The sequence below is a fragment of the Natronorubrum halophilum genome (assembly GCF_003670115.1).
Lineage (GTDB): Archaea > Halobacteriota > Halobacteria > Halobacteriales > Natrialbaceae > Natronorubrum > Natronorubrum halophilum.
Genome location: NZ_QQTY01000005.1, coordinates 110869 through 224272 on the forward strand (window position 1 = coordinate 110869; position 113404 = coordinate 224272).

The following is a 113404-nucleotide window of genomic DNA, read 5'->3' on the forward strand; positions in this document are numbered from 1 at the left end:
ATCCCGGCGACATACCGCTGAGAGTAGAAGAGGAACGCTCGAGTTACACCGACGTGACGGTAATCTCGCTATCAGCAGTAATCGTTACCTGACAATCGTTGTATTCGAACGTCACCAATCCCCCGGTTCGGAGTCCGTTCGCCCGCGGTTCGAACAACCGCTCGAGCGCGTCGGCGTTGATCGTGTAGTGAAGCGGATCGAGCCCCGTCACCTCTTCGTTACAGAACGCCGCGACGGCCTCGACGACGGCGACGCTGAGTGGTTCGTTATCGAGTCGATCGTATTGTACTGTGTATTGTTCTTCCGTTGATACGGACGGTGATCGTGAAGTCATTTCAGTCATTAGTTCTGCGCACCCCCAGTGCGGTCTATGGAAAGACGACTCGACCTTCACGAGTGGTCGTAAAGAACCTGACTGTTAACTGTATAACCGGCAATGAGATCTGTGGTTAAACAGTTAACCACGTTACGACGAGCCGTCGAACAGCGCGGTAAAGAGCTTCTGTTCGGCGGCTCTGACGTGTTTGTGGAAGGCGGGCGGAGAGATCGAAAGCGAGTCGGCGAGTCCTTCGCCGGTCGTCTGGCGCGGCCACTCGAAAAACCCGCCGTGGTAGGCCGTCTGGACGACCTCCCGTTGTCTGTCGGTCAGCCGCTCGAGTAGCGCGTTCCGAGCGGAGATGTCGATCGCCGACGGATCGTCCGTCGACTGCTCGCGCCGGGCGATCAGGGACGCGGCGAATCCGCGGCGGCTGAGGCCCGACAGCACGCCCCTGATCTCGATCGTTTCCGGGACGTCGATGATCGCTCTCGTCTCCGATCCGTCGGTTACGAACGAGCGAAGCGTTCCGCCGTGAGAGTCGACGACGGTGCCGAGGAACGGCTCCGTACACTGGAGTTGCAACAGCGTTTCCGCATCGGTTTCAGCGATCACCGAGATGGTACGAACGCCCTCGATATCGGTGAGGTCGTCAGCGGCGTCGCTGGAGACCGCGCTATCGGTTACGACGAACACAGTCGGCGAGCCGTCGGCCCGGAGCGTTGCTCCCTCGAACTCGACGCGCGAACCCAATCGCTCGGCGAGTCGACACAGCGGCGAGTCTCCCTCGAGTTCGAGTTCGAGTTCGATCGTAGCGATGCCATCAACCCCCAGTGTGGGTTTCCGTTTGACGGCGTCGATCGCGTAGCCGATGGTCTCGCCGAGATCGGCGAGCATCGAGCGAAGCGGCCCATCGAAGGCGTCTCGGTCGTCGCTGTAGAGTGATAACACGCCGTAGAGGAAGCCGTCGTACACGAGCGGAACGGTGTACACCGACTGAATGTTTCGAGAGAGCGCCTCGGCCCGCCACGTGCCATCGCGAACCGAGTCAGCGGCGTTCTCGACGTACACTGGAGTCTGCGTGCGCGCCGAGCGCCCCGTCGGTTCGGCCGCCGAATCGTCGACCGTCGTGACCGTGATCGCATCGAGGTAGCCCCGCTCGAGTCCGGCCTGAGCCTGGCTGTTGAGCTGATTCCCGCTCGGGTCCGGTTCGCCGATCCAGACGAACGAACAGGCCTCGAGCGCGGCGAGTCGGTCGCAGATTCCCTGTTCGATCTCGGTCCGGGAGTCGGCCATCAGGAGCAACTGTTCGATGTCCTGGCGGATTTGGTTCGCGTCGTTCAGTCGCTCGAGGTGCGTGTTTTGCTGTTTGAGTTCGCGTTCGCGCCCGTGCAGACGGCGCGTGCGACCGATCCGATCGAGTGCAGTTTCCGCCGTCGCGGCGAACAGCTTGGCCAGTTCGAACGTGTTCTCGTCGTACTGGCCCGGCGCTGGATCGTGAGCGATGAGGATGCCGTGTTCGCCGATCGGAATGTAGAGCCCACTCCGGGCGGCCGTCGTCCGGTCGTACACTCGCTTCGATTCCCTGACGTCGTCGAATCGGGCCGGCGTTTCGGTGATGAACGTCTCCCACGCGATGCTCCCATTGGGTTGTAGTTGCGGCGGGGTTCCGATTGCTGCCTCGAGACCGTGTGAGTACGCCGTCGGAACGAGTTCGTTTCGCTGCTCGTCGAAGCGGTAGACGACGCTCTCGAGATCGAGGACGTCGGTTGCTACGTCGACCATGTACTCACAGGCGGCCTGCTTCGATTCGACGGTCAGCAGGTGGGTGGTCGCCTCCTGCAGGGCGTTCAACGCCTCCTGGTACTGGGCGCGCTCCGTCACGTCGACGGCGGTCCCGATAACTCGCTCGACGCTGCCGTCCGCGGTGATCGGTCGACACCACGTCTCGAACACTCGATCCTCGAGGACGATCGGCGAATGGGTCGCCTGTCCGTCCAGCGCGGCCCGCAAATCGGCTCGAATCGCGGGTCGATCTTCGAAGACGTCGAACAGCGACTCGCCGACGATGTCGCCGGAGGACGTCTCGATGCGTTCGAGCGCCCGCCCCTCCGCGAGCGTGATCGTCCCGTCGCCGTCGAACACGAAGAGGACGACGGGAACGTTCTGGACGACCGCCTCGAGCCGTTCGGTTCGTTCTTCCAGTTCCCGTTCGCGCTCGATCCGATCGGTGACGTCGCGGAAGTAGACGGAGATTCCGGACAGGGAGGGATAGATGTGGACGTTGTACCAGCGACTGTCCGGCTCGTAGTATCGCTCGAGAGAGACGGGCTCTTGCGTCTGCATCGCCTCGACTGCCGCGTCCTCGAAGGCCGTTTCCCGGAGAGCCGGAAAGAGATCGCTGATCGATCGTCCGAGGGCGTCCGACGGCTCGATGTCGAGGAGGGAGCCGGCCCGGTCGTTGACGTACGTAAACTGCCACTCAGAGTCGAGCGAGAAGAACGCATCGGACACTCGTTTGAACGATTCGTCCAGTTCCTGTTGGACCTGATGACGGTCCGTAATGTCCCGAATCGAGGCGACGACGCCGCCGATATCGTCGTCCTCGAGCCGGTTCGTGATCTCCGTTTCGTGGATGTACCACGAGCCGTTGGCGTGCTGGCAGCGATAGTCGATGGTCGCCGTCGCGCCGGATTCGCGCGAACAGATGTCGTCGAACTCGGACCGAACTGCCGGCGTATCGTTCGGGTGAACGTAGTCCGTGATCTGGCTGCCGAGCAGCGCGTCCGCGTCGTACCCGCTGACCCGTTCGACCGACGGACCGACGGCGGCGATCGTCCCGTCGGCGTCGATGACGAGCAGGAGATCCGACGACTGATCGAGCAGCGCCTGATACCACGTTTCCTGCCGCGTGCGCGCCCGGCGCGCTGTAACGAGCCGAACGGCCTGTTGAATCTGGTGTGCGAGTACCGCTGGCTCCGCGACCGTCGATTTGGAGACCACCGACGTCGCGCCCGCCGACTGCAGTCGATCGATCGCTTCGCAATCCGCCGAATCGACGGCGTAGACGACCGGACAGGTTTCATCGGTCGCGGCGAGAATCTCTCGCTCGTCCGTGAGTACACAGTCCGTCGCATCGAGCCGTCCGTCCTCGAGCTCGGACGGCGTTTCGAGCGGACCCCGAACGGTGATGTCCCCGTTCTCGAGCGCCGTCGTCGCCCGCCGGAGCCACGTCGACGACCCGATCGCGAGGGCTCGGACCGGGGTCGTCTCGGGGTTCTCGAGACCGCGGTTCATACGCCCGATGGGGCCGGCACGAATAAAAACCTCGTGTTGATTGCAGGTTCAATAAACGCGTGACGGGCGGCAAATCAGTAGCCGATTGCGGCCCCGTCCTTCCGGGGTTCCGTGGCTCCGGAGAGGGTCTCGCCTCGGTGGCGAACGAGTTGTGCGCCACCGAACATGACCGGCGGCAGGACGCCGACTTCGTGGCCCATTCGCGCGAGCTCGGCCGCGTTCGGCAGTCGCTCTTCGACGCTGAGCGTGCCGTCCTCGCGGTAACGCCAGCGCGGCATATCGAGTGCTGCCTGTGGATTCATCCCGTAATCGACGAGGTTCGAGAGCACCTGAACGTGGCCCTGGGGCTGCATGTAGCCGCCCATGACGCCGAAGGCCAGCCAGTCGTCCTCCTCGAGCTTCGCGATAGCGGGAACGAGGGTGTGAAACGGTCGCTTCCCGGGCTCTAAGCTGTTGGGATGATCGGAATCGAGCGAGAACGACGCGCCGCGATTCTGGAGTGCGATCCCGGTGTTCCCGGCGACCAGCCCGCTTCCGAAGCCGGCGAACCGGGAGTTGATGTAGGAGACGAGATTTCCCTCTTCGTCCCCGACGGTCAGGAGAACGGTGTCCGCGTCCTCAGCGGTGGCGTTCGGGACGCCGACCGCTGGGTTCCGAATCGGCGTCTCGTCGATCGCCCGGGCGCGCTCTCGAGCGTAGGCCGTCGAGGCCAGCGGCGGGACGTGCTCGTATGCGGGATCGGTGATGTAGCGGTGGCCGTCGACGAACGCGAGTTTCGCTGCCTCGACGAAGGCGTGTACGCGCTCGGGTGAGTCGTAGGGGTGTTCACCAGCGCCGGTCTCCTCGGCGATGTTCAGCGCCTCGAGCGCGATGAGGCCCTGATTGTTCGGCGGCAGTTCGTACACCTCGGTCCCGTTGTACGTCGTGCTAACGGGGTCGACGAACTCGGGTTCGAAGCCGGCCAGGTCGTCGCGGCTCATGAAGCCGCCAGCGGACTGGACTTCGTCGACGATCTCGTCCGCGATCGACCCCTCGTAGACCTCGTCAGCGCCGTGTTCGGCGATCTTCCGCATCGATTCGCCCAATCGCGGGAGCGTGACGGTCTCCCCGGGAGCCGGGCTCTCGCCGTCGAAGAGGTACGCCTCGCGGGCGTGGTCGGCCGTAAACAGCGTCTCGGCCCCTCGCCAGTGGTGGGCGATGACCGGCGAGACGGGATACCCCTCGATCGCGTAGTGGATCGCCGGCTCGAGTACGTCTCCCAGCGAGAGCCGGCCCAGTTGCTGAACCGTGGCCTCCCAGCCGCGAGCCGTGCCGGGAACCGTCACCGCGTGGGGGCCGAGGAAGGGCATTCCCAGTTCGTCGGCGCTCGCTCCGCCGTCGACGGCGTAACCGCGCGACTCGGGGTAGTACCCCTCGAGCGTCTCCTCGTCGGTCTCCTCGAGTGCGGTCGTTACGGTTTCGATCGTCGCGTCGGCCGGCGCGTGGCCACACGAGCGCAGCGCACCGACCTCGCCGTCCGCGGTCCGGTAGAGCGCGAAGACGTCGCCGCCCAGCCCGGTCGATGTCGGCTCGACGACGTTGAGCGCGGCTGCCGTCGCAACGGCCGCGTCGAAGGCGTTCCCACCGTCCCGGAGGATCGAAACCCCCGCCTCCGCGGCGAGTGGCTGGCTCGTCGCGACCAGTCCTCGGTTGGCGTAGACGGTCGACCGTCTCGAGTCGAACCGATCGAGGTCGATATCGGTGTCCATGGATGCGCTATGTGTGCAAGTGTGATAGTAGCCGCTGGAAGTAAATACACCTGATCCACGATGCCTGTGCGATGGGCGTGTAACGAGTCGCGGTTGTTACTCACGGTGGAAGCGGACAGAGACTCGCGGTAAACACGACCGTCTCCTCGGTCTCGTTTCGAGCGCCGTGAACGTCGCCGCGCTCGTGATGGACGACGCCGGGGGCTTCGATCGCCTCGCTCTCGTCGCCCCGAATTACGGTTACCGTCCCCTCGAGCACGTGAAAGACGTTCGTACTGTCGGCGTGCTCGTGGGGAGCGAGTTCCGCGCCCGGACCGAGTGCGAACGCCTTCACGAGAACGTCGTTGGTGACGACCAACGCTGCCGTTTCGACCTCGCCATCGGCCGGTTCGAGGTCCGCAAGCGCCGCGTCGTATTCGTCGAGTGACATAGCCGTTGGTTCGGCGTCCGTTCCCATAAATGCCCGAGACGGCGGATCGATGCTCGCCCGACGATGCTCGAGCGGTTCCGAGGCGCACTTACTCGAGCGATTTCAGGTGCGCTCACTCGAGCGACAACGGTTCGTGTTCGGCCCGGTAGCCGCGCGCGGTGCCGTCCTCGAGCGCGTCGATCGACGACACCTCGCGGAGCTGTATCCCGCGCTCCATCTTGGTCACGACCGGCGTCTCGTAGCGGTCGGCCTCGTACTCGAATCCCGTCCCCTCCGCGCGACGGCGCTCGACGAACTCGCGGTGGCGCTCGAGTCGCGTCCGGCCGACCGACCGCGACAGCGCCGGAACGTCGCCGATCCGATCGTCAAACAGGTCGAGAAACGCCGCCTCGAGTTCCGACCCCAGGGAATGGCGGCCGGCGCACATCGCCGCGAGCGTGGTCGTTCCGGTGCCCCAGAAGGGATCGAGGACGGTGTCGCCGTAGGTCGAGTACATACAGATCAGCCGGTAGGGGATCTCGAGCGGGTACGCGGCCGACCGATCGCGGAGGTCGTCGTCCGCGAACTCGAGCGTCTGCAGTTCGCCCTGCACTTCGGTCCAGAGGTCCGTAAACCATCGGTTGCGCTCCTCCCAGAAGTACGCCGCCTCGTACCGTCGGTCGGCACCCGGCTCGAACGACAGGCTCTTGCCACCCTTCCTGAAGACCAGCACGTACTCGTGCTCAAGGGTGACGTAGGCGTTGGGCGGGATCATCCCGCTCCCCATGAACTTGGCGGCGCTGTTAGCTGGTTTACGCCAGAGGATATCGGGAAGGGGGTCGAAGCCGCGGGACTCGAACGCCTCAAGGACGCGCGCGTGGTTGGCGTAAACGCGAAAGCTCCCGTCGACCGTCCGGGTCGCGTCGCCGACGTTCAAACACGCGATGCCGCCGTCGACCAGCACGCGCTCGAGTTCGTCCCAGACGCGATCGAGCTGGGCGTGCATCGCGTCGAACGCCGCGCGTCCGTCGCCGGCCTCGAGCGCGTCGCCGATGGCGGGATCGAGCTCCGTAAAGAGGTCGTCCCACATTTCGATCATTGGATACGGCGGGGACGTGACGACGAGTTCGACGGACGCGTCGTCGATCTCTTCGAGGTCCTGTGAGTCACCGACGAAGACGCGGTGGGTCGTCTCCATTGGGTTCACACTGTCGGCGTCGCCCCCTTAGCTCCTTCGTCAGCACGGCCGCCACCATCGGCTCATAGACGGATCGGGTCTACGGCTGATTCGTTCGAAAAAACGGACCGAATCGCGGTTATCGGCTATTCAGCTCCGAGCGCCGCTCGCTCACTCCTCTTCCGTTTCGTCGGATTCGCCCGCCTCGGCCTCGGCTTCTTCGGCCTCCGATTCGTCGTCTTCGTCCTCGTCTGCGTCGAACTCGTCACCGGTCGCGGGTTCGAACTCCTCTATCGGCTCCCACTCCTCTTCCTCGCCCCCGGAGAGCCGACGGCGAAGCACTGCAACCCCGGCGAGAAGCCCGACGGCGAGTAAGACGCGCGACAGGCGACTCGAGCCGCCGTCGTCCGCCGTTTCTGATTCGGACTCCATCTCGGTCGTCTCGGCGTCGTCGCTCGTCGTCTCCTCGATGACGTCTTCGATGATATCGGGTTCCTGTACGTCCTCGAGCGGCGTCTCCTCGAGGTCGGGCGACTCGCGTCCGGCGAGAAAGCCGAGGACGGCACCCGCACCGAAGAGGACACCCGCGAGCGGAAGGCTCCGCTTTCCGCCCGGTGTGGAGCCATCCGCCTCTTCGACGGCCTCGAGAATCGAGTCTCGCATCGGTGAATCCATCCCTTTGCCAACTGCTTCCTTCACGAGAATCTCGGACAGCGTTTTGTCCTGTTGTTCGTTTTCGGGCATAATCGGTCACGACCACATCCCCACAGATAATTCTGTCTAATGTTTCGATCGGCCTACCCGCGTTCTCGACCGTTACCACCCGGCTACCGAACGACGATATCGGAAGTAATTGACTCCTACTCGGACGAACGGCCGTGGGACGCCGTTCCCTCGACCGGAAATTGCGCGAACGCGATCTGCGGAAACCGATCCGATGGGGCGCAACGCGACGGAAACCGCGACCCCAGTCGCCTCCGGATCAACTCCGTCAGTTCTCCCGGCGTCGCCACGACGACGGTTGGCTGGGACCTGCGGCCGGGGCGGGGACGAGACGTCCGTGACGTTCCCATCGTGACCGGCGACCGGCCCCCTGGTTCTGGAAACCACATGTTGCCCGCATATAAATCCGATTCCGACGGTCGAACGGGTGCGACTTCCGCGCAATGCGTGTTAATGGCTTCCATAACGAAAGGGATCGATTGTGAGGAGGTGGTATGAGCGTCATTCGCCAACCCGGCGTCCTCGGGCGAACGACCCGTCGACGCGTCGTCGGGGTGACTGCGGCGCTTTCTGCGGCCGTCGTGGAGGCCGCTGCCGTCGGTCTCTGGTTTAGCCTCGTCGTCGGCTCGCGGAGCACGTCGACGGCGCTCGCCGGGCTCGGCATTCTCTTCTGTGGCTCGCTCCTCCGAGCGGGCGTCTTCGGCGCGACCGTCAGCGAACTGGGAGATCTGTTGCAGCCACGGCGGCTCATCGTTGCGGTTTTGCTAACGGGTAGCTGGGTCGTCTGGCTGCTCGCCGCCGAACGGATCGGCGGTGGAACCGGGATCGTCGTCGCGACCGTCGTACTCGCCGGAATCCTTACCGGTCAGCTCTTCCTCGAGCGGCGCGTCTTCCGCCTTCGAGCGAGGTCCAAGCGAGCGCGAACGTCGCTCGTTCCCGCGCTGTTGCTGGCCGTCGGCGCATCGCTACTGCTCGCGTCGGCCTGGCTGACGGATTGGACGGTCGCCACGCCGCAACTCTCGTTCGAAGGAATCTCGCTTATCGTCCGGATCGAGGCGGTCCAGATCGGCGTGCTCGTCTTCGGACTGTTCGCCTTCCTCGCCCACCAACGGCGGTTCGAACGACTTCTCGATCCCTGAGATCACGCGCGGCGGGCGCGAAGCCGTTACTTCCCCTCCGCGCCGATGTTCTGCTCGCTCTCGAACGAGTCCGGATCCGGTTCGATCACGGCGTACTGGACCGCACGCCGACCGAGCGTTGCCACGCGCTCCTCGAGTTTCTGATCGACGAACGCCCCCTCTTCGAACACCGAGTGGGAGTTCGGAACGGCCGCCTCGTGCGGAATCACCCACGCGTTCAGCGACCGACAGACCGAGCGCAGGTGCTCGAGCGTCGTCACCGGGAAGGCCCCTCCCGAAACCCCGAGCAGCCCGACGGTCTTGTCCCCGAACTCGTCGAACCCGCAGTAGTCGAGGGCGGTCTTCAGTGGCGAGGCGTAGGAGCCGTGGTACATCGGCGAGCCGAGGATGATCGCGTCGGCCGCTCGCACCCGGGCCGCCAGTTCCGCCGCATCGCCGGCGTCTTCCCGGTCGCGGTCCGCGTCGAAAATCGGGAGTTCGAACTCGCGAAGGTCGAGCAGTTCGGTGCTCGCACCGGCCCGGTCGGCCGCCTCGAGCGTCCGCTCGAGCGCGCTACGAGTCGTACTTTCATCGCGGAGACTGCCACAGAGTGCAACGACGTGAACGTCTGCCATACTGAACCTACCGGCTGCGAGGCTCAAATAAACCCGCGAACCTGAACGGACGCGGCGCTTCTCCCGACCAGCGGCTACCGTCGGAACCGCGCGATGGGTTTGGCGGCTACCGTTGGAGCCGCGCGACGAGTTCGGCGTCGGATTCGGTTCGATCGAGTTCGACCAGGCCGTCCGACTCGAGATCCGCGAGCAGACCCTCGAGCCACTCGCGGCCGTACTCGCCGTTCGGGACGTAGTCGACCCGGATTCGGTGGCCGAGCGTGTCCACCTCGAGTTCGTCGTACTCGCGCAGGGTGCCGATCACGCGCCCGCGGAACTGCCGTCGGCTGCCCTCGAAAGCGGGCTGGGTCGGGACGTCCGGGGCGGTGAAATCACCGCTCGCGTAGGCGTCGCACCACTCGCGCCACGGACACCCCACCTCGTCACAGCGGGGCGTCTGAGTACAGACGACGCCGCCGAGTTCCATGATCGCGTTGTTCCAGACCCGCGACTCGCCCTCGGGCAGAAGATCGTTTGCGGCTTCCTCGAAGGCTGCGTCGTCGTCCGGGATCGAAAAGGCGCGGTAGCTGACCCGCTTGACGTTGGTATCGACGACCGCGTCGCCGTTGTTGAACGCGAAACTCGCGACGGCGTTTGCGGTGTAGGGACCGACGCCCATGAGTTCCTGCAGTTCGTCCGGTGTCGTTGGGAAGGCGCCGGCGTACTCCTCTTCGACCTGCTGGGCCGACTCGTGCAGATACTTCGCCCGGTTGTTGTAGCCGAGGCTGTGGTTCGTCCAGAATCCAACGACGTCCGCCCGGTCCGCCGCCGCGAGATCGGTCGTCGTCGGCCAGCGCTCGAGGAACCCCTCCCAGGCCTCGACGACTCGGTCCAGTTGGGTCTGCTGGCTCATCACCTCGCTGACGAGGATCTCGTAGGGGTCGTCCGTGCGCCGCCAGGGAAAATCACGGTGATCGCCCTCGTACCACCCGATCAGGGATTCCTGAACGGCCTCGAGATCTTCGGGAAGGGACCACTCCCCGTCTGCGTCAGCGCCACCGTCGCTCTCACTCATCGGTCGTGCTAGCAACCGGGCCATCTTACTGGTGACGGTTCTCGATCTTCCCGGTGAGTGTTCCGTCCCTTCCTCGAGACCAATTGGGCTACTCGGTCACGTTCGGTTTCGGCTCGAAGTACTGGCTCACAACCGCAAAAATAACACCCATAACCACGCCGACCTGAAGCCCGGAATCATAATCATTGGTAACGACACCGAGGATAACCGGTACGCTGAATGCGACGACGAAGAACACGCCTGCGCGAGCGAATTTGTTCGCCAACATAAAACTGAATACATTAAAAGTACAAATAGGTGTCGAACGTCATTGCATTTACACCATTAGAGTTCGATATCAACCATCTCGTTGGACGTGAGATGGGTCAATTGCACGTCCCGCGAGCTTCGAGGCCAGCGCTGAACGAAACTCACCGTGTTAACTACTGCAGTTGAAAACGGAGTCGAACCCCGATATCGGTCGGCGCACGAAAGCCATATCCGAGCGGCTCGAGTTCCCATCCATATGAGTCTCGACGATCTCACCGACGACGTACAGGATTCCTACGGCGCGCTCGACGACGAACTCACCGTCTCGATCGACCGGGAAACACGAAACGAACTCGCCGTGCTCGAGGCGGCGCTCGAGCCCGAAGACACCGACGAACTCGTCCGGCGGGCGATCCACTTGCTCTTCCAGACCACCGTCGATACCGGAAAGCTCGACTTTCAGCTTCGATCGGCGTACGACGTCACCTACGACGAGTACCTTTCGGGAATGACCTTCGAGGAAATGACCGGCGCGGATCAGTACCCGTCGATGGACGACGAGCGCCGCTACCAGTTCTAGTTCGCGCCGGCATCAGAGACGATCGACCCGGTTCGGCAGTCGCGCCGTCGCGATCCAGAACCGCACCACGGGTTGCATCGTTTCGACGAGCGCGTCGGGGTCGCTCGGGATCGGAACGACCGCGTTCGCACCCAGCCGGTAGGCCTCGTGAACGGTCGTCCGGGTCGGTGAGTCAACGGTCGCGACGACGGGGATTCGCGCGAGTGTCGTCTCCTCGCGCATCGTCTCGAGGACCTGCGCTCCGCTCGGATTCGGTTCCCGGTCGTATCGAAGCACCACGAGACACGGTGCTTGCGAGCCGGCGTCCTCGCCACGGCGGTGAAGATACTCGAGTGCGTCGTCGTTTCCCCCGACGGTGTGGAGCGTCGTGTTCGAATACTCGGTAGCGAGCTCGTCCGCCATGAGCCGAGCGATTTCGTCGGAGGGCTCGACGAGTAACACGGTTGCCTGTTCGGCGGAGGTGCTTCGATCGATCATCGGCGGCACCCACACGGCAACGGCACCCGGCGGGGTACGAACTGGGGCTGAACCCGTACGGACGCCTCGTGACTCTGGCGTCGTGTGATCCCACTGAAGGCGGTGTTGGGCGCGATAGGTTCGACGACCTGTTGCTCGTGTGTGGGGACGGCCGCCCGTTGTGCGTTGGCCCACGGCGATACGTTCATCGACACCGGATAGTGCGCCACCGGCTGTAAACGCTTCCCTCGGCTATTGACGGGTCGGCGAACGAACGGTTACACGAACGGTCGGCGTAACGTGATTCGGGGACGCAAAAATCGGCGTCGACAGTCCTCCCGAGGGCCGTCAGTCGTCAGTCGTCGATCGGCGCTGCACTCGAGAGCGCTTCGTCGATCTCGGCCTCTTCCATTTTGTCGACGAGCGCATCGATCACTTCCTCGCGTTTGCCCTTGACGAACTTGATCGAGCCGACGACGAGGTGACCGCCGCCGGAGACGCCGCCGCCCGAAATCTCCTCCTCGAGTTCCGTGACCATGTTCGGAATGTCCAGTCGGACGCCGTCGGATCGCAGGACGGCGAAGTCGGGGCCGTAGCCGACCGTGATGATCGGGTCGCCGGTCTCTTCGATCTTTCGGTCGTGGATCTCGCCGGTCGTTTTGCCGGGCGCGGGGTACGTGAACCGGTGCGCGTAGTTCTCGACGTCGATCCGGTAGAGGTGAGCGCCGTTATCGAGATTCTCGTGTTCGAGGTGGGGCATCGCGGCGTCGAGTTGGACGTCGACCTCGTCGCGGGCGCGGTCGGCGAAGAACTCGACGAGTTCGCGGTGGCGCTCCTCGTCGTCCGAATCGATCTGGAGCAGGTCCTGAATCAACTGGTCGCCGGAGTTGTAGCGCAGCCAAAAGGCGGCGTAATCCAGCGCCTCGCTGAGATCCTGCAGGCGGTTCTCGTCGTACCCTTCCTCGCCGGCGAGCTCGAGGTAGTCGTCCATCGCGTCGGCCTTCGAGCGATCCGAGAGGCCGGCGACGGCGGGGACGTGGCGGAGTTCGTCGGTGATGTCCGGGTAGATCATCCGCGCGAGTTCGACGCAGAGCATCCCCGTCGTGATCCGGTAGTCCTCGTCGTGGAGGTAGGGATTGACGTGGGCGTCGAGCAAGTGCTCGACGGCGTCGGGGTCGGGGTGGTGGTGGTCGACGACTGCGATCGGCATGTCGTAGTGGGCGAGCGTCTCGTAGGCCGGGACGTCCTCGGCCGTCGAGCCGTTGTCCAGCATGAGCAAGAGCGGGAGTTGCTGGCCGTGTTTCTCGCGGTCCTCGAGCGCGAAGTTCAGGTCCCGGGTGGCGTCTTCCATCTCGTAGAAGGGTGCCTTCGCGGGGAGGCGCTTGATGAGGTGTCGCGGCGCGTCCTCGTCCTCGTGGACCTCCGCGATGAATCGCTGGAGGGCGATCTGGACGGGAACCGCGGCGCACATGCCGTCACCGTCGGCGTGGTGGCGGACGCGAATCGGGCGACCCTCGAGGACGGTTCGGCGCAGCAGCGTCGCGACCTCCTTGAGGTTGGGTCGGAGCTTCTCGAACGCGGGCCAGTCGATCAGCGGTTCGACGTCGTGGGGTTCGGCGCGGGACTCGAGGGCGGCCTCGAGGCGCTCGCGAGCCTCCTCGGCGGCCTCGTCCTCGAGTTTCGAGAGGCCGTCGACTTCGATCTGGACCGATCCCTCTCGGCGTTCCGGCGTGCCGGTGACGCGGACGACGTCCCCGACCTCGATCGAGGGATAAGCGCGGACACCGGCCTCTTTGAAGGCGGCACACGGCACGACGCCGTACTCGTCGGTGATGTGGAAGATCGTCGGGCCGCCGGTCTGTTTGACCTGCACGATCTCCCCTTCGAGGTGGATCTGCTCGCCGATGTTGGCCTCGAGGCGGTTGGTGCCGGTCAGGGCGTAGTCGTGGGCGACCGATTCGAGGGAGTACTCCGCTATCTCGGCGGGTTCGAAGGCCATGTCGCCGTTGTCTCGAACGGACTCGAGTTCGACGACGAGCTCGTCGCCGACGCCGTAGGTGCCCTCGAGAACGGATTCGTGGACGAGGCCGGAGACGGATTCGGAGAGATCGACGAAAACGCCGTAGTCGACGATACCGTTGATTTCAGCGAGGTAAGGCCGACCGCTCTCGACGTCCTCTGTAGTACACTCAGCAGCGAGATCGTAGACGACGGAATCCCCGTCGTCTGCGTCGGGTTCCCCGACGGACTCACGTGTCATCTTGGCTCGTCATTTGCGACGGTCGCGTATAACCCTTGTCAAGAAGCGACGACGAGTGTCGGCCGACCGGTGGAAGCGGATGCAGTGTCGCGCTTACTCCGCCTGGGCGTCGACGGTCGCAACGGCTGCCAGGTTGACGATATCGGAAACCTCGTCGTCGCGCTGGAGGACGTGAACCGGGCGGTCCATGCCGACGAGCATCGGACCGATCGCTTCGGCACCGCCCAGGCGCTGGAGCAGTTTGTAGCAGATGTTGCCCGCCTCGAGGTTCGGCAGAACCAGGACGTTCGCCGGTTCGTCCAACTCGGTAAACTCGTAACTCCCCTCGAGCATCTCCTCGACGACGGCGGTGTCGGCCTGCATCTCGCCGTCGACCGGGAAGTCGATCGCCGGATCGTCGCGGAGTCGCTTCGCCGCCCGGCGGGGCTTTCGAGTCCCCTCGTTGTCGACGCTGCCGAAGTCGGAGTACGAGAGCAAGGCGGCTCGAGGCTCGACGTTGAACCGCCTGGCGAGGTCGGCCGTGTGGCGCGTGATCTCGGCCAACACTTCCTCGTCCGGGTCCTGGTTGACCGTCGTATCGGCCAGGAAGGCGACGCGGTTCTTGAACGTCAGCATGTAGACGCCCGCGGCGTAGTCGGTGTCGGGTGCCGTCCCGACGACCTGTAGCGGCGGGCGAAGCGCCGACGGATAGTGGTTCGTGAGCCCGGTCAACATCGCGTCGGCGTCTCCCTGGTCGACCATCACCGACGCGAAGTAGTTGCTATCTCGAATGCGATCTCTCGCCTCGGTTCGGGTGATTCCCTTGCGCTGGCGGCGCTCGTAGAGCGCGTCGACGTAGCTATCGTAGTCGCCGGCGGACGGATCGACCACCTCCGGTTCGAACTCGAGGCCGAGGTTCGCCACGGCGGTTTTGATCACGTCTTCGTCGCCGATCAGGACCGGGCGGGCGATCTCCCGCTCTTCGATCTGGGCCGCCGCGCGGATGATCTTCTCGTTCGCCCCTTCGGCCAGCGCGAGTCGCTGCGGATCGGTTTTGGCCTTGTTGAACACCGTGCGCATCATCTCACGGGACTTTCCGAGTCGGGCCTCGAGGCGCTCGACGTACGCCTCGGGATCGATCTCGGCCCGGGCGGCACCCGAATCCATCGCGGCGCGGGCGACGGCGGGGGCGACCTCGAACAACACCCGCGGGTCGAGCGGTTTCGGGATGATGTACTCGGCGCCGAACTGGAGCGGCTGATCGCCGTAGGCCTTGCGGACGGCGTCGGGAACGTCTTTTTTCGCGAGGTCGGCGATGGCTTCGGCGGCCGCGACTTTCATCGCCTCGTTGATCTCCGCCGCGCGCACGTCGAGCGCGCCACGGAAGATGAAGGGGAAGCCGAGGACGTTGTTCACCTGGTTCGGGTAGTCGGAGCGTCCGGTCGCCATGATGACCGTATCGTCGCGCGCGGTCTTCGCCGTCTCGTAGTCGATCTCGGGTTCGGGGTTGGCCATCGCGAAGACGATCGGATCGGCGGCCATCGAGCGCACCATCTCCGCGGAAACGATACCGCCGGCGGAGAGTCCGACGAAGGCGTCCGCATCCACCATCGCGTCCGCCAGCTCGCCCTCGGGCACGTCTCGTGCGAATTCCCGGCTGTACGGGTCGAGATCGCCGCTCTCTGCTCGAGCGGTCGTCAGAACGCCGTCGATATCGACCATCGTGATGTTCTCCTTTCGGACACCCAGCGACACGAAAAACCGGGCGGTCGCGAGGGCCGCTGCGCCCGCGCCCGCGAAGGTAACGGAGAGGGATTCGAGGTCCTTGCCGGAGATTTCAACGGCGTTCAACAGCGCCGCGCCGGTGATGATCGCCGTCCCGTGCTGGTCGTCGTGAAAGACCGGGATGTCCATGCGCTCCCGAAGCCGTTCTTCGATCCGGAAACAGTCCGGAGCGGCGATATCCTCGATGTTGATCCCGCCGAAGGTCGGCCCCATCGCCGCGACCGATTCGACGAACGCGTCGGCGGTGTCGTGATCGAGTTCGATGTCGAAAACGTCGATGTCGGCGAAGCGTTTGAACAGCACCCCTTTTCCCTCCATGACGGGTTTCGAGGCCTGCGCGCCGATGTCGCCGAGACCGAGCACGGCGGAGCCGTTCGAGACGACGCCGACGAGATTACCCTTCGCAGTGTACTGGTAGGCCTCGTTCGCGTCCTCGTCGATCTCCAGACACGGCGCGGCGACGCCGGGCGAGTAAGCCAACGAGAGATCCCGCTGCGTGCTCGTCGATTTCGTCGTCCGGATCTCGATTTTCCCCGGCGGATCGTCGCGATGGTACTCGAGTGAGTCTTCGTCCAGTGACATACGTTTCGGTACGAATACCCCTGGGAAAAGAGCCTCGCTATTACGGTTCGAGAGCGTATGTACACCTATTTGATCCTTGAGAAACATCACGTACAATCCGGATAGTTCCGAGACGCGGCCGGAACCGGTAGACGGGCCGGCGCTCGAGCCGTCCACCCCTATCGGAACGTTTAGCAACCGCAAGCCCGCAGGTCGTGATATGGGTCTGTTCGACGCGCTGTTTCGCTCGAGCGAGATTCTCGGCATCGCCGAGGAGACGCTCGAGTTCGCCCTCGAGTCCTCGGAGGCGTCCCACCCGAACGAGTACATGGGATTTCTCCGGGGGACCGAGGCGGACGAAGTCGGGCTGGATCGAGACGGACTCGTCATCACGGATATCCTCGTGGTTCCCGGCACCGAATCAAACAGCGTCAGCGCGACCGTCAAGACGAACCAGATCCCGAACGACGTGAAGGCGCTCGGCAGCGTTCACTCCCACCCGAACGGCGTGATCAGTCCGAGCGATGCGGATCTAGGGACGTTCGGCCGGGGAAGCGTCCACATCATCATCGGCGCGCCCTACCGCCGTACGGACTGGCAAGCCTTCGATTCGCGGGGCGAACGGACCCAGTTGAACGTCCTCAACGTGGACCTCCCCGAAACCGAGGACTTTTTCGATTTCACGCAGGCGGATATCGACGACGAACTCCGACGATAGTATGAGTATGCTCGAGACGACTACTGATCTGGACGACCGACGGACGACGGGACCGACAACCGAGGCCGGACGATCGACGGGTGCGAGAGTCACAGCGCGACCGACCGCACCCGCGGCCGTACGCGCGCCGGTGACCGCGACCCGAAGCCGGAGGCGCACATGACGCGGACGGTTATCGCGCAGGGAACCTTCGATATCCTCCACCCCGGCCACGTCCACTATCTCGAGGAGGCCGCGGCGATGGGCGACGAACTGTACGTGATCGTCGCCCGCAAGGCGAACGTCGACCACAAGGAAGCACCGATCTGCCCCGCGACGCAGCGTCGGGACGTCGTCGACGCGTTAGCGGTCGTCGACGAAGCGATACTCGGTCACGAGGAGGACATCTTCGTCCCGATCGAGGAGATCGATCCCGACGTGATCGCGCTGGGCCACGACCAGTACCACGACGTCGGGGCCATCGAAGACGAACTCGAGCGTCGCGGCATCGACTGTACGGTCGAACGCGCGAGCGGGCGCGAGGCGACCGACGAGGACGAGATCCTCTCGACGCGGCGGATTATCGACCGCATCCTCGAGCGACGCGGCTGAGAGGGGAGTACGACCGAGTAGCTCGTGGTACCGTCGGCCAGAAACCGCTCCAATTCTTGCAGCACTCGAGTACGAGCGTGGGTGCAGTTCCGGGAGAGCAAACGGGAGCGAGGCTCAGGCGCGTCGCAGCGTCGCTCCCGCGAGGAGGGCGAGCACGGCCACGAGCGCGCCGCCGATGCCGAATCCGGGGACGGTATCGTCGCTACTCTCACCGCTCTCGTTGCCCGTTTCAGGCGCTTGAGCGTCGACGACGGTCGCGTTCTCGTCGACGATCACGGAGCCGTTGTGGGTGAACGATTGCATGGACCAGTCACCCTCCAGGTCGCTCTCGACGGCGGTGATGTTCACCGGGGACGCCGCACCGTCCGCGCCGTCGTCGACGCTGAGGGTGAGCGTCGCAATTCGGGCGTGACCGGTTGCGCCGCCGTCGACGGGATCACGATACTGTTCGACGCGGGCGTAGCCGGCGCCGTTATCGATATCGCTGTCGGTAACGACCGCCGTCTCGTTTCCTTGTTCCATCCATGGCCCGTGGTGAACGTCCTCGACGGTCAGGACGTCGCTATCGTACTCGACCCCGAACGCGACCCGTTCGACGCCGACACCGCCGTATCCGCCGTCGCTGGTCATCACGACGGCGACGTGGATGGTCTCACCGGGCGGCGTCTCGGCCGTCTCCGGTTCGACCTCGAGGATCGTCGCGCTGTCACCGCCTGCAGCGGTCCCGGCGAACCCAACGGTTGCGAGACTCGCGAGCAAAACGAGGGCGACCACGGAGACGACCGAAATTCCACGTCCGCGCACGATTAGCTCGTCTCCATGCCGCCACGGCCACCTGCACCAGCCGACGTCACGACTGGTCCGTCGATGCACACCGGTCGACGACGCTGCATGATATTCGTACCCAGCGGCCAGATGGCATAAATACTCCGCGATGCCGAACGAGGGTCGTTCCGGTGGGGATCCCGGCTCGTCCCGTTCACAATCGGATGTCGTTCACTACGTGTCGCCACTACTGCGAGTCGGGAAACCGGGCCGAGATCATCAGAAGGAGAGCTGTGGATCTTCCCGTCGCTCCCCCAGTGCGGGCGGCGTTCGATCGGAGTAGTAGCGCCGGCCGATCGCTCGGCTGTCGACCATGTTGAACAGCGCTTGCCGCGCCTCGCTCGGCGACTCGTACGTTTCGTTCGCGAACGAACCGAGGATATCGCCGACCGATTCCGTACCGTTCGGAAACTCGAGTACGTGTTCGCCGTACGCTTCGACGAGTTCTTCGTTCGTACTCGGGTACGAATGCTCCTCGAGTTGCCCTGCTAACTCACCGAATTCGACACCGAGCTCTCGATGTGGGATGTTGCTGTCAGTCATCGTCGATTCGGGATCCCTACACCACCGATTCACAAACGTCTATGGGGGTGTCAATCGGAGTGAACGGTTCTGATCATCCGGTACCAGTCGGTGGGATCCGGGTTCGGTGCGTACCGCTTTCCCCGCCGGATTCGCTCGCTGCGGTCGCGGACGTATGCTGGGGTACGTCCTCGCCTGCGTTGGGCAACACGGCTTCCGAACCCGTTCGCAACTGAGCGGTTTACCGGAGCCATCCCGACGAGTTCCACGGGTTCCACAGATCGCACACCCCTCCGACAGCCCCGAAAACGGGCGTCTCATCCCCTGATAGCGAAGGGGTTTTACTCGGTCAGTATCGATTAGTTGGAGATGACAGAACGGAACACTCGGCGGCGATTCCTCCAGACGAGTACCGTCGTCGGCGGGCTCGCGCTGGCGGGCTGTTTCGGTGACAGCGGTAACGATGATGACGACAGCACCGGTGACGAAGACGAAACCGAAGCGGTGTTCGACAGCGCCAGCCCGATCTGTCACGACTACACGCGGGACGGACGGTACGCCTACGTGACGCTCGGTCCCAACTACAGCGAGGGCGGTCTCGTCGTATTCGACTTCGAAGCCTTCGAAATCGTCGCGGAGTTCGCGGATATTCCCGGTAACTTCGGAGCGATCGCCCATCCCACCGACGCGAAGTGCTACGTCAACGCCGGCCGCGCCGACGTCGAGGGTGTCGATCCCAAAGGCGAGTGGTGGGTCTTCGACACCGACGAGCACCTCCCGATCAACCCGAAAACCGGCGACGTCGACGCGGAGTACGATATCGACGAGATCACTCGAGAGAGTAACGGCTACGACACCCACGGCATCGCGTTCACGCCCGACAGCGAGGAGCTGTGGATGGTCAACCGGGACACCGACGACGGATTCGTCGTCGATCCCGAAACCGACGAAGTCATCGACGAAATCGAGAACGCCGGCACCTCGCCGGACATTCTGACGGCCTCGCCGGACGGCGAGTACATGTTCGCGACGATCCGCGGGCCCGACCAGCAGTCCGGCCCTCACGCCATCGCCGGTGACGAGCCGGGCGTCGCCGCCCTCGACGTCGAGAGCCGCGAGCTGGTTCGGGTCATCGAACCCGATCCGATCGACGGCTACTCCGACGACGAGATCGCGGACGAAAGCATCGCTATCCCGGACTACCACGGTATCGGCATCGTTCCCGACGAGGCCGACGGCGACTACGAGCTGTGGGCTCTCGATCAGGGTACCGCGACGCTGTACGTCATCGAACCGGCCGGCGACGGCTTCGAGGTCACCGCGGACATCAACCTCGGCGACGGAACGAGAGAGACGCCACACATGGTCGATTACGACTCCGAGTTCCGCTACGGCGCGATTCCGAGCACCAGCGGCGGCAAGACGCTGATCGTCAGTGTCGCCGGCCACGAGATCGTCGCGGAACTCGACACCGGTGCCGGCTCGCACTTCGCCGGCGTTGCTCCCGGCGACGAGTCGATCCTCGTCGACGTGATCGGTGCCGAGAAGTTCGTCGAGATCGATGCCGACTTCGAGAACGAGGCGTTCGAGATCGGCCGAGAACTCGCCCTCTCCGAACTCGAGCAGTTTCCCGGCGGCGAATAAGGAGAGCGGATCGAACGCGGACTCGAGCGGATCTACAGTTCTTTTTGCGACGGGGATCGTGAACAGCGCAGCGATATCGAAGACCGAAACCGGACGACTGCTGTGCGTTCCCAGTGACGAACCGGTCGGAGAAAAGAGACGGGCGCTGGTTCACACGGTTTTGCGGCCCCGTTCGAGTCGCTCGCTCAGTTTTCCAGAATGACCGGCGGTGGCAGTCGCAGCGAATCGACCGCGTGGCCCGTCTCGACGAAGTGGTCGATCGCTCGCTTCGATACCTCCGCTTCGGTGTAGCCCTCGGCAGTGCTGGCCTGCCACCCACATTCGAGGCAGTATTTACACATTCGTTACTCTGTCAGTCACTCTGTGGCACTGGCGGGAAAGACCAGTGCAGGAAAGCGAAGGTACGAGCGTGTGCAGGGTCGGAAACCACGGTGAAACGGCGAAATCGGCCGCGGATCGTTATTTTTCTCCGAGTGAATTTCTCCGTTCGACACCGAGCGGTATCACCGCATCGCGTACCGCCGGGCGAAAGTCACGGGTCGTGTGATCTGGGAGCCAGTGCCGGTATCCGAGGCTTTTAAGCGCCGAGGTGGCAATCCCACGGTATGAGCCAACAGCCCGAACAGCGATCGCCCGCGGAGGGCAAACCCGACGAGCTGCCGAGCAAGGAGGTCACGGAGGGGACCGAACGAGCACCCCACCGTGCGATGTTCCGCGCGATGGGATACGACGACGAGGACCTCTCCTCGCCGATGGTGGGCGTCGCGAACCCGGCCGCGGACATCACGCCCTGTAACGTTCACTTAGACGACGTCGCCCAGTCAGCGTACGACGCGATCGACGACGCCGACGGCATGCCGATCGAGTTCGGCACGATCACGATCTCCGACGCCATCTCGATGGGTACCGAGGGAATGAAGGCGTCCCTGATCTCGCGGGAGGTCATCGCCGACTCCGTCGAACTGGTGGCCTTCGGCGAGCGCATGGACGGCCTCGTCACCGTCGGCGGCTGCGACAAGAACATGCCCGGAATGATGATGGCCGCCATTCGAACGGACCTGCCGAGCGTCTTCCTCTACGGCGGCTCCATCATGCCGGGCGAGCACGAGGGCCGCGAAATCACGGTCCAGAACGTTTTCGAGGGTGTCGGTGCCGTGGCCGACGGCGAGATGTCCGAAGACGAACTCGACGAGATGGAGCGCAACGCCTGCCCCGGTGCCGGCTCCTGTGGCGGCATGTTCACCGCCAACACGATGGCCTCGATCTCCGAGACTATCGGGTTCGCACCGCTCGGGTCGTCCTCGCCGCCAGCGGAGGACGAGGCCCGCTACGAGGTCGCCCGCGAGAGCGGCGAACTCGCCGTCGAGGTCGTCCGAGAGCAACGAAAGCCTTCGGACTTCCTCTCGAGGGAATCGTTCGAGAACGCCATCGCGCTGCAGGTGGCCATCGGCGGCTCGACCAACGCCGTGCTCCACCTGCTGGCGATGGCCGCCGAGGCCGGCGTCGATCTCGACATCGAGGACTTCAACGAGATCAGCCGCTCCACGCCGAAGATCGCCAAGCTCCAGCCAGGCGGCACGCGCGTGATGAACGACCTCCACGAGGTCGGCGGCGTTCCGGTCGTCCTGAGCGAACTTCTCGAGGCCGACCTGCTCCACGGCGACGCGCTGACCGTCACGGGAGAGACGATGGCCGAGGCGCTCGAGCGCGTGGATCCGCCGCGGATCGGCGACCTCGACGCCGACTTCCTCTACACCGTCGACGACCCCGTCGACGAGCGGGGTGCGATCCGCATCCTCACGGGGAACCTCGCGCCCGACGGTGCCGTCATCAAGATCACCGGCGAGGACCACCTCCGTCACGAGGGGCCGGTCCGCGTCTTCGAGGAGGAGGAGAACGCGATGGCGTACGTCCAGGAGGGACGCGTCGAGGCCGGCGACGTCCTCTGTATTCGCAACGAGGGACCCCGCGGCGGACCCGGCATGCGCGAGATGCTCGGCGTCACGAGCGCGGTCGCCGGCCAGGGCCACGCCGAGGACGTCGCGCTGTTCACGGACGGCCGGTTCTCCGGTGCCACCCGCGGGTTCTCGATCGGTCACGTCGCGCCCGAGGCCGCCGCCGGCGGCCCCATCGGGGCACTCGAGGACGGCGACATCGTGACCATCGATATCGACGAACTCGAGCTTTCCGTGGATCTCTCCGACGAAGAACTCGACGCGCGTCTCGAAGAGCGCGACCTCCCGGAACCCCAGTACACGACCGGCGTGCTGGCGAAGTACGGCCAGCTATTCGGCTCCGCGGCCAACGGGGCCGTGACGAACCCCGGCGCGAAGCAGGACTGACGGACGATCGGCTCGATCGCCGCGTCGCGTCCATTTTTCGAACGGAGGGCGTCTGGGTTCACGCGCGGACGCTCGTCCGGCCACTGCTCGAGTCGGATACCGGCGCGTCAGAAGTGCTCCCGAGTCGGCGACAGACCGGGGATCGCGTACTCGAGGTAGCCCACGAGATACGCGAGAAAGAGCGGGACGTAGCCCTCTCGTTCCTGCCGGCGGGAGGAGGTCGCCACCGGGCAACGGTGATCGTAGACGACCAGCCCCGCCTCTCGCAGCCGCAGGGAGAGGTCGGTGTCCTCGAGAAAGGAGAGCGCGTCGTCGAACCCGCCGACCACCTCGAACGCCGACCGGCGCACGCTACAGTTACAGCCGGGTTGCTGGACGAAGCCGAGGGGCCAGCTAACCCGGTACCACCAGTCCGAGAGGATGCGAAAGAGCACGTCGTGGCGGAGCGTGCCTGCGAGCGGTCGGAGCGGGCCGCCAACGCCGACGACGGCGGGGGTCGCGTAGTGGCGGAGGTGCGCGCGAACCCACGCTCGAGGGACGACCGTGTCGGCGTCGGTGAACAACAGGACGTCGCCGGTCGCTATCGCTGCGCCCTCGTTTCGAGCGCTCCCCGGTCCGTCCCGGCGATCGTCGACGAGCACGCGTTCGGCGACCGGGTGCGCGCGTGCTGCCGCCAGCGTTTCGTCCCCGCTCGCGACGACGATCACCTCGAGACTCCCGTCGAACGCTTGGGCCGCGAGCGAGTCCAGCGTACGCTCGAGGCGGCGCGGTTCGTCGCGAGCGGGAACGACGACCGATGCGGCATGCATCGACCGTAGCTGTCGCCGCGAGCGCGATAATCGCTTCGACGACAGTCGTTGCCACCGTCGAAACCCCCTTCCGGGGGGGTTCCCTACCGCCCCGCATGGCAATCGCGACCGTCAGCGCGGGTGCCCGGCTCCACGTCGGGTTCCAGAACCTCTCGCTCGCTCGCAGACGGCTCTACGGCGGCATCGGCGTCGGCCTCGAGGAGCCGCGCGTGACGGTCACCGCCGAACCCGAATCCGGCGTCGAGTGCGACGACCCGCTGGCTCGAGTGTACGCATCCCGCGCCGTCGACGTCCTCGACGTGTCGGGCGTCGCGCTGACGCTCGAGGAGCGACTCCCGCGCCACGTCGGTCTCGGCAGCGGCACGCAGCTGGCGCTCTCGGTGCTCGTCGCGACGGCGCGAGCACACGATATGGATCCGCGCGTTCGAGCGCGCGCGCCGGCGATGGGGCGGGGCGGCCGCAGCGGCGTCGGCGTCGCGACGTTCGAGGACGGCGGCTCCGTCGTCGACGCCGGCCATCCGACGAACCGGTTCACGACGGAGCCGCCGGCGGAGGGCGACTGGACGGTCCCGCCGGTCGTCGCTCGTCACGACCTGCCCGACGACTGGCGGTTCCTCGTCGTCGTCCCCGACGCCGAACCCGGCCGGAGCGGCGACGACGAGGACGCGAGTATGCGATCCGTCGTCGAGCGCGCCGATCCCGCCGTCGCCGACGAAATCGCCGGCGTCGTCACCCGGAAACTGCTGCCGGCCGCCGCCGAGGGGCGACTCGAGCCCTTCGGCGAAGCCGTCGCCGAGATCGGTCGCAAGAACGGCGCGTGGTACGCCGACGCGCAGGGCGGCGTCTTCCGACCGCCCGCGGGAACGCTCGTCGAAACGCTCGAGGAGTGTCCGGTCTGTACCGGCGTGGGCCAGTCGTCGTGGGGGCCCGTCGTCTACGGCGTGACGGACCGTGACCACGCCGAGGAGGCCGAAGTCGCGGCTCGAGCTGCGCTGCGCGACAACGGCCTCGAGGGGCGAGTTATCCTGTCACGGTCGGACTCGAGCGGGGCTCGAGTTCAGACCGATGACTAGCCGAGATCGGTACCGCGTTCCGATGGAGGAGCACTTTTGCGGCCCGAGACGGTACGAATACGCATGCAGTTCTGCGACGACTGCGGTTCGATGATGAAAGCCGACGGCGACCACATGGTCTGTACGAACGACGACTGCGGCGGCTCGAGCGAGCGGGATCGCGACCGCGAGGACGCGTTCGTCACGACCGAGTCGCAGACGGACACCGAGGTGATCGAGTCGGACGAGAACGCGAACTTCGAAGGGAAGCCGAAGGCGACGGACGTGGTCTGTGACGAGTGCGGCAATCAAGAGGCGTGGTACACGCTCAAGCAGACGGCCTCGGCCGACGAGCCACCGACGCGATTCTTCAAGTGTACCGAGTGCGGGAAGCGCTGGCGCGGCTATAACTAAGCGAACTGCTCGAGCGTGTCCGTCAGGTACGGACGCTGTTCGCCGAGTCGTGGTGAGTACGAAGGATATCGATCCCGCCGGAACTCGACGGTATCGGAAACGGACGGGCCAGCCGATCCAGTACGATACGTCCCCTCCTGAGAGGGCTACAAGCGTTTGCTCCGCGCCGCGATCACGTCGAGACCCGGACTGTAGTAGTAGATCGGGTCGGCGGTCGGCCGGTCGAAGCCGTGAGAAGCGTGCAGCGTGTTCGTCTCGATCTCGGCGGTAGCCGGGTACAGCGTCCACGGTTCGTGATCGACGTCGGTGTACCGGATCGATCCGTCCTGGGACTCGGTGTAGAACCGATAGCGCTCGACCAGAAACTCGCCGAACGGGTCGTCGGGTGCCGAGAACGGCTCGTCGGTCGGCCAGTAGGTACCCTCGTACTGCGCGGGTCGTGCGCCCGGGTGGCGACGGCGGCTGCTGAACGTTACCCGGCCGTCGTCGTACTCCAGAGCGATACGCGCGTAGTAGTAGGGGAGGTGGTGGAAGAGGCGAGCGCCGATAACGCTCGAGATGCCCTGCGCGTCGAGGCTGAAAAAGTAGACGCTGGGAACGCCGTCGCGGGTGACGTACGTTCTGACGTTGAGTTCGGGCAACCGGATTCCGACCCGTTCCGGCATCCCTTTCGGACGGACGGCGACGTTCGTGAACGGAACGACCGAGAGCCACGCCGAGCCGTCGTGCTCGTCGGGTTCCAGACGCTCCGGAAGGTGTGCGTCCATCACGTCCGGATCGACCGGCCAGTTCTCGAACAAGAGATGCCGCCATCCCATCTCCAGCGGGACTACCATAGAAACGTTCAGTGCTGTCGATAAAAGTTCCTTTGGTCTTTCGCGCCCACCGGCGTTCAGTCGCGACGTTTCCCAGCCGAACCCGCTCCGCGGAAACGCGTACGGTTTCCACCGGACTACCGGCGTCGCTCCTCCGAATACCGGCGACCCGTTGCGCTCAGAGTTCGTTCCTGACGTAGATCCCGAGCACCGCGCCGAGGATTCCCAACCCGACGGCGTAGACGGCGACCACCAGGACGGCGAGGAACAACACACCGAACATCGGCCCCGAGCTACCGACTCCGAGGAAGAACATCGAGGCGAGGAAACCGAAGACGACGAACGGGACGAGCATGACGACTCCGGCGAGTGCGCCGACTCGCAGTCCGTCGGCCGGATCGCCGCCCTCGAGATAGCCGGCGACCGCGCCGCCGAGCAGCGTCGACCCGGGAAGGAACGAGAGAACGATCCCGGCGAGACCGCCGAGTAACGCGTTGAACACGGTGTTCGAGTCGTCGTTCGATCCGGTACCGTAGGTGTCGATCGGCGGTGGCGTATCGGCGGTATCGGAGACCATCGGAGCTAGTTTCGTTACCATGACAACAAGTAGTTGTTGTAGCGTTTCGAGCCGCTGGGTCCGGCGACCACGGGCACAACGTTCACAACGATTCGCGCGAACCGTCCAGTAGACGAATGACCGACGGGCCGCGGCTACCGGGCGTCGAAACGGAAGACGAGGAAGAGCGGATCGTCTGTCACGTCGACGCCGACTGCTTTTACGCGTCGTGCGAGCGCCTCCGCGAGCCCGAACTCCGCGGGGAACCCGTCGTCGTCGGCATGGGCTACGAACCCGGCGACACCGTCGGTGCCGTCGCCACCGCCAGCTACGAGGCTCGCGAGTTCGGCGTCGAGAGCGCCCAGGCCATCTCGAGCGCGCTCGAGCGGCTTCCCCGACGCGCGACTCTCGACGAAGCTGCAGCGGACTACGATCCGGAGCTGACGCCCGAGGAGACCGGATACTACCGGTCCGTCGATATGGACTACTACGAGTCGATCGCTGAGGAGGTCCGCGAGATCCTGCACGACTGTTCGGACACCGTCCGGGAAGTGAGCATCGACGAGGCGTACCTCGACGTCACCGACCGCACCGCCTGGGAGGTCGCGGACGGCTTCGGACGCCACATCAGGGATCGGATCCGCCGGGAGGTCGGCGTCACCGTCAGCGTCGGCGTCGCACCGACGATGAGCGCGGCCAAGATCGCGAGCGACTTCGACAAGCCCAACGGGTTGACCGTCGTCGAACCCGGCGAGATACGGGCGTTCCTCGCCCCGCTCGAGGTCGACCTGCTCCACGGCGTCGGCCCCGTGACCGCCCGCGAGTTGCGCGAGATGGGTCTCGAGACGGCCGGCGACGTCGCCGCGACCGACCCGGAGCCGCTGGTCGAGCGGTTCGGCGAGCGCGGGCAAGAACTGTACGACCGCGCGCGGGGGAACGACGACCGGCGGGTCGAGCCCAAGGGAGAGCCGAAGAGCTTCTCGCGCGAGTCCGCGTTCCCAGCGCCGGTCGAGGAGCCGGAACCGAAGTACGAGCAGATCGAGGCGCTCGCGACGGCCGTCGCCGACCGCGCCCAGCGCGAGGGAGCGTTGTACCGAACCATCGGGGTCAAGGCCGTCCTCCCGCCGTACGACGTCAATACCCGCGAGCGCTCCCTGTCGGGGCCGGTCGACGACCCCGACCTCGTCGATCGCATCGCTCGCGACCTGTTCACGGAGTTCGAGAGCGACCCCGTCCGCAAACTCGGCGTCCGGATCGCTAACCTCGAGTTCGCGGCGGCCGATCAGGCCAGCCTCGATAGCTGGGATCGGAGCGAGATCGACCAGCGAGCCGACGGCAATGACGCAACCGACGATACTGACGAACCTGCTAGTGTCACCGATCACGCCGACGATGACGAACGGGAATCGATGACCCGAGCGCGGAGGGACCGCGCCGACGGTCAGTTGTCGTTGTGCGATTTCTCGTGACGCTTCTGGAACGGTAATCTACGGGTGGACGACGCTTACGGCGTGTCTCTCACGATGAACGCCGTGGACGTGGTGCCTGAAAAACTATAACCCCCCGACGACAACTCATACCAGATTCCCCGACTTTCACATGACTGAGGATTTCTACGACCTTCTCGACGTTCCATCCGACGCCTCTCAGGACGAGATCAAGGACGCCTACCGCGAACAGGTCCGCGTCTACCATCCCGACCACAACGACGACGACCGGGCCCGAGCACAGTTTACGGCGGTCAAGAAGGCGAACGACATTCTCGGCGATCCCGTCGAACGACAGGCCTACGACCGCCTCGGCCACGAGGACTACGTCGCGAAGCGAACCAGCGGACTGCCCTCGGCCGACGTCTGGAAATCGACCGAAACGAATTCGAGCGGGTCGGATTCCGACAGCGCGACCGGATCGGATAGGACCACGTCGGGCGACGGCTCGAGAACGACGTTTACGGACTCCGACGAAACGGCAAACGCCTCGAGCGACGCCGCATCGGAGGCGTCGAAAACGACGGCGAAATCCGCCGCCGGCACGACGGCTGGCGGAACGACATCGACCGGGGGCTCGAGCACGAGCACGAGAGCGAGTGCAACCGGGACCACGGCCGGGACAGCGACCGGGAGCGAGAACAGGGGCACAGGCGAGTCGAACCGAGCCGCTGGATCGACCGACGGCGGGACGGCTCGCGGAACTGCGCGGTCCCGGACCGGCGGGCGATCTCGGTCCGGATCCGGCCGGTTCGGCGACAACGCGGTCGTCGGCTCGTGGCGACGACAGAACTTCTCGCTGCCGCTGATCTGGCTTTCGGTGGTCGTCTATCTTGCCGGACTCGTCGACTTCGGTCTCGCGAACGAATCCGCGCTCCGGACGCTGTGGGCCGAGCTGAGCGCCGTCGGTGGAGATCCAGCCGGCATCTGGGAGACGCTCTCGAGTAGTCGGTACGGCGTCGATCCGACGGCCGAGTACCTGGTCGCGTTCGAACTCGTCGCGCCGGCGCTCGAACGGCCCCTGTGGGACGCCGCACTGGCTGGGATCGTCGGCCTGACGGTCGTCGCCTTGCTCGGCGCTCGAGTGCTCCGGGATCGGGAGACGACGGCGCCGGTCTCGATCGACGAGACGATCGTCCTCGCGCTCGCCCTGACCGTGGCGACCACGCTCGCCGGAGGGCCGCTGCTGGCCGGTGCGGTCTTGATGCCCGTCCTGTTCGGCCTGATCGTTCGTCACACGCGGCGCGGGCCGGGCTGGAAGCCGTCGTACCTGTACGTCGTTCCCGTGCTGGCACCGGCCGTCGGATTCGGGATCACGGCGGCCGGCGAGGCGACGCTGGCGCTCGACCTTGTTACGTTCGTGGTCCTTCCTCTCGTCGGGGCGCTCGGACTGCCGCTGCGGGCGACGATCAGGAAACGCTTCGGTCGGTAGGTTAGCCGACCATCGTCGCGACGCCTTTCGTCTGCCGGTAATCCCGGCCGAGGATCGCCTCGAGTCGCGAGACGATCGCCTCGTGCTCCGTATCCTCCCAGTCGGTCGGATCCCGAATCGGAACGATCAGGAAGCCGCGACCGCGGATCTCGCGGGCGTGAAGCCTGGCCATATCCAACTCGAGTCGATCCCGCTGGGTCGTGTACTCCCGGAGGACGTGGTCCGTCGCTCGTTCGCCGACCGGCAACAGGATGTGGGCGTTGATCGCCCGAAGCTCGGCGTCGAAGTAGCGCTCGAGCGTCGCGTAGCTCTCGTCGGTCGGCGTCTCGTCCGCCGGCAGACAGCACATGTGGATGTAGCTGGCAAAGCAGTTCTCGAGAACCGGGCGATCCCGCGGGCCGGTGGCGAAACCCACCTCGCGAAGGATCGCCTGGATCGCCACTCCAGCCTCGGTTTCGGTGAACGGGACGCCGGTCGATGCGCCGCCGTGGACGCCGGGGTAGTCGCCGATCAGGTGAAAATCGGCGTTGGCGTCGCCGTATCCGAACACGGCCGTCCGCTCGTCGGCTCCAGTTCGGTCGAACGGCGGTCGCAGACCGAACGGGTTGCTCGTCCGCTCAGTGACGTTTTTCACGAGCGTCAAAAGATCACCGAGAATCATATACTGTTCGCTGTCTCGGGCATCCGAGTTCGATCCGTGACGTGGCGCGTTCGCGGACTATCGCTACGCTACTTGAGTAACAACTGAAACGAGTGACACGCTCAATCGGTCCTCTCGGCATCCGACTGTCTCTCGCTCTCTGACCCGTGTTCCGGACGCCGTGGCGACGGATCGAACTCGTCGGAAGCCGAATCGGCGGCGACCGTCGAGTTGATGAGTGCCGTGAGCCCGCGGCGAAGCCGCTGTGAAACGGCGGAGTCGGAAATATCGAGTTGGTCGCCGAGTTCGACGAGCGTGGTCCGTCGCGGAACGTCGAAGTACCCCGCATCGTCGGCGGCGACGATCAAATCCCGTTGTGCCGCCGTCAGGCCGAATCGGCGGTCATCGCTGGGGCTCACCGTTTCGTGTAACTGAACGAGTTCCACCGAGATACCCTGATCGACGCAGTCCGTATAGAACGCCGAGAGATCCTCGTACGACGGGAATCGAAGTCGGAAAGTCCACCGCGTCTCGGTCCCGGTGGCGCTCGTGACGATCACGTCCTGCTCGCGAATCGACTCGATGACGCCGTTGACGCGATCGGTCCACGTGACCTTGATAAGGGCGTGTTCGTCCGTTTCGTCGACGACCGACGCGTCGGAAACGACCGGATCCTCCTCGAGGGAGTCGACGATCGACTCGACGACGTCGGCCGGAGCCCAGAAGTACGGAATCACCCCTTCGCTCGTCGGGACCGTCGTCTCGACGGTCAGCGTCACGTCCTCGTCCAGTTCGAGGGGCGACCCGAGCGGAAACTCCGCCGCTGGAACGGTGATTGTCGCGAGAATACTCATTGCTCACGCGACTCCTCGAACGAACCCCCATCGTCCCTAGCGCCAAATCGTCGAGATCGGTCTAGTTGCGGAGGTGATGACGTCAGCGTCTGTCGAACGTACCGGTCCATAGAGAGCACGTCCGGTGAAACAACTGCAGGAGCTTACAAGAATTGAGAGGTTAGATACCGAAGTAGTTTAAGTACTAGCCGATCGCGGGACGCCACCGAAACGGCACTAGTGATCGCGCTCCATCCCCGTCTCTGCACGGAGTAACGTTACCGAAACACGGCCGACGGCGTCGAAATCCTTCAGACAGTAGACGAGGTTCCGGACTCGCCCGGCCGGTCCGTGACAGAAGACGGCCTCGAGACACCATTCCCTGTGATGGACGTGGCAGGTCGTGTCGGTCTCGGATTGGAACTCGTGTTGGACCTCGTGTAGGTCCTCGATGATCTCCTCGTGGACGTAGTCGAAGACGACCGTTGCCGCGACCGTTCCGTGGGCTTGCTTCAGACGGTGGTGCGATTCGATGTACTCCTGAATCGCTTCCCGCAACGCGCGGGAGCGAGAATCGAGGCCTTCGGCCTGCCACGTCCGGTCGAACTCGGCCAGCATCTCCTCGGGAACGTTGAGGCTAGTTCGCATGTTCGCCCGTTCGCTCGGAGACGAAAAAGGTGCGGCGGTCACGACGCGCCCCTGACGACTACACGGTCGAACGCGCGTTCTCCATCGTGATCGACCCAGCCCGCTCGCTCCGCGTTCGTCGCCGCCGAAATTACGGAGTTTTTATGCGTCAGTGTGGAATTTCGTCGAACGAATGTATCAGTTCGGTCACTACGGTGCCGCGTTGCTCGTATACGCGCCACTGGGTACCGTCGTTGCGTTCGGCGGTTACGAGACCGCGGCACTCGTCGGCGCACTCGCTTGCGTCGCCCTTTCGACGCTCCCCGACTGCGATCACCGGCTCCCGCTAATCGAGCACCGCGGGCCGACCCACTCGCTGGTTTTCGCCGTTTTCGTCGGCGCGGGACTCGCCGCACTCGCCGCACTCTTCGTCGAAACCTCATCGCCGTTCGCCGATCTCGGATTCGTCGTCTTCGCCTTCGTCGTCGGCACCCTCTCGATCGGGTCACACCTCCTCGCGGACGTGTTGACGCCGATGGGGATCCGTCCGTTGTGGCCGTTTTCGCGCCGACACTACACGCTCGAGGTGACGAGAGCCGCAAACCCGATCGCGAACTACGTCCTGTTCGGACTCGGCGTCGCTGCGGTTCTCGCCGGAGTCGTAGTGATCGCGGCGCTCGGCTGATAGCGATACGAAACGGAGGCCGCGCCGACGGTTCGAAGCTGGTGGCGAATCGCCGCGTTAGGGCGACCGTGTGTCGGTCGCCTCGCTCGGGGTGACTCGAGTCAACCAGATGCCGGCGAGGAAGGAGACGAGGAGGAGTCCGGCGGCGGCGATGTAGAGATCGTCGAGCAGGGGGCTGTACGTCATCACGGCCCGGCGACCGACGAAGACGACAAGCAAGGCGAGCGCCGCCGTCCCGCTCAAAAGACCAGTCAGACGGGCGCTTTCGAATCGGCGGCGACCGATCATCCCGGCGACGATGACGGCAGCCAGCAACGCGAGCGTGACGCCGTACTGCGCCATCTGGAGGGACGGGCGATAGGTCGTGATGTCGCCGATCACCAGCGGGCTGAGGGCGACGTGGAACGGGAGCGACACGGCTCCGAGTGCGAGCGCACCGGTGACGTATCCGGCCGTCAGGCGCGGTGCCCAGACGCGGACGGTCGCTACGACGAACAGCACGAAGATGAGGACGGCCGTCCAGAAGTGAAGCGACAGGATATCCATCGTGTACTGGGTGACGGTTTCGCGGCCCAGGACGACCTGGACCGGCGTCAAGATCATTCCGGCGACGACGAGCGCTGCCACGCGCGTATCGATATTCGGCAGTCGAACGGCCGCGACGGCGGTCCCGATGATGGCGACGCCGGCGAACATCGCGACGAATCGGTGGAACCACTCGTAGAAACTGGGGAGGTTCGACGGGAACAGGTTGTACGGCCCCGCATCGCACAGGGGCCAGTTTTGCTCACAGGCGAGCCCGGACCCGGTCGCTTTCGCAGCGACGCCGAGCAGGATGGTCGCCGCGACCAACACGAGCGTCATCGCGAGCAGGTGGGGAAAGCCAAACCGTTCGATCAGCGGACGGAGTACCGGACGCGAAGTGTGACTATCGGTCGACACGGGCGTTCAGCCGGGGGTTAGGTCCAGCTATACTTAGGTTGCCCGAGTCGTTCTTAGTACGCTGGAATCGGGCGGTAGAACCGACCACAACCGGCGGGTAGCGACACGCGACGGTACGACGATCCCGCGACCCGCGCCGCCGTGTTCGTCGCATTCAAGGGCCGGCCACGCCAGCACCCCGCATGGACAAACGCGAGCGACTCGAGGACTACCTCGAGTCCAACGGGTTCGATTCGGTCTGGTTCGCGCGGCCGAATGGGTTCGCCTGGCTGACGGGCGGAAACAACGTCGTCGACCGCGAGACGGACGCCGGCGTCGCCGCCGTCGGCTACGACGGAACGGACCTGCGGATCGTGACGAACAACATCGAAGCGGATCGGATCGTCGCCGAGGAGCTTCCGGACCTCGACTCCGAGGACGTTTCGGTCGAGCAGTTCTCGTGGCACACGACCTCGCTCGGCGAGGCCATCGCCGCCCGCACCGGTGCCGACGAGCGAGCGGCGGCCGACATCGACGTTCCGGGACTCGAGCGCGTCGACCCGACGCCGCTCCGGCAACCGCTGACCGACCGCGACCTCGAGCGCTACCGGAAACTGGGACGGGAGACGGCCGCCGCGGTCGAGTCGGTCTGTCGCGAACTGCGCGCTGACGACAGCGAACACGAGGTCGCCTCGGCTCTTCGAGTCGCCCTCTCCGCGCGCGATATCGAAGCGCCCGTCGTGCTCGTCGGCGGGGCGGAACGAGCCCAGCAGTACCGCCACTACACCCCGACGGACGCCGAACTCGGCGAGTACGTCCTCGTCTCGGTGACGACGCAACGCGCCGGTTTGCACGCGAGTTGTACCCGGACCGTCGCCTTCGATCCGCCATCGTGGCTCGAGGAGAGACACGCGGCCGCGGCTCGCGTTGAGACGACGGCGCTCGCGGCGACGCGGGCGGCTGCGAACGTCGACGAACGTACCGGAACCGACAGCAGCGCCGGGACGGCCGGGGACGTCTTCGCGGCGATCCAGCGCGCCTACGAGACGCTCGGCTATCCCGGCGAGTGGGAACTCCACCACCAGGGCGGAGCTGCCGGCTTTGCGGGTCGAGAGTGGATCGCAACGCCCGATCACGAGGCACCGATCACGGCCCCGATGGCGTACGCGTGGAATCCGACCGTCGAGGGGGCGAAAAGCGAGGATACCGTGCTCGTCGGCGACGGCATCGAACCGCTGACCGACACGGACCGCTGGCCGACGACGACCGCGCGGGCCGTCGAGTTCGACCTGGAAATCGAGCGACCGGCGGTGCTCGGACTCGACGACTGACGGTCGAAAACAGGACTCGAGAACTGGGGGACGCTGCGAGACGAGCCGCGAGACGGCGACTGGACGGTGTCTCGCTACTGGTCGTCGGCTCCGTTCGATTCTTCGGCGTCGTCCTCGCCATCGATGGGAGCGCCTTCGGCGTCACCATCGGTCTCGTTCGGTTCGCCGTCGGAACCGTCGACGCCGGGTTCGTCGGCGTCGCCGAGGACGAGGGGCTCGGTGTCGTCGACGGTGATCGTTACCGGTTCGGCGTCCCCCTCGAGATCTCCCTCGGATTCGGGCTGGCGATCGAGCACGCGATCGAGCGTGAAGATCGTGTTCAGTTCCTGTTGAACCTGGTCGACGACGCCGCCGACGAGGTCGCTCGGCTGGATCGCCGTGTACTCGTAGGGATTGTTCCCCGCCCCTTCGCTCGCGCGTTTTTCCCGCGTGACCCGGTCCTCGGCGTGGAGTTCGGCGAGCGCTTCCCGGACCGTACTCGGATAGAGCCCGGTTCCCTTCGCGACCTCCTCCGAGGTGCTACCGGGATTCGCCAGTAAGTGAACGTAGATCTTCGCGCGCGTCTCCGTGTCGAGGATCCACGAGAGCAGGTCGACGATCCGCTGGTCGACCTCCTCGGCGGCGGCGGTTCGAACGCCCTCGCCGTCCCCGTTGTCGGAGGGATCCGCGTCATCCCCCTCGAGCGAGTCGTCCGTTTCGTCACGATCCCCGTCACCGCTCCCGCCGTCTACCCGGTGCTCGTCCAGTTCGTCTGAAGCCATAGTCCTCTCGTCTGAGATAAAGTCTCGCACGGAAGTAAACCTTTGCGGGCCTCGTCGCTACCGGACGTACTCGGTCGAAAACGGCGAAAACGCGACCGCGCCCGCTACTCGGGTCGAAGCGTCAGCGATTCACACAGCGCGTCGGGGCCGTCTTCCTCGAGCAACCGTCGCTGGCGCTGTGCGCCGCTGACGCGCTCGTAAACGCGCTTGATCCCGCTGACGCCGAGGCGTTCGCACTCGCGGTCGACGAGTTCGCCGAGGCCGATCGTTCCCTTCATCTCGCGGTCGATGAAGCGAGCCTCGTGGCCGTGGCGGATCGCCCGCCACTTGTTCTCGTCGAGGAGTTCGCGCCGGTGAGTCGCTCCGTAGCCGCTGGCACCGTCCTCGTACGCGTCGGCGAGGGCGTCGACGAGCGCGTGGGCGTACTCGACGAACGCGAGGACGACGTCGGGGTCCGCCTGTCCGTCCGGCGTGCGCAGTTCGACCGTTCCGTGGGCGGTGTGCGGGCGAACGTCGTACCAGAGTTCGCCGCGGTCCTCGATCGCATCGGTCTCGAGCATCCGGCGCTCGAACCGGTCGAAGGCCTCGTAGTCCTCGAAGTACGTCGGCATCCCCGTGTTCGGCAAGGCCTCGAAGATCTTCGCGCGGGCCGACTGGAGCCCGGTGTCGAACCCGTTCCAGTACGGCGAGTTGGCCGAGAGCGCGAGCATGATCGGGACGTACCAGCGCAGTTCGTTGGCGATCCAGACCGCCTTGTCGGCGTCGTCGACGCCGACGTGGATATGCACTCCGGCCGTCGTGTTCCGGTGTTGGGGGTACTGGATCCGATCGAGTTGCGATCGGTAGCGGGGCTTGTCGGCGTGCTCGAGTTCCTGCCACTTCGCCAGCGGGTGGAGCCCGGCGGCGGCGATTCCGTAGCCGTGCTCGGCGGCGTGATCGACCAGCGCCCGACGAACCTCGAGGAGCGACGCTCGAGCGTCGCCCGGACCCTCGATCAGCGGCGTCTGTGTCTCGATGACGCACTTGAAGAGTTCGTGATCGAGGCGACCGGCGAGGATCTCGGGCGGGTCGTGCTCGTAGACGAGTTCGTCGGTGCCGCTCGTGGGGCGGCCGTCGTCGTCGACGACGAAACATTCCTCCTCGATCCCCAGCGTGCCCATGCGCGTAAACGATTCCCGGGACCCGCGTTCCATCGTCTCCCGTTTTTGGCCGCGATGATAAATACCGTTTGGACTCGGCGGCGCGTCCCCGTTGTTCGACGGCGTCGGCCCGGTACCGGCGCGACGCGCCGGTTGTACTGGATCGACGGCTCGGAATCGGAGACGGGCGTCTCGCGAGTCCCCAGTCCGTCACGACGAACGGAACGGCGGTCGTGCGATACTATTTATGCGACGTTCGTGATAGCAGCGAACATGGGGCAGGATCGACGGCGAGACCGCAATCCCGGACGCCAGACCCGACCGGCTACCAGCGCTACGCGCCGCACCTGGTACGGCCTCGGCAAACTCTCGAGCGCCGAGAAGAGCGGGTTCGGCCGAATCCTACACGACTGCAGTCACGTCTTCGGCGATATCTCGATTCTGGCGCTCCCGACGCTGTTCGCGATCATGGCGGCACCCGGGCGAGGGATCGCCGACGCGACCGCCGCCGGCCTCCTCGCGTGGACGACGATGGTCGCCGTCGCGACGCTGATCCGCGGCGGCTGGATCGAGCCGGTGGGAACCGACGTGCTCGGCTGGGTGGCGATCACGCCGTCGCTGGTCGTCGTGCGATTCGTCTACTACAATCTCGCGTTGTCCGTCGCCGTCTTCGGCGGGGTGTGGCTGGCGGGCGTCGTCGGCGTCGCACCGCTCTCGCTCGTTACGGCGCTGGTCGTCTCGAGCGTCTCGATGCTGGCGTTTCCGCGCCTCGCCGAGTCGGCGTACGGCAGCCTCCGAGAGCGGTAGCCGGAGCCGCTGCGATGACGCTCAGGACGCGACGGTCTCGGCCTCGGGATCGACGTCCGCCTCGCCCTCCCGGAGTTTGAACTTCTGGATCTTCCCGCTGGGATTCTTGGGGAGTTCGTCCACGAAGTAGTACGCCCGCGGTCGCTTGAAGTCGGCGAGGTGGTCGTTCTCGAGCAGGAACGCGTCGAGTTCGTCCGCGGAGACGCCGCCGACGACGTACGCGACGACCCGTTCGCCCCACTCGTCGTCGGGTTCGCCGACGATGGCCGCCTCTTCGACGGCGTCGTGGGAGAACAGTGCGTCCTCGACCTCAGCCGGATAGATGTTCTCGCCGCCGGAGACGATCATGTCGTCCTTCCGGTCGACGACGTAGAGGTAGCCGTCGTCGTCGAGGCGACCGAGGTCGCCGGTGTAGTACCACGTCGTCCCGTCGGCCTCGCGCAACGACTGCTGGGTCGCCTCGGGACGGTTCCAGTACTCCCGCATCGCACACGGACCGGCGATCAGAACCTCGCCGATTTCGCCGCCCGCTACCTCCTGGTCCGGGGCCGCGTCGGGTTCGACCACGCGCAGTTCGTGGTTGAGCGCGGGCAGTCCGGCGGAGCCCTGCTTCGGGAGTTGATCCTCCGACGGTTGGAAGACGGCGGCGGGACCCATCTCGGTCATGCCGTACGCCTGGACGTAATCATCACAGAGGTGTTCCCGGCAGTTCTCGAGGACCTGCTCGGGCATCGGTGCCGCGCCGTATAGACCGAGTCGGAGCGACGAGACGTCGACGTCCGTCTCGGCGGCGGTCAGCGACAGCGCGTTCCACGCCGTCGGTGCGGCAAACAGCTGCGTGACGTCGTACTCCTCGATCGCCTCGAGAGCCGCTTGCGGCTCGAACTCGTGGTGGATGACGGTCGCCGCGCCGCGGTGGACCCGCGGGAACAGATTGCAGTGGAGTTCGGCGCAGTGATACAGCGGCATCATCGACAGTCCGATATCGTGGCGGGTGAGATTCAGCTCCGCGATGCACAGCAGATCGTGTTCGACCATACTCCGGTGCTCGTGGACGACCCCTTTCGGACGGCCGGTCGTCCCTGACGTGTAGATGAAGGCGTAGACGTCGTCCTCGGCGACGGAAACGTCCGGCCGGTCCGCGGAACTCGACTCGAGCAGGTCGGCGAACCCGCTCGCGTACTCCGGCGCGTCGTCGTCGATGAAGACGTACTCGCTCACGGTCTCGAGGGACGGGCGAGCGCCCTCGACCGCCTCCCGGGTCGCGAATTCGAACAGGAGCAGTTCGGCTTCGGCGTCGGTGACGATGTACTCGATCTCGCCCGCCGGAAGCCGGAAGTTCAGCGGCGTGAAGACGGCGCCGATCTTCGCACAGGCGTAGACGGTGAGCGCCATCTCGGAGCCGTTGTACAGAACGGTTGCCACCCGGTCTCCCTTCTCGATGCCGAGATCGAGCATCGCGTTCGCCAGCCGATTGACGCGCTCGTCGAACGCCGCGTAGGTCCACCGCTGGTCCTTCCGCGGATAGATGATCGCGTCGCGGTCGGGGTGTCGACCGACCGTCTGCTCGAGGGTGTCGCCGATCGTGGGATGTGATGGCATGCCGTGTTGCGATTGGACAAGGAGTCTTATAGTAGTTATCGCGCTCGCTCCCGCGCGACCGGCGACGGGGACGCGTTCGGCCGCCCTCAGGCAGGATTACCGCGGCCGTGCGACGATGCCGAGGTGATCCGCGTGGTACGTCTCGAGTCGCCGCGTCTCGAGCACCTCGTAGCCCTCCTCGAGGGCCGCCCGAACGTCTTCGAACACGTCGGCGGGTTCGCGCGTCACGTCCTCGCTTCTGGCCTTGACGGCCAACAGCAGCCGACCGTCGTCGGCGAGGAACCGTTTGTTCTCGAGGGCCACGCGGGCCTGCCCGCGCGTCGCGACGTCCTGAATCAGTACGTCGACGTTCGATTCGACGACGTGCGCGTAAGTTTCGGGCTTTCTGGCGTCCTTGAGTAGCGGGAAGAGTCGCGGGCGCGATTCGGCGGCCTCGAGCAGGTCCCGAGTCGGTCGGGCGGCGAACTCGACGGCGTAGGTCGGGCCGGCGAAGTCGGCGACGTGGCTCACCGTCGTCCCGCTGGCAGCCCCGAGGTAGAGCACCGCCTCGCCGCCTTCGAGGCCGGTCTCCATCCCGAGGTCGAACATCGCGCCCAGCTTCGAGCGGTTCGGGCTCCAGGCGCGCCACTCGCCATCCGTCGGCTCGCCGTAGACGGGGTCGCCGCGGGTCGCGAGCCGTTCGGTACCGTCGAACGTGCGGCGTTCGACGCCGTCGGGGAGGGGGGCGTTACTCATCGGCGTCACCCCCGTCGCTATCGACGGACGCATCCTCGCTATCGCCGTTCGTGGTCCGCGCCTGAATCGTCTCGATCCGCTCCGCGAGTTCCGCCTCGAGTTCGGGCTTGCGCTCGCCCGAGTAGTGGTCGACGCGGGCGGCGATGGCGAGTTTTCCGGCGAGTGCGCGCGCCGCCGAGCCCCGGTCGTCGGGATGGGTTCCGCGGACCGCGCTGTGCGTGAAGATGACCCCGTGTTTCGGCGACGGCGCGTGACCGCGCAGGTGCGCGAACAGGGCGTCTTCCGCGCCGAGAACCTGCACCGTGCCGCTCGGTTTCTTTGCTAAGTCCTCGAGACCGCCGGCGAGCGAGATCAGCCGCGCCGCGAGGACGGGGTCGGCGAGCGCGGCGAGGTTCGGCGCGACGGTCGGCGTCTGCCGTTCGACGTACTCCCGCAGCGCGTCGGCCTCGTCCGCGAGCCCCGTCACGCGCTCGGCGAGCGAGACGATCGCTTCCCGACCGGGCTCCGGGGCTCGCTCTCGAGTCGCCAGTTCACGGGCGTAGTCGACGCCGGTTCCGGCGTCGGGGTCGACGGTGCCGGCCCACTCGGCGAGTCGTTCGGCGAGTTCGTTTGCCGTCCGAGTGCAGTCGTCCATCGCCCGCACCGCGTGGACGAGTTGGCGATCGTCGGCCCCCTCCCGTTTGGCAACTTCGCGCCGCGTCGCGCGCGTCGTCGCCTCGTGGAGTCGGTCGTAATACGCCTCCGTTGTTTCAGCGTAACCGGCTTCGACTGCTCGCCGGGGCCAGTCTCGCGGCGTCTCGGCCGTGCCGTCGGTGATCGCGTCACTGGCGGCGTCGGCCGCCCCCGGTTCGACGTCGACGAACCAGCCTCCCTCGACAGCGGTGTGTTCATCCATAGCTGGCTCTAAGACACCCGACTCGTTTATGGGTTCTCGATGGCGCGCGCCGACGGACGGACGCGACCGAGAAGCGGAGGGGCGAACGCGCGCCGCCGAATCCGGGAGTCCTCACGACCTGGATCGTCGGGCGACTGCGGGACGGAGCTAACGCGAACCGGCCGACGGCATTACTCCGTTCGATATCGCTTCGGGACGTACCCCTCGAGTCGATCGGGGACGTACCCGAAGACGTCGGGAGCGATCGTCGCCAGTCGCTGACGAAGGCCGGCGTAGACGGCCCCGACCACCAGCGCGGCGGCGACGACGGCGCGAAACGGACCCTCGAGAACGACGAGCAGCGGAACGCCGATGCTTACCAGCAGCGCGAGATCCTCGGGCGAGCCGTCGTACCGGACCCACCGCATCGGTCGCCGCCAGCGCCCTCGCACGTGATCGTAGACCGCGCGGTCGGAGGTGCCCTCCCACGGACGGAGCTCGAGGCCGCCGCCGAACCGATCCAGTTGACAGTGGACGGCCGCGCCGACGACGGCGGATGCGACGCCGACGGAGACGGTCGTCGGCACCGCCACCACGAGGGTAACCGACGGGAGCGTGACCAACGCGTATCCCGTCGGCCAGTGAAGCGTCCGCCGGTGACCGGCGTACAGATCGAGATCCGGAACGAGACTCCCGGCGAGGGCACCCGCGAGCGCGACCGGAGCGAGATCGGGATAATAACCCACGAGCGGCGCTGCTATCGCCAGCCCGATTACGGCGTGTGTCGGCAACATCATCGTCTACTGAACTCCCCTCTGAACCACATTCAGGGAACGACGACGTATGAGTCCTTCTCCGATCGAAACCCTGTCACCCCGCAGATTTCGCGGTCGCGGCCTCGCTCGAGCGCGGGAGAGGCGAACGCCTAATACGTCAGCGACATCCCGCCCTCGTGGGTCATGTCGCCGCCGTTGAGGTGCTCGCTGTGGATCGAACAGCCGATCACGAAGAGGTTCGCGACCTCGTACGGCTCCATCATCTCTTTGGCGCGGGTCCGTTCGAGCATGACCTCCTCGACGACTTCGTCGACAGTCATCCCGCGGCGGTCCGCCGTCGCCGGGAGCTGTTTGGCGACGAGTGCGGTCTTGACGTAGGCGGTACTGACGGAAAACGAGCGGACGGTTCCGTCACCCTCGGCGGCGATGGACTGCGTCAGCCCTCGGAGGCCGAACTTCGTGGTGTTGTAGGCGACCTTATCGCGGGTGACGATGTGACCGTGGACCGAACACATGTTCGCGACGACGCCGCCCCCGTCCTCTCGAAAGTGGGGCATGCACGCTTTCGACAGCACGAACGGCGCTCGCTGCATCACCGCCTGCATCGTGTCGTACTTCTCGAGGGGGAACGATTCGATCGGGGCCACGTGTTGCAGGCCGGCGATGTTCGCGAGATAGCGAATCGAGCCGTGGTCGGCGGCCTCGTCGACGATCCGCTCCAGATCGTCGTCGACGGTGAGATCGGCGACGATCGGGACGATCTCGCCCGGTAAAGATAGCTCCTTGACCGTCGATATCGTCTCGTCGAGACCCGCTTCGTCCAGGTCCGTTCCGGCGACGGTAAGCCCGTTCGCGGCGAACGCGAGCGCCGTCGCCCGCCCGATCCCGGATCCAGCGCCGGTAACGATGACGACGTTTTCGGGCGCGTAGTGTGGATCGTCGAGCACGAGAAAGTCGTCTGCGGTCGGTGCCGTCGGGCCGTACCGCTCCATCGCCTCGTCGATGGTCATGTCAGCCATACCCACAAGCGAACGACTCCGGGTAAATATCTATCGGACGGCGGACCCGAACCGCAAGGCGGAGTCGCGGTTCATCGGTTCCGGCTGACCGGAAACCCGACCCGGTCCGGGTTGTCGTTCATCCGCTCGAGGATGCGTTCGTAGAGGTCGTTGCGGACGCGCTGGCTCGTACGCGGGTGCACGAGATACCGGAGTCGGAGGTCGACCCACGACTCCTCCTGGACGACGTTCACCGACGGCCCGTCGCGGACCTCGAGTTCGACCGGCGTTTTCGCGAGTCGCTTCCGGTACAGTTCGACAGCCCGTTGCATGTCTTCGCCCAGGTAGTCCGTCGCCTCCTCGATCATGAGGGCGCGTGCGAACTCGAGGTCGGTTTCGTAGGCGACCTGAATCGAGAGTTCGTTCCAGACGTGCGGGAACGACCGGTAGGAGTAGTTGTACACGTGCGAGGAGAGAACGACGCTATTGGGGAGGGTGATCACTCGCCCCGAGGGCTGGTTCGAGGAGACGAGTTCGCCGTTGATCTCCCAGAGCGTCGTTACCAGAAAGTCGACTTCGACGACGTCACCCTTCGACCCCTCGATGGCGACGCGGTCGCCGACGCCGTACGGGCGTTTGATCATGATGTACAGCCACCCGATGAGCGAGAAGAGGGGCTGTTGCAGGGCGAAGGTGACGGCGAAGCCGACGATACCGAGCGAGAACAACACGCCGACGTACTGTCTGGTGAGCACGCTGAGGACGCCGACGGTACCGAGTACGATGAAGGTCAGTCGAACGACGTTTTTGAGGTCGTGTCGTCGCCGTTTGTCGGCCGTCCGCGTCAGAAGGACCCGGGCGACCAGAGCGTAGCCGCCGAAGGCAGCGAAGCCGACGGCGGCGATCAGTAGCGCCTGGGCGAGCAGGCTGGTGGCGGGAACGCCACCGACTTCGCCCGAGACCACTGCGACGTCGAACCGTCGAACGATACCAGCAGTCACGCCGAATCCGAGCGCAACTAGCAAGGAGACGGAGCCGAGATGGCGGTTCACGTGCGTCGGTGACGCGCGGGCTACAAAAAGCTGATTGCGACCGTATCCGGTCGAGTGCCGTCTCGAACGGCGTTCGCGCCGTAATTCGGTTGGCGATCGATCACGTCGGATCACCGGCCGTTCGTCGTAACGCCTTTCGTTCCGCCAGCAAAACATCCAGGGAAGAATGCGTCCGCGGAGGATCCACCAATGTACGTACTAATCGTCGGTGCGGGTCAAGTCGGACAGATGATCGCTTCGAATCTCGAGGACTCACACGACGTCGCGGTGGTCGAACGCGACCCGGACATCGTCGACGAGATCACGTACTCGTACGACGTCCTCGCCGTCGAAGGCGACGGAACGGATCTCGAGGCCCTTCGAGAGGCGGGCCTCGGTCGGGCTGATCTCGTCGTCGCGTGTACGAACGATGACGAGACGAACATCGTCGTCTGCGGGACCGTCAAGACCGTAGACGACGTCTTTACGATCGCACGAGTGCGGAATCGAACGCTGTTGAACACGTGGCAGGGATCGCAGGACGCTTTCGGGGTGGGCTTTATGGTCTGTACCGACCTGCTGGTCGCCCAGACGATCTTCCGGATCTCCGGGTTCCCGCGGGCACAGGACGTCGAGATGTTCGCCGGCGGACTCGTCAGGATGGCCGAGTTCGATATCGACGCCGAGAGCCCACTCGTCGGCCGACGCGTCGAGGAGGCCGATCAGTACGATTCGATGACGTTCGCCGGCGTCTTCCGGGGCGACGAGATGATCGTCGCCCGCGGCGACACCGTTTTCCAGGCCGACGACCGGATCGTCGTCATCGGGAGCCCCAGTTCGGTCAAGGAGTTCGCGATGGAGGTGTGCATCCCCGAGGGAACCTCGAGCGCGGACGACGTGGTCGTCGTCGGCGGCAGCGAGATCGGCTTTCAGACCGCTCGCGAATTCGAGGCCCACGGCTTCGAGCCGCGACTGATCGAACGTGACCACGAACGCGCCCGCGAAATCGCCGAAGCGCTTCCCAAGACGTTCGTCATGGAGAGCGACGCGACCGACACGGACTTCCTCTCCCGCGAACACATCGACGAGGCCGACATCGTCATCGCCGCCCTCGACAGCGACGAGAAGAACCTGCTCGTCTCGCTGCTCGCGCGTCGGGTCGGCGTCGGTCGGACGGTCGCGATCATCGAGAACACCGAGTACACCGATCTCTTCGAGACCGTCGGCATCGACGTCGCGATCAATCCTCGTGAAGAGACCGCCGAAGAGATCGTCCGCTTTACCCGGACCGACCAGACCGAGAAGATCGCCATGCTCGAGCACGACCGCGCAGAGGTCATCGAGGTCGAACTCGGGCCGGGGAGCGCCCTGGCTGGCCGGTCGATCGCGGACTCGATGGCGGACTTGCCCGACTGCGTCGTCATCGGTGCGATCTCGCGCGGCGGCGATCTCATCACGCCCCGCGGGACGACGGTTCCCCAGCCCGGCGATCACATCGTGATCTTCGTCGATGCGACCGTACTGGACGAGATATCGGCAGTGCTGTGAGTCGTCCGATCCCGCTTCGAGACATGGGATCCGTGTCGACCGCCACTACCTGTAGAGATCGAGTTCCCGGAAGGCCGCTCCCAGCAGCACTGCGATCGGGATAATCTCGAGGCGACCGATCCACATATTGCCGATCAACATCAGCTTGGTTACCGCCGGCATCTCCGGACCGGTGATCCCCGTGCCCAGTCCGACGGTACTCTGAGCGCTCATCACGTCGAAGATAATGTACTTGAGGGGATACGCTGACGGCAACATCCAGAGGAAGACGGCGACGCCGACGGCGAGTCCGGCGATCCAGAGGATGAAGACGACTGCTGCTTCGGTGTATTCACGCTGGACCTGTGACTGGTCGAGGGTTCGCTCGTCGAGACGGAGCCGTCGAATCGCGCTGGCCGGTGTGAAGACGCTCCTAATCTGCCAGACAGTTCCCTTGACGAGGGTGATGACGCGGATGAGTTTGAGACCTCCGACCGTCGACCCGGCCGCTGCACCCGTAAGCATCCCCAGACAGAGCAACAGGGTCGTCCCGGCCGTCCAGATCTGCTCGGTTCCATCGCCGATCGCTGTCGTACCGAATCCGGCGTTCGATGTCGCGGAAACGAACTGGAACAACGCGATCCGGAACGTCTCCTCGAACGTGTCGTACTGGCCATTGGTCCAGAGGAGCGCCGTCAGCGCAACGGATCCTACCGAAAACCAGATGAACACCCAGCGGGTCTGGATATCGGTGTAAAAGTTCCGCAGGTGGCCTTTGAGAATCAGGTAGTGAACCGGGAACGCGATACTGCCCGCGACCATCACCGGGATGACCGCGTACTCGATTACCGCGCTGTCGTAGTAACCGATCGAATCGGCGTGGACCGAGAATCCACCGGTCGAAATGGCCGTCATCGCGTGGTTGATGGAATCCGACAGCGGCATTCCGGCGGCGAGAAACAGCGCGACCCCGGCGAGCGTGATTCCGAGGTAAATCTTCCAGATCTCCGTGACCGTCGAGACGATACTCGGATGGATCTTCTCGGAGCGAGCCTCGCTCTCGTAGAGCGTGAGCGACCCGCTGCCAGGACGGGCGAGAATCGCGACGGTCAGAACGATGACGCCGACACCGCCGATCCATTCGGTGAACGACCGCCACCACTGCAGCGATCGGGGGAGGTCCTCCTCTATCATCGCCATCGTCAACCCAGTGCTGGTGAAGCCGCTGATACTCTCGAAAATTCCGTTCAGTGGGTGGCGAAAGACGGAAACTGTCTCGTTCATCGGCGGCGCGTTCGCCCACGCGGGATACGGATTCAATGCGATCGTCCACGCAACGAGCAAGAACGGGAGCCCACCGAGGATGCCGACCGTCCCCCACGCGGCAGCCGCCGTAACCATCGCCTCGAGTTTTCCCGAATCCGCCACCTGCTGATACCGGCGCGCGAGCCAGATCCCGAGACCACCCATCACGACAGCCGAGATGGTGAACGCCGGGACTGCGTAGAACTCTTGATTGATGACGGCGACCGCGATCGAAACGAACGCCATCAACGAGACGACCTGCAGGATTCGACCGAGGTCTCGTCCCACTGCCGGATACCGTACCCTCATGGATGTCGCCGGTAAACGCCTCAACCGCGTCGGACAGGGCGGAGTCGTCGGTAAAGACCGTCACCTGATCGCCAGTCCGGATCGTCGTATCGCCTCGCGGCGCGCGGATTTCCTCGCCGCGTTTGAGCGCGACGACGAGACAGCCGTCCGGAAGTGAGCCCGTCTCGATGGCCGTCTCGAGCGGTTGACCGTCCATCGGCGCGCCGTCGGTCACGGTCAACTCCACGAGTTCGGTCTCGTCGTCGAATTCGATGAAATCGCTGACGTTGGGGTATCGAACGGAGTGATAGAGATAATCCGCGATCAATCGTTGCGGGTTCTCGATGAGCGTGACGCCGATTTTCTCGAAGATCGGCAGGTTCTCCGTATCGTGAACCACGCTGACGAGGTTCGGGACGTCGTGTTCCTGGGCGAGCAACATCACCATAATGTTGACCGCATCGATGTCCGTCGTCGAGATGACTGCATCCGCGCGGTCGATACTAGCGTCTTTGACCGTCCCATTTTTCGTCGCGTCGGCGTTGAGTACGAGACAGTCGTACTCCGAGGCGACATCGTTCGCTCGCTCCTCGTCGGTCTCGATGACGACGACGTCGTTTCCGTCGCGGACCGCGAGGTCGATTAGATTCGAACCGATACTCCCTGCGCCGATGATAACGAGATACATTCTCAAAGCCTCTCTACTGATCGTTCGAGCCGCGTCTCGAGAACACGATAAGGGGTAGTTCGGTCTCGGTTATTACTCTATACGACTCGCCGATAGCCGATTCGAGAACACCACACGCCGCCCTCGTTCGCAATCGGGAGTCGACGTGGCTCGCGATGTCGTCAGTCATCGGTCATTCATCGCGATCCGAATTGGCCGCTCGTGACGCTGATTACACGACATCGATTCACTACCGCAGCTTTTCGATTCGGTACTATAAACTCTCTCATCTATGGATACAGTAGATACTCCGCGGGATATTTTCGCACTCGTTCATCATCTGGAGGAGTGCTCGGATGAGCAGTAGGGATCGTGACGAGCGATAAAAAGCAGAACCCTTCAATCTCGCGAGCGTACCCGTCCGTATGAGCATCCGCTTGGACGAAGTAAACAAACGCATCATCCATGCGTTGATGAACGATGCGCGGGGCACGTCCGCACCGACGATCGCCGAGGAAGTCGGCGTTTCGCCAGCGACGATTCGAAACCGGATTCACCAACTCGAGGACGCCGGAATCATCCGCGGCTACCACGCGAACGTCGATTTCGACGCCGCTGACGAGATGCTCACGACGCTCTACGTGGCGACAGCACCCATCGAAGAGCGCGCGCGACTCGCCCAGCAGGTCCGAACGATCACCGGCGTCGTCAACGTTCGCGAGTTCGTGGCTGGAACAGAGAATCTCCACATACTCACCGTGGGCAACGACGTCGAAGCGATAAACGACATCGCTCGAGAGCTAACGTCGCTCGGCATTGATATCGACGACGAAAAAGTCGTCCGAACGGAGCAGTTTCAGGCGTACCACCCGTTCGGCCCCGCCGAAATCCACCAGCAGTTCTCCAACTATATTAGCCTCGCCGGCGGCAACGAAGTCGTCGAACTCACCGTCGATGCCGACGCACCGATCGCCGGGTTGACCTTAGAACGCGCCGCGCGCGAGGGGCTCCTCGAGGACGGCGTACTCGTCGTCTCGATCGAGCGCGACGACGCCGTGTTGACGCCGCGGGGGGAAAGCGAGATTCGAGCCGGCGACATCCTGACCGTTCTCTCCCGCGGCGGCTTTACCGAGCGTCTGTTCGATACGTTCGAAACCGGATCGAACTAGTCGCTGACGCGAGGTGAAGCGGTCGGAACGAACGGGGTCGGTCGGAGTTGATCGTCACGGGAGCCGGGTTTTCGGGCGACCGTCGAGTGAGAGCCGTGGACGACCGTCAATCGTTTCGACTGCCGAACAACCGATTCCAGAGCGACCGTTTTGTCGGCCGTTCGGCCAGGAGGACGGAACAGTCGACCTCGTTGACGACGCTGTAGGCGAGCGAGCCACGCAGCAGCCGAGAGAGCAGCCCGCGTTCGGTCGCCCCGAGGACGATCAGCGAGTGATCCCGAGCCGCCGTCGCGATAGCGTCCTCAACGTCGTCCGAGGCATCGACGCGGATCGTCGCGTTCTCGAGGTCGTGATCCGCCGCCCAATCGGTCAGGAACGCTTCGCCCTCCGCCTCCTCCCCCTCGTCGACGACGTGCAACAGCGTGATCTCGGAACCGAGTTGGTCGCGCATATATCGAGCCATCTCGGCGCTGAGATCGGAGTCTGGACCGCCGGCGGTCGGGACCAGTACGCGGTCAGTCTCGAGACCGCGGTCGTTCAAGACGAGGAAGTCACACGGCAGATCGTGGGTCAACTCCTCGAGTGGCCGTTCCGCGCGACCGGCGGTCCAGGGTCGGTCGGGGCCCCAGCCCATGACGACGGTGTCCGCGTTCTCGCGGCGAGCCACGTCGAACACTTCTTCGAACGAGCGATGAGACACAACTGTCCGAATGTTGACGGGAGCGTCGACCGTTTCCGTACTCTCCCGAACCTGATTCATCAATTTCCGAGATTCGTCGTCGATACGCTGGATGTGTTTGGAGCCCTCGACGAGCGGCGTCTGGTCGGGAACCTCGACGATGTGGACCGCCTGGACGACGCCGTCGTTGGCCTTGGCAACGACGCTCGCCAGTGAGAGGAGGTGGGCTTCAGTCCGCGGGTTCGAGACCGGGACCACCACGGTGTACTCGCTTCTACCGGACGGCTTCGCCGCGGTCGCAGCGGAGACGGCCGCATCTGGCATCTCCTCGGATCGCGAGAGGATGTAGTCGCTCAATACGCCCTCGCGATCGGTTTCGTGGCGGGCGTAGATGCCGTACCAGGCGATCGCACCAAGGACGAACGCTAACCCCAGCGCGATCTCGATCTGATTCATGAACGCGATCAATCCGAGCGAGAACACCACGCCCAGAATTGGCGTAATCGGGTAGAACGGCACGGTGAAGTCCGGATCGTACTCCGGCACGTCAGCCTCACGAAAGACGATCAGCGCGACATTGATGAGCGCGTAGACGACGAGATGGAGAACGCTCGCCGCTTTCGAGAGAACCTCCAGGTCGCCGCCGAGGACGACGATAAAGAGGAGGATCATCGCACCGGTAACGGCGATCGACCGGTACGGCGTGGCGAATCGCGGATGGATCTCGTTGAGCCAGTCGGTGACGATCTTGTCACGGCCCATCGCGAAGTTGATGCGTGCGGAGGCGAGGATCGACGCGTTCGCGCTCGAGGCCGTCGCAAGCAGTGCAGCCAGTGTGATCGAGGTAACGCCGATCACGCCGAGATTGCCCTCGAAGATCACGCTCGCGACATCCGACATCGGGGTGTCGATGTCGATCTGGTCGTAGGGAATGATGCCGACCATGAGGCCGACGAGAATCGAGTAGACGACCATCACGATGGCAACGCTGCCGATGATGGCGATGGGGAGATTTTGGCCCGGATTTTTGAGTTCCTCGCCGATCGTCGCGATTTTGGCGTAGCCGAGGTAGGAGACGAACACGAGCGCAGTCCCCGGGAGCATCTCGCCGTAGCCAAGCGGCGCGATCCCACCGTCGATGGTGACCGTTCCCCAGTCGAACGAGAAGAAGCCGACGAGCGCAAAAACGGCCAGGATCCCGAGTAGGAGGGTGACGATAGCCGTCTGAATGCCTCCCGTCTCCTTCGCACCGATGTAGTTGATGCCGACGAAAACGACCCCGGCAATCAGGGCACCGATCTGGATATCGGCCAGGACCAGCGGCCCGAGAACGATCGTCGGCAGCAGTGCGATACTCCCGAGGCCAGGTATCGGTATGACGACGCCGTCGAGCAGCGTTGTAAGGTAGCCGCCGAACCCGATACAGTAGAAGGCGCTTGCAAAGGCAAGCCCCATCCAGTCGCCCATTCCGGAGACCGATCCGAACAGGGGACCGAGCGCGCGATTGATGTAGTAGTACGCACCGCCCGCTTTGGGCATCGCCGTCCCGAGTTCGCTCACCGAGAACGCGTTTATCATGGCGATCATGCCGCCGATGATAAACGAGAGGACGACGATCGGACCCGCCTCTTGGGCCGCGACGCCCGGAAGAACGAAGATCCCCGCGCCGATCATCGTTCCGATCCCGATCGCGAGCGCGGAAAACAATCCGAGATCTTTGGCGAGTTCCTCGTCTCCGCCGGTCATCGTCGGTCCCTCCGTCTCGAGCGATTGTCAAATACCAGTAAGAGTGACATGGTTGGGTTCGGAGCGTAAAGGACACTCCCGATACCGTGATCAATAGATCGATCCCTCTTAAGGCATTCGCCTTCCTGAATATATGGCCGAGTCAATAACGCATTCAAAATCTAGTGCGCCATTAATTATCGAATCCGGATGTTTCCCTCGGCCGTTCGGGGCTGTCATCCCGACCCGTCGGCTTCGGCGTGATACCGATCTCGTCCGCCGACTCGTCGCCGCTGGCGCCGAAGATCCGTTCGCGGAACGTGCGTTTGTGACGTTTCTCCGCGAGCAACACCGAACAGTCGACCTCATCGAGAACGTCGAGAATGAGCGAACCGCGGGCGAGTCGCTCGAGGACGCCCTTCTCCGTCGCGCCGATGATCAGCAACGTCGCGTCCGACGCAGCCTCGGCGATACGGGTCTGGACGTCGCCGGTCTCGACCCTGCACGTCGCGTCCTCGAGGCCGCGGTCGCGAGCCCAGTTCTGGAGGAACTGCCGTCCCCGCTCGCGGTCGTCGGCGACGTGGAACAGCGTCACGTCCGCGTCGAACAGGTCTTGAAGCGCGCGCGCGACAGCCGCCGCGAGATCCGAATCGGGGCCGCCGGCGGTCGGGAGCAGGATTCGAGACGGGTCGAATCCACGGTCGCGAAAGACCAGGAAGTCACACGGGAGCGACCGCGCGAGTTCGTCGACGGTGGTTTCTACGCGACCCGGCGAGCCGTGAGAGTCGGGACCCCACCCCATCACACAGCTGTCGACGCCGTATCGTTTTGCGGCGTCGAACACTTCCTCGATGCCGCGGTGTGAGAGCACCACGTGCGTTTCCACGTCGACGCCGTACGTCTCGGCGTCCGCCCGCGCCTGCTCGAGCAGGTGCGCGGCCGCTTCGTGGTCCTTCTGTTTCCGAGCGGCCCGCAACGAGGTTTGATCGGGCACTTGCTCGATGTTAACGGCGACGACCGTCCCGTCGTGTTGGGCGGCGATCGCCGATCCGAGTGTGATGAGATGTTTTTCGTGAGCGGGGTTCGCGAGCGGGACCATCACCCGGTAGTCACCGCCCTCGGGTTGAACGGACGTGGTCGCGGAGACGGCCGCGTTCGGGAGTTCCTCCGAGCGCTCGAGGACGTAGTCGGCGAGAACCCCTGGCGACTCGATCTCCGAGCGGGCGTAGCCGAGGTACCAGACGACGCCGAAGACCACGAATCCCATCGAGAGCAGGATGACGATCGGTTCGATGAACGCGATCAGCGCGAACGAGAAGACCGCGCCCAGAATCGGCGTCGCGGGGTAGAACGGCACGGTGAAGTCCGGATCATAACCCGCGGGTTTGGCCTCCCGGAAGACGATCAACGCGATGTTCAAGAGACCGTAGACGATGAGGTGGAGAACGCTGCCAGCGGTTGCCAGTATCTCGAGGTTTCCAAAGGCGATAAACAGGAGGATGAACGCGCCCGTGATCGCAATCGCGCGGTAGGGCGTCGCAAAGCGTGGATGGATCTCGTTGATCTTCGGCGAGATCAGTTTGTCCCGGCCCATCGCGAAGTTGATTCGGGAGGACGCGAGGATCGACGCGTTCGCCGACGATGCGGTTGCGAGCAGCCCGCCGAGCAACAGCGCCGCGGCACCGACGGGACCGATCAACAGTCGAGCGACGTCGACGACGGCGGTTTCGTTGTTCGCGACGAGGCTGGTTTCGACGGCCGCGAGGATCGCGAGGAGAATCAGGGCGTACATCACGGTGACGATCACGACGCTCCCGATCACCGCCCGCGGGAGGTTCTTCCCCGGTTCCTGAATCTCTTCGGCGACGGACGTGATCTGGACGAAGCCGAGGTAGGAGACGAATATCAACCCCGTCACCGGCAACAGGGGTGCCCAACCGAACGGGTCGATCGGACGGAGCGTTTCCAGATCGGCGTTGAGCAGGCCGAACAGGGTAAAGACCGCCAGAATTCCCATGAGTACGATGACGATAACGTTCTGCAGCCGCCCCGTCTCCTTCGCGCCGATGTAGTTGATCGCGATGAAAAACCCCGCGCCGACCAGCCCGATCAGCTGGGCCGAGTCGAAGCCGAGGGGGCCGAGTGTCACCGACGAGATACTTACGAACTGGTTGACGTACTCGCCGAACCCGTACATGTAAAACGCCGAGGCGAACGCGAGCCCCATCCAGTTGCCCCAGCCGGCGATCGAACCGAACAGCGGCCCGAGTCCCTGGTTCACGTAATAGTATGCACCGCCGGAGACGGGCATCGCCGTCCCGAGTTCGGATGCCGAAAGCGCCGTGAGCAGCGCGAGTCCGCCACCGACGACGAACGCCAACGCCGCCAGCGGCCCGAGCTCCGCCACCGCCGGTCCGGGGAGGACGAAGATCCCCGCCCCGATCATCGTCCCGACGCCGATGGTCAACGCGGCGAGCGGGCCGATGTCCTTGGCGAGTTCCTCATCGCTTCCGCTCATGGTTCCTCCTCAGTACTCGTTCACCGGGAATCAGCTGTGGATTGCGTGTCATTCTGTGTTACGAACTGCGGGAATCGGTCGCCGAGTATCCGTCACGATAGCGCACTCAGATGTGGCCGGAATGTTCTGTCGAACTGAAAGTCACGCCTGAACGGAGTCCATCCCGAGCATAGTGAGGCGAAGTAGGACTCACCCCTTAACAGGTTCGTTTACCGCTCGAGACCCGACTCCGATCGAGCCGTTCGTCACCGTCTCAAACCGAGTGCCGTCTGCGGTCCGGTTATCGGGTCGCTTCTTCGAGAATGTGAGTAATGGCCCAGATGACCCAGATAAAGACGAGAACGACAAAGACGCCCATCTCGAGGCGAACGAACGAACCGTGCCAGACGGCGAGAATGACCGCAACGACCGTAATCGAAACGGCGGTAACGGTAAAAATGTCGAAAAAGGAGGAGGGCTCTCGAACGCTGGGCAGTCGAGTCATGCCAATCACGTACTCGTAGGGGGCCAACGCATATAGATCATCGGTCAACACGTCTGGACGACGGAAGCGGTGAGCGATCAGGTGTCGATACGTGGCGTCCGCCAGCGAGCCGGGAGGCTAGGTCCGGATCTAACTTCAATAGAATTATGTGCGACCGAAATTTTGGAGTAGCGTGTTTCTGGCAGTGCCGTCGCCAGATGTGTGAGCATGAATATACGTGTTAACTGGCAGGCAAGCATTGCCCTCACTGGAACCGTTCTCAAATATCTCGCCCTCGCGCTGCTCGTCCCGCTCGTCGTCGCCATCATCTATCAGGAGGATATTTTCGCTTTCGTGGCGACCATCGTGATTACCGTCACCGTCGGATTCCTTCTCGAGCAACTCGATCCCGATCCCGATCTGCAACCGCGGGAGGCGCTGTTGCTGGTCGCGATCGCGTGGCTCGCCGTCGCGATCATCGGATCGGTTCCGTACGTGATCGCGGGCTACGACACCGCTTCCACGCTTGCGCATCCGGTGAACGCACTCTTCGAGTCGATGTCCGGGTTCACGACGACGGGAGCGACGGTGATGGGCGAGATTTCCGTCGACGATCACTCCCACGCGATCATGATGTGGCGACAGCTCACGCAGTGGCTCGGCGGCATGGGGATCATCGTGCTGATGATCGCGATCCTACCGGAACTCGCCGTCAACGGTGCACAGCTGATTCGAACGGAGGCACCGGGACCGGAGTTACAGAAGCTCACCCCCAAGATCGCCGAAACGGCCCGCATCCTCTGGCTCGTCTACTTCGGGTTTACGGTCGTCCTCATCGGGTTGCTCTACGGGCTCAATCGCGTAGGAGTAGCTCCCGAAATGACCTTCTACAACGCCGTCGCACACGGCTTTTCGACCCTGCCGACTGGCGGGTTCTCGCCCGAAGCGAACAGTATCGCGGCGTTCTCGGCGGTCGTTCAGTGGGTCATCATCCCGTTCATGGTCGTTGCCGGGACCAACTTCGCGCTCTTTTGGTACGTGTTACACGATGAGCCGCGACGGATCGTTCAGAATACCGAGTTTCGCACCTATGCCGGGGCAATCGCGGTTCTCGCGGGGCTTCTCGGTGCGCTGTTGTACAGCGGTGGGGCACCCCCACTCGGCGACCTGGGCGGGACGACCGAGGGAGTAGGCGAGAACGCTATTCGACAGGCGCTGTTCCAGACCGTCTCGCTGTTGAACTCGACGGGATTCGCGACGAGCAACTTCGCACAGTGGGACGGGGCCGCACAGGTGGTCCTCCTGACCGCCATGTTTATCGGCGGCAGCGCCGGTTCGACCGGTGGCGGGATCAAGATCATCCGCTGGCTGGTCGTGTTGAAAATCGCTCGCCGGGAACTGTTCACCGCTGCGCACCCCGAGGCCGTAAAGCCGATCCGGATCGGCGGGTACGTCGTCGACGAGGACGTGATCCGTGGCGTGCTCGGCTTTACGTTCCTCTTCTTGCTCATCTTCGCCTTCGCAACGGTGTTCCTCATCGTCGATGCGGCCCGCGTCGGCTACTCGCTGACGCCCCTCGAGGCCATCGGCGCGAGTATCGCGACGATCGGGAACATCGGTCCGGGATTCGGCGCGGTCGGCCCGTTCGGAAGCTACCTCGAGTTTCCGGTAACCTCGAAACTCGTGATGATCTTCCTCATGTGGATCGGTCGCCTCGAAATTATTCCGGTGCTCGTCCTGTTCACGGGCGCGTTCTGGAAGCGATGACCGCTCCTCACGCTATCGAAGCGGGTCCCGCGTTCGGCGGACGCTCCGCGGATCGATACCGGCCGTTCGCGGGCGATACACCGGCTCCCGTTTCGTGGATACCGCTACAGGCGCGGACGTGAATCTGCGTCGTCGAACTCACGGCTCTCGAAAGCAATTGTCACTCGAGTAGAAATCGCCCGTACGACGGCCCGTCAGATGCCGAACGTCGCCCTGAGCATATCGCGACTTCCCGGACCGAGTCCGACGGCGACGACGGTGATCATCATCACGATCGCAAACCGGGGGTTCTCCTCGAATATCTCCTCGTTGAACACCCAGATGATGAACACGGGAGCGGCGAGTTTCACGAGCGCGAACGGCCACGCAGAACCGGTAATCTCGGTGATGCTTGCGGGAAGAAACGACCCCGTCACGTTGACGATCGCCTCGTTGACCGGATGTTTCGGACTGTAGCCGAGGTTCCAGACGTGCGACCAGTCGAGCATGAGCTGGTTCGCGAACCCGTCGATCGCGTGGGCCCAGATGATGATGATCCCCATCAATCCGGTACCGCGGTTCAGATCGGGGGCGAACCGCGTGATCCCGATCCAGATGATGGCCGTCGAGACGGTCGCGGCCGTGAGGACGATGGTCGCGATCAACGGGTGAAACGAGACGTACTCCGTCGTCGCGGCGAGATAGCCGAGCCAACCGAGCGTGACGGCGAGCGCGGTTGCACCGATCGTGACGAGGGGATACTCATAGCCCGAGACGTACCCGTTTCGCTCGAGGTAGACGGAGCCGGCGACCGCGACGAACGCGATGAAGGCCACGGTGAAGTAGATCAACGGACTGATCATGAACCCCGACCACGGCAACTGAATCGCGAGTTCGCCCGTCTCGCGGTAGGCGGCGACGTTCGCGTCCTCGACGGTTCGGAGGGCACCGCCGAAGAGCATGAACGGGAACAGGGCGAAAAAGCCCGCGCGGTAGCGTTCGATCTCGAGGCGGCGAATCACGAACAGGATCCCGATCACGAACAGGATAAGCGTCGGGATGTATCCCGAATACGAGACGAGCGTGTATCCCGGCGCGGCGGTCGGTCCGGCGTCCGCGGGCGCGTTGTTACAGTGTACCTGTTCGCCACCCGCCCACGCGATACAGCTCCATCCGTGAGCGTCAGCAACCACCGGTCCCCAAAAGTACTGCCAGATGATGTCGACGTACACGCGCTGTGGGAACACCAAGGCGGCGAGTGTCACACCGACGGCGAGGAGGACAACGGTCGCGGCCCAGATCCGTTCGGCCCCGTACCGTTCGATATACTCGTCCATGGACGATACCCGTCGGGGCGGGTGCTTACCGTTTCCGATTTTCTGCAGGGATAGACAGTCGACAGTCGGTGACCGTTACTCGCCAGTGAACTGGGCCTCCCGCGTTGCCGCACGCAGTTCCTCGTGGATCTCACCGTTCGAGGCCACCAGCCCGGTGCTGTCGTGTCGCCAGCGGTTCCCCTCGAGGTCGGTGACGGTCCCGCCGGCCTCGCGGACCAGCTGGACGCCGGCGACGGTATCCCACGAATTCGCCCGCAGGTTGGTCATCGTCCCCTCGAGCGTCCCCGCCGCGACCATCGCTAACTCGAGTTGGGCGCAGCCAAAGCGACGCATGTCGCCGAAGCGCTCGACGATGGCTCGCGTCGCCCCGGCGTACTGCTCACGGTCGTCGAAGTCCCACCAGAACGTGGGACAGACGGTTGCGGCCTCGGGGTCGCCGCAGTCGCTGACCGAAAGCGGTTCCTCGTTTCGAAACGCCCCCTCGGGGCCGACGCGATACGTGTCCGACAGGGCGGGACAGACGGTCGCCGCGCCGACCGGCTCGCCGTCGCGGACTGCGGCGACGGCCGTCGCGAAGGCGCGACTCTCGTTGACGAAGTTGTTCGTTCCGTCGATGGGATCGACGATCCAGGCCGGCCCCGTCTCCGGAACCTGCTTCAGCGCATCGTCCTCCTCGCCGACGATCGGATCCGCCGGAAACGCCTCCTCGATGACCTCGATAACCGTCGTCTGGGCGTCTCGGTCGACCTGCGTCACGACGTCCGTCTTCCCGTCCTTGTACTCGACCTCGAGATCGGTTCGAAACGACTCGTCGGCGACGTCTGCACCCGCGGTAGCCGCGCGGACCGCGACGCTCGCCCGGCGAGCGTCCCCGTTGCGTTCGCTCATTGGCTACTGTCGGGAGGCCGGCGTGAAAAGCGGACCTACTCGTTCTCACGGCCGGCGAGCAGCGGGCGGCGATCGCGAGAAACGCTCTCGAGACGCTGCAGACCTCGGTGTGGCGCCACGGAGCGACCGCTCGCGGAGTGGTGAGATCGACGCGAGAAAATACCGAGGTGGGCCGAAGCCGAGTTAGACGAGTTGGATGACGTTTCCGTTCGAGGAGACGTGGATATCCCGTCCGAGATCGTAGCCCTGGTTCGAAGCGAGATCAACGTAGCCCGACAGCCCCTTCAGATTCTGGTGGGCCGGGATGATGTGCTGGGGCTGGAGCGCGTCGAGCATCGTGTAGTGGCCCTCCTGGCAGAGGTGACCGGAGACGTGGATGTCGTCGTAGACGCGTGCACCCTGCATGCCGAGCAGTTTCTCCGCCTGGTAGCGCTGGCCCTCGTTGGTCGGCTCCGGAATGACGCGCGCGGAGAAGACGACCTTGTCGCCATCGTTCAGCTCGTACGGCGTCTCGCCGCGAGCCATCCGGGTGAGCATCGCACGCGGCTCGCCCTGGTGGCCCGTGACGACGGGGAGGAAGTTCTCCTTACCCTCGTTCATGATCCGTTCGAACGACTGATCGACGGAGTTTCGATGGCCGAACATGCCGAGGTCGTCCGGGAAGTCGACGAAGTCGAGTCGCTCCGCGGTGCCGGAGTACTTCTCCATCGAGCGCCCGAGCAAGACCGGCTGGCGGCCGATGTCCTTCGCGAACTCGACCAGCGACGTCACCCGCGCGATGTGGCTCGAGAAGGTGGTGGCGACGATGCCGCCGTCGTAGTCCTCCATACTGTAGAGGACGTCCCGAAGGTGTTCTCGAGCGACGTTCTCGCTCGGGGTTCGCCCCTTCTTGTTCGCGTTCGTACAGTCCTCGATGTAACACAGCACACCCTCGTCCTCCCGACCGATCTCGCGGAAGCGCTTCATGTCGATCGGGTCACCGATGACCGGCGTGTGGTCCATGCGCTTGTCCAGCCCGTAAACGATCGCGCCCTCGGGCGTGTGGAGGACCGGGTTGATCGCGTCGATGATCGAGTGGGTCACGTTGACGAACTCGAGTTCGACGCCGCCGTCGCCGATCGTCATCGATTCGCCGGGATCCATCGTCACCAGTTCGTTTTCGGTGCCGAACTTCTGTTCGTCCTGCAACTCTTGTTTGACGAGTTCGATCGTAAACGGCGTCGCGACGACGGGAGCGTCGTACCGGTGGGCCAGTTTCGAGATGGCGCCGATGTGGTCGAGGTGGCCGTGGGTCGGCACGATCGCTTTCACGTCGCCCTCGAGGTCGCTCATGATCCGATCGTCGGGGATCGCGCCCATGTCGATCAGATCCAGACTGTGCATCCCTTCCGTCCGGATGTTGTCGTGGATCAGTACCTTCGACAGGTTGAGACCCATGTCGAAGATAACGATGTCAGTACCAGCGCGAACGGCAGTCATCTGCCGTCCGACTTCCTCGTAGCCGCCGATCGTCGCGATTTCGATTTCCATAGTGAGTGCCGATCATAGCAGTCTCTTCACAGGGCGCGCCAGCAGATACTGACTGCAACAGGAACGAATCGACGGACGTGAGGCGTCGTCGGTCACGTCTCCGATATCGCCATGTGAAAGACGGCGCGTCTTTCGGTTATCAGACCAGTAGCCCTTCGGCCGTATATAGTTCCGGATTCGGTTCGGAAACGGGCGGTTCTCCGTCTTCGCTCGGCAGACGCTGTTAGATCCATCGACACCACCGCAGAAGTTTGCGAGGGCAAGACGCTCCGTCTTGCCGCACTAGTTGTGTAGTGCGAGGGGAGGGAATCGAACCCACGAACCCCTACGGGAGCGGATCTTGAGTCCGCCGCCGTTGGCCGCTTGGCTACCCTCGCACGCATCGTGAGCTTTCTCCCTCACGAGGTTAAATCGTCCGATTCTCGTTCCCCATGTCCGCGGCCTCGAGACGCGGCGCAACTGAAAACGCTTAGGGGGCTCTCGGTCGATAGCTCGAGCGTGAGCGAGAATCGCGTCGTTCAGGGGCGAATGGTAACGGGCAAAGCACTCGCGGAGCTGATCGAGGACGATTCGGTGATGGAAGCCGAGCCGATCGAAGACGCCGACAGGGACTGTCCCGAGTGCGGTGGAAACGTACTCGAGGTCGGCTACATGCCCTCGGTCACCGAGTTCATCACCGGCTGGAAGTGCCAGGATTGCGACTGGAGCGAGACGGATCGAGACTGAGTAGCCGGAGCCGACCAGCGGCGACGATAGCGAGCCCGGATCATCCGTAGCACGGAAACTCGTCGAGACGGTCCGCACTCGACCGATGCTCGAGGTTACCAGAGCAGCCACTCCAGCGCGAGGACGACCGCCGCCAGAAACACGTGCTCGCCGTCGACGACGAACCCGTAGTACAGCGGGCCGCGCTCGGGCGTCGCGAACGGAACGTATCCCGCGACGTAGCCGTTCATCGCGAGCAGCGCGAGGTACTCGAGCGACAGTCCGGTTCCGACGACTAATCCAACGACTGCGACGGCGACGGCACCGTTTGCGATCTGCGAGTAGCGACGAGTCGCCGCCACCCCGAGCGTGTTCGGAACTGTGGCGATTCCTTCCTCGCGATCACCCGGGATGTCCTTGACGTCGAAGATCACCGCCGCGATGGTGATCATCGCGGTCACGTAGCCAGCGAGGAGGAGGATCTCGAGCGTCCAGAGCCGGTCGTAGTAGTAGCCGACGCCCAGCGGAATAATCCCCCACGCGAGACCGACGAAAACGTTCTTGACGAGAAAGAGTCGCTTGATGCCGCCCAGCGAGTAGAGGAGTGCGACGACGAGCGGGAGGAGCATGTACAGCGCCCCCGGAACCCCCAGCGCGACCGCGGCCCCGATCGCAGCGAGATAACAGGCACTCCCGAGTGCCAGCCAGAGCCGACCGTAGCGCTTGGTAAGCGCTGCTCGCTGCGGGACGTTCTGTTCGTCCTCCTCGAGGTCGGTGAGTCGGTTGATCGTGTAGACGAACATCGTCGCCGCGAAGACGATGAACATCGGCAGGATCTCGAGGGGAAGTTCCACGAGGAGTATCGTCGTGATAGCAACGCTGACGGTCGCGATCGAGATGAAGAGATTACTGTGTACGAGCAACCGGAGGACGGCCTTCAGCGACGAGACCCATGCTGGCGTTCGGTGCGTCGCGGTGGGATTCGTCACGTCAGTTCACGTGGGTGCAGAGAGGGATGGCAGACGTTTTAATGCTGTGTTGGACATACTGTCGCCGTCGGGAGCGGATACTCGAGTGCGTATTGGTCTTTCGTCGAACAAGTCGCTATGGGCCTTCTATCGCCGATCTCTTGGGGATCGGGAGACGACCTGTACGGATAAGTATCGGCGGTCGCTATCGTGAGTATGACCCAGATCGAGTTAACCCCTCGTCAGCGGACGGCGCTGACGGCGCTTCTGAATCACTATCAAGATACCGGGTCGCCGGTCGCCGCCAAAACCATCGCCGAAGAGACCGATCGAAAGCCGAAATCCTTCCGCAGACAGTTGGTGAACCTGAAGGAACTCGGGCTGGTCGAAGGCGTCCGCGGACCGAACGGCGGCTACAAACCCACCGAAGGCGCGTACTCGGTGCTCGAGCGTGAGGCGGTCGATGATCCGGAGACCGGTGTCCTCGCGAGCGAGTTCGAACGCATCGATGCCATCGTCGACGAGATCCGCTTTACGAACGTACACAATCCCGACAAATGCCGGGCGCAGATCCGGTTCCAGCAGTCGATTCGGGGGTTCGACGACGGCGACGCGGTTGCGATCGGCGTCACGACCGGGACGGAACTACTCCTCGCCGGCGTGATCGACGTCATCGACACGACCACGAACGTGATTATCGTCGACATCGCTCAGTTGGAGACGCCCGGCAACTGGGAGGGTGGCCGCTCCCGACCGTCACCGCCAGTCTGAGCGACAGGCGTCGGGGGGAGTCGACGACGGACGCTCGAAATTCAAAATCGGGCATTCGTCCCGACGCTTTCCGGGGACGTTCGAACGAGTGGGTACGCACACCGGTCACACGATTGAACTATTACACAAACAACAGGCGAGCGAAAACGGTACGCATCTTCCGGTCGCACTCCAGTTGATAGTCGTCGATGGTTTTCCGTCGCGAGTGGAAACTAACAGGATTTAAGCAAGGTCGGAACGGCCGTTCGAATGGCTATGAAACTACACGAGTATCAGGCGAAGCAGGTCTTCGCCGACGCTGGGATTCCGACGCCAGCGTCTCAACTCGCCTCCGACGTCGACGGCGCTGTTGCCGCGGCCGAGGAGATCGGGTATCCAGTCGCAATCAAAGCGCAGGTACAGGTCGGCGGCCGCGGGAAAGCCGGCGGGATCAAACTCGTCGACGACGAGGACGAAGCCCGCGAGGCGGCCGACGAGATTCTGGGGATGGATCTCAAGGGCTACCACGTCGGGAGCGTGCTCGTCGAGGAAGCGGTCGACTTCACCAACGAACTCTACGTGGGGATCACGATGGACCGCGGCGAGGGCAAGCCCGTCGCGATGGTCTCGACCAAAGGCGGCGTCAACATCGAGGAGGTCGCCGAGGAAGACCCCGACGCCATCGCCCGCGAGCACATCGACCCCTCCTTCGGCATGCATCCCTACCAGGCCCGCAAGGCCGTCTACGATGCCGGCGTCGATCAGGCGATCGCTCGCGACGTCTCGAGCGTCCTCACTACGCTCTATCAGCTCTGGGACGACCGCGACGGCGCAGACGCCGAGATCAACCCGCTGATGGTCACCGCAGACGACGAGGTCATCGCGGCCGACGCCGTGATGAACATCGACGAGGACGCGTTATTCCGCCAGCCCGAACTCGCCGAGATGGAGGCGGAAGCCGCCAGCACCGGCGACGAACTCGAGCAGATGGCGGACGAGTACGACTTCGACTACGTCCGACTCGAGGGCAACGTCGGAATCATCGGCAACGGTGCCGGACTCGTGATGACCACGCTCGACCTCGTCGACCACTACGGCGGCGAGCCCGCGAACTTCCTGGACGTCGGTGGCGGCGCGAAGGCCGCCCGCATCGCGAACGCGCTGGATATGGTGTTCTCCGACGACAACGTCGACAGCGTCGTCTTCAACATCTTCGGCGGGATCACTCGCGGCGACGAGGTCGCCCGAGGAATCAACGAGGCGCTCGAGCAGTTCGACGAGATCCCCAAGCCGGTGGTCGTGCGACTGGCCGGCACCAACTGGGAGGAGGGCATGGAGATTCTCAACGAGGACCTCGTGACGGTCGAACAGACCCTCGAGGACGCGGTCCAACGTGCTGTCGAGTACGCTGGGGAGGTGAGCGAACAATGAGTGTACTAGTCGACGACGACACGCGCGTCGTGGTACAGGGCATCACCGGCGGGGAAGGCAAGTTCCACGCCGAACAGATGATGGAGTACGGCACCAACGTCGTCGCCGGCGCGGTTCCCGGCAAAGGCGGCCAGGAAGCCGCCGGCGTTCCGGTCTACAACACGGTCCACGAGGCCGTCGAGGAGGAGAACGCCGACACGTCCGTGATCTTCGTCCCGCCGGCCTTCGCCGGCGACGCGATCTTCGAGTCGCTCGATTCGGGTCTCGACCTCGCGGTCGCGATCACGGAAGGCGTCCCGACCCAGGACATGGCTCGCGTCAACAAGCGCCTCTCCGAGACGGACACGCGACTCATCGGCCCGAACTGTCCGGGCCTCATCACGCCGGGCGAGGCCAAACTCGGCATTCTCCCCGGAAACATCTTCGCGGAGGGCAACGTCGGCCTCGTCTCCCGCTCCGGTACCTTGACCTACCAGGTCGTCGACAGCCTGACCAACCGTGGCATCGGCCAGACGACCGCCATCGGTATCGGCGGCGACCCGATCATCGGCACGGACTTCGTCGACGCCCTCGACCTCTTCGAGAACGACCCCGAGACCGACGCGATCGTCATGTGCGGTGAGATCGGCGGCGAAGACGAGGAGGAAGCGGCCGCGTTCATCGACGAACACGTCGACACGCCGGTCGCCGGCTTCATCGCCGGCCGCACGGCGCCGCCGGGCAAACGGATGGGCCACGCGGGCGCAATCGTCTCCGGCTCCGGCACCGGCACCGCGGAGAGCAAGATCAACGCGCTCAACGACGCCGGCGTCCCCGTCGGCGACACCCCCGAGGAAGTCGCGGACCACATCGAAGGGTTCCTCGACTAACGCGCTGCACGCCATCTTTCGTCTTTTATCGGTGCGAGCGATTCGGCTTCGTTATTCTGAGTCGCGTGGGACTGACCCCCGACTAGCACGGGGAATACACGGTGTCGCCCGCTCTCTCGCCGCATGGTCGATAAAGAGACCGTTCGTCGGGGATACGACGAGATTTCGGCCACGTATGCCAGCGAACGAGCGCCCGGACGACGGGAGATACCGATCGTCGAACGGTTCCTCGAGCGTCTTCCGCTTCGACGGCGAGTTCGTTATCACGTGGGAGGGAAGCGCCGATGCTGACGACGGTCGCCGACAATGCCGTGCCAACGCTTGTTGTGCTCTACGGAGAATGTAAGGATATGTCCGGAACCGACGACGAGGTACCCGCATCCGAAACCGAGAACGAAACCGGTGCGCCCGACGGCGTCGTCCCGGCGACCGTCGCCGACGCGAGCGGCTACGGACTCTCGCTCACGCTGATCGGCGGCGTGTTGCTCGCACTGGCGTACTACGGCTACGTCGCAGTGACCGGTCCGCAGGCGCTCGGGCAGGCCGTTCCCCGACCGTTTTATCTTCTCGTGTTCGCGCTCCTATTCGTCCTCGAGCTGTTTCAGAGCCGCGAGCGTGGAGGAGTAGCAGTGGTTCGGGCGACCGCTCTGGCGCTCTTTTACGGCGGGCTGACCGCGTTCGCGATAGAGGGCGGCGTCTACCTCTGGGAGAACCCCTGGGCGGCGCTCGACGGCTTCGTCGGCGTCACCGTGCTGGCGGTGTCGCTGGTCGTCGCGGCGCTCGCGTACTTCGTCTACCTGTCGGCACTCGAGTCGACCGGGACGGGTCGCTGACGTCGCTGCGCTATCCGTCGTCGGCCCCCGCCGCTCGTAGCCGGCCCGCTCACGCACCACGGTAACGGTCGTTCGTCGGAACGGACTCGAACGGCACCCCGAGCCGCGAACTCGAGTCGCTAAAACAGGCCGCCGAACTTCGATCGAAGCCAGCCGAGCAGTCCGGACGAGCGCTCGTCGTCGTCCGTCGTCGCCGGGAGGTCCGCCTCCGTTTTGGAGACGATCGCGGTTTCTTCTGTCGTGTCCGTCTCACCAGCGTCGGTGTTCTGGAAGGGAACGTAGGCCGACGAGTCCGTGGCCTCGGGCTCGTCAGCGTCGGTCGTCGCAGCATCGGTCGCGGTGGAGTCAGTATCGGAACGATCCGAGTCGACAAACACGCCGGCGGGATCCGCCGACTTCTGGGTGTCGGATTCCGCCTCTGTGGCGTCGTCTCCGTCCGCGTCGATCCAGAGGAACTCCTTTTCTTTCGTCCGGTCCGTCAACAGGAGGTCCTCGAGCGCGTTCTCGTCGACTAGCAGGTCGTCGTCGACCGATTCCGACACCGGATCCGGCTCGTCCGCACTCGCGATGATCTCCTCGGGGCTCTCGTCGTCGAGGACGCTATCGATGTCGTCGGTATCGGAAACGGTCGCCTGGAGCTGTCCGAAGACGGCGGCGGCCGTCTGGTCCTCGATCTCGCTGTCGGACGCCTCCGCCTCGTTGTCCGCAACTCCCCCGTCAACTGCGTCCCCGTCGGGTGATTCCCCCTCGATCTCCCCGAACAGTTCGTCGGTGGTTGCTCCGACATCGAGTGCCCCATCACTCGAGTTCGTGTTTATCCTGCTATCAGTCATGACTTCTTCCGCAATGATAGATAATCACATGACTTTAACTTTTGGAATTTTTTCACCGCGAACGGGCCGGAGTGATACGACATTAATGTGACGGCCGTCTCCGGAAACGCGGAGTAGAGTGGGTGGACGTTTCCGTAGTAATCTGCCGTTCGATGGATCGATTATGAACATCAGCGCGCGAGAGCGTACCCGGTTCCCGTGATCGCGGCGTCGTTCGCGGGCGATAGTGGTCGTCGAACCTCTCCCAACACGGCTACCACACCAGTACTCACAGAGGCGCGAACTCGCAAATGACGTGAGTATCCACAATCGTTATAATACCGTCAACCAGTGTTGGTATCGTGGTTTACGAGACGAACAACGAGACGGTCGACGACGCACTCGAGCGGGTGCTGGCCGGCGAGCGACTCGATCGGACGGACGGGCTCGCGTTGCTGGCCCAGCCGGTCGAACCGCTCGCGGAGGCCGGTGCGGCCGTGCGCGATCGCTTCGGCGACGGCACGGTCGACGCCTGCTCGATCGTCAACGCGAAGGCGGGCAACTGCGCCGAGGACTGTGGCTTCTGTGCGCAGTCGGTCCACTTCGACACCGGCATCGACACCTACGATTTCCTCGGTCCGGAGAAGGTTCTCGAGGCCGCCAAACGCGCCGAACGCGACGGTGCCCAGCGCTTCGGGATCGTCGTCGCGGAGAAGGGCGTCTCGAAGGAGAATCGCCCCGAAGAGTGGGAAGAGGTCCTCGAGTCCGTGCGACTCGTCAGGGACGAATGCGACCTCGAGGTCGACGCCTCCCTCGGCATTCTCACCGAGGAGGAGGCCGCGATCCTCGCGGCGGAGGGAATCAACCACTACAATCACAACATCGAGACCTCGCCGAACTACTTCCCCGAGGTCGTCGGCTCCCACAGCTTCGCGGATCGAGTGAAGACCCTCGAGACCGCCAAGGCGGCCGGGATGGACCTCTGTGCCGGCGTTATCCTCGGCATGGGAGAGTCGCCGACCGACCGCGTCGACGCCGCCATCGCGTTACAGGATATCGGCATCTCCTCGCTCCCGGTCAACGTACTGAACCCGGTCGCGGGGACGCCGATGGCCGAGCGGGGCGGGAACATCACGACCGAGGAGATCGTCAAGACGGTCGCGGTGTACAAACTGCTCCACCCCGAATCGCGGGTGCGACTCACCGGCGGCCGCGAGGTCAACTTAGACCCCGACGAGCAACACCTGCCGCTCGAGGCGGGTGCGGACGGCCTCCTCACCGGCGATTACCTCACGACCGAGGGCCAGTCGCCCGGCGAGGACTTAGAGATCGTCGAACGCGCGGGGCTCGAGCCGAACCGGGAGACCAACGAGTTCGATCCCGAGGAGGTCAAGGCTCGCTACGGCGACTCTGCGGAGTCGTCGACCGAAACGACGGCGAATACGGGCGCGGAACCGAGCGACGACTGACGACCAGCATCCGACACGGAAGACGACACAACACAATGGACGACATAACGTTTGCAGTAGTTGGAACCGGTGGTATCGGCCGACGAACGCTCGAAGTGAGCCAGCACAAAGACGCCCTGACGCCCGTCGCGGCGTGTGACCGACACGGCATCGCGATCGATTCCGACGGCCTCGACGTCGACGAACTGCTCGCGGCGACGGAGGGGAATATCGACAGCGAACCGCGAGACGGCGACGTTGCGACCGACGGTGGAACGGGCACAGCAACCGACGAGAGTGAAGGCGGCGTCAAACAACACGGCGAGGACAGGGGCGTCGTCGCCTCGAGTCAGGCCCGTCCCAGCGAGGATTCCATTCGGGACGTCATCGACCGCGGCGACGAGATCGACGCCGTGTTGCTCGCGTTGCCGAACTACGAACACGACTTCATCCCGCGCGTCGCCGATCGCTTCCTCGAGGGTGGCTACTCGGGAGTTATGGTCGACGTTCTCAAACGCTCGCGCGTGATCGACATGCTCGACGACCGCGGCGAGGCGTTCGAACATGCCAGGATCACCTTCATCTGCGGCGCGGGCGCGACGCCCGGGCTGTTGACCGGTGCGGCGGCGCTCGCCGCCCAGTCGTTCGTCGAGGTCACCGACGTCGAGATCCGGTGGGGCGTCGGGCTCAAGTCCGGCTACGCGGACAACCGCGGTACCGTCCGCGAGGACATCGCCCATCTTCCCGAATACGATATCGAAACGGCTCGCGACCTCTCCGAGTCCGAGATCGAATCGATCATCGACGACCACGACGGCGTTATCGAGTTCGAGGACATGGAACACGCCGACGACGTCCTACTCGAGCGCGCCGGCGTCTGCGACGCCGAGGACGTCAGCGTCGGCGGAATCCTCGACGTCGAGCGCGATACAAAGCCGACGACGACCACCGTCAGCGTGACGGGGACGACGTTCGACGGCGAGACGGCGACGAACACCTTCCAACTCGGCGACGAGACGAGCATGGAGGCGAACGTCAATGGTCCGGCGCTCGGCTACCTGAAGACCGGTGTTCGTCGCAACCGCGCCGGCGAGTACGGCGTCTTCGGACCCGCTGAACTGATGCCGGGGTTCTGAACCATCTGTTCTTGAGAACCACGCGGCTCCGGGTCCCGAATCGCCGTTGCGCGCGAGCGTGATCACACTCGACGGTCGCGTCACTTGTCAGCACGAGACGCGAGCCGTGTCGAATAGAACCGTGAAAGTGAAACCATGGCAATGATACCGTTCACTCGAATGGAAGACCGCGGGTTCGACCTCGAGGAGCGAGTCGACGCGCTCGAGGAATCCACGCTGAAACGATCGCTATCACCCGTCGACCGGGTCGCCGAGCGGGGTTACTTCGCCCCACCGCCGGGGAGCGAGCTACCGGTTCTCAGCGCGGACGAGGCGCTGGTGTTCGCCGCGAACAACTACCTCGGCTTGACCGACGACCAGCGGGTGCAGGACGCGGCCCGACAGGCTACCGCGACCGTCGGCACGGGTGCCGGTGCGAGCCGGCTCGTGACCGGTGATACGATGGTCCACCAGGACCTCGAACGGCTGCTCGCCGAAACGAAAGGAACCGAACGTGCGCTCTCCTTTTCGTCGGGGTACGCCGCGAACGTCGGGACGATCACGGCGCTCGAGCCGGACGTCATCTTCTCCGACGAGTACAACCACGCGAGTATCGTCGACGGCTGTCGGCTGACGGCCGCCGAAACGGTCGTCTACGACCACTGTGATGCCACGAGCCTGCGGTCGAAGCTGGCCGCCCGAGCCGAGAGCGCGGCGGCGAGCGACGAGTCCTGGCTGATCGTCACCGACTCCGTGTTCAGCATGGACGGCACCGTCGCGCCCCTGACCGAGATCTGCGAGGCCGCCGAGGAGTTCGGCGCGTGGCTGATGGTCGACGAAGCCCACGCCACCGGCCTCTACGCGAACGGCGGCGGCGTCGTCCAGGCGGAGGGGCTCGAGGATCGCGTCCAGATCCAGATGGGGACCCTCTCGAAGGCGCTGGCGAGTCAGGGCGGATACGTCGCGGGCAGCGACGAACTGATCGAGTGTCTGGTAAACGACGCCCGCTCGTTCGTCTTCTCGACCGGTCTCGCGCCGCCGGCCGCCGCGGCCGCGAGCGAGGCCCTTCACATCGCCCGCCACAGCGACGTCCGAGAACGGCTCTGGCAGAACGTCGCTCACCTCCGGGACGGCCTCGAGACGATGGGCTTTGACGTCCTCGGAGACTCCCAGATCCTCCCCGTGCTCGTCGGCGATCGAGACGACGCGGTCGCCCTCGCCGACGGACTCCGGATACGGGATATCGTCGCGCCGGCGATCCGACCGCCGACGGTGCCCGAGGGAACCAACCGAATCCGCGTCGCCCCGCTGGCCACGCACGATCAGGACGACATCGTCACCTGTCTCGAGGCGTTCAAAGACGCCGGCGAGGACGTCGGACTATTGTGAATACGTGATGACCGCCCCACTCGCAATCGTCGGCACCGATACCGGCGTCGGCAAGACCGTCGTCACCGCGGGGCTCACCCGCGACCTCCGCGAGCGAGGGTTCGACGCGCGGGCGATCAAACCCGCCCAGACCGGCTACCCGCCGGACGACGACGCGGAGTTCGTCGCCGACGCCTGTGACGACCCGGACGCCGCGACCTGTCCCCGGTACCTCGAGCCGACGCTCGCCCCGCGCGTCGCCGCGGTAGAAGCCGGCGAAGCGCTCTCCTACGACTCGATCCGCACGGCGTGTGCCGAAGCGATCGCCGAGACTGAGGTCCCGATCGTCGAGGGAATCGGCGGCCTCCGCGTTCCGCTGGCCGGCGACCGCGAAGTAATCGACCTCGTCGCCGACCTCGAGGCGACCGCGGTCGTCGTCACCCGATCGGGACTCGGCACGCTGAACCACACCGCGCTCTCGGTCGAAGCACTCGAGTCCCGCGGCGTCGATATCGCGGGACTCGTCTGCAACGAGTACGCGGGCGCGACGGTCGCCGAGCGGACCAACCCCGACGAACTCGAGCGCATGACCGGCTACGACGTCGAGACGGTGCCGCCGCTCGAGGGCGAGACGCCGCGCGCGCTGGCTGCCGGCGTGACGGCCGCGCTCTCGGCTTCGTTTTTGGACCGACTCGTACCGGAAGAACGCTGACGGAGTACGGTGGAGGTCACGGATCAGTCGGCCGACGGCATCGGTCGGTCCTCGTCGGAGACCGCCCGATCACTATCGGCGGAGGTGTCGGCGATGTCGCAATGTGCCTCGACCAGGTGTGTCACGATCTCCGACTTTCGATGTTTGACCTCGAGGTGAACGCGAAGCGCCGCTCGTTCGTCGTGCGTCTCGGTACAGAGGGGGCAGCGATGGGAATTGCTCATTCGACCGGTCACCGGTGTCTACTGTCGACGGTATCCGAAATAATAGTGTTGGTCGTTTCACACGTGGCCAGTCTGGAGTAATGGAGTGTCTCGAGCGACACGACGAGTCGCCGGCGACTGATCACGCTCACATGAAGTCGCTCAGTCCCGACTGCCCGTCGTCCGATTCGTCGGCGTCGGTCGTCGAGTCCGATTCGGACGGCGTCCCGTCCTCCGCTGCCCCGGTCGCCGCGGTGAGCGTCTCCTGCCCGTCCGCGTCGTCGCTCGTCTCATCGCTCGAGTCCGCGTCGGTGTCGCCGTTGCCGGTCGGATCGTCATCGGCGCCCGAGTCGCCGGCGTCGAAGAAGGCCGAACCCGAGTGTTCGACCGTTTCCGCCTCGAGCAGTTCCTCGGCGTTCGCGACGATCGACTGGACCTTGTTGGTGTCTTTGCCGCTGCCGGTGACGAAGGAGACGTCGCCCTCGTCGAGTTCGTAGACGGCGGCCATTCGGACGGTGAGGTCGCGGTTCTTGCAGTGGTAGGTCATGGCAGAGAGGAACGGTAAGATCTCCCGGCGGGCGGTCGCGACGCTCGTTCCCTCGCGCTCGGCGATCCGTTCCGCGATGCCGTCTCGAGTGTTCCGAGTGCCTTTCGTGCGGCCGAGTTTGGACCAGTAACTCGGCGGCCCGTAGCGCGTCCAGCCGCCCTTCGGCTCGCGGCGGGAGGCGGCGACGCCGGCGGTCATGTTGTCCGTCGCGTACCGCCAGTAGGAGTAGTTCTGCGTGGCGCGCACCCGGCCGAGCCAGCGGTCGGCGTTCGAGAGGTACTCGTAGGCGTCGGCCAGCTCCGCCCCCTCGTAATCCTTCGGGACGTTGTCCTCGATCCAGTTGAGCATCTCGTCGGGGTTCTCGTCGACGTCGTAGGAGGCTCGCAGCGCCCCTTCGGCGTCCTCCTCCTTGATCAGCGCGTCGAGGAAGTCGAAGATCCCCTCGGTGGTGTCTCGTTCGCCCGTGACGACGTCCTCGACGGTCAGCCGTTCGGCCTCCTCGGCGACCGCCTGCAGGTCGTTGACCGCCGAGCGCAGGTCGCCGCTCGTGCTCTCGGCGATCTTCTCGAGCGCGTCCTCCTCGAACTCGACCCCCTCGCGCCGGCAGATGTCCCGTAGCACGGGAACGATGGAACGCTTCGAGACGTCCCGAAACTCGATCGTCTCACAGGAGTTGCGCAGGGACTGGCTCATGTCGTAGAACTCGTTGGCCACGAGGACGATCGGTTGATTGGCGTTTTTGACGACTCGAGTCACCTCCCGCGAGCCGCCGTAGTCGGCGTTGCCGTGGAAGTTGTCGGCCTCGTCCAGAATCACGAGTCGGCGGCCGGCCCCGCCCGCGGTCAGCGTGCCGCTCTTTGCAGCTTCGCCGGCGATGCGCTCGATCACGTCGGCCCCGCGGCTGTCGCTGGCGTTGAGTTCCATCACGGGCCAGCCCATGTCGTTGGCCAGCGCGTGGGCGGCGGAGGTCTTGCCGACGCCAGGGCTGCCGTGGACGATCACCGCCTTTCGGTGGTCGTCCCAGGTCTCCGCCCACTCCTCGAGGCTGTCGCGGGCCTTGTTGTTCCCTCGCACCTCCGACAGCGTCGTCGGGCGGTACGTCTCGGTCCAGTCGCTCATTGTACAGTGGTTGGGGTGAGTCGCGTTTAGTGGTTGCGGAGCGTCACTCCTCGCCGACCGTCTTCAAGTCGAGACGGGATGTAACGTCCGCGTACGCGTCGTCGCTCGAGACGATGGTATCGCCGTTCGACGTGTTCGACGGGCAGTCGTATACACAATTCATCGCTACTGGAGATTCGATACGGACCGATAGACGCGGATAGCAACCAGTTAGATACGCGATGATGAGTGTAATCAGATGTGATGGTTTTGATAGGTATTGATGTAGGTCGACGGCAATAGATCGGCTATGGAACGGCGAACGTTTATCGCGACTACGGGAACAGGGGTCGGTATCGGAGTTGCTGGTTGTCTGAACGCCGAGGATACCACTACCCCAGAGAAGGAGACGACGGACCTCGAGGACGACTCATCCGAACCGACGGCGGCCGAGACGAACGAGAGCGGTGGAGACGACGGGGAGTCGAACGCGGAGACCGACGACACCGGCGAAGATGACGATGGAAACGGCGGTGACCCCGGAGAAGGCGTGACGTTCGACTCCTGCGAGCGAGCGACGGTCAGCGGAACCTTCGAGGACGGAGAGATCGCCTACGCGAGCACCGGGTTCTACGATCAGGCGGGATTTGGCAATACGATCATCGAAGACGGCATCACCATCGGCGAGGACGTCGCGCCGTTTACCGGAACCATCGTCTTCGAACTCTCGGACGAACAGACCGTTTCCGAACGCGTGGACGGAGTGACCATTAGCGTTCCCGACTACGGGGAGTACGGCACGGTCATCACCGGGCTGACGACCGATCGAGAGGACTACATGGTCGCAGGCATCACCCACGCAAACCCCCACGCGGAGGCGTGTCTCGAGGAGATCGAGTCCGAGTGGGAGGACGAGACGAACGGCGGGAACGGCGATCCGGCGCCCGCGACCTTCGAGGTCGCGTCAATGGCGACGAACTCCCCGGTCGGCGGCGGGGAGGTGCTCGAGGTGTCGGCGACGATCGAAAACGTCGGCGACGAGTCCGGAACGACCGACGTCGACCTCGTGGTCGGCCACGATCCGGCCATCGAAGACAGTCGGATGCTCACCCTCGAGCCGGGCGAATCGGCCGATATCGTCCTCGAGTTTCAGGCGGGCGAACCCGCAGGCGACACCGAAGAGTTCCCCGTTCGCGTCGATACGGGCGCACACGAGGCCATCGAAACGGTCGTCGTCCAGTAGGGTAACGGGCGGCGGCTACTGGTGTTCACGCGGACGGCTGCAGATGCCGATGTGTAGAAAAACGGGACGGAAACCGAGGTTCAACAGCGGTGGCGCTAACTATCGAGACGAACAACTACCGGTATGAACGTCGCAATCGTCACCGTCGGCGACGAGCTACTGGCCGGCTCGACGACGAACACGAACGCCTCGTGGTTGGCGGCGCGAATCGACGATCGAGGAAGCACCGTCGTGCGAATCCTGACGATTCCCGACGACCGCGAGCTCATCGCCGACTACGTGTCGCGCTGGGCCGACGAGTTCGACGCCGTCATCGTCACCGGCGGCATCGGCGGCACTCCCGACGACATTACCGTCGAAGCCGTCGCCGACGGGCTCGAGCGCGACCTCGTCGTCCACGAACGGATCAGAGACGAACTGCTCGAGAAGGCGACGGCCTTCCGCGAGGACAATCCGGATCTGGTCGACGAGTACGAACTGAACCTCGATATCGACGCCGCGGCGTCGATCCCCGAGGGCGCGACGCCGATCGTCACCGATGCGGGATGGGCACCGGGCTGTATCGTCGACAACGTCTACGTCTTCGCCGGCATCCCCGACGAAATGCAGGCCATGTTCGAGGCGGTAGCCGGCGAGTTCGAGGGCGACGCCGTCGCGCGGACGCTCTTCACGCCGGCTCCCGAGGGGGCGCTCCACGACGCGCTCGAGGGGGTCACCGAGGCGTTCGACGTCGCCGTCGGCAGCTATCCGCGCAGCGAGGGGCGTCCGGGTCGCATCCGCGTTCGAGGAACGAACGAAGCGGTCGTCGAGGACGCGATGGCGTGGCTCCGGGCGCGGATCGAGACGACCGAGCCGCCGGCGGCCGACGATTGATCGCGAGGTGGAGTCGCCCCGCGGTCTCTCGGGCGGCACGCGCACCGACGAAACGGGTTTCCCTCGAGACGAACAAGCGGGTACCGATGGCGGACGGCGAATGGGCGTCGCTATTCACGATCGTCCGACCCGTTCCGGCGGTCCTCGACGATCCGGAACGCGACCGTAACGAAACTGGCGACGACGAGGACGAGTTGCTCGCCGGTTTCCGCGACCGGGAAGGACCGTTCGGCATCCGACGACGGCTCACCCGGTGTCGGGTTGAATCCGGTCGAGTAGTAGGTGTCTTCCGTCGTGCCGAGCGTGGTCGGCTCGCTAATCGCCCCGGTCGCGCTATCGAATTCGACGAACGTCTGGACGACGCCGCGCTGGTTCGAAACGATCAGTTTCCCCGAGAGATCGTAGAATCGATCCTGCAGCGGCCAGAGGAGGTTCGCGCCGCTGTAGAAGGCGTCCAACAGCACGTGTGCGAACAACATCGTAACGAGGGTCACCCAGATAACCCGGTAGCCGTAGGCGTCCCACCGCTCGAGGACGAACGAGGAATCGCGACGGGTGGCGTCCCAGAGGAGGAACGCGGCGGGGACGAGAACGATCCAGAGATTGTGAAACAGCGCCCGGTGAGCCCCAGGCGCGTAGAGCCCGACCAGCGTATCGAGATCGAGACAGGCGGTGGCGAACATGACGGCGAGGATCGCCTTCGCGTCGAAGCGATCACCGAGCAGTGCCGTCCCCAGTAATCCGGCGAGGGCGACGTGGACGGCGACCGAAGGCATACCACGGCTTGCCACAGTGCGGCGCTTCAGTCTTTGGCTCGGTCTCGGCCAGAGAGACAGCTATCTGATAATTTCGATGACAGTCGTCGCAACGAACCGTCTTCAGTAGCTACTTGAGTCGACCAGCCGACCCTCGCATATGGTCGGACGTGGGCCGAAACGGGAACTCGCAGAGAAAATTGCCGGAGAGATCACGCTGAGTGACGATCCCGGTGCGACGCTGCGAAAGTGGCGCACCGACTTCGATATCTCGCAGACGGATCTCGCCGTGGAGCTAGAGATTTCGTCGTCGGTGATCTCCGATTACGAGAGCGGACGACGGGAGAGCCCCGGTATCGGCGTCGTCCGTCGGCTCGTGACGGGACTCCTTTCGATCGACGAACGACGGGGCGGCGACCGAATCCGACAATACGGTCGAGTGCTCTCGGCCGGGTTCGACAGCGACGTCGTCTACGACCTTCGGGAGTACGCGAGTTCGATTCCGCTCGAGCAACTCCACCGCGAGTTCGACGCGACCGAGATCGCCGGGAGCACCACCGAACTCATCAGCGGCCACACGGTCATCGACAGTATCGAGGCGATCACTCGCCTCTCGAGCGAGGAGTTCTTCCGGCTGTACGGACAGAGCACGAACCGCGTCCTCGTCTTCACCAACGTCACTCGCGGCGAGGGCGTCGGGATCGCGCTCCGCGTCCTCAATCCGACGCCGAACGCCGTGATCCTCCACGGGCTCGAGGAAGACGAACTGTGGGAACACGCGGCGGAACTCGCACGCATCGATAGTTATTCGCTCGCGGTCACGTCAGCACCGCTCGAGGACGTCCTCGACTATCTCGGATCGCTCGAGTGACACGGGACGGAGGGACGACGGCAAATGCTCGATAGAACGGAACGGGCGACGGTCGCGCTAACGACGGTCTACGTTCTCACGCTTGCGATTACGGTTTGTCTCGGGAACCCGGCGGTGTGGGTCGCTTGGGGTGCCCTCATGGTTCTTCTCTCGGGAAGCGCACTCCTGCTGGCGAACCGGGAGCGGGTCTCGGATCGGTAGCGACGGAGTCGCCGCTCCACAACGGTGCGCTCGAGCGAGAACGGTGAACGGTTCGGACCGCTCAGGCGATCTGGTCTTCGTACTCCTCGGCGCTCAACAGGGCCTCGAGTTCGCTCGTGTCGTCGGCCGCGATCTCGAGCATCCAGCCCTCGCCGAAGGGCTCCTGGTTGACGAGTTCGGGGGCGTCGAACAGCGCCTCGTTGACCGCTGTGACCTCGCCGCTGACGGGCGCGTAGAGGTCGGAAACGGCCTTGATCGATTCGATAACGCCGAACTCCTCCGATCGGGTGACCGCATCGCCCTCTCCGGGGAGTTCGACGAAGACCACGTCGCCGAGTTCGTCCTGCGCGAAGTCGGAGATACCGACCCGCACGGTGCCGTCGTTCTCGAGCGCCCACTCGTGTGATTCCTGGTACCGTCTGTCGTCGGGAATGTCGAAGCTCATTATACTGTATCGATGAAGGGTGTCGTTTCAACTCTTGCCTTTTTGGACTGCCCGCGGACGATGATCTGGAGCGTCGTCCCCGGCTCCGCGTACTCGATCGGGACGTAGCCGAGTCCGATCGGCTTCTCGAGGGAGGGACTCATCGTGCCGCTGGTCACGGTGCCGACGACTCGGCTATCCGTGTTCGTGATGTCGTATCCGTGTCGCGGGATGCCGCGGTCGATCAACTGGAAGCCGACCAGTTCCTCCTCGATCCCCGCCTCGTTCACTCGCTCGAGGGCATCCCGGCCGACGAACTCGGTCTCGAGGTCGACGGTGAAGCCGATTCCGGCCTCGTAGGGCGTTCGCGGATCGGACTCGTGGTCGAAGTCCTGGCCGGCGAGCAGGAAGCCGGCCTCGATTCGCAGCGTGTCCCGCGCGCCGAGCCCGCAGGGCTGGCACTCAAACAGCGACCAGATGCGTTCGGCCTCCGGCCACGGTACGATCAGTTCGAAACCGTCCTCGCCGGTGTACCCCGTCCGAGCGGTCCAGCAGGTCACGTCGTCGATGGTCGCGTCTCGGGCTTCGAACCGGTCCAGTTCGTCGACGGGTTCGTCGGCGAGGGTCGCGACGAGTTCGGCCGCCTTCGGCCCCTGCACCGCGAACATGGCGTACTCGTCGGTCCGGTTGTCGACGGTGGCCTCGAGGTCCCACTCGTTCCGGTAGCCGATCCACCGCTCGTGGGTGGCCTCGTCGGTCCCGGCGTTCGGGACGAAGAGGTAGGTCGGATCGCCTCCGTCGGCCGGAAGTCGGTACACGACGGTGTCGTCGATGATGTTTCCCTCCTCGTCGGTGATTGCGGCGTACTGGGAGTCGCCGACCTCGAGTCGGCTGACGTCGTTCGAGGTGAGCCGCTGCATGAGTTCGGTCGCGTCCACCCCGGTGACGTGGATCTGTCCCATGTGAGAGACGTCGAAGATGCCGACGTCTTCGCGGACGGCGGCGTGTTCCGTCTGGATCGAATCGAACTCAACGGGCATATCCCAACCGCCGAACTCCGTAAACTTCGCTCCGCGATCGTCGTGAATCCCACGTAACGGCGGCGTCTGAAGCGGCATACTCGGGTGGACACGCCCGAAATAGTAATGTCTTTTCGTCGGTCTGCCACGCCACGGTACGGCCCGGCCGATTCGAGACCGCTCACCGTCGCTCGAGCGAGCAAACGCGAAGAAGTTCGATCTGTACTTCCGTCTTGGGACGCGACGAGGGAGCGGTAGCGCGGGGAGGGGATCAGCTACCGAGTTCTTCGATGGTCAGGGTGTAGGAACCGCTGCCGCTGTACTGGTCGACGAGGATGCCGAACTCCTCGCCGCCGGAGAGGTCGACGGCGATCTCTTCGTCGGCCCCCCAGTTGTACGATCGTTCGTCGTAATCCGTCGTCGTCGGCGTTCGGCCGTCGAGGGTCAGGTAGAGATCGAACGTCGCGTTCGACGGGCCGTCGAGGGTGACGGTGGCGCTACAGGGGTTTGCGGTCTCGAGCGCGTAGCTGTAGGCGTCGCTCGGATTACCCGTCGTGCCGCCGCTGAGTTCGCCCTCCGCAGTCGTGGTGTTGACCTCGTCACCGCAGTCGCCGGGCTCCGGATCGGGGTCCGGATCGGTGCTTGACCCCGGTTCGGTAGCGACTGCGTTGTGAGCGTCGACCCGCCCGTGACCCTGTTCGTTCGAAGCCAGGCCGACGTCGACCGCCGTTTCGTGGAGGTGTGAGCGCAACTCGTCGTTCGAGAGCGAGGGCCACGCCGACAGCGTGAGGCCGGCGACGCCGGCGACGACCGGCGAGGCCATCGACGTTCCGGAAAACGTGTCGTAATCGTCCCAGTTGATCGACGAGAGGACGTTGCCGCCGGGGGCGGCCAGTTCGATCTCCGGACCGACGTTCGAGAAGGCCGACAGCGTCTCGCCCTGGTCGAGCGACGAAACGGCCACGACGCTGTCGTAGGCGGCCGGATACGAGACGCTGCCGCCGTAGTCGTTGCCGGCCGCCGCGATGACCAGCGATCCCTGCGAGTGGGCGTACGAACAGGCGTCCTCCAGCAGTTGCGTGTAACCGCCGCCACCGAGCGACATGTTGATAACGTCCGCGCCCTGGTCGGCCGACCACTGAACCGCGTCGGCGATGCCCGAGAGCGAACCGCCGTCGCTGCCGAGCGCTCGAGCCGATAGCATCGAACAGTTCGAGATTCCGGCGTGCCCCTCTCCGTTGTCGGTGCCGCCGCCTGCGATACCGGCGACGTGCGTGCCGTGGTTTTCGCCGGCGCTCGGCGGGTACGGATCGTCGTCGCTATCGACGAAGTCGTGCCCGTGATTCGAGACGCTGCCGTCCATGTTTGCCGCGAGGTTGGGGTGGTCGTACTGGACTCCCTGATCGACGATCGAGATCGTGACGTCCGGATCGCCGAGGGTCGTGTCCCAGGCACCCTCGCAGTTGACCTGCTGCGGTGCGTACTGGCTCCCGAAGCTCGGGTCGTTTGGCGTGTAGTTCACGCCCACGTCGCTTTCGGTCGCGGCGTCGCCGTCGTCCGTCTCGAGTCCTTTCGCCTCGAGCGCGTGGAAGGTGACGTTCTCCTCGGCGTACTCGACGTCGTCGGCCTGAAGGACGTTCTGCTTGAAGTTCTCCGTGGCCCGCCCCGCGGCGTCCTCGGGGAACTTCACCGCAGCGTAGCCGAGCGTCTCGTTCGTGTGGACGATCCGTGCGTTGCTCGGAATGTGCGACTTGACCGTCGCTTCGGCGCTCGAGACCGAGGCACCGGCGCCGACGATAATCTCGTTCTTTCTCGGGCCGGGTTCACGGCCGGGTGTCGCTGACGTGACGCCGCTGATTCCAAACAGCGCACCGAACGCGCCAACCGCTTTCAGAACCGATCGCCGATCGAAGTTCGGATCATTATTACCTACCATGATCTGCAGGTAACAATACGATATAGATATTAAATTCTTGTTAAACTTCACGAAACATAATAGGTTTCTGGTATGATAAAATCAGATTCCGTGATAGAGACAGATGTGCCGTGGCATATGCTATCATTGTCTCCCTGAGAGTGTGTCTCTATCAAGAAAATAAACGGAAATCGCGTTTCTTTTCTATAATCCAGACGCAGCTTGAAATAACGAACGTACCACTGTATCGGTGTGTGAGAATCAGCCGGTATTCCGGATACCAAGACTGACCAACGCGATCCGGCGGGACGATTCGAGTGTGAACGATTCAGTTCGCGCAGAGAATACCCGAACGCAACCGCACCCGTCCCGCTCGCAGTACGGTGTCGTTTCGCCACACCTATCTCGCGGCCGCAGAAACGACCGTGCATGTTCGACCGCGTTCGCGCCCGTCTCGCCCGTCTCGCCGGTCCTGAACCCGACGCCGAGCCAACAGTGGGCCTGTTCGTCGACGGGCCGAACGTGCTCCGAGACGAGTTCGACGTCGACCTCGATGACCTCCGCGATGCCGCACGCGACCTCGGCCGCGTCGGCGTTATCCGCCTCTATCTCGACGAACACGCCACGCCCGGACTCATTCAGGCCGCCGAAGCGCGCGGTTTCGAGGTGATCATCACCAGCGGCGACGTCGACGTCAAACTCGGCGTCGATGCGACCGCGCTCGCGAGCGACGGGACGATCGACCGCCTCGCGATCGTCTCCCGAGATACCGATTTCAAACCCGTCCTCGAGTACGCGGGCACCGTCGGCGTCGAAACGATCGCGATCGCACCGGGCGAGCACGGTCGCTCGGACGCCCTGCAGAACGCGGCCGACGAAGCGGTCACGCTCGATTCCTGACGACCGCTTCTACCCACCGCAGTCTCCCGATCGGAAACGTACCCGCGTTAACCAGCATCTCGCCCGTTGCTCCCGAAGAAGTAACGAAGTGTTCATAGTTGCTGCTCCGGTAATCGGTCTTCATGTGTTCTTTCGGCCACGACGAGCAAACCGACGATAGTGTGCGGGCAGACGATCGGAACGGTTCGCTCGGATTGGAAAGCGGTCTCGAAGCACTGCGCTCGAGCGCCGAGTTTCGTGGCCCCGTCGAGTCGCTCGGTGATCACGACCCAAACGAACACCTCGCGGTGATCTACGAGAGCCAAGCGGAACAGTTCGCGGCCGTCGTTCCGTTCATGCGGCAGGGACTCGAGCGCGGTGAGTGCTGTCTGTACGTCGCCGACGAACGCTCGGAGGGCGAGTTGATCGAGGCGATGGAACGAGGCGGGGTCGACGCCCGTGCAGCCCTCGAGTCCGGCGCGCTCTCCGTTCACACGATCCAGGACACCTATCTCAGGACCGGTACGTTCGATCCCGACGAGATGCTCGAGTACTACGCGGAGGCCATCGAAGCGGCGACGGCGGAGTACGAGGGACTGCGAGTCAGTGCCGAGACGACGTGGATCTTAGAAGAGGGGACGAACCTCGAGAAATTCATGGAGTACGAGAGCCGGGTGAACGACCTCTTCTACGGCGAGGACTGCATCGCGTTGTGTCAGTACGACCGTGACGTGATTCCGGCCGACCTGCTCTGCGATATCGTTCGAACCCATCCTCATCTCATCTACGACGAGACGGTCTGTCACAACTTCTACTACACACCACCCGAGGAGTTCTTCGGCGACGACCAGCCGGATCGGGAGGTCGATCGGATGCTGGGAACGCTCCACGACAGAACGACGGCGAAAGTCGAACGCAACGAGATGATCGACGCGCTCGAGGAGTCGAACGAACAGCTCCAGCGATTCGCCTACATCGCCTCTCACGACCTGCAGGAACCGCTTCGGATGGTCTCGACCTATCTCCAACTCCTCGAGCGCAACTATTGGGACGACCTCGACGAGGAGGCACGGGAGTACATAGACTTCGCCGTCGGTGGGGCCGATCGCATGCGCGAGATGATCGACGGGCTGCTCGAATTTTCTCGGATAGAGACGGACGAGACGACGTTTGAACCGGTCGACTGCGCGGACGTGGTCGACACCGTCGTAACCGACTATCAGGTACAGATCGAGGAGAGCCGAGCGACGATACACTGGGGTTCGCTACCGACGGTTCGCGGTGACCGCAGACAACTCGAGCAGCTCTTTTCGAACCTCGTCGGCAACGCGATCAAGTATCGCGGCGACGAGCCGCCGCGGATCGAAATCGATGCGGCCGAGCGCAGGGGCCACTGGGTGCTCTCGGTTTCGGACAACGGGATCGGGATCGACCCGGAGTACACCGACGAAATATTCGATATCTTCAACCGACTCCACGCCGAGGAAGCGTATTCCGGCACGGGAATCGGGCTCGCACTGTGTCGGAAGATCGCCGCGAACCACGACGGCGGGATTCGTGTCGACTCCGAACTCGGCGAGGGGACGACGTTCTCGGTGACGCTGCCGGCCGCACGAAACGCCGACTGAGAGCCGTCACCCGACTCTCGAGCGCGAAGTCGGAGATTTTTCCCGCGCGGCGAGCCTATCGGCGGACATGAGCATCGACGAGACGCCGGTCCTCGACAACCACCTCCACCTCGACCCGGACAATCACCGCGGCATCGACGCCGTCCGCGATTTTGCGCACCTGGGCGGGACGCACCTGCTCGTGGTGAACAAACCCTCCTGGCATCTCGGCGTCGAGGTCGAGACCGGCGACGACTTCCGATACGGCTTCGATCGCACCGTCGAAATCGTCTCGGAGGCCTCGAGCGAACTCGAGGGGCGGGCCTGGCCCGTGCTGGGAGTTCATCCGGGATTGATCTCGCGGCTCGTCGACGATCGCGGCTTCAGTCCCGACGAGGCGCGCGACCTGATGCGCGCGGGGATCGACGTCGCGGCCGAGTACGTCGAATCGGGGGACGCACTGGCGTTGAAATCCGGCCGTCCCCATTACGAGGTCGACGAGGACGTCTGGGACGCCTCGAACGCGGTCATGCGTCGAGCCTTCGAGCGCGCCGACGACCTCGAGTGCGCCGTCCAACTCCACGCCGAGGCCAGCGAGGACATGACCGAGGTGACCGACTGGGCGGCGGACGCCGGGCTTCCCGCCCACAGGGTCGTCAAGCACTACGCGAGCGGCCGACTCGAGGGACCGATCCCCAGCGTGATGAGCGAGAAAGACCGCCTCGAGACGGCCGCCGAGCGGGGCGCGCCGTTCCTGATGGAAACCGACTACATCGACGACCCGGATCGACCCGGCGCCGTGTTGGGACCCAAGACGGTTCCGCGGCGAGTCGCGTGGCTCCTCGAGAACGGTCACGAGGATGCAGTCCGGATTGCACACGTCGAAACGCCTAAGCGCGTGTACGGAATCGAGACGGAAGAGACCCTCGAGCGGGCCTAAATCGGCACCGGCTATTCGGTAGGATCCGCGTACAGGTAGAGAAAGGCATTTCAAGCGGCCGGTGTAGGTGTCTGTATGAGCAATCCCCCGACCGAGTTCTACTCGGAGGAACGCTGGCAGAACTGGATCGGCCGCATCAAAGACGAGGAGATCGATCCGGAGGACGAATCGTCGGCGCGACTCCTGTTGAACCTGCAGGACGATACGGCGATCGCCATCGCAAAGATCGTCGCCGCCTACGACGACGGGGATCTAGAGCAAGAGGCCGCCCTCGAAGAGATCAACGACGTTCGCCAGATCGTTCTCAGCGAAGTCGATCTCGAGGACGAAGAGAAACTGATCCTCGTCGACGGCGTCCAGACGAGCCTCGTCTGCGTCTTCTTCGCCGCCGAGGAGTACATCGCGGGCGGCCCCGCAGAGGATGGAACCGTAAGCGACTACCTCGCCGCCGCCGCCGACGCCGAGGCCGAAGAGGACCTCGATGCCGCACTCGGCTACGCCGCGCAAGCGGGGACGCTCATCATCGACGGCGAGGAACTCGATATGTCCATGGCCGAAGACCTCGAGTACGGACTCGTCACGGAGTGGATCAACGGTCTCGACAGCCTCCAGAGCGCGATGAGCGATCCGGAAGTCGTCGAAGAAGACGAGTAAGGGGTCGTCCTCGAGCGGCGGTCGTTCGATCGCATCGAATACGCGACTCCACTCGACGCACAGATCGCCCGCCACCGGGGACCGGGAACGAGAGATTCGTCGGACGCGGTTCTTCGATCCGTTCGTTTCGAAACGCACCTGTTCCGGACGCGAGAGCGACCGCCATCCGACCGGCTACTCGAGTCGGTTGTGAGTGGCTACCAGTTGTGATAGTGGCGATATCATCCGGATTTTGTCGGCCGAAGATTCGATCCATCCCGTCGCCGGACCGGCCGTATTGTGACCACTCCACACAGGATCGAACGCCACTGTTTCGCCGGTAAATTCCTACTCAGCGATGAAATACCGCGGTTAGAACGTCTGTCGAGCCTGTTTTCGATATCCACTCGTTGGTAGTCTTACGCGACGCCCACCCTCAAGCGCCGAATCACGCTCTCGTCTCAGCTTCCGACAGACGTTTCCGGACCCCCAAAGGGTTTAACCGTGGTAATTATATCTCATTACATTGCATGACGGAGAACTTCCCCGAGTACGTCGACGTCGACTACGAGGATGGTGAAGGCGAAGATCCGGAGGACTACCCGCACGTCCAGGACAAGATCGAGAAGGCGATCGAACTCACCCGCGAGGGCCTCGAGCAGTACGAGAACCCGGCCGTGATGTGGACCGGCGGCAAGGACTCGACGCTGACGCTTTACTTCATCAAAGAGGTCGCCGACCGCTTCGATCTCGAGGTGCCGCCGGCGGTCTTCATCGACCACTACCAGCACTTCGACGAGATCCACGACTTCGTCGACCACTGGGCCGACGAGTGGGATCTCGAGGTCATCTACGCGCGCAACGAGGACATCGGCGAGTACGTCGAGGAGCACGGCCTCGAGCCGGGCGACGACATCGAGATCGCCGAACTTTCCGAGCACAACCAACACCACGTCGAGAACATCCTCGAGTACGAGGAGGACACCTTCCCGTTCCTGCTCGACACCTACGTCGGCAACCACCTGCTGAAGACGGTCGCGCTCAACGACGCCTTAGAGGAGTACGACATCGACGGCGTCATAAGCGGCGTCCGCTGGGACGAACAGGAAGCCCGTGCCGACGAGACGTTCTTCTCGCCGCGTCACGACCCCGACATCTACCCGCCACACGACCGCATCCAACCCATCCTGCAGTTCGAAGAGGCGGCCGTCTGGGAGACCTTCTGGAACTTCGTCGTCCCCGACACGGTCGAGGCGTACCCGGACGACGGCTACGTCCCCGAAAGCGACGACGACCTCCCGGAGGGCGTCGAGCAAGCGGACATCCCGATCTCGCCGAAGTACTTCGCCGGCTTCCGCTCGCTCGGCAGCGAGGTCTCGACGGAGAAATCGGACGAGGACCCCGCCTGGCTACAGGACCTCGAGGGAACGACCGAGCGCGCGGGCCGCGCCCAGGACAAGGAGGACCTGATGGAGCGCCTGCGCGACCTCGGCTACATGTAGGCCGATCGCCATCGACGGTCGCCCGACCAGAGAACCGCCGATTTTCGGTTTCGTTCGCTCGAAAGCGACGGCGCTGGTCTTGGGGACCGTCCGACGGACCGCGCCGCTGTAGCATACGCTGGCGCGTGTGATCCCGAAAATCGGACCGCGCCGCGCTATCGCGCCGCCGCGCGGTACTCGCCGTGTTTGATACCGAGTCCGAGCATCAGGAGACCAAACGCGAGCATCGACGGCGCAACCATCATCAACACGGTGTTCATGGTCATCATCGGTGCGGCGATCAGGCCGACGACGCCGATCGCGATGACGGCGATGAACGCGGCGGCGGTTGTGGGAAGGTCGAACTCCATACGCGACTCTTTGAAGTCGAGCCCCTAATGCTGTCGGGAATCGGCAGTCGATTCGGAACCGTCGGCCGAAAAACGGAGACGACCTACTCCGAGGGACGCACCAGATTCGCGAGGGCGACGACGATTCCGAGGAACCAGCCCAGCGGAATCGAGATGCCGAGCCACATCGCCGCGTAGGCCGCACCCTCGAGGCTGAAGTTACCGCGCAGGTACTCGCTCAGCCCGCCGACGTAGAGGACGTTGTCGAGGGCCCAGACAGCGAACTCGTAGCTGGGGTCGAGGACGTACGGGTGCAGCGACGGCGTCACGAGGGCGGCGACGACCGGCGGAAGGAACAGCGCCGTCATCGCGAACGGGTACGCGAAAACGACCGTCACAGCGCGGCCGCCGACTTTCGAAAACGTCGCGGCGAGCGCGGTCGAGAGCGTCGCGACGCCGCTCGCGGCGGCGACGGCGAGCACCGCGTCGAGCGGGATGTCGATCCGGTCCATGTACGCCATCGCACCCCAGGCGACCGTCAGCAGTCCCCAGCCGAGCAGCGCGATGCCGGTGACGCCGACGATGCCGAGTCGGGTTCGCGTCGAGTCGAGTTTCGCCGCGTAGAAGCGGGTGCCGAGACCGACGACGGTGAGCGGGTAGAGGAGGAGTAAGCCGAACAGACCGAGGATACTCCAGACGTGGTAGCCGAGCTTCTGCGGGAGCGACTCGGGCTTCCACTTCCCCATGACGGAGTGGCCGCGGCCACGCTGGCGCGGAAAGACGAGTTCCATCCAGCCACCGTGTAACCGCTGTACGTCGGTCTTGACCGCGACGACGACCCCACCACCGCCACCGTTCCGTGAGCGGGTGGACATATGCGAGCCAAAAAGCCGGCGTACCGTAAACTTTCCTGCTTTTTCCCGTTTGATAACAGGTCGCCGCCGTCCGACCGCATCGACCGTCGGTCCCCAGTCGGGCGATCGGGCGGCAGGCCGCCCGTTAGCGGCCAGCTATCGGCTCGCGGCCGCACTTCTCAGTTCCAGGGGGCGAAGCCGGGGTCGACCTCGCGACTCGTCTCGTCGATACTGTCTATCGTCTCGATATCTTCGCGATCTAGCTCGAGGGCCAGCGAGTTCCAGTTCTCCCGAATGTGGGCCTCGCCCGTCGCCTTCGGAATCGCGGTGACGCCCTTCTCGCGCAGCCAGGCGAGGCTGACCTGGGCCTCGCTGACGTCGTGTTTGTCGGCTACGTCCTGTATCTCGGGTCGGTCGAACACCTCGCCGCGAGCGATCGGCGAGTAAGCGACGACTTCGATACCGTTTTTCGCACAGGCCGACCGGATCTCGGACTGGGGAAGCAGCGGATGGAGTTCGACCTGATTCGCCAGAATCGGCGCGTCGCAGACGTCGAGCGCTTCCTCGAGCTGTTCGGGAAGGAAGTTGCTGACGCCGACGTTCTCGATCAGTCCCTCGTCGTACAGTTCCTCGAAGGCCGAGAGGGTTTCCTTCGGGTCGTACGCTCGAGCCGGCCAGTGGACGTACAGCATGTCGAGGGAGTCGACGCCGAGTCGATCGATGCTCTCGCGGGCCGACTCGAGGACGTCGTCGTGTGCGAGGTTCGAGGGCTCGATCTTGGTCGCGAGGAAGACGTCCTCGCGGTCGACGTCGGAGCGTTCGATGCCGTCGCCGACGGCTGCCTCGTTCTCGTACATCCGAGCGGTGTCTATGTGCCGGTAGCCCATCTCGAGGGCCGTTCGAACGCTCTCGATACACTGCGTCGGATCGTCGTTTTGCCAGGTGCCGAGACCGAGCATCGGCATGCCGTTCGCGGTCGGGCACAGTTCTGGCGTCGCGGTTTCGGCGTCTTCCGTTCCCATAGGTGGGAGAAACGCCAGCGCACGAAAATGGGTTTGGGTTGCGGCGGGAAGGTCGGGTACTCGGCCACGTTCCACCGGTCGCTCCCGGGACACGCGTCGCGGTCGATACGGAGCGCTCAAGGCGCTCGCAGTCTTTGGAAAATCCAGTGATTCGAGACCTTCTCGGCGTCCTGTTCGCCGATCCGTTCGTCGTGATGAACACGATCGGACTGGTCGCGTTCGCGCTGGTGGGAGCGAGCAAGGCGATCCGCGAGGAGTTCGACCTGTTCGGAATCGCCGTCGTCGGACTGGCGACGGCGTTCGCGGGCGGCGTGACGCGGGATCTCCTCGTGAACCGCGTTCCGTTGGCGCTTCGCTCGCTGAGCGAAATTAGCCTCGGAGTGGTCGGCGTCGGGCTGGCGATCGGGTTGAGCGTCGTGATCGAGTCTCCGGACGAGCATCCGATCACCCTGTTCTCCGATGCCGTCGGGCTCGCCGCGTTCGCGACGGCTGGCGCGATCGTGGCGACCGAGCTGTCGGTCTCGGGCTTTGGCGTCGTGGCCATCGCGACGATCAACGCGGTCGGCGGCGGCGTGCTCGCGGACGTCCTGCTGGACCGGACGCCGTTCGTGCTGTTCGAGGACTTCTACGCGAGCTGTGCGGTCCTCGGTGGGACGACCTACTGGCTGGTCGTCGCCGCGGGTGTGGGTGGAAGTACCGCCGCGGCGATGTGTGCCGGAGTGACGATCGGAACGCGGATCGTCGCGGTTGCCCGCGGCTGGACGCTCCCGACGGCACAGACGCTCGAGTCGGCCCGTGACGAGGTCAGAAACAACCGGTAACGCGTCCAGTGACCGGAATCGAGCCACCCGCTCGCGTCAGTACTTCGGATCGGCCCCGCTGATCTCGTAGACCCGGTCCATCACGGCGTCGCGTTCCGCCCGCCAGTCGGCGAAGCGATCCGGGCTGGTGGGATAGTCGTCGTAAACGTCCTTGAGCGAACCGGCCGCGTTCTGGACCTTGTAGAGGCCGTACAGGGTATCCCAGTGGCCGAACGTCTTGACGAGCGTCTTGAGTTTGAGCCCGAGGCTCATGTCGGCGGTCCCCCGCTTCCCGATGGCGTCGATGAGTTGATTGCCGGGGATGGCAGTGACGATCGAGACGAGTTCGTCCAGGTCGTGGGCCGTGCCGAAGACGTTGTACAGGTCCATCGCGGCGAATCGCTTGCCGAAGTCGGTCTGGACGCGGCGGTTGTACTCCCACAGCGCGGCTTCGCCGACGTCGCCGCTCGAGATCGCCTCGGTCGCGATTTTGGCGGCCCAGTGGCCGGCCTTCGCAGCGCCCTGAATCCCGCCGCCAGTACAGGGGTTGACGTGGCCGGCGGCGTCACCGACGGCCAGGTAACCCGGATGGACCGCCGAATCGTAGGGTCGCCGCGTCGGGAGGGCGGCCCCGAGTTTGTTCTTGACGGTCGCGCCCGCGAACTCCGCTCGGTTCGCGATATCGTCTTTGAGCACGTCGACCAGTTCGATCGGCTGCTGGGTCATCTGGAATCCGAGTCCGGCGTTGATCTCCGTCGCCGACCGCGGGAAGTACCAGAGATACCCCAGCTCCTCGGTCGGTTTGAACACCAGCGCATCGTCCCACTCGATCGGTTCGGGGACCTCGAGCACCTCTCGATAGGCGGAACAGAAGTGCGTGTAGTCGACGTTCGTATCGAACGTCGAGTGCGAGAGATCCGCCTGGTCCTGCAACACCGAGAGCGCGCCCGCGGCGTCGATGACGAGGTCGGCCTCGTACTCGAGCGGGTCGCCGTCCCTGATGGCCCTGACGCCCTCGACCGCGCCGTCGGGCTGGACGACGTCGTTGACGACCGTATCGTAGCGAACGTCGACGCCGGCGGCTTCGGTTTCCTCCAGCAGGATCTGGCCGTAGGCGTAGCGGTCGACGACCGCGCCCGTCTCGTCGAAGGGGATGTCGAGCGTGTCTCCGGTCCGCGGGTTCTCGAAGATCGCGCGTTCGATCCCCTGATTGGTGAACGACTCCTCGGTGAGGCGGTCGCGGTCGACGACGTCCGGGAAGGTACTCTTGCCCTTGATACCGTCTCCGCAGGCGATGTGGCCGCCCTCGTCCTCGCTCTTTCGCTCGAGGAGGACGACGTCAAGCCCCGCTCGAGCGGCGGTCGCCGCGGCGAAACAGCCGCCCGTGCCGCCGCCGACGACGACCATGTCGTACGATTCCGTAGTCATCTCTAAGCTTCCTGAACGTTCTAGCCACTGAAAAACACGTGGGAAGTGTTTTGACGCCGATAAAACGACACAACGAACGCCGAACGCTCGAGTTCCCGACCCGCGCCTCGTCGGTGGGTTCCGTGCTCTCGCCGAACCAGTTCGACGGCGGCCAGAACGCACTCGAGCGCGGTTACTGATACATTCGCAACGGCTGGGCCTGCGAGCTTTCCTCCTGTCCGATCGTCTGCATCTGTTGGGCGAACTGCTCTCGTTTCTCTTTGATCTCCGTCGCGCGCTCGAGTAAGTCCGACGTGTCGACCGAAAGGTCGGCGATCGGCGCGATCGCCTCCTCGAGGAGCACGCTCGCCGCCTCGGGGTCCGGGAACTGCGGACTGCACTCGACGACGACCGCGAGACTGCCGTAGTCGAGTTGCGCCGCGCGGTTGAGCAACGCCCCCGTCGGGCCGGTGATGACGCCGTCTTCGGGCGGCAACGCGATATCGTGGCGATCGAGGGCGTCGGCCGCGTCGCCGGTTGCGACGCCGTAGAGGGTCGGTTTCTCCTCTCGCTCCGCGGGGAGGCCGCTGAGGTAGAGCGGCGTCGCGTCCGCGTCGACGATCCAGTTCGTCACGCATCCGGTGACGTTCTCGACGGCATCGGAGCCGATCGGCGCGTCGCTCTGGAGCGCCAGCAGGTCGTGCTCTTCGCTGACGTAGATCCGGACCGGCGGGCGAACGGTTCGGTCGTCGCCGCGGTAGACGCCGACCCGCGGCAGGCCGTCACAGTGGACGCTCGCGTAGTAGCGCATCTCGAGTTGCTCGACGAGGTGATCGGTCGCGATCTTTCCGACGAGTCCGACGCCCGGAAATCCCTCGACGAGCGTCGGATTCTCGAGGGCAACTTCGGCCCCCCGCATTCGAATCTGTGACATACGTGAGCAATTGACTGGTAAGCGTATAAAGCCGACGGCGGCGCGTTCGCGCCCGGAGAGCGAACCGGGCGGACGATCCGCGCACCGACGGCGAATCGGAGCGAATGATCGGCGTACCGGCGGTACCGCTTCGAAACCCACAAACGCCGGGCCCGCGAAGCCGGAGCCAATGGAGCCACTCGAGCGGTATCGACCGATCATCGACGATTTCGAGGCGTTTCTCGAGGCCTGCGAGCGACCGCTCGGCAACGCCGTCCGCGTGAACACGATCAAGGCGTCCGTCGAGCGAACGCTCGTGGCGCTCGAGGAGGACGGCGTCGCGTACGAACAGGCCGACTGGAACCCGCGCGTGTTGGACCTCGAGACCGACTCGCCGGGATCGACGTGGACGTCGTTTCACGGCTTCACCCACGGCCAGGAGGAGGTGTCGGCCGTCCCGCCGGTCGTCCTCGATCCCCGACCGGGCGAGCGGGTCTGGGACTGCTGTGCCGCGCCGGGCGGCAAGGCGACCCAGATCGCGGCGCTGATGGACGACCGCGGGACCGTGGTCGCGAACGACAACAACCTCGGTCGCATCTCCGCCCTGCGATTCAACGCGGAGCGACTCGGCGCGACGAGCCTGGCCGTGACGAACGACGACGCGCGAAACTACTCGCTCGCGCGGTTTTCCTTCGACGAGTTCGACCGGGCGCTCGTCGACGCGCCCTGTTCCTGCGAGGGGACGATCCGGAAGAACCCCGACGCCCTCGAGAACTGGTCGGACGGACACATCTCCTCCGTCGCGGGCATCCAGAAGGGGATCCTCCGGCGGGCGATTCAGGCGACACGCGAGGGCGGCACGGTCGTCTACTCGACGTGTACCTTCGCGCCCGAGGAGAACGAGGCCACCGTCCAGCACGCCCTCGAGAACGAGCCCTGCCGCGTCGCCGACTTCGATCTCGACCTCGAGCACTCGCCGGGGCTCACCGCCTGGGAGGACGAGACGTTCGATTCGAGCCTCGAGAAGGCGGCCAGGATCTATCCCCACCAGAACGATACCGGCGGGTTCTTCGTCGCGAAACTGGAGGTGACCGCCTGATGGGTGGCGACGCCGACGCGGACGCGACCGGAGGGGACGAGACGAACGCGTCCGAGGGAGACAGCGTGAACGCGCTCGAGGGAGACGACGCGACCGAACTCGAGCAAAACGACGGCCAGCGCTTCGGCCGACTCCCCGCGACCGACGCGGAGCGAACCGTTGAGGGCCGGGCCAGCCGGGAGGCGGTCGTCCACTACTTCGCGGATCGCTTCGGTATCCCGTCCGGGACGTTCGACGACTACACGTTCTGGGAGAAGGGTGCCGGCAAGATCTGGATCTTCGCCGGGGACGCACCGTCGCCCGTCGAGATCGAGGCCATCGGCATGACCTGCCTGCGGACCCGCCAGGAACACTGGAAGCCGACGACGGACTTCGTCCAGCGGTTCGGCCGGTACGCCACCGACTGCGTGATCGAACTCGAGCGCGACCAGGCGCGAGCGTTCGCGTCGGGCGAGGATCAGCCCCTCGAGCGGTGGGACGGCGACTGGGGCTACCTCATCGCGACCCACGAGATCGCCGGCGAGTTCGAGCCCCTCGGCGTCGGATTGTACGTCCACGGCGAACTCCGCTCGGTGGTGCCGAAGGGCCGACAGCGGGATCTGTGACGCCCGACGGCTCGGTCTCGAGGGGGTCGCCAGTCGGCACATCCTGGGGCCAGCCGAACGAACGCTACGGGGGGCGCTTTGCGCCGACTCGAACCGGTTCGAAGCGCGATCCGATTAGCGCTCGACGACCGTGCCGCCGGCCAGCCCCTCCCACTCGACGCGATAGCCAAGTTCGGCGAGGAACGCGCTCGAGTCGGTGACCCCGGACGCCTCGAGCACGTCCTCCGCCGCGGCGAGGTCCATGCCGGCCTCGAGATCGGCGGCGAGCGACTCGAGGACCGACGGCCGAATCAGCGTTCGTCCCACCCGCTCGTGGTCGGGAAACGCCGTATCCGCGAGCGCGTCCTCGCTCACGCCGCGGCGGGCGGCGAGGGACTCGAGCGAGACGACGTCGTCGTTCGGTCGCAACTCGTCGGGCAGCGCAGCAGCGCTTTCGGCGACGAGTTGGCGTTCGTACTCCCGGAGGACGCCGGCGACGTCTTTCAGGCGGACGGTCCCCGAGTAGGGAATCGCCCGAAAGTCGCGGGCGGCGATTTCTTCACCGACGCCCAGCGATTCGTCGACGGCGACGATCAGTTCGACGTCCTCGAGATCATCGAGCTGTGCGAGCTTCTTCGCGACGTACTCGGGGGTCCAAAAGCCCATGATCTCGAAGTAGACGCGGAACTCGCCGCGTTCGCCGCCGGCGTCGGACGGCGATCCCCGTCGGGCAGCGCCCGTCGGATCGTAATCGAACGCGAAGTCCGGGATCATCACCCGCGTTCCCGTCGCGAGCGGCGCGGGTTCGCGCACGAGATTCCACTCGAGGTCGAGGGTCGAAAACCGTCCGGCGAAGTCGGCCTCGACGCTACTGTCGAAGGAAACGTCGGCGACGGGTTCCGCGTCGGGGACGCGGACGGGATCGGCGTTGGAGAGCGCGAGCGTTCGCTCGGTGCCGCGGTCGTCGATCGTCGCCTCGAGCGACCACGCCCCGCTCTGCGCGACGGTTCGCAGGAGCCGCGCAAAACGGGTGCCGTACCGGCGGGTCGCCCGAAAGAGGCGAGTCGGACCGGTGACGACGACCTCGCGCCGGGCGATCCCGCCGTCCCCATTTCCGTCGGCGTCCTCGATCGCGGGTTCACCGTTCGCTTTCGAGGCGCGTTGTGCCTCGTCATCGAGTCGACGGATCTCGTACATCAATCGCAGTCGCTTGATCGCCGACACCAGCGCTTTCGGATCGCTCGAGCGGACCCGGAGTTCGGTCGCGTCGAACAGCGCCGTCTGGGCCAGCGAGAGATTGTACTGCGCCACGAGGTCGTCGGGGTCCCACCGCGAGTCCACCGCGGTGAGGAGTTGGCGTTCCTCGAGGTCCGCGTACAGCGCCCTCTCGAGGGCGTCCGCCGAGACGTCGAGCGACTCGCCGGCGCGGACGAGCGCCATCGCTCGCTCGTCCTCGGTGACGACATCGACCGCTTCGGCGGCCTCGAAGGCCGCCTTTCTGGCGCGTTCGGGATCGACCGCCGCGTCGGTTTCGAACGTCGCCTCGCGCTCGAGCAACGCGGCGAAGCCGCGGACGAGTTTGAAGTCGTCGGCGTCGCGTTCGAGATCGGCGAGCGCCTCCTCGAGCGCCGATCGGGGTTCGCCGACGTGGCCCTGAAACGTCCCCATAACGCGGGCGGCGAGCGGCCGGTGTTCTCGGCCGGCGAACTGGGGATGGTAGCCGCCACCGGCCCGGGAAACGCGGAGCAGGTCCTTCGTCAGCATCGTTCTCGAGTCGGTTCGCGGTTACCAAAAGTCACCCGGACGGTGCGGACGGACGATCGATTCGTCTCGACGGCACTGACAGATTCCCGTGGCCGTCTCCGGGTGGGATCCTCGACACATCCGTTCGGCGGTCGTTCGAAGGACCAGTCGCCGGATGTGCGGTCGTGTCGGGAGGGGCGGTCGTGGTTTCCTGTCGATCGTCGACCACATCGACGAGAACGAGAGACGGAGCGGCGACAAGGCGGCGATCAGACGCTGAGCGCGACTGCACAGGCGGCCGCGGCGACGGCCCAACCCACGCCCGTCCACGACAACACGAAGAACGCTTCGCGAGCACTGGCCTCGGTCCACCCGGAACTCACGTCGAGTCGGTCCCGCATCCCCTCGATAGTGCGCCCGAGACCGACCGCCGTCGACCACGCGGTGACGCCGAACCCGAGGACGAGCGCACCGAGCGCGAACGCCGTGTCGGTCGCGGCCCGCGGCGTCCAGACCGCGAGCAAGCCCAGCGAGACGGCCACCCCGAGGGCGGCCCCGACGGACACCCAGCGAACCGTGGCGACCGCGAGTCGGTGGACGCGCTCGCGGCGGGCCGGCGAGACCAAGACGCTGGAATCAGTCGACGGCATCTCGCATGCGGGGATCGAGGGCGTCTCGCATCCCGTCGCCGAGGAGGTTGAATCCGAGTACCGTGAGCGCGAGGAACAGGCCGGGGAAGAACGACCACCACCACGCGCCCGAGAACAGCCCCTTGTCGACGCCCTCGGCGAGCATCATCCCCCACGACGGGTCGCCGCGCTTCGCGCCGAAGCCGAGGAACGACAGCGCCGCGATGTCGATGATGGCCAGACCGTAGTTCAGCGTCGACTGGACGGTGATCGGCGCCAGACAGTTCGGCAGGACGTGACGAATTAACAGCCGCGGGTCGTTCGCACCGAGCGCACGCGTCGCCTCGATGTACTCGTCCTCGAGGACTTTCAGCGCGGCGCCGCGGACGACCCGGGCGAACCGCGGCGTGTACACGAGCGTGAGCGCGATGACCGCGCGCCACAGTCCCATCGACTCGGGGAAGATGCTGACGAGTGCGAGCGCCAGCAACAGCGACGGGAACGACAGGAGCACGTCCATCGTCCGCATGATGACGTTATCGGTGAGGTCGCCGTAGTACGCCGCGACGATGCCGGCAGTGATTCCGAGGACCGTGGACGCGAGGACGGTCGCGGTCCCGAACTTCAGCGCGTACCACGCGCCGTACAGCACGCGCGGGAAGATGTCGCGGGCCTGCCCGTCCGTCCCGAACCAGAACTCGATGCTCGGGCCCACCTTCGTCGGGTTCGCTTCGAACTGCGTGCCGATGATGGCGTCGAGGTTGTAGGCGACTCGAGCGTAGATGGCGACGAGGAACATCCCGACGATGAGGCTGAGGCCGACGACGGCAATTCGATTCGATAACAGTTCCGTGAGGAACGGGTTGGTGCGGATGCGCTCGACGGTGCTGCGTTCGACGTCTGACGATTGGGATTGGGTTTCCGTGCTCATTGATCGATCCGTGGGTCGAGGATGGAGTACGTGATATCGACGAAGAGGTTTACTACTGTATACATGAACGCGAAGACGAGGACGGTCGCCTGTACCACCGGGTAGTCGCTTTTACTGATGGCGTCCACGAGCAGCGTCCCGATACCGTTGATCTGGAAGACGGTCTCGGTCAGTACGGAGCCGCCGAGCATCGACCCGAACTGGATACCGATGATGGTGATGACGGGGATGAAGGCGTTCCGGAGCCCGTGTTTCATGATCGTCGTCTTCGCGCCCTGTCCTTTCGCGCGGGCCGTCCGCATGTAGTCCTGCCGGACGACTTCCAGCATCGACGACCGCATCATTCGGGAGATGAAGGCCATCGAGTAGACGCCGAGGACGACGACGGGCATGAACAGATGGCGGGCAGCGGACTGAAACGCCGCCATGTCTCCTGCCAGGAGGGTATCGACGAGGATGAACCCGGTGCTCGAGTCGATGAAGTGCGTCGATCCGATACGACCGCTCGTCGGGAGGACGCCCAATACCTGTGCGAACAGCAGGATGAGGAGCGGACCGCTCCAGTAGATGGGGATACTGATACCGGTGAGCGCCCCAATTCGGGAGAAGTGATCGGTCAACGTGTCCTTCTTGACGGCGCTCAGGATTCCGAGCGGGAGCCCGAACAGCAGGCCCGCAATCTGGCCGAGGACGGCGAGCTCGACGGTGATCGGGAGCCGATCGGCGAGGATTTCACTGACGTCGGTGCCGCGACGAATCTGGTAGGACTCCCCGAACTCGAGCGTCGCAGTATTCTGAAGGAATCGGATGTACTGCTGCCACAACGGGTCGTTGAACCCGAGGTCGGTTCGAATCTGGTCGATGAATTCTTGACTCGCACGTTCGCCCGCGATGGCTACCGCAGGGTCTCCCGGCGAGAGATGGAGGATAGCGAAGACCACTGTCGCCACTCCGAACAGCACCGGACCGAGCAACAGCAGCCGTTTGGTAATGAACCGCTTTGATACCATTATTCGGAGGTACGTTTGATACCTTAAAAAGCTCCCGTCACCCGGGCGCGTTACTCGAGTTCGACCAGATGGAGGTGCGGGCCACCGATGGCCGAGATGGTGTAGTTGTTGACGTTGTTTCGGACGCCGCGGATTTCGTCGGCGTAGTCGATGTAGACCCACGGGGCCTCGTCGTGGGCGATCTGGGCCGCCTCGTGGTAGAGGTCAGCGCGTTCCTCCTGGTCTTCCGTCCGCTGGGCATCCTCGACGAGGTCCATGAACTCTTGATTCGCCCACGCACTCCGGTTGGACGTGTTGTAGTCCTCCGTACTCCAGTCCACCCAGTCCTGCCCGTCGGGAGAGTCGACCTGCGGGTGAAGGAGGACGTAATAGAAGTTGTCCGGGTCGGCGTTGTCCGTATACCAGCCGGCCAGAGACGCGTCGTGTTTCCCTTCGGAGGTGTACGTGAGGTAATCCGAGAACTGGCGCTCGTCGATCGTAACGTCGATGCCGATCTCGCTTAGATTCGTCCGGATAGTCTCTGCCGTCGAACCCGGCGCCGGGTTGTAGCCGCGGGCGTTCCGGAACGTCGTCAGGTCGAAGGAGAAACCGTCACCGTACCCGGCCTCCTCCAGCAGGGACTGTGCCTCGTCAGTGTCGTAGGCGTACGGACTGAGGTCGTCGTTGTGTCCGAAGAGGGCCGGCGGGCACGGCTGGTCGGCTTGCTCGGCGATGCCCGAGTAGACTTCGTTGACGATGGATTCAGTGTCGATCGCGTAACTGATCGCCTGCCGGACCTTGGGATCGCGGAACTCCTCCACGCGGGACTGGTTGAACGACATGTACCCGATGTTGATCCCCTGTCCGGACTGGACTTCGACGTCGTCAGAATCCTCGACCGTTCCGATGTTGTCGGGGCCGAGGTTGTCGATGATTTCGAGTTCTCCTTCGATGAGAGCCTGCGTGCGCGTGGAGTTCTGTCCTTTCTCGATGAACAGGAGTTCATCCACGTTCGGGCCGTCGCCCCAGTAGTTGTCGTTGGATGTGAGCAGAATGCGGCCGTTCGAATCGTCGAGTTCCTCGAGCTGGAACGGACCGGCGCCGTTGGCGTCCGAGGCGAAGTCGAAACCGTCCTCGATGTCGTCCTTCGGGAGAACGACGGCGGCGAACATCGCGAGGTTGCGCAGGAACGGTGTGTACGGCTGTGTGAGCGTGATGTTCAGCGTGTAATCGCCGTCGGCCGAGACGGAGTCGATCCAGCTTCCGAGCGTGAACGGCCCGTACGCGGACGCTTCATCGGAGTAGTGCTCGTAGTCCTCGTCGACGAACCGTCGGTAGGTCGCGATGAAGTCGTCTGCGGTGACGTCGGTGCCGTCATCGAACTGTGCGTCCTCGCGCAGTTCGAGCGTGACCTCCTCGCCGTCCATCGACCAGTCGGTCGCGAGGCTTTCCGTGATGGCCGCCTCGCCGGGCTCGAAACCGATAAGGCCGTCGTAAATCTGGTTGGTGACTTTCGCAACCTCGCCGCTGGTCGCGCCCTGCGGGTCGAGGGTTTCCGAGTGCGAGCTGCGGCCGTACCGGAGCGTGCCGCTGCCGTTACCACTATCGCCGAGACACCCGGAAATGGAGGTCGCCGCGGTTGCAACAACTGTCGCACTACCGGCAGACTTTAGGAAACTACGCCTGGATACCTGATTGCCATTACCTGACATAACACTATTCCTTGCATCAGCAATGATAATACTACCGATCGATATGGAGAGGCGGATCTCGATTTACAGATTCTGGCTCGTTTTGTGATCTATGTACTAGCATCCGGTGGGATCGCACAGTGGGATCTGAGACGGCCCCGGATTCGCGCCGTTGACGCGCGCCACCGAATCAGCGTTTCGCGGTCGATCGAATAACGCCGCATCGTGCTCGGTCGATTACTCGGTGTCGGTGAAGATGTGGCAGGCGGTCGGATGTTCGCTATCGTCGAGTGCGGGGTTGCGCCGCTCACAGACGCTCTCGAACGCGTCCGCGAGGACGGCCTCGGCAGCTTCCCAGTCGCCGTCATCGAGGTGACGATAGGACTCCTCGACCGCCTCGCGAGCGCGACCCGACAGCGGCGCGTCGAAGAACTGTGCATTGAGCGCAGCGGCGAAATCACTACCGCCGTCCGCGACCGCGCGAGCCATCGGCTTCTCACTGGTCGCGGCCTCCCGGGCCGCCTCGAGGTCGATGTCGCGGGACTCCACGCGCTGTCGGTAAAACATGACCTCGCGGTAGCGCTCCTGTTCGATGTCGAGGTTCTCGGGCGGGATGATCGACGGACACCGCGTCCGGAAGTGGCAGCCTGACGGCGGGTCGATGGGGGACGGCACGTCACCTTTCAGGATGGTACGGTCGGCAGTGTCCGCCCGGGGATCCGGTTCGGGGATCGCCGACAGCAACGCGTTGGTGTACGGGTGTTTCGGGTTCGCGAACAGTTCGTCCGTCATCGCGATCTCGACGATTTCGCCGAGGTACATCACCGCCACGCGGTCCGAGATGTGCCGGACGACCGAGAGGTCGTGGGCGATGAACAGGTACGTCAGTCCGAACTCCTCCTGCAGGTCCTCCAAGAGGTTGATGATCTGGGCCTGCACCGATACGTCCAGGGCCGACACCGGCTCGTCGGCGACGATGAAGTCCGGGTCCACGGCGAGGGCGCGAGCGATACCGACGCGCTGGCGTTGCCCGCCGGAGAGCTCGTGGGGGTAGCGGCCGTACTGGCTCTCGTCGAGTCCGACCTCCTCGAGGAGATCGAGGACACGGTGGCGGCGGAGCACGCGCTTCGAGGCGCTCACGGAGGCGTCGACGTGCACGCTCGTGACGCGGCCATCGTCTTCGCGCGTACCTTCGGTCGTGCCGGCGCGGCCGCCCCCGACGTCCACGGTAACGTCGCCGTCCACCACGGTGACGCCCACGGGGACGACGGTCTCCCCGTCGGTACTCCCGAGTAACGCATCCACGTCGTCCGCGACGTCGACGGACACCGCGTCCGCGGAGATGCCAGTCGTCGAGACGTCTGCGCGCGTCACCACGTCGGGATCTGACTCCGGGAGCCCGTGAATCTTCAGCGGCTCCATGATGGTCTGTCCGACGGTCATCCGCGGATCGAGACTCGACATCGGATCCTGAAACACCATCTGCATGTCCTTGCGCTTCTCCCGAAGCTCCGACTTCGAGAGATCCCCGAGGGTTTCACCGGCGTACACCACCGTACCGTCCGTCGGCGGGTTGAGGTGGAGGATGGCGCGGCCCGCAGTCGACTTCCCGCAGCCGGACTCGCCGACCAGTCCGAGCGTTTCGCCCTCGTACACGTCGAAGCTCACGCCGTCGACGGCCTTCACGCTCGGCTGCTCGCCGACGAATCGGTCGAAGAGCCCCTCCTCCTGTCCGTAGTACTTCCGCATTTCGTGGAGTTCGACGATCGGTTCACCGATATCGTGTTCGGTCGCGGACGGGACGTCCGTCGACCCGTACTCGCTCTCGTCGAAGTTCTCGAGGATGCATTTCGACCGGTGGTCGACGTCCTCCGGCCCGTGCTGGAGGGACGGAATCTCGCCGTTGCGACACTCGGGTTGGGCCCACGGGCAACGATCCGCGAAGTGGCAACCGTCGGGCATGTCGATGAGGTCGGGAACGTTGCCCTCGATGGGCGTCAGGCGGTCTTTCTCCTCCGTCGGGATGGACTCGAGGAGCGTGTACGTGTACGGATGGCTCGGGTTGTAGAAGATCTCCTCTACGGGGCCCTCCTCGACGATTTCGCCGGCGTACATCACCGCGACGCGGTCGCAGGTCTCCGCGACCACGCCGAGGTCGTGGGTGATCATCAGCACCGACATCCCGAACTCGTCCTGAAGGTCGTCGATGAGGTCCAGGATCTGGGCTTGGATGGTCACGTCGAGAGCCGTCGTCGGCTCGTCGGCGATGAGGAGGCTCGGCCGGCACGCGAGCGCGATGGCGATGAGTACGCGCTGGCGCATTCCGCCGGAGAACTCGTGGGGGTACTCCTCGAGGCGCGTGGTCGCTTCCGGGATCCCGACCTCCGTGAGGATCTCGACGACGTCCGCCATGACCTCCTCGTCATGCTCGCGACCGCCGATTTTCGGAAGCATCTCCCGAACGGCGTTCAGCCACGTGTCCCGCTTCCGTTCGCCGTACTGGTGCAGTCGCAGTGACTCCGCGACCTGCTCGCCGACGGTCACCGCGGGATTCAGGGACGTCATCGGGTCCTGAAAGATCATCCCCATCTCGCTACCGCGGACCTTCCGCATCGCCTCTTCGGGCGCGTCCGTCAGGTCGATGACGCCGTCCTCGACGGTAATCGATTCGGCGGTCGTCCCGTTCTCGAATCGCTCGCGCGCCGCCGTATCCAGGTAGACGAACCCGTCGGCAGCGTCCTCGACGGCGTCCGCTAGCGCGTCCGCGACCACGGACTCGGTCGCGCCACCGTCGAGTCGATCGGCGGCGTCCCGGAGGGCCGGCGCGAGCGCCGCAGGGTCGTCGTGGCCGGTGAGATCGGCGGCCATGCCGCGCAGCTCCGACTCGGTCGAGTCGCCCCCGTCGCCGACGCGGAGATCCGCGACGATCTCTCGGACCGCGTCCACGAGTTCGAAGGGGTACGGGACGACGGCACCGTCGAACTCGGCTGCGAGGTCCGCGGCGAGGTCCGCGCGCCGTAAGGACACCCGTCCGTCCACGACGTCGCCCGGGTCGTCCACGAGGTCCATCGCTGAGAGTGCTGTCACGCTCTTTCCGGAGCCGGACTCGCCGACGAGGCCGACGGTCTCGCCTTCCTCGATCGTGAGGTCGATGCCGTCGACCGCTTTCACCGCGCCGCGTTTGGTGTCGAACTGCGTGCGAAGTCCGGAAAGGGATAGAAGGTCAGTCACTGGAACCAGTTCTCGAGGCAGCGAAGAAATAGCTTATGGGACTTGGGCAACGTTTATCTCCGACGGCGCACGCCGTGGGGACATGAACGAGGACCCGGCAGGTGACGCCCCCGGTAACGTGCAGGCCCAGTCCGGCTGGCAAGCGGTCATCGAGGACATGGCGGTGACCGCCGACGAGTATCGCGACCGCGGCTGGACGGCCCTCGAACTCCACCCCGGAGACTCCGTGCTCGTGGACTCCGAGATGCGAACGGGTCTCGACGTGGTCCTCCCGGGACCCGAGTACGAGGACCTCGAGTCGCTGACCGAGGACTGCGCGTTCGCGGACGTAGACGTGTTCCGTGCGGAGGGCGGCAGTACGATCTACCTGCTCGTCGTCGAAAAGGATCCGGACAGCGAGACGGCCGTGCTCGTCCCCGCCTACTACGACGCCGGGTCCGGGCAGGCGAAACTCGAGACCATCCGGTCGAACGGCGAACTTCGGCTGTTCTGCAGGCGGTTGAACGACGACTACATCGAGTTCGTCCACGGCGACGTGGCTCCGTTTCTCCCCGACGCACTCCGCGGCGGTGCCGACAGTAACAGCTGAAACTAGTCATCCACCGATCGAACGACGGCTGTGCGGTCGGGTGTGCAGTGACGTTCAGTGGCTACTATCGGTCGCGCGGCCGGCATCGTTCGACGCGCGTCATCGTCGTCAGTTCGACGGACGGCGGGCTCCCCGTTCAGGCAACGAGGTTACGGGGACCCGTTTCGAACGACCCGTATGGATGAGGACCTCCGGATCGCCTACGAGACCCACGACGGGGTTCGGGAACTGGTCGACTGTCTCACCCACTCGCTCGAGTCGGTCAGCCTGGACTTCGATCGCTGGGACGAACGGTACGTCAAGGGGCCGGGACTGTACGTCGCCGTCGTCACGGGACCGTCGGTCGCGAACTTCGCCGATCCGATGGGACGAAACCGGTGGCCCACGGATCGCTGTCGCGACGTCTGTCTGGACATCCAGATCTTCTTCGAGACGGCACGGGAGGTCGCGATGACCCGAGACGGCGCGCTCGTCATCAGCGTCGACGGCGTCGTCCAGGAACAGATGGTTCGCTTTCGGGACCTCACGCCCGGCGATCTCGAGGGCATCGATGCCGCGCAGTCGGAGTACGAAGACTGGATGGGGTCGCGCCACATGAGCGCGCTCGACACCTCCCGACGGCCGAACGTGATCTCGACGCTGACGCTGAGCGAGGAGACCGGCCGCGTAACGGTCTTCGAACGCGGGTCGTTCGAGACGTCCACGCGAGCGGAACTCGGCGGGGAGTGGAATCCGCGCGCCTCCGACTGACTCGAGCGCCGGCGGACGACCGCCACGGGCCGTCCACCCGCTTTCGACGGGGTCGAACCGCCCGTGACGCACCGTCTACTCGAGGCCGTCCGCCTCAGGGGATAGCTATTTACCGTCGTTCGAGGTGGGCCATCGCACATGCAAGCTGTCGTCCTGTCGGCAGGAAAGGGGACCCGGCTCCGGCCGCTGACCGAAGAGAAACCGAAGGCGCTCGTCGAGGTCGACGGACGGCCGATCATCGAGGACGTGTTCGATAATCTGCTCGCGGCCGGTGCCGACGAGCTGATCGTCGTCGTCGGCTACCTGAAAGAGAAAGTCATGGACCGGTACGGCGACTCCTACAGGGGCGTCCCGATCACGTACGCCCACCAGCGCGAACAGCTCGGGCTCGCCCACGCGATGTTGCAGGTGGAATCGCTCATCGACGACGATTTCATGCTCATGCTCGGCGACAACGTCTTCCGGGCAAACCTGGAGGACGTGATGAACCGCCAGCGAGAGGACCGCGCCGACGCGGCGTTCCTCGTGGAGGAAGTGCCGTACGAGGAGGCGTCTCGGTACGGGGTCCTCGATACGAACGAGTACGGCGAGATCGTCGAGGTCGTCGAAAAGCCGGACGATCCGCCGTCGAACCTCGTGATGACGGGATTCTACACGTTTACCCCGGCGATCTTCCACGCCTGTCACCTCGTGCAGCCCTCCGATCGCGGCGAGTACGAACTCTCGGACGCGGTCGACCTGCTCATCCAGTCGGGACGCACCATCGACGCGATCCGCATGGACGGGTGGCGCGTCGATGTCGGCTACCCCGAGGATCGAGACCGCGCGGAGGAGCGACTGCGGGACGAAACCGGGCGAATTGTCGAGCAAGGGGCGCAGACAGACGGGTCGTCGACGTCCACGACTAACTGAGCGCGCGCTCGGTCCGCCCATCCCGGTCGTGGGACGCCCCGTTCCGTATCAGATCGGGCGCGGACAGACGCCAGCGGCCCGAGCGAGAAGTCGCGGTGGTCTGGAGTGCTTTCGAAGCGATCGCCGTGGGTCGGCCTGCAGATCGTTGTTCGGCAGGTTTAGGGGATGCTCGAGGACGTGTGGAAGATCACGCGGCACCGGGAGGGATCGAACGACATATCCGCGTCCCGGAAGACGGTTCGATAATGCGGATTTTACGGGTCGCACAGAAGGTCTATCCGGACGTGAAAGGCGGCGGGCCGTACCACGTCCACGCGATGAGTCGCGATCAGGCCGCGATGGGACACGACGTAACCGTGTTGACGGTCCGGACCGACCCCGAACTGCCCCACATCGAACAGCGAGACGGATACACGGTGGTGCGGTACGACCCCGCGGCGAATCTACTGGGGAACGATATCAGTCCCGGACTCGCGCAGTATCTCGCCGACGCCGACGATTTCGACGTGATGCACGCCCACTCGCACCTCTACTTCGCGACGAACCTGGCCGCTCTGAAGCGGTTCCTCGGAGACGTTCCGTTGGCGATCACGAACCACGGACTCTACTCGCAGAACGCCCCGGAGTGGGTGTTCGACCTGTACCTGCGGTCGCTCGGACGCTGGACGTTCGATCAGGCCGACGTGGTGTTTTGCTACACGGACGCCGATCGCGATCGGGTGCGGGAGTTCGGCGTCTCGAGTCGGATCGAGGTCGTCTCGAACGGGATCGACAGGGCGCGATTCACGCCCGACGGGCCGGAGAGCGAGTTGCTCGACTCGAGGACCACGACACGGCACTCGACGGCCTCGAGACCGCCGTCACGACCGCCGCTCGAGAAACCCGGGCGGTCCTGAAGAAAGCGAACGCCAACAAGACGCGGCTCCGCGAACTGCAGTCGCGCGAACTCGAGAAGGGGGCGCACCTCCGGGTCGACACCGTCGACGAACACGAACTCGACGTCCGCGGGAATCGCCTCGAGCGGATCACGAAGGACGACGGCCGCGCCTATTTCCGACTTCCGGACACCGCCGATCCCCTCGACGGCGGCAGCGTCTCGCTGGCCTACGGGGACCTCTTGCCGATCCAGCAACTCGCGCGCATGGACGAGGAGATGCGCCGGTCGACGGCGAACTCGCTCCCGACGCGCCTCGCCGCGAAGCTCTGGAAGGCTCGGCGCGACTCGAGCGTCGGCGACGATCCCTGGGAATCCGGCTGTAAGGGTATCGAGGCGTATCTCAAGGCGACCGATCTGAAACACTGGATCCGCAGACAGGAGCCGGGAACGAGCGAAACCTACGCGAAGAAGCTGGTCTCGAGGACGATCGACGCCGCGTTGGACCTCTCGAAGCACCGGCTCGCGGTCCGAAAGCGAACCGAGCGAAAGAACGGCCTCGAGTACACCGAACGGCGGTTGATCGTGCCCGACGATGCGGCGATCCCCGGCGAGACGACCGCCGCGACCAAACGATCCCCGGAGACAACTGACGTCCTCGGGTGAGCGTGGACGGGGGCGAGCAACCGCTCTCAAGGAAGGCTCTCGCCCTCGTCTCGAAACCCGAAAGCGCTCGCGAGGCGGGTGATTGCTGGCGCGGGTAGCCGCGGGTGTAGCCCTCGAGCAGTCTCTCGGCAGTCCGGAGCGGGGACGGGTTTGCGTACGGGTCCGGCGACGACACGTGTCTCCGGAGACCGATCCGTAACCGCCGAGGCTCGCCGTGGACGCGTCCCGATGACCGGGATAGCCGAGGACCGTGAGCGACTTTGACCCGTCGACTGCCGCTCCGACGGTCACCGCTGATCGGGTGGTGTTTTTCCACCCACCGCGGGACGACCCGGACGCCCGTCACCGTGATCGCGTCGCCGGAGCCGTCGACCGTCGCGGCGTCACCCTCGCCGATCCGGTTGACCACGTGATCGGGTCGCTCGCCGAGGTCGATGGTCGCGTACCCCGTCGCCGGTTCGCCGTCGCTTCCCGGGCTCCAAAGCCCGCGACTCCCGTGGCGAGGACGGCGAGCAACACGACGACGAGCGCGTCGATGACGTTGATGGAGCCGAAGAGGTCCCGTTCTCGTCGATCAGCGGCATCGCTCGTCGGGGATACGAGTGCCTACATGCTACGGACCGCGCGCTACGGCCACACGATGATCGGATTCCGGCCGTGTCTCGTCACGAACGCTCGTCGACCGTCGTCTCGCTCGCTCGATACCGCCCGATCAACAGCGTATCGACGTGTCCGTTTCGATCCCGCCGTCCCGGAGCGTCACGAGCGTCCTGGATTCCTCGCAGTCGTCGTCCGGGCGGGTGATCGACGTGGTGGTGCGCATCGTCTCGGACTCCACGGCCGCTTCGTAAGTTCCCGACTCGGCGAGGACGATCTCGAGAAACGCGTCGGCCGGAACGTCCTCGGTTCGATCGAGGACGGACTCCCCGTCGCGGTCGATCTGTACCGTGATCGATCGCTCGTCGTCCGTCTCGTTCCGGACGTACATGGTGTGGGATGCGCCTGTTTCCGAGGGGTCGCCGATCGTGAACTGCGCTGTGGGGTCGTCGTCCGGCGAGCCGGAGTCGTTCGAGTCCTGCTCGTCGGTACTCCCCGTGGTCCACAGCGACTCGTCGTCGGCGTTGCTACCCGCGGAATCTCCGTTACTGCCGAGACAGCCGGCGGTGACACTGACACAGATCCCGGTACCGAGACAGAGGATATCTCGTCGGTTCATATCGACCATCACATGATCGAGTGCCAAACACTTTTTTCACGGAAAGCGGACGGTCACGGCCACGAATGTACCGTTCAGCGGCGACCGGTGTCCGCTCGACTACAGCCTCGAGACTCGAGTGCGGGTCTGTAGATCGACTGCCAACTCCGATACCGATCGCCGATCGGTGTCGCGTCGTTTCGGCTCGAAAAGGCCGCGGCCGGTCCGTCGTTCTCGTGTCCGACGGTCGTGCGTTTCTCGAGGTGCCCGGACCCGTCGATCGATCGTATCAACCGATTCGTGGCTCGGTGGAGGCCAGTTGAACGGCACGTTCGCCGGGCAGGGGTGAGGGTGGTGCGGATCGGACGCGTATAATACGCGGTTTCGTGGTATCAATCGACGAAGGGAGACGCGTCGTTAGTCGGTGACCGAGACCGAGGATCGATTCCTAAGAGTCCACTACTGTACTGTTTCACCCCGACTCGTGAGGCTCTCGGAAGTCGCGTAGGCGGTCGCTATCAGGAAGTTCGGAACCGGTGTACGGAGAAACTATTGGAACGAGAATCGACACCGGAGTAGCTGGTGAGAAGACGGGAACAGACGCGAACAGGGGTTAGTCACGTACACTGACCAAGAATAGCGTTTCAGTCCTTTAATCCGCTAATTTCCTCGAAACCGTTCTCCGGCTATAAGTGAGACACAGTGGTGAGCCTCGAGTGGACAGTGTGTCGCATACAGCAGATGCAGGTTTGCAAGTAGCTGCCTGTCACCCATCGAAGGGTGTGTGTGATGAACATGTCCATGAAAGTAACGTGACTCAACATGGAAATGAAACGAACGCTTGCGCTCACACTCACAGTAGCATTGGTCGGCGGCCTCATGTTCATGGGGTTCGCGGGAACAGCAGCGGCACAGGACGGTAACATATCAGTCGATCAGACCACCGGCGATGCCACTTCGACAACTAACGTCGACGTTGACCAAGAGAACTCCAACGACCAGATCGGCATCTCCGGCGCGGCTGCGGGTGCATCCGGATCTGGTGATACTGGCGCTGCAGCGGCCTCCGAAGTCGAGCAGGATCAGACCGTCGTTCAGGGTAACAACGCCGACGTAGACGCGACGTCGACCGCGACGTCCGGTGACAACACCATCTCTGTCGATATCAGCGCGCTCCTGGACGGTATCTTCCCAGCAGGCGCATAACCACTCTCGGTAACGATTCCACGACACGATCGATTTTTTCTTGGGGTGCGGAGTTACGGAGCGTCACTGCACGATAGCTGTGGGGTTGGCGTATCCATCGCTTCGAGGGCTCGCGAGGCCCGCCTCGAGGGACGACGTAGCCCCGCCGCGCGTCGCGTTCGTTGTCCCCGTGACCGACTCGAGCCGCAGGCACGCGTCTGGCGGTCGAGGATCGCCCGGTCGTCGGTCCCATTCATCCTCGTCGCTTCCGCTGCGCCGCACCCTTGGACTCGAACAACGAGCAACGGGCACGTCCCGATGTCGATCCGACGGCGACGGCATCGTGGACGCCACTGACTCCCGCGTTGCGACGGACGGCCGCGGAGCAGTTCGGTCCGCTCCGCTTCCGCTCGAACGTCCGGATCGGAGCCCGCCGACCGGAGGCCGGGTCACGAGTCGATCGAACGGCCTCGACAGCGCGTACGAACGGGGACGGACACGAGAATCCGCCGACGGGGTCCGCGTGTCTCGAACGTCGACGGGTCCAACCTGTCCCGCGATGGGACGACTGACGCGAGTCGAGATGGGCAAACGATCGGAACCCGAGTACCGGTGTCCGCGAACGATACCGAACCCGCGGACGCTCGCCGCGAAGGGGAATCGGTTGTTCGCAGGTCCAGTATCGAACCGTACGTGGTCGCGCCCGCGTGAGATCGAAAACTGGTTCCTCCCGAATCGCGCCATCGGTGATCGTCTCGAGTTCGCGAGTGCGCCGGCGGACTTCCGGGCCGTCCCTACGACGGGTCCGGAGAGCGATCGACGTGACTCGGTGTCGGAACTCTCCGCCCCGATACGGCGGCGGCTATCGTCGATCGATCGGTAGCGTGACCCGGAAACGATGTCCGTCGGTATTGGATACGGTGATCACAGCTCCTGTAGACGGAGCTTTGCGCCGTCGAGTGGTGTTTTCGCTCGGCGTTCTCGGAGCACCGATCGGCGCTACACTGGCGTCGATACCGTCCCGTCGCGCTGACGAAAACCGGGACGACAGCCGGTTCTCGAGGCCAGCCGGTAGCGGACGCGGGAGTGTAGGAGCCGCTGAACGTCGTATCACGAGCGACCGAACTGGTATCCACGAGCAGCGTGTACACCGACGTTGGTCGGTCCGGAAGATAGTGGCAATCTACAGGCGACAGAAAAACCCGTCCGAGAGGTTGATAGTCACTCATATCGATCAAAGGGCGTGTTACAGCGTTCTAATCCAGTTATACCCTCGAAACTGTTCTCCGGCTATAAGTGAGAGGCAGTGATGGGCCTCAAGTGGACATTGCGTCACAAACTCGGAGACGAAGAAATGTCGTATCTCCGCGGTCACACAGGGGATACGTGTGATGCAAGCGTCCGAATCAGTTCGATGTGACAAACCATGGAAATGAAACGAACACTTGCACTCACACTGACGGTAGCGATGGTCGGCGGCCTCATGTTCATGGGGTTCGCGGGAACAGCAGCGGCACAGGACGGTAACATATCTGTCGATCAGACCACCGGCGATGCCACTGCGACAACTGACGTCGACGTTGACCAAGAGAACAACAACGATCAGATCGGCGTCTCCGGTGCCTTCGCGGACGCGTCTTCGTACAACGATGACGGGTACGACAAGAAGAAGGGCGGTGGCGCTTCCTCGTCGTTCGCCGGCGCTGAAGCAGCGTCTGCAGTCGAGCAGGATCAGACCGTCGTTCAAGGTAACAACGCCGACGTAGATGCGGACTCGGACGCAGCGTCCGGTAACAACAGCATCGCGGTCGACATTGCGCTCGGCGAGTTCCTGTAATCGCCGGCCGTAGCGGTTACCGACAACCATTTTATTTCAGGCGCTTCGACGGATAGCGTCGCGACGACAGTAACAACTGCAACGAGTTACACGCCCATCGTAGTCCGCGGTTCTCGCTCACTCACGGCTCACGGCTCGCAGGGCTCGACGTCCCGTCGTCCGCCCGATCGGTTCGATCGCTTCCCTCGAGACTGCCCGCCCGGACTTCGGTTCCGATACCGTCGATTGACGGGACCGTGGCGTCTTTGTCGATCGACTCGGCAAATCTCGCGAAGCGTTCCGAGCGACGGATCGCCCCGCCTCGACACTGACCGTTTCTGCAGTGGGGAGGCGAACGCAACCGGTTTCCGGCCTGTAGGCCGGCCATTGTGCCGTCGGAAAGTGTGCCACGCGACGGATCTCGGACTGCCGTTCGCTCGCTCTTCGAAGACGACCATCGCGCCGACTGCGGGGAGACCCATACGAATAGTAGACAGTCACTCGAGCCGATCAAAAAATCCCTTACAGCGCGCTAATCCGTTACTTCCCTCGGAACTGTTCTCCGGCTATAAGTGCCGGGCGATGATGTGCCTCGAGTGGGCATTGCGTCACAGCACTGAACGTGCGAAACAACCGTCTCTTTGGCAGCCGATTGCTGCACGCGAGTCGAGACGTGTGATGCAAGCGTCCGAATACCTAGCAATGAAACGAACACTTGCACTCACGCTTACGATGGCACTGGTCGGTGGCCTCATGTTCATGGGGTTCGCGGGAACAGCAGCGGCACAGGACGGTAACATATCTGTCGATCAGACCACCGGCGACGCCACGGCGGTAACGGATGTCGAAGTTGAACAGGAGAACGACAACGAACAGATCGGCGTCTCCGGTGCCTTCGCGGACGCGTCTTCGTACAATGATAACGGGCACGACAAGATGAAGGGCGGTGACGCTTCCTCGTCGTCCACCGGCGCTGAAGCAGCGTCTGCAGTCGAGCAGGATCAGAACGTCGCTCAGGGTAACAATGCTGACGTAGATGCGGACTCGACCGCAACCTCCGGTGACAACACCATCGATGTCGGATTCGCTGTCGAGATCATCGAACTCCTCGACATCCTCGGATAACCGCTCTCAGTAGCGATTTCAGAGTTCTGTATTTTTTGAACGGACACCGATCCAGCATAGCGACTGCGCTTCGCCCTCGTCGGTATCGGAACCCGCAATTCGACCCGAAAGTCCACGCCTTCGTCGCGTCGCATCTGCTCGCCAGCGTCGCTGCAGGGTTCGCGGCGTATCCCCCGCATCCTTCGAGGGGTCTGTGATCACTCGCTTCGGGTTTGCAGCGCGTTCCGCCGTGTCTCGAGGGCTGAAGGGACCATCGACGTCGCTCTCGTCCCACGATGCGAGGCCAGCAGGTCGGTGAGCTCGAGCGTTCGCCTTTGCCCTTCTCGAGACCGCCCCTCGGGAGCGCTCGCCCGCATCCGGCTGCCGCGCGAGTCGGCGAGCGGCGGACGAGTTGCCCTGCGTCGCCATCAGCCGGCAGTATCCGGCCGCTTCGAACGTCCGGACGAGGCTACCGCGTCGATCAGGGCGCGACTACAGACGAAACGATTCCGGGCCTTCAACACGAGTCGGGAAGACCGTCGACGTAGCGTGGACCACCGTCCCGCTCGCGGTGGCGGACGCTCCGAGGTGGCCCACGGACGGCGGTCGTGGGAGTTCACGCGCCCACTGCACGCGAGCATCGGTGCCAGTACCCCGAACGCTGTCACTCTCGTGGTCGGCTCTACGGGGTCCGCTGTTGACGACCGCTCGAGACTCTCGCAAACACCATGACAGAAATCGAATTCTCGTGGGGAACGGTGTCCCACAAGACCGATTCCGAAACCGGCGACACGAACGTTGAAATAACCCTCGAGGCCGAGGGCGGCGTCTCGCTCTCGGTGACGACGGCTACCGACGTAGCGGACGAGGCGGCTACCACTGAGCCGAGAGCCGAGACGACGACGTTTCCGTGGGGAGCGGTGACCCACGGGACCGATCCCGACACCGGCGCGACGAACGTCGAGGTGATCACCGACGTCGAGGCCGACGTGTCGGTATCCGCGACGGCGGTATCCGACGGGACGACTCGCTCGGAGTCGACGACCGTCGTCCGGTCGACGGGCGACGCGCACGCGAGCGTCACTCGGTCGGTTTCGTCGGGGACGAACTCCGCCGCCGACTCGGTGGTCGCCACCAGTTCGACGACGAGCGACTCGCAGTCGACGAGCGTCTCGTCGGGAACATCGATTCCGATCGACGACGGGGACGACGACTGAATCGAAGAACGAGCACCGGTTTTCTGCCGTAGAGTCGTTCGAATTCGACTCGCCAGCGGTCGATGGACACCGCCGTGAGTAGAACCCTGCCGCGAGAACCGCCGCTCGCCTCGTCGGCGTCGAATTGAACACGGGCGTCAGGACATCGTCGTTGCGCTCTTCGGTGGAGACCACCGACGGGAAACGCACGGGAATCCGATCGCGGAGATCCCCGAATACGCCGTCTCCGGCGCGATCAATTACGCTTCGAACCAGCCCGAAAGATCGAGATCCGGCATCACGGTAACCGGATCCCCTGACTCGGGCAGTTCAGCGTCGTCCGGGGCCTCGACGGTGTCCTCTTCGACCTCGCTGGTTTCCTGTTCGGTAACGTCGTTGACTTCCTCCTCTTCGACGACGGTGGTGGCCTCTTCTTCCACCGCGTCGTCGCTTTCCTGTTCGATGACGTCGGTCTGGGCCGCTGCCGTCCCGGCACCGCCGATCAGCGCGAGCAGACCCGCTGCGATTGCGATCACGAACACTGTCCGTCCGATCGTTCCGTACTGCCGTGTTATCCGTTTCATTGTTTGCCTCGCAGGGCACGGTCACTTCACTCACTGCCAGCAATAAATCGCCAGAACTGTTTTCGGTTCGAACGGGTGGTTTCGGGAACGAAATCAGATCCAAAAAACGCGCCCGATCGAGCCACTCTGCGGGGATCAGAGCCGTACGGACCGTGCGAACGATCCCGACGGACGGTCCGACGGAACGGGGAGGATACGAAACGGATAGGCCACGAGTAACGGCTTTTCTCGGCGCGAACGTCCCTCTTCACGCCGCTCGAGGAGTCGGCCTCGTTCGGTGCGAACGATACCGCTGCTCGAGCAGCGCTTCGGCTCTCGAAATCGCCGACCCGCTCTCGGTGTTAGCGCCGCTCTCGGTCCACCACAGACGCTTGCACGACCGTTTCGGCGCGATGGATCACGTCGCGGATCGCGACGCCGGTTTCGGCGGCGATCGCCCGCGCGTCGTCGTACTCGGCACTTACGTCGTACACCGTTCCATCCGCGTCGCTGGCGATTTTCACCGTCACCTCGTAGGACTCCCCGTCGAGGTCCACCGTCACGGTCTCGAACGTTCGATCTGCGATCCAGCGGTGGGTCGCCCCCGCGTCGCGAACGCCGAGCGTTCCCGTCTCCTCGGCGAGCGCTCGAGCCACCCGCTCTCGATCCGCGGGCTTGCAGATCACCTTCACGAGGTGTCCCGGTCGCGACTTCTTCATCGTGACCGGCAGTATCGACACGTCTCGCGCGCCCGCGTCCGCGAGCGTCTCCTGCAGACCGCCGAGGATCTCCGGCGTCGCGTCGTCGAGGTTCGTCTCGAGGACGACGATCTCGTCCTTCGCGAGCGTCCCCCGTTCCCCGCCGTCGCCGATCAGCACCCGGAGGACGTTCGGGTGCGGATCGAGATCGTAGCCGCCAGCGCCGTAGCCCGACCCGTCGAGGTCGAGCGGCGGGAGCGCGTCGACGCCGTCGGCGAGGTGTCCGAGGATCGCCGCGCCGGTCGGCGTCAGTAACTCCGCATCGACCGGCCCGCCGCGAAGGGACCAGGTCGCCCGCTGGGCGATCTCGACCACCGCCGGCGTCGGAACGGGGTACTCCCCGTGGCTCATCGAGACGCTCCCGCCGCCGGTCGCGAGCGGGGTCGTCACGATTTCCGCCGGCTCGAGGTCGTGGCACAACAACGCCGAACCGACGACGTCCGCGATCGCGTCGTCGGCTCCGACCTCGTGGAAGTGAATGTCCTCGAGCGACTCGCCGTGGACGCTGGCCTCGGCCTCGCCGAGGAGTTCGAAGATCGCGAGGGCGTCCCGCTCGACCGCCGGCTCGAGCGCCAGTTCTTCGACGATCTCGCGGACCTCGAGATAGCTGCGGTGGGGGCCTTGACCTTCGGCGTGGACGTGATCGTGAGTGTGATCCGCGTCACCGTCGTGGCTGTGACCCGTCTCCCCGTCGTGG

At 64.4% G+C, this 113404-nt stretch carries 105 protein-coding genes, 1 tRNA gene and 2 pseudogenes (1 of these 108 cut by a window edge); 47 read left to right on the forward strand and 61 right to left on the reverse strand.

Annotated elements, in window-relative coordinates:
• Nucleotides 1–43: 43 nt before the first annotated feature.
• The 6 genes from DWB23_RS19395 to DWB23_RS19420 all read right to left on the reverse strand — a co-directional run bounded on the left by DWB23_RS19395 (nucleotide 44) and on the right by DWB23_RS19420 (nucleotide 7691).
• Nucleotides 44–343 carry a HalOD1 output domain-containing protein gene (locus DWB23_RS19395; protein ID WP_121744442.1) on the reverse strand — a complete coding sequence of 100 codons (300 nt, stop codon included), beginning with the start codon at nucleotides 341–343 and terminating at the stop codon, nucleotides 44–46.
• Between the two features lie 123 nt (nucleotides 344–466).
• Nucleotides 467–3613: a PAS domain-containing protein gene (locus DWB23_RS19400; RefSeq protein ID WP_121744443.1), complete on the reverse strand. Its 3147-nt coding sequence runs from the start codon at nucleotides 3611–3613 to the stop codon at nucleotides 467–469.
• Between the two features lie 74 nt (nucleotides 3614–3687).
• Nucleotides 3688–5361, reverse strand: coding sequence for a gamma-glutamyltransferase family protein (locus DWB23_RS19405; RefSeq protein WP_121744444.1), 1674 nt, complete (start codon nucleotides 5359–5361; stop codon nucleotides 3688–3690).
• A 100-nt stretch (nucleotides 5362–5461) separates the two neighbouring features.
• On the reverse strand, nucleotides 5462–5791 hold the full coding sequence (locus DWB23_RS19410; protein WP_121744768.1) for a cupin domain-containing protein: 330 nt from the start codon (nucleotides 5789–5791) through the stop codon (nucleotides 5462–5464).
• 112 nt (nucleotides 5792–5903) lie between these two features.
• Nucleotides 5904–6968, reverse strand: coding sequence for a DNA-methyltransferase (locus DWB23_RS19415; RefSeq protein ID WP_121744445.1), 1065 nt, complete (start codon nucleotides 6966–6968; stop codon nucleotides 5904–5906).
• Between the two features lie 150 nt (nucleotides 6969–7118).
• Nucleotides 7119–7691, reverse strand: coding sequence for a hypothetical protein (locus DWB23_RS19420; RefSeq protein ID WP_121744446.1), 573 nt, complete (start codon nucleotides 7689–7691; stop codon nucleotides 7119–7121).
• A 473-nt stretch (nucleotides 7692–8164) separates the two neighbouring features.
• On the opposite strand from DWB23_RS19420, the gene DWB23_RS19425 reads away from it, so the two are divergent.
• Nucleotides 8165–8809, forward strand: coding sequence for a hypothetical protein (locus DWB23_RS19425; protein ID WP_121744447.1), 645 nt, complete (start codon nucleotides 8165–8167; stop codon nucleotides 8807–8809).
• Between the two features lie 26 nt (nucleotides 8810–8835).
• On the opposite strand, the gene DWB23_RS19430 is transcribed toward DWB23_RS19425, so the two are convergent.
• From DWB23_RS19430 to DWB23_RS19440, 3 genes are all read right to left on the reverse strand, one after another.
• On the reverse strand, nucleotides 8836–9423 hold the full coding sequence (locus DWB23_RS19430; protein WP_121744448.1) for an NADPH-dependent FMN reductase: 588 nt from the start codon (nucleotides 9421–9423) through the stop codon (nucleotides 8836–8838).
• Between the two features lie 106 nt (nucleotides 9424–9529).
• Nucleotides 9530–10477, reverse strand: a complete 948-nt coding sequence (locus tag DWB23_RS19435) for an HhH-GPD family protein (RefSeq protein ID WP_121744449.1) — start codon at nucleotides 10475–10477, stop codon at nucleotides 9530–9532.
• Nucleotides 10478–10565: 88 nt separating this feature from the next.
• Nucleotides 10566–10745, reverse strand: a complete 180-nt coding sequence (locus tag DWB23_RS19440; protein ID WP_121744450.1) for a hypothetical protein — start codon at nucleotides 10743–10745, stop codon at nucleotides 10566–10568.
• A gap of 237 nt (nucleotides 10746–10982) precedes the next feature.
• On the opposite strand from DWB23_RS19440, the gene DWB23_RS19445 reads away from it, so the two are divergent.
• The gene (locus DWB23_RS19445; protein WP_121744451.1) at nucleotides 10983–11306 is read left to right on the forward strand and encodes a hypothetical protein; all 324 of its coding nucleotides are present in this window, start codon (nucleotides 10983–10985) and stop codon (nucleotides 11304–11306) included.
• A gap of 12 nt (nucleotides 11307–11318) precedes the next feature.
• On the opposite strand, the gene DWB23_RS19450 is transcribed toward DWB23_RS19445, so the two are convergent.
• The 3 genes from DWB23_RS19450 to DWB23_RS19460 form a co-directional block, all read right to left on the reverse strand.
• Nucleotides 11319–11783, reverse strand: coding sequence for a response regulator (locus tag DWB23_RS19450; RefSeq protein ID WP_121744452.1), 465 nt, complete (start codon nucleotides 11781–11783; stop codon nucleotides 11319–11321).
• Nucleotides 11784–12117: 334 nt separating this feature from the next.
• A complete protein-coding gene (locus DWB23_RS19455) occupies nucleotides 12118–14022 on the reverse strand; it encodes a DHH family phosphoesterase (RefSeq protein ID WP_121744453.1) in 1905 nt (634 codons plus the stop codon).
• A 93-nt stretch (nucleotides 14023–14115) separates the two neighbouring features.
• Nucleotides 14116–16368 carry an NADP-dependent malic enzyme gene (locus DWB23_RS19460; protein ID WP_121744454.1) on the reverse strand — a complete coding sequence of 751 codons (2253 nt, stop codon included), beginning with the start codon at nucleotides 16366–16368 and terminating at the stop codon, nucleotides 14116–14118.
• Nucleotides 16369–16567: 199 nt separating this feature from the next.
• On the opposite strand from DWB23_RS19460, the gene DWB23_RS19465 reads away from it, so the two are divergent.
• Both DWB23_RS19465 and DWB23_RS19470 read left to right on the forward strand, forming a co-directional pair.
• Nucleotides 16568–17065, forward strand: a complete 498-nt coding sequence (locus tag DWB23_RS19465) for a Mov34/MPN/PAD-1 family protein (protein WP_121744455.1) — start codon at nucleotides 16568–16570, stop codon at nucleotides 17063–17065.
• Nucleotides 17066–17224: 159 nt separating this feature from the next.
• A complete protein-coding gene (locus DWB23_RS19470; RefSeq protein WP_121744456.1) occupies nucleotides 17225–17656 on the forward strand; it encodes an adenylyltransferase/cytidyltransferase family protein in 432 nt (143 codons plus the stop codon).
• A 114-nt stretch (nucleotides 17657–17770) separates the two neighbouring features.
• Here the strand turns inward: DWB23_RS19470 and DWB23_RS19475 are convergent, their stop codons facing one another.
• Together DWB23_RS19475 and DWB23_RS19480 are read right to left on the reverse strand one after the other, a co-directional pair.
• Entirely contained in the window at nucleotides 17771–18460 is a 690-nt protein-coding gene (locus DWB23_RS19475) for a cohesin domain-containing protein (RefSeq protein WP_162989880.1), read from the reverse strand.
• A gap of 240 nt (nucleotides 18461–18700) precedes the next feature.
• Complete coding sequence (locus DWB23_RS19480; protein WP_121744458.1) at nucleotides 18701–19024, reverse strand: DUF5789 family protein; 324 nt, start codon at nucleotides 19022–19024, stop codon at nucleotides 18701–18703.
• Between the two features lie 348 nt (nucleotides 19025–19372).
• On the opposite strand from DWB23_RS19480, the gene DWB23_RS19485 reads away from it, so the two are divergent.
• Nucleotides 19373–20647: a YncE family protein gene (locus tag DWB23_RS19485; RefSeq protein WP_121744459.1), complete on the forward strand. Its 1275-nt coding sequence runs from the start codon at nucleotides 19373–19375 to the stop codon at nucleotides 20645–20647.
• 185 nt (nucleotides 20648–20832) lie between these two features.
• On the opposite strand, the gene DWB23_RS23195 is transcribed toward DWB23_RS19485, so the two are convergent.
• On the reverse strand, nucleotides 20833–20988 hold the full coding sequence (locus DWB23_RS23195; RefSeq protein WP_162989881.1) for a hypothetical protein: 156 nt from the start codon (nucleotides 20986–20988) through the stop codon (nucleotides 20833–20835).
• 264 nt (nucleotides 20989–21252) lie between these two features.
• Here DWB23_RS23195 and ilvD point away from each other — a divergent pair, with 264 nt between their 5' ends.
• Nucleotides 21253–22989 carry a dihydroxy-acid dehydratase gene (gene ilvD, locus DWB23_RS19490; protein WP_121744460.1) on the forward strand — a complete coding sequence of 579 codons (1737 nt, stop codon included), beginning with the start codon at nucleotides 21253–21255 and terminating at the stop codon, nucleotides 22987–22989.
• Between the two features lie 107 nt (nucleotides 22990–23096).
• On the opposite strand, the gene DWB23_RS19495 is transcribed toward ilvD, so the two are convergent.
• Nucleotides 23097–23798, reverse strand: coding sequence for a glycosyltransferase (locus DWB23_RS19495; RefSeq protein ID WP_121744461.1), 702 nt, complete (start codon nucleotides 23796–23798; stop codon nucleotides 23097–23099).
• 95 nt (nucleotides 23799–23893) lie between these two features.
• Here DWB23_RS19495 and DWB23_RS19500 point away from each other — a divergent pair, with 95 nt between their 5' ends.
• Entirely contained in the window at nucleotides 23894–24871 is a 978-nt protein-coding gene (locus tag DWB23_RS19500) for a beta-ribofuranosylaminobenzene 5'-phosphate synthase family protein (protein WP_121744462.1), read from the forward strand.
• Nucleotides 24872–24934: 63 nt separating this feature from the next.
• Nucleotides 24935–25264 (forward strand): transcription factor S, encoded by a 330-nt coding sequence (locus tag DWB23_RS19505; protein ID WP_121744463.1) that lies wholly within the window; start codon nucleotides 24935–24937, stop codon nucleotides 25262–25264.
• 146 nt (nucleotides 25265–25410) lie between these two features.
• Here the strand turns inward: DWB23_RS19505 and DWB23_RS19510 are convergent, their stop codons facing one another.
• Both DWB23_RS19510 and DWB23_RS19515 read right to left on the reverse strand, forming a co-directional pair.
• Nucleotides 25411–26100, reverse strand: coding sequence for a YqjF family protein (locus DWB23_RS19510; protein WP_121744464.1), 690 nt, complete (start codon nucleotides 26098–26100; stop codon nucleotides 25411–25413).
• A 157-nt stretch (nucleotides 26101–26257) separates the two neighbouring features.
• On the reverse strand, nucleotides 26258–26656 hold the full coding sequence (locus DWB23_RS19515) for a DUF5518 domain-containing protein (protein WP_121744465.1): 399 nt from the start codon (nucleotides 26654–26656) through the stop codon (nucleotides 26258–26260).
• 116 nt (nucleotides 26657–26772) lie between these two features.
• On the opposite strand from DWB23_RS19515, the gene DWB23_RS19520 reads away from it, so the two are divergent.
• Nucleotides 26773–28104 carry a DNA polymerase Y family protein gene (locus tag DWB23_RS19520; protein ID WP_121744466.1) on the forward strand — a complete coding sequence of 444 codons (1332 nt, stop codon included), beginning with the start codon at nucleotides 26773–26775 and terminating at the stop codon, nucleotides 28102–28104.
• Nucleotides 28105–28234: 130 nt separating this feature from the next.
• Nucleotides 28235–29554, forward strand: a complete 1320-nt coding sequence (locus DWB23_RS19525; RefSeq protein ID WP_121744467.1) for a J domain-containing protein — start codon at nucleotides 28235–28237, stop codon at nucleotides 29552–29554.
• Nucleotide 29555: 1 nt separating this feature from the next.
• Here DWB23_RS19525 and DWB23_RS19530 read toward each other — a convergent pair whose 3' ends face one another.
• The 3 genes from DWB23_RS19530 to DWB23_RS19540 all read right to left on the reverse strand — a co-directional run bounded on the left by DWB23_RS19530 (nucleotide 29556) and on the right by DWB23_RS19540 (nucleotide 31675).
• On the reverse strand, nucleotides 29556–30215 hold the full coding sequence (locus DWB23_RS19530; protein WP_121744468.1) for a uracil-DNA glycosylase family protein: 660 nt from the start codon (nucleotides 30213–30215) through the stop codon (nucleotides 29556–29558).
• A gap of 101 nt (nucleotides 30216–30316) precedes the next feature.
• Complete coding sequence (locus DWB23_RS19535; protein WP_121744469.1) at nucleotides 30317–31048, reverse strand: helix-turn-helix domain-containing protein; 732 nt, start codon at nucleotides 31046–31048, stop codon at nucleotides 30317–30319.
• Between the two features lie 216 nt (nucleotides 31049–31264).
• Nucleotides 31265–31675 carry a CopG family ribbon-helix-helix protein gene (locus DWB23_RS19540; RefSeq protein WP_121744470.1) on the reverse strand — a complete coding sequence of 137 codons (411 nt, stop codon included), beginning with the start codon at nucleotides 31673–31675 and terminating at the stop codon, nucleotides 31265–31267.
• A 172-nt stretch (nucleotides 31676–31847) separates the two neighbouring features.
• Between DWB23_RS19540 and DWB23_RS19545 the strand changes: the two genes are divergently transcribed.
• Nucleotides 31848–32339: a metal-dependent hydrolase gene (locus DWB23_RS19545; protein ID WP_121744471.1), complete on the forward strand. Its 492-nt coding sequence runs from the start codon at nucleotides 31848–31850 to the stop codon at nucleotides 32337–32339.
• Nucleotides 32340–32396: 57 nt separating this feature from the next.
• Here DWB23_RS19545 and DWB23_RS19550 read toward each other — a convergent pair whose 3' ends face one another.
• Nucleotides 32397–33281 carry a COX15/CtaA family protein gene (locus DWB23_RS19550; RefSeq protein ID WP_121744472.1) on the reverse strand — a complete coding sequence of 295 codons (885 nt, stop codon included), beginning with the start codon at nucleotides 33279–33281 and terminating at the stop codon, nucleotides 32397–32399.
• Nucleotides 33282–33463: 182 nt separating this feature from the next.
• Between DWB23_RS19550 and DWB23_RS19555 the strand changes: the two genes are divergently transcribed.
• On the forward strand, nucleotides 33464–34591 hold the full coding sequence (locus DWB23_RS19555; RefSeq protein WP_121744473.1) for a M24 family metallopeptidase: 1128 nt from the start codon (nucleotides 33464–33466) through the stop codon (nucleotides 34589–34591).
• A gap of 74 nt (nucleotides 34592–34665) precedes the next feature.
• Here DWB23_RS19555 and DWB23_RS19560 read toward each other — a convergent pair whose 3' ends face one another.
• On the reverse strand, nucleotides 34666–35352 hold the full coding sequence (locus tag DWB23_RS19560) for a helix-turn-helix domain-containing protein (RefSeq protein ID WP_121744474.1): 687 nt from the start codon (nucleotides 35350–35352) through the stop codon (nucleotides 34666–34668).
• A 104-nt stretch (nucleotides 35353–35456) separates the two neighbouring features.
• Nucleotides 35457–36545 carry a glutamate--cysteine ligase gene (locus DWB23_RS19565; protein ID WP_121744475.1) on the reverse strand — a complete coding sequence of 363 codons (1089 nt, stop codon included), beginning with the start codon at nucleotides 36543–36545 and terminating at the stop codon, nucleotides 35457–35459.
• 219 nt (nucleotides 36546–36764) lie between these two features.
• Here DWB23_RS19565 and DWB23_RS19570 point away from each other — a divergent pair, with 219 nt between their 5' ends.
• On the forward strand, nucleotides 36765–37298 hold the full coding sequence (locus tag DWB23_RS19570; protein ID WP_121744769.1) for a hypothetical protein: 534 nt from the start codon (nucleotides 36765–36767) through the stop codon (nucleotides 37296–37298).
• 21 nt (nucleotides 37299–37319) lie between these two features.
• Here DWB23_RS19570 and DWB23_RS19575 read toward each other — a convergent pair whose 3' ends face one another.
• The 6 genes from DWB23_RS19575 to DWB23_RS19600 all read right to left on the reverse strand — a co-directional run bounded on the left by DWB23_RS19575 (nucleotide 37320) and on the right by DWB23_RS19600 (nucleotide 43335).
• On the reverse strand, nucleotides 37320–38900 hold the full coding sequence (locus DWB23_RS19575) for a long-chain-fatty-acid--CoA ligase (protein ID WP_121744476.1): 1581 nt from the start codon (nucleotides 38898–38900) through the stop codon (nucleotides 37320–37322).
• Between the two features lie 96 nt (nucleotides 38901–38996).
• A complete protein-coding gene (locus DWB23_RS19580) occupies nucleotides 38997–39635 on the reverse strand; it encodes a fibrillarin-like rRNA/tRNA 2'-O-methyltransferase (protein WP_238717515.1) in 639 nt (212 codons plus the stop codon).
• Complete coding sequence (locus tag DWB23_RS19585) at nucleotides 39628–40530, reverse strand: NOP5/NOP56 family protein (RefSeq protein WP_121744478.1); 903 nt, start codon at nucleotides 40528–40530, stop codon at nucleotides 39628–39630. The genes DWB23_RS19580 and DWB23_RS19585 overlap by 8 nt, the downstream gene beginning before the upstream one ends.
• A gap of 170 nt (nucleotides 40531–40700) precedes the next feature.
• Nucleotides 40701–41306 carry a metal-dependent hydrolase gene (locus DWB23_RS19590; RefSeq protein ID WP_121744479.1) on the reverse strand — a complete coding sequence of 202 codons (606 nt, stop codon included), beginning with the start codon at nucleotides 41304–41306 and terminating at the stop codon, nucleotides 40701–40703.
• Nucleotides 41307–41434: 128 nt separating this feature from the next.
• Nucleotides 41435–42295: an SDR family NAD(P)-dependent oxidoreductase gene (locus DWB23_RS19595; protein ID WP_121744770.1), complete on the reverse strand. Its 861-nt coding sequence runs from the start codon at nucleotides 42293–42295 to the stop codon at nucleotides 41435–41437.
• Nucleotides 42296–42375: 80 nt separating this feature from the next.
• Nucleotides 42376–43335 carry a mechanosensitive ion channel family protein gene (locus tag DWB23_RS19600; protein ID WP_121744480.1) on the reverse strand — a complete coding sequence of 320 codons (960 nt, stop codon included), beginning with the start codon at nucleotides 43333–43335 and terminating at the stop codon, nucleotides 42376–42378.
• Nucleotides 43336–43524: 189 nt separating this feature from the next.
• Here DWB23_RS19600 and trkA point away from each other — a divergent pair, with 189 nt between their 5' ends.
• Nucleotides 43525–44862, forward strand: coding sequence for a Trk system potassium transporter TrkA (gene trkA / locus DWB23_RS19605; RefSeq protein WP_121744481.1), 1338 nt, complete (start codon nucleotides 43525–43527; stop codon nucleotides 44860–44862).
• 45 nt (nucleotides 44863–44907) lie between these two features.
• Here the strand turns inward: trkA and DWB23_RS19610 are convergent, their stop codons facing one another.
• Together DWB23_RS19610 and DWB23_RS19615 are read right to left on the reverse strand one after the other, a co-directional pair.
• Entirely contained in the window at nucleotides 44908–46455 is a 1548-nt protein-coding gene (locus DWB23_RS19610; RefSeq protein WP_121744482.1) for a TrkH family potassium uptake protein, read from the reverse strand.
• Nucleotides 46456–46459: 4 nt separating this feature from the next.
• Nucleotides 46460–47122, reverse strand: a pseudogene (locus DWB23_RS19615) (potassium channel family protein); the annotation flags it as partial.
• A gap of 404 nt (nucleotides 47123–47526) precedes the next feature.
• Between DWB23_RS19615 and DWB23_RS19620 the strand changes: the two are divergent.
• Nucleotides 47527–48270 carry an Lrp/AsnC family transcriptional regulator gene (locus tag DWB23_RS19620; protein ID WP_121744483.1) on the forward strand — a complete coding sequence of 248 codons (744 nt, stop codon included), beginning with the start codon at nucleotides 47527–47529 and terminating at the stop codon, nucleotides 48268–48270.
• Between the two features lie 106 nt (nucleotides 48271–48376).
• On the opposite strand, the gene DWB23_RS19625 is transcribed toward DWB23_RS19620, so the two are convergent.
• From DWB23_RS19625 to DWB23_RS19635, 3 genes are all read right to left on the reverse strand, one after another.
• Entirely contained in the window at nucleotides 48377–50695 is a 2319-nt protein-coding gene (locus tag DWB23_RS19625) for an amino acid permease (RefSeq protein ID WP_121744484.1), read from the reverse strand.
• 172 nt (nucleotides 50696–50867) lie between these two features.
• Complete coding sequence (locus DWB23_RS19630; protein WP_121744485.1) at nucleotides 50868–53192, reverse strand: amino acid permease; 2325 nt, start codon at nucleotides 53190–53192, stop codon at nucleotides 50868–50870.
• Between the two features lie 280 nt (nucleotides 53193–53472).
• Complete coding sequence (locus DWB23_RS19635) at nucleotides 53473–53676, reverse strand: hypothetical protein (protein WP_121744486.1); 204 nt, start codon at nucleotides 53674–53676, stop codon at nucleotides 53473–53475.
• A gap of 207 nt (nucleotides 53677–53883) precedes the next feature.
• On the opposite strand from DWB23_RS19635, the gene DWB23_RS19640 reads away from it, so the two are divergent.
• Complete coding sequence (locus tag DWB23_RS19640; protein WP_121744487.1) at nucleotides 53884–55422, forward strand: TrkH family potassium uptake protein; 1539 nt, start codon at nucleotides 53884–53886, stop codon at nucleotides 55420–55422.
• A gap of 194 nt (nucleotides 55423–55616) precedes the next feature.
• On the opposite strand, the gene DWB23_RS19645 is transcribed toward DWB23_RS19640, so the two are convergent.
• From DWB23_RS19645 to DWB23_RS19660, 4 genes are all read right to left on the reverse strand, one after another.
• On the reverse strand, nucleotides 55617–56738 hold the full coding sequence (locus DWB23_RS19645) for a DUF63 family protein (protein WP_121744488.1): 1122 nt from the start codon (nucleotides 56736–56738) through the stop codon (nucleotides 55617–55619).
• 75 nt (nucleotides 56739–56813) lie between these two features.
• Nucleotides 56814–57626, reverse strand: a complete 813-nt coding sequence (locus tag DWB23_RS19650) for an inositol monophosphatase family protein (protein ID WP_121744489.1) — start codon at nucleotides 57624–57626, stop codon at nucleotides 56814–56816.
• A gap of 183 nt (nucleotides 57627–57809) precedes the next feature.
• Entirely contained in the window at nucleotides 57810–59156 is a 1347-nt protein-coding gene (locus DWB23_RS19655) for a ribonuclease J (RefSeq protein WP_121744490.1), read from the reverse strand.
• Between the two features lie 294 nt (nucleotides 59157–59450).
• A tRNA-Leu gene (locus DWB23_RS19660) sits at nucleotides 59451–59533 on the reverse strand.
• Between the two features lie 121 nt (nucleotides 59534–59654).
• Here DWB23_RS19660 and DWB23_RS19665 point away from each other — a divergent pair.
• The gene (locus tag DWB23_RS19665; protein ID WP_121744491.1) at nucleotides 59655–59882 is read left to right on the forward strand and encodes a DUF5795 family protein; all 228 of its coding nucleotides are present in this window, start codon (nucleotides 59655–59657) and stop codon (nucleotides 59880–59882) included.
• 95 nt (nucleotides 59883–59977) lie between these two features.
• On the opposite strand, the gene DWB23_RS19670 is transcribed toward DWB23_RS19665, so the two are convergent.
• Nucleotides 59978–60850 (reverse strand): UbiA family prenyltransferase, encoded by an 873-nt coding sequence (locus tag DWB23_RS19670; RefSeq protein ID WP_121744492.1) that lies wholly within the window; start codon nucleotides 60848–60850, stop codon nucleotides 59978–59980.
• A 195-nt stretch (nucleotides 60851–61045) separates the two neighbouring features.
• On the opposite strand from DWB23_RS19670, the gene DWB23_RS19675 reads away from it, so the two are divergent.
• From DWB23_RS19675 to DWB23_RS19690, 4 genes are all read left to right on the forward strand, one after another.
• Nucleotides 61046–61600 carry an Rrf2 family transcriptional regulator gene (locus DWB23_RS19675; protein ID WP_121744493.1) on the forward strand — a complete coding sequence of 185 codons (555 nt, stop codon included), beginning with the start codon at nucleotides 61046–61048 and terminating at the stop codon, nucleotides 61598–61600.
• A 255-nt stretch (nucleotides 61601–61855) separates the two neighbouring features.
• Entirely contained in the window at nucleotides 61856–63010 is a 1155-nt protein-coding gene (gene sucC, locus DWB23_RS19680) for an ADP-forming succinate--CoA ligase subunit beta (RefSeq protein ID WP_121744494.1), read from the forward strand.
• A complete protein-coding gene (gene sucD / locus DWB23_RS19685) occupies nucleotides 63007–63879 on the forward strand; it encodes a succinate--CoA ligase subunit alpha (RefSeq protein ID WP_121744495.1) in 873 nt (290 codons plus the stop codon). The genes sucC and sucD overlap by 4 nt, the downstream gene beginning before the upstream one ends.
• Before the next feature lie 350 nt (nucleotides 63880–64229).
• A complete protein-coding gene (locus DWB23_RS19690) occupies nucleotides 64230–64712 on the forward strand; it encodes a hypothetical protein (RefSeq protein ID WP_238717516.1) in 483 nt (160 codons plus the stop codon).
• Between the two features lie 119 nt (nucleotides 64713–64831).
• On the opposite strand, the gene DWB23_RS19695 is transcribed toward DWB23_RS19690, so the two are convergent.
• Complete coding sequence (locus tag DWB23_RS19695) at nucleotides 64832–65545, reverse strand: hypothetical protein (RefSeq protein ID WP_121744496.1); 714 nt, start codon at nucleotides 65543–65545, stop codon at nucleotides 64832–64834.
• Between the two features lie 341 nt (nucleotides 65546–65886).
• Between DWB23_RS19695 and bioB the strand changes: the two genes are divergently transcribed.
• From bioB to bioD, 4 genes are all read left to right on the forward strand, one after another.
• On the forward strand, nucleotides 65887–66993 hold the full coding sequence (gene bioB, locus DWB23_RS19700; protein ID WP_121744497.1) for a biotin synthase BioB: 1107 nt from the start codon (nucleotides 65887–65889) through the stop codon (nucleotides 66991–66993).
• 35 nt (nucleotides 66994–67028) lie between these two features.
• Nucleotides 67029–68108: a transcriptional regulator gene (locus DWB23_RS19705; protein WP_121744498.1), complete on the forward strand. Its 1080-nt coding sequence runs from the start codon at nucleotides 67029–67031 to the stop codon at nucleotides 68106–68108.
• 159 nt (nucleotides 68109–68267) lie between these two features.
• A complete protein-coding gene (locus DWB23_RS19710) occupies nucleotides 68268–69476 on the forward strand; it encodes an aminotransferase class I/II-fold pyridoxal phosphate-dependent enzyme (RefSeq protein ID WP_121744499.1) in 1209 nt (402 codons plus the stop codon).
• Between the two features lie 7 nt (nucleotides 69477–69483).
• Nucleotides 69484–70167 (forward strand): dethiobiotin synthase, encoded by a 684-nt coding sequence (gene bioD, locus DWB23_RS19715; protein ID WP_121744500.1) that lies wholly within the window; start codon nucleotides 69484–69486, stop codon nucleotides 70165–70167.
• Nucleotides 70168–70190: 23 nt separating this feature from the next.
• Here the strand turns inward: bioD and DWB23_RS19720 are convergent, their stop codons facing one another.
• Together DWB23_RS19720 and DWB23_RS19725 are read right to left on the reverse strand one after the other, a co-directional pair.
• Nucleotides 70191–70391, reverse strand: coding sequence for a hypothetical protein (locus DWB23_RS19720; protein WP_121744501.1), 201 nt, complete (start codon nucleotides 70389–70391; stop codon nucleotides 70191–70193).
• Nucleotides 70392–70518: 127 nt separating this feature from the next.
• Complete coding sequence (locus tag DWB23_RS19725) at nucleotides 70519–72036, reverse strand: replication factor C large subunit (RefSeq protein WP_121744502.1); 1518 nt, start codon at nucleotides 72034–72036, stop codon at nucleotides 70519–70521.
• 289 nt (nucleotides 72037–72325) lie between these two features.
• On the opposite strand from DWB23_RS19725, the gene DWB23_RS19730 reads away from it, so the two are divergent.
• Nucleotides 72326–73258 carry a hypothetical protein gene (locus DWB23_RS19730; protein WP_121744503.1) on the forward strand — a complete coding sequence of 311 codons (933 nt, stop codon included), beginning with the start codon at nucleotides 72326–72328 and terminating at the stop codon, nucleotides 73256–73258.
• A gap of 123 nt (nucleotides 73259–73381) precedes the next feature.
• The gene (locus tag DWB23_RS19735) at nucleotides 73382–74131 is read left to right on the forward strand and encodes a competence/damage-inducible protein A (protein WP_121744504.1); all 750 of its coding nucleotides are present in this window, start codon (nucleotides 73382–73384) and stop codon (nucleotides 74129–74131) included.
• Nucleotides 74132–74241: 110 nt separating this feature from the next.
• Here DWB23_RS19735 and DWB23_RS19740 read toward each other — a convergent pair whose 3' ends face one another.
• Nucleotides 74242–74907 (reverse strand): metal-dependent hydrolase, encoded by a 666-nt coding sequence (locus DWB23_RS19740; RefSeq protein ID WP_121744505.1) that lies wholly within the window; start codon nucleotides 74905–74907, stop codon nucleotides 74242–74244.
• Between the two features lie 139 nt (nucleotides 74908–75046).
• Between DWB23_RS19740 and DWB23_RS19745 the strand changes: the two genes are divergently transcribed.
• Together DWB23_RS19745 and DWB23_RS23200 are read left to right on the forward strand one after the other, a co-directional pair.
• A complete protein-coding gene (locus DWB23_RS19745) occupies nucleotides 75047–75757 on the forward strand; it encodes a helix-turn-helix domain-containing protein (protein WP_121744506.1) in 711 nt (236 codons plus the stop codon).
• Between the two features lie 24 nt (nucleotides 75758–75781).
• The gene (locus tag DWB23_RS23200; RefSeq protein ID WP_162989882.1) at nucleotides 75782–75958 is read left to right on the forward strand and encodes a hypothetical protein; all 177 of its coding nucleotides are present in this window, start codon (nucleotides 75782–75784) and stop codon (nucleotides 75956–75958) included.
• A 61-nt stretch (nucleotides 75959–76019) separates the two neighbouring features.
• Here DWB23_RS23200 and gcvH read toward each other — a convergent pair whose 3' ends face one another.
• From gcvH to DWB23_RS19760, 3 genes are all read right to left on the reverse strand, one after another.
• Nucleotides 76020–76403: a glycine cleavage system protein GcvH gene (gene gcvH, locus DWB23_RS19750; RefSeq protein WP_121744507.1), complete on the reverse strand. Its 384-nt coding sequence runs from the start codon at nucleotides 76401–76403 to the stop codon at nucleotides 76020–76022.
• On the reverse strand, nucleotides 76403–77500 hold the full coding sequence (gcvT, locus tag DWB23_RS19755; RefSeq protein ID WP_121744508.1) for a glycine cleavage system aminomethyltransferase GcvT: 1098 nt from the start codon (nucleotides 77498–77500) through the stop codon (nucleotides 76403–76405). Before gcvT ends, gcvH begins: the two co-directional genes overlap by 1 nt.
• Nucleotides 77501–77672: 172 nt before the next feature.
• Nucleotides 77673–79337 carry a S8 family serine peptidase gene (locus DWB23_RS19760; protein ID WP_121744509.1) on the reverse strand — a complete coding sequence of 555 codons (1665 nt, stop codon included), beginning with the start codon at nucleotides 79335–79337 and terminating at the stop codon, nucleotides 77673–77675.
• 408 nt (nucleotides 79338–79745) lie between these two features.
• Here DWB23_RS19760 and DWB23_RS19765 point away from each other — a divergent pair, with 408 nt between their 5' ends.
• The 5 genes from DWB23_RS19765 to DWB23_RS19785 all read left to right on the forward strand — a co-directional run bounded on the left by DWB23_RS19765 (nucleotide 79746) and on the right by DWB23_RS19785 (nucleotide 84877).
• On the forward strand, nucleotides 79746–80216 hold the full coding sequence (locus tag DWB23_RS19765) for an NYN domain-containing protein (protein ID WP_121744510.1): 471 nt from the start codon (nucleotides 79746–79748) through the stop codon (nucleotides 80214–80216).
• A gap of 122 nt (nucleotides 80217–80338) precedes the next feature.
• Nucleotides 80339–81823 carry a sensor histidine kinase gene (locus DWB23_RS19770; RefSeq protein ID WP_121744511.1) on the forward strand — a complete coding sequence of 495 codons (1485 nt, stop codon included), beginning with the start codon at nucleotides 80339–80341 and terminating at the stop codon, nucleotides 81821–81823.
• A gap of 67 nt (nucleotides 81824–81890) precedes the next feature.
• Nucleotides 81891–82742, forward strand: coding sequence for a TatD family hydrolase (locus tag DWB23_RS19775; RefSeq protein ID WP_121744512.1), 852 nt, complete (start codon nucleotides 81891–81893; stop codon nucleotides 82740–82742).
• Nucleotides 82743–82817: 75 nt separating this feature from the next.
• Nucleotides 82818–83396 carry a DUF2150 family protein gene (locus tag DWB23_RS19780; protein WP_121744513.1) on the forward strand — a complete coding sequence of 193 codons (579 nt, stop codon included), beginning with the start codon at nucleotides 82818–82820 and terminating at the stop codon, nucleotides 83394–83396.
• A 509-nt stretch (nucleotides 83397–83905) separates the two neighbouring features.
• Nucleotides 83906–84877: a phosphoadenosine phosphosulfate reductase family protein gene (locus tag DWB23_RS19785; protein WP_121744514.1), complete on the forward strand. Its 972-nt coding sequence runs from the start codon at nucleotides 83906–83908 to the stop codon at nucleotides 84875–84877.
• A 155-nt stretch (nucleotides 84878–85032) separates the two neighbouring features.
• On the opposite strand, the gene DWB23_RS19790 is transcribed toward DWB23_RS19785, so the two are convergent.
• The 3 genes from DWB23_RS19790 to DWB23_RS19800 form a co-directional block, all read right to left on the reverse strand.
• Nucleotides 85033–85227 carry a DUF7333 family protein gene (locus DWB23_RS19790; RefSeq protein WP_121744515.1) on the reverse strand — a complete coding sequence of 65 codons (195 nt, stop codon included), beginning with the start codon at nucleotides 85225–85227 and terminating at the stop codon, nucleotides 85033–85035.
• A gap of 83 nt (nucleotides 85228–85310) precedes the next feature.
• Nucleotides 85311–86081, reverse strand: a complete 771-nt coding sequence (locus DWB23_RS19795; RefSeq protein WP_121744516.1) for a hypothetical protein — start codon at nucleotides 86079–86081, stop codon at nucleotides 85311–85313.
• 158 nt (nucleotides 86082–86239) lie between these two features.
• Nucleotides 86240–87082: an aldo/keto reductase gene (locus DWB23_RS19800; protein ID WP_121744517.1), complete on the reverse strand. Its 843-nt coding sequence runs from the start codon at nucleotides 87080–87082 to the stop codon at nucleotides 86240–86242.
• A gap of 194 nt (nucleotides 87083–87276) precedes the next feature.
• Here DWB23_RS19800 and DWB23_RS19805 point away from each other — a divergent pair, with 194 nt between their 5' ends.
• Nucleotides 87277–87903 (forward strand): trimeric intracellular cation channel family protein, encoded by a 627-nt coding sequence (locus tag DWB23_RS19805; protein ID WP_394341763.1) that lies wholly within the window; start codon nucleotides 87277–87279, stop codon nucleotides 87901–87903.
• A gap of 36 nt (nucleotides 87904–87939) precedes the next feature.
• Here DWB23_RS19805 and DWB23_RS19810 read toward each other — a convergent pair whose 3' ends face one another.
• Complete coding sequence (locus DWB23_RS19810) at nucleotides 87940–89310, reverse strand: geranylgeranyl reductase family protein (RefSeq protein ID WP_121744519.1); 1371 nt, start codon at nucleotides 89308–89310, stop codon at nucleotides 87940–87942.
• A gap of 50 nt (nucleotides 89311–89360) precedes the next feature.
• Between DWB23_RS19810 and DWB23_RS23790 the strand changes: the two genes are divergently transcribed.
• Complete coding sequence (locus tag DWB23_RS23790) at nucleotides 89361–89489, forward strand: hypothetical protein (RefSeq protein ID WP_275086327.1); 129 nt, start codon at nucleotides 89361–89363, stop codon at nucleotides 89487–89489.
• On the opposite strand, the gene DWB23_RS19815 is transcribed toward DWB23_RS23790, so the two are convergent.
• Entirely contained in the window at nucleotides 89483–90223 is a 741-nt protein-coding gene (locus DWB23_RS19815) for a proteasome assembly chaperone family protein (RefSeq protein WP_121744520.1), read from the reverse strand. The genes DWB23_RS23790 and DWB23_RS19815 overlap by 7 nt on opposite strands.
• Nucleotides 90224–90392: 169 nt before the next feature.
• On the opposite strand from DWB23_RS19815, the gene DWB23_RS19820 reads away from it, so the two are divergent.
• Nucleotides 90393–91301 carry an RsmB/NOP family class I SAM-dependent RNA methyltransferase gene (locus tag DWB23_RS19820; RefSeq protein ID WP_121744521.1) on the forward strand — a complete coding sequence of 303 codons (909 nt, stop codon included), beginning with the start codon at nucleotides 90393–90395 and terminating at the stop codon, nucleotides 91299–91301.
• Nucleotides 91301–91906, forward strand: a complete 606-nt coding sequence (locus tag DWB23_RS19825; RefSeq protein ID WP_121744522.1) for a DUF7122 family protein — start codon at nucleotides 91301–91303, stop codon at nucleotides 91904–91906. The genes DWB23_RS19820 and DWB23_RS19825 overlap by 1 nt, the downstream gene beginning before the upstream one ends.
• A gap of 114 nt (nucleotides 91907–92020) precedes the next feature.
• Here the strand turns inward: DWB23_RS19825 and DWB23_RS19830 are convergent, their stop codons facing one another.
• The 6 genes from DWB23_RS19830 to DWB23_RS23795 all read right to left on the reverse strand — a co-directional run bounded on the left by DWB23_RS19830 (nucleotide 92021) and on the right by DWB23_RS23795 (nucleotide 101099).
• Nucleotides 92021–93649 (reverse strand): DUF790 family protein, encoded by a 1629-nt coding sequence (locus DWB23_RS19830; RefSeq protein ID WP_121744523.1) that lies wholly within the window; start codon nucleotides 93647–93649, stop codon nucleotides 92021–92023.
• Nucleotides 93650–93897: 248 nt separating this feature from the next.
• Nucleotides 93898–94278 carry a DUF7268 family protein gene (locus DWB23_RS19835; RefSeq protein WP_121744524.1) on the reverse strand — a complete coding sequence of 127 codons (381 nt, stop codon included), beginning with the start codon at nucleotides 94276–94278 and terminating at the stop codon, nucleotides 93898–93900.
• Complete coding sequence (locus DWB23_RS19840) at nucleotides 94265–95188, reverse strand: ABC transporter permease (RefSeq protein WP_121744525.1); 924 nt, start codon at nucleotides 95186–95188, stop codon at nucleotides 94265–94267. The genes DWB23_RS19835 and DWB23_RS19840 overlap by 14 nt, the downstream gene beginning before the upstream one ends.
• The gene (locus tag DWB23_RS19845; RefSeq protein ID WP_121744526.1) at nucleotides 95185–96198 is read right to left on the reverse strand and encodes an ABC transporter permease; all 1014 of its coding nucleotides are present in this window, start codon (nucleotides 96196–96198) and stop codon (nucleotides 95185–95187) included. Before DWB23_RS19845 ends, DWB23_RS19840 begins: the two co-directional genes overlap by 4 nt.
• A gap of 50 nt (nucleotides 96199–96248) precedes the next feature.
• Nucleotides 96249–97889: an ABC transporter substrate-binding protein gene (locus DWB23_RS19850; RefSeq protein ID WP_121744527.1), complete on the reverse strand. Its 1641-nt coding sequence runs from the start codon at nucleotides 97887–97889 to the stop codon at nucleotides 96249–96251.
• Between the two features lie 216 nt (nucleotides 97890–98105).
• A complete protein-coding gene (locus DWB23_RS23795) occupies nucleotides 98106–101099 on the reverse strand; it encodes a dipeptide ABC transporter ATP-binding protein (RefSeq protein ID WP_121744528.1) in 2994 nt (997 codons plus the stop codon).
• An 82-nt stretch (nucleotides 101100–101181) separates the two neighbouring features.
• On the opposite strand from DWB23_RS23795, the gene DWB23_RS19860 reads away from it, so the two are divergent.
• The 5 genes and pseudogenes from DWB23_RS19860 (at nucleotide 101182) to DWB23_RS19880 (ending at nucleotide 104890) form a co-directional block, all read left to right on the forward strand.
• Nucleotides 101182–101688, forward strand: coding sequence for a DUF7529 family protein (locus DWB23_RS19860; protein ID WP_121744529.1), 507 nt, complete (start codon nucleotides 101182–101184; stop codon nucleotides 101686–101688).
• 177 nt (nucleotides 101689–101865) lie between these two features.
• A complete protein-coding gene (locus tag DWB23_RS19865; RefSeq protein WP_121744530.1) occupies nucleotides 101866–102438 on the forward strand; it encodes a diadenylate cyclase in 573 nt (190 codons plus the stop codon).
• Between the two features lie 138 nt (nucleotides 102439–102576).
• Nucleotides 102577–103350, forward strand: a complete 774-nt coding sequence (gene aglF / locus DWB23_RS19870) for a UTP--glucose-1-phosphate uridylyltransferase AglF (RefSeq protein ID WP_121744531.1) — start codon at nucleotides 102577–102579, stop codon at nucleotides 103348–103350.
• Between the two features lie 338 nt (nucleotides 103351–103688).
• Nucleotides 103689–104072, forward strand: a pseudogene (locus DWB23_RS19875) (glycosyltransferase family 4 protein); the annotation flags it as partial.
• Nucleotides 104042–104890: a hypothetical protein gene (locus DWB23_RS19880; protein ID WP_238717517.1), complete on the forward strand. Its 849-nt coding sequence runs from the start codon at nucleotides 104042–104044 to the stop codon at nucleotides 104888–104890. The pseudogene DWB23_RS19875 and the gene DWB23_RS19880, both read left to right, overlap by 31 nt.
• 712 nt (nucleotides 104891–105602) lie before the next feature.
• On the opposite strand, the gene DWB23_RS19885 is transcribed toward DWB23_RS19880, so the two are convergent.
• Entirely contained in the window at nucleotides 105603–106106 is a 504-nt protein-coding gene (locus DWB23_RS19885) for a hypothetical protein (RefSeq protein ID WP_121744771.1), read from the reverse strand.
• A gap of 801 nt (nucleotides 106107–106907) precedes the next feature.
• On the opposite strand from DWB23_RS19885, the gene DWB23_RS19895 reads away from it, so the two are divergent.
• The 4 genes from DWB23_RS19895 (at nucleotide 106908) to DWB23_RS19925 (ending at nucleotide 111407) form a co-directional block, all read left to right on the forward strand.
• The gene (locus DWB23_RS19895) at nucleotides 106908–107291 is read left to right on the forward strand and encodes a hypothetical protein (protein ID WP_338067832.1); all 384 of its coding nucleotides are present in this window, start codon (nucleotides 106908–106910) and stop codon (nucleotides 107289–107291) included.
• Between the two features lie 1405 nt (nucleotides 107292–108696).
• Nucleotides 108697–109107: a hypothetical protein gene (locus DWB23_RS19910; protein WP_238717518.1), complete on the forward strand. Its 411-nt coding sequence runs from the start codon at nucleotides 108697–108699 to the stop codon at nucleotides 109105–109107.
• A 681-nt stretch (nucleotides 109108–109788) separates the two neighbouring features.
• Nucleotides 109789–110211, forward strand: coding sequence for a hypothetical protein (locus DWB23_RS19920; protein WP_121744536.1), 423 nt, complete (start codon nucleotides 109789–109791; stop codon nucleotides 110209–110211).
• A 707-nt stretch (nucleotides 110212–110918) separates the two neighbouring features.
• Nucleotides 110919–111407, forward strand: coding sequence for a hypothetical protein (locus DWB23_RS19925; protein ID WP_121744537.1), 489 nt, complete (start codon nucleotides 110919–110921; stop codon nucleotides 111405–111407).
• Nucleotides 111408–111646: 239 nt separating this feature from the next.
• On the opposite strand, the gene DWB23_RS19930 is transcribed toward DWB23_RS19925, so the two are convergent.
• On the reverse strand, nucleotides 111647–111970 hold the full coding sequence (locus DWB23_RS19930; protein WP_121744538.1) for a hypothetical protein: 324 nt from the start codon (nucleotides 111968–111970) through the stop codon (nucleotides 111647–111649).
• Nucleotides 111971–112311: 341 nt separating this feature from the next.
• Nucleotides 112312–113404: the 3' portion of a nickel pincer cofactor biosynthesis protein LarC gene (larC, locus tag DWB23_RS19935; RefSeq protein WP_121744539.1), read on the reverse strand. The gene runs 299 nt beyond the window's last position; the window shows 1093 of its 1392 coding nt (coding positions 300–1392); its start codon lies off the right edge, out of view; it ends in the stop codon at nucleotides 112312–112314.

Bases quoted from the DNA above. Each gene is read 5' to 3' on its own strand.
- DWB23_RS19395 (WP_121744442.1), bottom strand. From the start codon at position 343: ATGACTGAAATGACTTCACGATCACCGTCCGTATCAACGGAAGAACAA.
- DWB23_RS19400 (WP_121744443.1), bottom strand. From the start codon at position 3,613: ATGAACCGCGGTCTCGAGAACCCCGAGACGACCCCGGTCCGAGCCCTC.
- DWB23_RS19405 (WP_121744444.1), bottom strand. From the start codon at position 5,361: ATGGACACCGATATCGACCTCGATCGGTTCGACTCGAGACGGTCGACC.
- DWB23_RS19410 (WP_121744768.1), bottom strand. From the start codon at position 5,791: ATGTCACTCGACGAATACGACGCGGCGCTTGCGGACCTCGAACCGGCC.
- DWB23_RS19415 (WP_121744445.1), bottom strand. From the start codon at position 6,968: ATGGAGACGACCCACCGCGTCTTCGTCGGTGACTCACAGGACCTCGAA.
- DWB23_RS19420 (WP_121744446.1), bottom strand. From the start codon at position 7,691: ATGCCCGAAAACGAACAACAGGACAAAACGCTGTCCGAGATTCTCGTG.
- DWB23_RS19425 (WP_121744447.1), top strand. From the start codon at position 8,165: ATGAGCGTCATTCGCCAACCCGGCGTCCTCGGGCGAACGACCCGTCGA.
- DWB23_RS19430 (WP_121744448.1), bottom strand. From the start codon at position 9,423: ATGGCAGACGTTCACGTCGTTGCACTCTGTGGCAGTCTCCGCGATGAA.
- DWB23_RS19435 (WP_121744449.1), bottom strand. From the start codon at position 10,477: ATGAGTGAGAGCGACGGTGGCGCTGACGCAGACGGGGAGTGGTCCCTT.
- DWB23_RS19440 (WP_121744450.1), bottom strand. From the start codon at position 10,745: ATGTTGGCGAACAAATTCGCTCGCGCAGGCGTGTTCTTCGTCGTCGCA.
- DWB23_RS19445 (WP_121744451.1), top strand. From the start codon at position 10,983: ATGAGTCTCGACGATCTCACCGACGACGTACAGGATTCCTACGGCGCG.
- DWB23_RS19450 (WP_121744452.1), bottom strand. From the start codon at position 11,783: ATGATCGATCGAAGCACCTCCGCCGAACAGGCAACCGTGTTACTCGTC.
- DWB23_RS19455 (WP_121744453.1), bottom strand. From the start codon at position 14,022: ATGACACGTGAGTCCGTCGGGGAACCCGACGCAGACGACGGGGATTCC.
- DWB23_RS19460 (WP_121744454.1), bottom strand. From the start codon at position 16,368: ATGTCACTGGACGAAGACTCACTCGAGTACCATCGCGACGATCCGCCG.
- DWB23_RS19465 (WP_121744455.1), top strand. From the start codon at position 16,568: ATGGGTCTGTTCGACGCGCTGTTTCGCTCGAGCGAGATTCTCGGCATC.
- DWB23_RS19470 (WP_121744456.1), top strand. From the start codon at position 17,225: ATGACGCGGACGGTTATCGCGCAGGGAACCTTCGATATCCTCCACCCC.
- DWB23_RS19480 (WP_121744458.1), bottom strand. From the start codon at position 19,024: ATGACTGACAGCAACATCCCACATCGAGAGCTCGGTGTCGAATTCGGT.
- DWB23_RS19485 (WP_121744459.1), top strand. From the start codon at position 19,373: ATGACAGAACGGAACACTCGGCGGCGATTCCTCCAGACGAGTACCGTC.
- DWB23_RS23195 (WP_162989881.1), bottom strand. From the start codon at position 20,988: ATGTGTAAATACTGCCTCGAATGTGGGTGGCAGGCCAGCACTGCCGAG.
- ilvD (WP_121744460.1), top strand. From the start codon at position 21,253: ATGAGCCAACAGCCCGAACAGCGATCGCCCGCGGAGGGCAAACCCGAC.
- DWB23_RS19495 (WP_121744461.1), bottom strand. From the start codon at position 23,798: ATGCATGCCGCATCGGTCGTCGTTCCCGCTCGCGACGAACCGCGCCGC.
- DWB23_RS19500 (WP_121744462.1), top strand. From the start codon at position 23,894: ATGGCAATCGCGACCGTCAGCGCGGGTGCCCGGCTCCACGTCGGGTTC.
- DWB23_RS19505 (WP_121744463.1), top strand. From the start codon at position 24,935: ATGCAGTTCTGCGACGACTGCGGTTCGATGATGAAAGCCGACGGCGAC.
- DWB23_RS19510 (WP_121744464.1), bottom strand. From the start codon at position 26,100: ATGGTAGTCCCGCTGGAGATGGGATGGCGGCATCTCTTGTTCGAGAAC.
- DWB23_RS19515 (WP_121744465.1), bottom strand. From the start codon at position 26,656: ATGGTCTCCGATACCGCCGATACGCCACCGCCGATCGACACCTACGGT.
- DWB23_RS19520 (WP_121744466.1), top strand. From the start codon at position 26,773: ATGACCGACGGGCCGCGGCTACCGGGCGTCGAAACGGAAGACGAGGAA.
- DWB23_RS19525 (WP_121744467.1), top strand. From the start codon at position 28,235: ATGACTGAGGATTTCTACGACCTTCTCGACGTTCCATCCGACGCCTCT.
- DWB23_RS19530 (WP_121744468.1), bottom strand. From the start codon at position 30,215: ATGATTCTCGGTGATCTTTTGACGCTCGTGAAAAACGTCACTGAGCGG.
- DWB23_RS19535 (WP_121744469.1), bottom strand. From the start codon at position 31,048: ATGAGTATTCTCGCGACAATCACCGTTCCAGCGGCGGAGTTTCCGCTC.
- DWB23_RS19540 (WP_121744470.1), bottom strand. From the start codon at position 31,675: ATGCGAACTAGCCTCAACGTTCCCGAGGAGATGCTGGCCGAGTTCGAC.
- DWB23_RS19545 (WP_121744471.1), top strand. From the start codon at position 31,848: ATGTATCAGTTCGGTCACTACGGTGCCGCGTTGCTCGTATACGCGCCA.
- DWB23_RS19555 (WP_121744473.1), top strand. From the start codon at position 33,464: ATGGACAAACGCGAGCGACTCGAGGACTACCTCGAGTCCAACGGGTTC.
- DWB23_RS19560 (WP_121744474.1), bottom strand. From the start codon at position 35,352: ATGGCTTCAGACGAACTGGACGAGCACCGGGTAGACGGCGGGAGCGGT.
- DWB23_RS19565 (WP_121744475.1), bottom strand. From the start codon at position 36,545: ATGGAACGCGGGTCCCGGGAATCGTTTACGCGCATGGGCACGCTGGGG.
- DWB23_RS19570 (WP_121744769.1), top strand. From the start codon at position 36,765: ATGGGGCAGGATCGACGGCGAGACCGCAATCCCGGACGCCAGACCCGA.
- DWB23_RS19575 (WP_121744476.1), bottom strand. From the start codon at position 38,900: ATGCCATCACATCCCACGATCGGCGACACCCTCGAGCAGACGGTCGGT.
- DWB23_RS19580 (WP_238717515.1), bottom strand. From the start codon at position 39,635: ATGAGTAACGCCCCCCTCCCCGACGGCGTCGAACGCCGCACGTTCGAC.
- DWB23_RS19585 (WP_121744478.1), bottom strand. From the start codon at position 40,530: ATGGATGAACACACCGCTGTCGAGGGAGGCTGGTTCGTCGACGTCGAA.
- DWB23_RS19590 (WP_121744479.1), bottom strand. From the start codon at position 41,306: ATGATGTTGCCGACACACGCCGTAATCGGGCTGGCGATAGCAGCGCCG.
- DWB23_RS19595 (WP_121744770.1), bottom strand. From the start codon at position 42,295: ATGACCATCGACGAGGCGATGGAGCGGTACGGCCCGACGGCACCGACC.
- trkA (WP_121744481.1), top strand. From the start codon at position 43,525: ATGTACGTACTAATCGTCGGTGCGGGTCAAGTCGGACAGATGATCGCT.
- DWB23_RS19610 (WP_121744482.1), bottom strand. From the start codon at position 46,455: ATGAGGGTACGGTATCCGGCAGTGGGACGAGACCTCGGTCGAATCCTG.
- DWB23_RS19620 (WP_121744483.1), top strand. From the start codon at position 47,527: ATGAGCATCCGCTTGGACGAAGTAAACAAACGCATCATCCATGCGTTG.
- DWB23_RS19625 (WP_121744484.1), bottom strand. From the start codon at position 50,695: ATGACCGGCGGAGACGAGGAACTCGCCAAAGATCTCGGATTGTTTTCC.
- DWB23_RS19630 (WP_121744485.1), bottom strand. From the start codon at position 53,192: ATGAGCGGAAGCGATGAGGAACTCGCCAAGGACATCGGCCCGCTCGCC.
- DWB23_RS19635 (WP_121744486.1), bottom strand. From the start codon at position 53,676: ATGACTCGACTGCCCAGCGTTCGAGAGCCCTCCTCCTTTTTCGACATT.
- DWB23_RS19640 (WP_121744487.1), top strand. From the start codon at position 53,884: ATGAATATACGTGTTAACTGGCAGGCAAGCATTGCCCTCACTGGAACC.
- DWB23_RS19645 (WP_121744488.1), bottom strand. From the start codon at position 56,738: ATGGACGAGTATATCGAACGGTACGGGGCCGAACGGATCTGGGCCGCG.
- DWB23_RS19650 (WP_121744489.1), bottom strand. From the start codon at position 57,626: ATGAGCGAACGCAACGGGGACGCTCGCCGGGCGAGCGTCGCGGTCCGC.
- DWB23_RS19655 (WP_121744490.1), bottom strand. From the start codon at position 59,156: ATGGAAATCGAAATCGCGACGATCGGCGGCTACGAGGAAGTCGGACGG.
- DWB23_RS19675 (WP_121744493.1), top strand. From the start codon at position 61,046: ATGACCCAGATCGAGTTAACCCCTCGTCAGCGGACGGCGCTGACGGCG.
- sucC (WP_121744494.1), top strand. From the start codon at position 61,856: ATGAAACTACACGAGTATCAGGCGAAGCAGGTCTTCGCCGACGCTGGG.
- sucD (WP_121744495.1), top strand. From the start codon at position 63,007: ATGAGTGTACTAGTCGACGACGACACGCGCGTCGTGGTACAGGGCATC.
- DWB23_RS19690 (WP_238717516.1), top strand. From the start codon at position 64,230: ATGTCCGGAACCGACGACGAGGTACCCGCATCCGAAACCGAGAACGAA.
- DWB23_RS19695 (WP_121744496.1), bottom strand. From the start codon at position 65,545: ATGACTGATAGCAGGATAAACACGAACTCGAGTGATGGGGCACTCGAT.
- DWB23_RS19705 (WP_121744498.1), top strand. From the start codon at position 67,029: ATGGACGACATAACGTTTGCAGTAGTTGGAACCGGTGGTATCGGCCGA.
- DWB23_RS19710 (WP_121744499.1), top strand. From the start codon at position 68,268: ATGGAAGACCGCGGGTTCGACCTCGAGGAGCGAGTCGACGCGCTCGAG.
- bioD (WP_121744500.1), top strand. From the start codon at position 69,484: ATGACCGCCCCACTCGCAATCGTCGGCACCGATACCGGCGTCGGCAAG.
- DWB23_RS19720 (WP_121744501.1), bottom strand. From the start codon at position 70,391: ATGAGCAATTCCCATCGCTGCCCCCTCTGTACCGAGACGCACGACGAA.
- DWB23_RS19725 (WP_121744502.1), bottom strand. From the start codon at position 72,036: ATGAGCGACTGGACCGAGACGTACCGCCCGACGACGCTGTCGGAGGTG.
- DWB23_RS19730 (WP_121744503.1), top strand. From the start codon at position 72,326: ATGGAACGGCGAACGTTTATCGCGACTACGGGAACAGGGGTCGGTATC.
- DWB23_RS19735 (WP_121744504.1), top strand. From the start codon at position 73,382: ATGAACGTCGCAATCGTCACCGTCGGCGACGAGCTACTGGCCGGCTCG.
- DWB23_RS19740 (WP_121744505.1), bottom strand. From the start codon at position 74,907: ATGCCTTCGGTCGCCGTCCACGTCGCCCTCGCCGGATTACTGGGGACG.
- DWB23_RS19745 (WP_121744506.1), top strand. From the start codon at position 75,047: ATGGTCGGACGTGGGCCGAAACGGGAACTCGCAGAGAAAATTGCCGGA.
- DWB23_RS23200 (WP_162989882.1), top strand. From the start codon at position 75,782: ATGCTCGATAGAACGGAACGGGCGACGGTCGCGCTAACGACGGTCTAC.
- gcvH (WP_121744507.1), bottom strand. From the start codon at position 76,403: ATGAGCTTCGACATTCCCGACGACAGACGGTACCAGGAATCACACGAG.
- gcvT (WP_121744508.1), bottom strand. From the start codon at position 77,500: ATGCCGCTTCAGACGCCGCCGTTACGTGGGATTCACGACGATCGCGGA.
- DWB23_RS19760 (WP_121744509.1), bottom strand. From the start codon at position 79,337: ATGGTAGGTAATAATGATCCGAACTTCGATCGGCGATCGGTTCTGAAA.
- DWB23_RS19765 (WP_121744510.1), top strand. From the start codon at position 79,746: ATGTTCGACCGCGTTCGCGCCCGTCTCGCCCGTCTCGCCGGTCCTGAA.
- DWB23_RS19770 (WP_121744511.1), top strand. From the start codon at position 80,339: ATGTGTTCTTTCGGCCACGACGAGCAAACCGACGATAGTGTGCGGGCA.
- DWB23_RS19775 (WP_121744512.1), top strand. From the start codon at position 81,891: ATGAGCATCGACGAGACGCCGGTCCTCGACAACCACCTCCACCTCGAC.
- DWB23_RS19780 (WP_121744513.1), top strand. From the start codon at position 82,818: ATGAGCAATCCCCCGACCGAGTTCTACTCGGAGGAACGCTGGCAGAAC.
- DWB23_RS19785 (WP_121744514.1), top strand. From the start codon at position 83,906: ATGACGGAGAACTTCCCCGAGTACGTCGACGTCGACTACGAGGATGGT.
- DWB23_RS19790 (WP_121744515.1), bottom strand. From the start codon at position 85,227: ATGGAGTTCGACCTTCCCACAACCGCCGCCGCGTTCATCGCCGTCATC.
- DWB23_RS19795 (WP_121744516.1), bottom strand. From the start codon at position 86,081: ATGTCCACCCGCTCACGGAACGGTGGCGGTGGTGGGGTCGTCGTCGCG.
- DWB23_RS19800 (WP_121744517.1), bottom strand. From the start codon at position 87,082: ATGGGAACGGAAGACGCCGAAACCGCGACGCCAGAACTGTGCCCGACC.
- DWB23_RS19805 (WP_394341763.1), top strand. From the start codon at position 87,277: ATGAACACGATCGGACTGGTCGCGTTCGCGCTGGTGGGAGCGAGCAAG.
- DWB23_RS19810 (WP_121744519.1), bottom strand. From the start codon at position 89,310: ATGACTACGGAATCGTACGACATGGTCGTCGTCGGCGGCGGCACGGGC.
- DWB23_RS19815 (WP_121744520.1), bottom strand. From the start codon at position 90,223: ATGTCACAGATTCGAATGCGGGGGGCCGAAGTTGCCCTCGAGAATCCG.
- DWB23_RS19820 (WP_121744521.1), top strand. From the start codon at position 90,393: ATGGAGCCACTCGAGCGGTATCGACCGATCATCGACGATTTCGAGGCG.
- DWB23_RS19825 (WP_121744522.1), top strand. From the start codon at position 91,301: ATGGGTGGCGACGCCGACGCGGACGCGACCGGAGGGGACGAGACGAAC.
- DWB23_RS19830 (WP_121744523.1), bottom strand. From the start codon at position 93,649: ATGCTGACGAAGGACCTGCTCCGCGTTTCCCGGGCCGGTGGCGGCTAC.
- DWB23_RS19835 (WP_121744524.1), bottom strand. From the start codon at position 94,278: ATGCCGTCGACTGATTCCAGCGTCTTGGTCTCGCCGGCCCGCCGCGAG.
- DWB23_RS19840 (WP_121744525.1), bottom strand. From the start codon at position 95,188: ATGAGCACGGAAACCCAATCCCAATCGTCAGACGTCGAACGCAGCACC.
- DWB23_RS19845 (WP_121744526.1), bottom strand. From the start codon at position 96,198: ATGGTATCAAAGCGGTTCATTACCAAACGGCTGCTGTTGCTCGGTCCG.
- DWB23_RS19850 (WP_121744527.1), bottom strand. From the start codon at position 97,889: ATGTCAGGTAATGGCAATCAGGTATCCAGGCGTAGTTTCCTAAAGTCT.
- DWB23_RS19860 (WP_121744529.1), top strand. From the start codon at position 101,182: ATGAACGAGGACCCGGCAGGTGACGCCCCCGGTAACGTGCAGGCCCAG.
- DWB23_RS19865 (WP_121744530.1), top strand. From the start codon at position 101,866: ATGGATGAGGACCTCCGGATCGCCTACGAGACCCACGACGGGGTTCGG.
- aglF (WP_121744531.1), top strand. From the start codon at position 102,577: ATGCAAGCTGTCGTCCTGTCGGCAGGAAAGGGGACCCGGCTCCGGCCG.
- DWB23_RS19885 (WP_121744771.1), bottom strand. From the start codon at position 106,106: ATGAACCGACGAGATATCCTCTGTCTCGGTACCGGGATCTGTGTCAGT.
- DWB23_RS19895 (WP_338067832.1), top strand. From the start codon at position 106,908: ATGGAAATGAAACGAACGCTTGCGCTCACACTCACAGTAGCATTGGTC.
- DWB23_RS19910 (WP_238717518.1), top strand. From the start codon at position 108,697: ATGGAAATGAAACGAACACTTGCACTCACACTGACGGTAGCGATGGTC.
- DWB23_RS19920 (WP_121744536.1), top strand. From the start codon at position 109,789: ATGAAACGAACACTTGCACTCACGCTTACGATGGCACTGGTCGGTGGC.
- DWB23_RS19925 (WP_121744537.1), top strand. From the start codon at position 110,919: ATGACAGAAATCGAATTCTCGTGGGGAACGGTGTCCCACAAGACCGAT.
- DWB23_RS19930 (WP_121744538.1), bottom strand. From the start codon at position 111,970: ATGAAACGGATAACACGGCAGTACGGAACGATCGGACGGACAGTGTTC.